Source organism: Spirosoma migulaei (assembly GCF_054776855.1).
On sequence record NZ_BAAHBG010000037.1, the window covers coordinates 1 to 115,343 of the forward strand.

The following is a 115,343-nucleotide window of genomic DNA, read 5'->3' on the forward strand; positions in this document are numbered from 1 at the left end:
TTTGATTAATTCACAAACCTAAAAAAATACAATGCCCTCCACAACTTTTGGAACTGATCCAAACAACTCTCAGTAATCTAATCACTTTTGTACACCAAAATGTACACCAACAAAAAAGCACTTACAAGTTTTGTCTCGTAAGTGCTTGATTTTCAGTGGTGGGAGTTGACGGGTTCGAACCGCCGACCCTCTGCTTGTAAGGCAGATGCTCTGAACCAGCTGAGCTAAACTCCCTTTGTTTCCCTTGCGTTGTTCCGTTTGGGAGTGCAAATATAAGAGGCTAAATGAGCTTTATGCAAGCCTTTGCTTCAAAAAAAATGAAAAAATTTGCAAGTGGCTGATAGCCAATGCGCAGTTTATTCAAAATTCAGATACAAGGTTACCGAATGGGTGGTCAGTTTTTTGATCCCAATGCCAGCTGCGTTGTTGCTGGGCTGCAACAGATTAACAAGCCCATGAGAGAAACGCAATTCAGGTGCAAATTTGAAAAACTCAAAAAATTGCTCCAACCCGACGCCATATTCAACGGCAAAGTCGATGGTGCCTGTACTCAGCTTGCTGGCCCCCTGGAGTTCCTTCCGACGCACATTACTCTCGATGCTGAATGTTCCACCAGCCAGCAAGTACATACGTGTGTTGTTCCGGCGTTCAGATTTGTATTTGAGTAATAAAGGAAAGTCGATCCATGTCGATTCGCGCGTTTCGGTTTTTGAGGTGCCGCCTGGATAATCATACTGTACTTCGCGACTAAACAACGATACGGATGGCGTCAGCCGCAAATCGAACCGGTCGTTCAGATAAGCGTTGACCGACAGACCAACCCGAAACGCGGGCTTATTAGGCGAATAAATCCGGTAAGCCGAATCGGCAGAAAGGAACGTAGGGCTGTAGCTAACACTGAACCGGGTGACCGGTGCTGCAAAGAAAAAGCCGTAATGTATGGTCTTGTCGTCGTAGCGTTCGAGGTGCTTTCGTACGTATTTATAGCTTGTCTGGGCCCGTGTCTCGGTATAAAAAAGACAACTAAGCAATACAATAAAACCAAGATGCGCCGATAATCGGGCAATAGCGTTTAGCATGGGTTGGCCTGGATAGGCTATGGCAGTTTGTGGCCTATGTAGATCGATGCAACGCCGAACGTGAGCGGTATCCATTTAGTGTTTGTAAAGCCGGCTGCTTCATAAATACGCAGAAAGTCGGGACCATCGGGAAACGCCTGCACCGATTCAGGCAGGTAGGTATAGGCCGAGGAGTCCTTGCTTACTACGCGCCCGATGAGCGGCAGAATGGTTCGGGAATAAAAACTGTAAAACTGTTTAAACGGAAACTGGCGCGGGTTCGAAAACTCCAGCACCACGCAAACACCACCAGGGCGAGTAACGCGGTACATATCGGTCAAGCCTTTTAACAGGGTTTCGAAGTTGCGCACACCAAATGCAACGATGACAGCGTCGAAATCATTGTCTGGCAGGGGCAATCCTTCTGAATCGCCCAGGCGCATTTCAATAATTTGATCGACGCCCCGCTTTTTCATCTTCTCGCGCCCAACGGATAACATGCCCTCCGAAATATCCATACCAACAATTTTCTCGGGCTTGAGGGCTAGTGCCTCCAACGCGAAGTCGCCGGTGCCGGTAGCGATGTCGAGAATGCGTTTAGGGGGCTTGGTGGCTGCCTTGCGGAGTTCACGAATGGCCCGTTTGCGCCAGAGAATATCAATGCCACCGCTTAGGACGTGATTTAACAAATCATATTTGGGTGAAATACTATCAAACATCTCCGCGACCTGTTCGCGTTTGGAGGTGTCTTTATCTTTATAAGGAACAACAGACATTTTTCAATGAGCGAATGAGTGAGCGAGTGAAAGAGCGGTTGGCGCACCAGCGATTTATTGGCTCAGTAGTTTTCACTCTTTAATATAATACAAAGGTAATGCCATAACGGTACGTTTCAGGTGAAAGTTTGTTAGTTCGGTGGGCAATGTGTAGTTTCGACTCAATGCTATTCTCTCATCTACAACTTGATTCGCTATGCCCTCTTTCTTTTTTTTAACCTTACTGGCGCTGAGTTCATTAGTGATTAGTAAGCCTGCTGAAGAAGACCCAATCACGAAAAAAGCTCAAAAAATTCACCAGCGCGTACTCACGCTCGATACCCATGCCGATGCGCCCATTATGATGCAGAAGCCGGGTTTTGATGTGGGTACCTCGCACGATACCAAACGGGATCAGTCGCAGATTGACTTTCCACGGATGAAGAAGGGTGGCATGGACGCTATGTTCTTTGCCGTCTATACCTCCCAAGGCCCCCGGACCGATTCGGGCCATGCCGAAGCCAAACGGAACGCCCTCAATCAATTCGATCTGATTCACCAGGCGCTGAAAAAATACCCCGATCAGGCCGAACTAGCGACCTCACCAGCCGATGCGTATCGGATTCAGAAGTTGGGTAAGCGGGCCGTTTTTATCGGTATGGAAAATGGCTATCCAGTTGGCAAAGATTTGTCGATGCTGAAAACATACTACGACCTTGGCTGCCGATACATCACCCTGACCCACTTTGCCAATAACCTCATCGGCGATTCATCGACCGACCCGGATGGCCCGATCTATGGTGGCCTGAGTGATTTTGGCAAACAGGTCGTAGCTGAAATGAACCGACTGGGTATCCTGATCGACGTGTCGCACGTGGCCGATAGTACGTTTTACGACGCGCTGGCCCTCTCAAAAGCCCCCGTTATTGCCTCGCATTCCAATTGCCGCGCCATCTGCGATTTTCCGCGGAACATGACTGATGATATGATTAAGGCCATTGCCGCTAAAGGTGGTGTGGTGCAGGTGAATTTTGTGAGCGATTATCTCAAAAAACCATCTGCTGAGCACCGGGCGGCCAAAACCAAAATCAGGATGGCGGGCGTAGGTAAAGTACTCTCGGCAGATATGAAAGCGCGGCTGGAGGCCCAGAGCGATTCGGTAGCCAAAGCGTACGCGTCGGAGCGGGCCAGTTTATCCGATATTGTGGATCACATTGATCATATTGTTAAACTGACGAGCATCGACCACGTAGGTATTGGTTCCGACTTCGATGGGGGCGGGGGCGTAAATGGTCTCGAAGACGTGAGCGAAATTGAGAACCTGACCGCCGAACTCGTTCGTCGGAAATACTCGGAAGCCGACATTGCCAAGATCTGGGGTGGTAATCTGCTACGGGTGCTGGGGCAGGCGAAGGTAGGGAATTAGTGGAATCGTGAAATAAGTGCAGTGGTTCATTTAGCGGAGCTGTTCCCTACTTCACTAATTTACTGACTCAACTAATTAACTACTCCACCAATAACCATGTCTCCCGAAGCTGTTTTTAGCCTGGCTAGTACGCTTGTTCTGCCACAGTGGTTGCTGATGATTTTTGCCCCGCGCTGGTTCGTGACGAAGTGGCTGATGAACTCATACCTGATTCCGGTAGGTCTGGCTATCATCTACATTATTTATTTGTTTAGTGGCGGGCCGGTCGATTTTGCTGCTTTTGGTACGTTGGCGGGTGTTAAAGGGTTGTTTTCGAATGGGGGCGATGGCGTTATGCTGGCCGGATGGGTACATTACCTCGCCTTCGATTTAGTCGCTGGAACCGTTGTTGTGCGCGATTCGCAGGAGAAATGTATCTCGCACTGGTTCATTGTGATTCCCTTGTGTTTCTGCTTTATGCTCGGGCCCATTGGCTTGCTCTTGTACTGGCTCATTCGGGTAATTCGTACACGGCAACTATCTGTATAGAATCCATCATTATGACAGCTATCTTCTCTACGCTTCAGGTACGAAATATCATTCTGTATCAGCTAGGCTGGTGTTGCATGGCGGGGATGCTCGTTTGCGCTGTGCTGGCTCTCATCACACAGACCCAGGTGCTGGGCATCAATGCGTATCTAAAACCTATGAAGTTTTTTGCTTCTACGGTTATTCTCTGCTGGACAATGGCCTGGTATCTTGCAGAACTCCCTCAAAAAGGAAGTGTGCGCGTCTACTCCTGGATGTTCGTTTTCGTTTTTGTTGTTGAATTGGGCATTATTATCTGGCAGGCCAGCCGAGGTAAGTTATCGCATTTTAATCTTTCCACTCCAATAGATGGTCTTTTGTTTAGCCTGATGGGTGTGGCCATTACGGTATTTACTGGCTGGACGGCATACATTGGCTTCCTCTTTTTTCGGCTCGATACGACAACTAGTAGCCCAGCCTATTTGTGGGGTATCCGACTGGGCATTCTCCTCTTTGTCGTTTTTGCGTTCGAAGGATTTATGATGGCGGGCCGTCTGGCACACACGGTTGGCGCGCCTGATGGTGGGCCGGGTTTACCTGTACTCAATTGGAGTACCCGCTTTGGCGACCTACGAGTTGCCCACTTTTTTGGAATGCATGCCTTGCAGTTAATTCCCCTATTTAGCTATTACATTGCCCGGCAACCGATCCATGTTATCATCTTATCTGTTTTCTATTTTCTTTTGGTAACGTTCTTACTGATGCAGGCCTTAGCCAGTAAACCCTTACTGTCTACCCTGGGCAACTGACGGTAAAAAATCGACCTGCTCATCTTTACAGGGTAAAGGCCAATTCAGCGGCCTGTCAACGTCATACTCGATAACCTTGTTTCTCCGATGAACCGTACCGATTTCTTGAAAACGTCTGCTCTGGCTGGGGCTACACTCATCACCGATCCAATTCAAGTTAGAGCATTCATTACTCGCCAACCGGCCAAGAAGTATCGCACGGCATTGGTAGGAACGGGCTGGTGGGGCGGTAATATCCTCCTAAATGCGGTGCAGGCTGGCGAGTCGAAAATCGTTGCGCTCTGCGATGTGGATACGCGGCAGCTTCAAAAAACCAGCGATACCCTAAGCAAACTAACGTCCGATAAACCCAAGCTTTACCGCGACTACCGCGAAATGCTGGCCACCGAAAAGCCAGAAATTGTCATTGTAGCCACCCCCGATCACTGGCACCCGCTTATTGCTATTGCGGCCATGCAGGCAGGAGCGCACGTATATGTAGAGAAACCAATCAGCCATACTATTAATGAAGGGAAGGCAATGGTGAAAACTGCCCGACAAACCGGGAAGATCTGCCAGGTAGGTATGCACCGGCGAGTGTCGCCCCACAATGTGTCGGGCCGGGAGTTTATACAATCCGGGAAGGTTGGGAAGATTGGTATGGCGCGGGCATTTGTGCATTATGCTGGTGGCGCCGGTCAGCCTACGCCCGATGGGGAAGCACCTAAAGAAATGGATTGGAACATGTGGTGTGGTCCTGCTCCACTGCGAGCCTACAATCCGGCTATGCACCCCCGGAGCTGGCGTAATTTTTTAGACTATGCCAATGGGACACTCGGTGACTGGGGTATTCACTGGATGGATCAGATTTTATGGGTAACGGAGCAAAATCACCCACGAAAAGTATACTCGACTGGTGGCCGGGCCATCAAGAAAGATAGTACCGATGCTCCCGACCATCAGGTAGCTACTTTTGAATTTGACGACTTTACCGCCGTTTGGGAGCACCGGACATTTGGTGGCAACATGGCTGAGAAAACACACCCACAGCAGGCCGTAGGCGTTTATTTCTACGGAACGGAAGGAACGTTCCACATGGGCTGGATGGACGGCTGGACGTTCTACCCATCAGATCCTAAAAAACCAGTCGTTCATCAGGACCCTCAACTGGATAAACCCGATGATCAGAATATCGCCTTACTCTGGGCCAATTTCCTAAGTAGCATCAAATCCAACAAACTGCCCGTTTGCGACATCGAAATTGGGCAGCGATCAACAAACATGGCGCTGCTTGGTATGCTATCGCTGAAGCTTGGTCGTAGTGTTGAGTGGGATGGTACGCAGATTCCAAATGATCCTGAAGCCAATAAGCTCCTGAGTCGGGCGTACCGGGGTGAATGGCAGTATCCGGTTTAATACGGGTTTAGCTATCTTTGTACGCATCATTTGACAGTACCCAAACACAATCTCGTCAGACTCGGCACATTGAATAAGATCTTGTCAGATGTTGCTGCTCATTTTGGTATAAGCCGCGAACAGGTAGTCGAACGTTTGTTTCGATGAAGGAGCAAACGGCACCTATACCAGGAAAGTGTGATCGGACATTCGATCTATTTACACTAACTCCAGCGTGTAGCCCTTCCAGGCTGTTTTTTGCTCTGACTGTATATGGAAATCAATTCCCTGGTGAACCTCAGTTTGCTCTTCGGGGAGTTTGTGATGTCGTTTCCAATACGCATTCATATACGCAATGGCGCTGGTAAACAGGCGTTGTGTATAAGCGGTCTTTTCATCGGCAGTCATAGCCCAGGCGTTATCAGAGCCGACTATATGGATTTTCTGACGTATCAGGGAGTCATGCGTTTTATAATAAAACAACACATCGGTCCCATTTTTATCAGAGTTAGTGGGTACTGCAGTCGTAAAGGTGAGTATAGGCATTAGACGCTACGGAATGCTGGGTATGCCGACAAGGTAGGTGTTTATTCGACAATTTCCGCCTGGTATCAGCGCCAGGCAAGCCCGTAAATACCCAAGCCCGGCCATTTCGTGGCTGGGCTTTTTTGTTTGCCACCTATAATCAGGATAATGGCAAATCAAGAATTGAGCGTAGCGCGCTCAGCCGTAGTAGATAAGTCGGCCGATCAGGCGTTAATACGCTAACTCAAATAAATCTTCATCCGAAGTTGCTTCCGTTTGTCCCTGCTCTAGATTATCCAGAACAATTCGGGCAAAAGCCACTTTATCTGATTTTCGGTACTTATTGGGAGTCAACCTGCCCGAAGGCGCTTTAAAGTCTTGACTCACCTGTTGGCACATTGCCCACAACTTCGGATTCATTCTGATTTTGTATTGCCGAATCGGTGTGTCCTCGGCAAACCAAAGATCGATGACGTTCTTTATCGATAACTTTACTATAGCACCCATACTGTATGTATTGGTAAAAAAGGACAAATGTTTAATTATTTAATGATTAAATTAAATAATTAATGAAAATATAATGCAAAACTCGCGCCAAGCCCTAATTTCCCCTCTCTATTAGTAAGCGGTACAACCTTGATTTTGTTGTGTTTATGACAATTTCTATCCCCTCTGACTTTGCATTTTATTATTGGTAACCAAAAAAAATACAGGTGTTAGTAAACGAGAACGCGATGCCAGTAGATACTGACATCGCGCTCTCGTTTACGTTTTATGGAATTACTTGTCAAGTTTACATTAGGCAATACTACAATCAGCACCCAGGCAGCTAATTATACGCATTGGTCCAAATGCCAGGCTTTTCGAAGATGACTAACTGTTTGTCCTAGTAAATCCAGCGTGGTGGGTTTAGTCAGGAATTCATTAGCGCCTAGTTCATACGCATACAACCGATCCGTTGCTTCACCGGAGGTTGTTAGAATTACGATTGGAGTGTGCGCATACCGCGAGCTATAGCGCAATACCTGCAAGGCTTCAAATCCGTTGAGCCGAGGCATGTTCAAGTCCAGGATAATTAAACACGGCTCCGATTTTAGTTGTGCCAAGTCCTCTAATAGGGCCAGCCCATCCACCGCAAAGACCAATTGACATTCAGGACTGTGCTGGGCAAAGGCGTATTGTAATAGTAGGCGGTCATCTTCATCATCATCAGCAATAAAGACAGCATGAGCCGGGTACGGATCCATTAGCTAGTTGTTACGGAGAATGCGAATATACAACAATCAACCGACTACTGCCAGCGCCAAGACAGGTCGATCAGTTTTATGGACTTAAACAATTGCTGGCTTATAGGTGTCTATACTTATTGCTTACAATCAGTTCAATAATGATAGATACACCTACACCCTGGATTGCGCTACTGGATGATGATGAAGACGATTTTATGTTTTGGCAATACGGATTTGACAATTGGGCCAAGACAATATCCCTAAAATGGTTTGTGTCTGCCGAATCATTTCTTGGGGAGGCCGCCAAGGCTGCCAATAGGCCAACCGCTATCGTTTTGGATGGGGTTGTCCCTACTGACGATCAGGAAGCCTGGTTAACAACTTTTCTGGGCCATGTGTGTTGCCAGAACATCCCTGTATTTATGTTATCAGGCCAGTTCAATCAAGAGCAACAGCAACGTTTTCTGGCGCTAGGGGCCAGTGGCTATCTAGTGAAGCCAACCTCGTTCCAGGAACTTCAGGATATAATTCTGAAGGTAGTTGATAAGCAGGGGCCGTCAGTAGCCAGTCTCTGAGTGAATCCCAGTTTGATCGTAAAGCGATAAACTATCCACTCTGTGAGGCCGGTAAGCTGATAGGCATTTGGTGCGACTAATAGTAGCTTTGCTGGCTATAAACAGCAATGCCGCTTCATGAAGCGGCATTGTGAATAAGAGAGGGCCAGTTATTGGTTAGCTTAGCAAATGAGGTTTCGATTTATAGGTTTCCCATAAAAATTCACCGAACAGGGTATTAGCCCAGGCAAACCATTTGCGGGTGAAGTTTGCTGCATCGTTTTTATGGAAGGATTCATGCATAAAACCGGTGCCTGCATGGCAATTTTTTAGCAACGTAATGCACTCCCTTATCTCCTTCTCACTGGTACTGGTTAAGCCTCGGATAATAATACCTAACGGCCATATCATATCAATGCCCGCGTGTGGACCACCTATGCCTTCGCCAGCCTTGCCTTTAAAAAAGAAGGGGTTGTTTAACGATAGCAACATCTTCCGCGTAGTTTGATAAACAGGATCATTTACTGGCATAGCATCCAGATACGGTAGGGCTAACAGACTGGGTACATTGGCGTCGTCCATCAAATTATAACTCCCATACCCGTTCACTTCATAGGCATATATCTTACCGTAGTCGCTGTGGTTAATAATGGCATGCCGCTTTAAAGCCGTTTCTACTTCAAGTGCAAGCGCATTGAGCTCGTTGATAGTAGCTTTATCACTGGCTATCTTGTCAATCATTTTTGCCGCTTGCCGAAGGCTTGTTACCGCAAAGAAATTGGATGGGACCAAAAACGAATAGACTGTGGCATCGTCACTTGGCCGGAAAGAGGAGCAGATCAATCCAACTGGTTTTACTGGGTATCCGTACCCATTCATGGGCACCCCATCTGTAGCCCAGGATGTTTTACGCTGAAAATGGTACGGGCCGTTATTGTGCTTACGCTGCTGCTCTTTAAACGTTTTAAGCGTAAGCCCTATCGCCTGTTTCCATTGAGCGTCAAAGGGAGTGGTATCGCCCGTCAACTGCCAGTACCGATGGGCCAGCCGAATGGGGTAACACAAGGAATCTATCTCCCATTTACGCTCATGCAACCCCGGTTTCATATCGGTTTCATCGGTTTTCCACTCACCCGTTTTGGTTGGGTCATCGTAAAAGGCATTGGCGTATGGATCCCGTAAAATGCAGGCTGTCTGCCGGTTTATTACGCCCGCAATGAGCTGCTGTAAGTCCTTATCCTTTTTGATGAAATTCAGATACGGCCACACCTGTGCGGTGCTATCCCGAAGCCACATGGCATCAATGTCGCCGGTAATAACGTAGGTATCAGGCTTGCTCCCTTTCGTATACGTGACGGTGGTATCCAGAGTATTGGGAAAGCAGTTGCCAAAAAGCCAGCCTAGTTCTTTATCCTTCACGGCCGACTGAAACTCAAGGATCGTATCCTCTATAACCTTACTGCTGAACTTCCGCTGGTCTGGCGCAACGCGTACAACTGGAAGGGCAGGATTGCCAAAGGTGGGTAGCTTGCTGAGCAGTAAGCCTGTACTTAGCACGGCTGATTTTTTTATAAAGGTACTTCTGTTCATAAACACGATTGCATTACTAAATGACACGGGTCTAACTCATTCAAAAGTATGTCAAAAAAGACCATTTCTAACCGAATTTTTGTAATCGAAGCCGCAAATTCCTACTTCATTTGCCACTAGCACGGAGTAGATTAGCCCGCAAACTGCCTACTAGGTCTGTATGGACTTGATACGCCTAAACCTTACTATGAAACTCAGCTCACAACTAGTAATCATTTTTCTGCTCGTCAGTTCATGGGTGGGCGCACAATCACAAAGCGATCGGTATAAATTGCCCGGAAAAGGCTTGAAACAGCACGATTTTTTATATGCTGGTGAGTGGGACATTCGCAAACCGACTGCACAATCTATGTTCCTTATACGGGGTGGGAAAGTGGTTTGGCAGTACTCTGTACCCATGCGTACGGCCACCGGAGCTGTTCAGGAATTCGACGATGCAACGCTGCTGTCCAATGGGAATATTGTTTATGCCTGCATGTCGGGAGCCGGGGTTATAACGCCTGAGAAAAACATTATCTGGCAATATGTATGCGCACCAGGTACTGAAACTCATTCTTGCCAGCCAATTGGCAAGGATAGTGTTCTGATGGTATTGAATGGTACGGTTGGTAAGGTGATGATTTTTAATACAGCTACCAATAAGTTGCTGAAAGAGTTGGTTATTCCAACGAAAGGTACCGGTTCACATTATCAATTTCGCCATGTGCGTATGACACCCGGCAAAAAGACTATCATGGTAGGTCTTCTGACCGAAAAGAAGGTGGTTGAGCTTGATTGGGATGGCAAAGAGGTCTGGTCGGTTAATGCTTCTTCAGCCTGGTCTGCTATTCGGCTTCATAACGGAAATACCCTGATTTCTGGCGATGGCGAGGGGTACACTCGCGAAGTGAATCCAAAGGGAGAAACTGTGTGGGAATTTACCAGGGCCGATGCCCCTTTTAAAGTGGGCAATACACAAACCGCTAATCGCCTGGCCAACGGAAATACGGTGATATGTAGCTGGATTGCAGGCAATAACAATACCGCAGAATGGGCCGGCACAGTTCAGGTTTTTGAAGTTACACCTGCTAAACAGATTGTCTGGGCGCTGTCGTCCTGGGAAAATCCGGATTTAGGTCCTGCTACGTCCATTCAATTACTGGACGAGCCCGGAAACCCGGACACAGGCGAGCAGCAACGATAATAACCGCGGCTTGGGATGACGCGCTTTAACGCCCTAAATTAGGGGCAATTTACTTATTCGTCGGCTACTCTTTTACCCTTCATGCACCGTATTCTTGTCGCAAGCCTTCACCGGGCTACCCATGTTATCAATCTATTAATGAACTACCTGCGTTCTGTTCGGGAAAAGCAATTTGAACGAAAACTAAAGCGTACGGTTGGATTTAGCTTTACATCGGATTGGGCTAGCCACAATTATGTCAATTGGGAAAAGTGGTTTACTGGTTATAGGCATCAGCCAAATCTTCGGGTACTGGAAATCGGTAGCTTTGAAGGTCGTTCAACAGTTTGGTTTCTGGAAAATGTGTTGACGCACCCCAGTGCACAACTTGTTTGTGTTGACCCTATGCCCTGGCCAGTTAACCCGCCCCGCCCCCGGTTCATGCATAATATTCAGTTAACGGGCAAAGCCCAACAGGTGACCCTTATTCAGGAGCGCTCTGAAATTGCCCTCACCAAATTACCGCCTGCCAGTTTCGACATTATTTACATTGACGGGGCTCACGATGCTATCAACGTACTTGCTGATGGTATGTACAGTTGGGAATTACTCAAGGTTGGGGGGCTTATGCTGTTTGATGACTATCTGTGGGAACCGGATAAGCCTGAATACCATCGTTGCCAGCGGGCAATCGATTTACTGCTCAAACAGTTTGGCACTCGAAAAACACTGTTGCACCTGGATTACCAGGCTTTACTTCGAAAAGACGCCGATTAATGAGGCCTCAAGCCAAGCTCATACCAATTCAATCCCGGCACTATTGAACTCGAACAGCGAATCGAGAATATTAACCGCTGGAACGCTAGGTGTATGGTGCTGAAGGGCTACGACAACGGCTCTGGCGTGGGCGTTCCCATTGCAACCTACGCATCGGCTTGCAACCTACGCATCGGCGGTCACCATGTATGAAGTCGGATCCAATCATTTTTTTTGACAGAAAACGCCGGAATACGGGGGATTTAGTTGCCATACAGCCTCATGCATCGCCGTATGCGCGGGCGTTTCTGGACGGCCGGGCCGCCGATCCGAAGAGAATCCACTGAATTTTCGCCGGGAGTTGCGGTCCGGAGGAGGCTTGCCGTCGTATTCGTATCCTCGTTGTAGGCCGTGGTTCTGGCAGATTCCCTGTACATCAATGGCACTCACCGGCATGAGTGTCATTTACCAGGCTCGGTTCAGTAAATGCCTGATAAACCCGAGGAGACAAGTCCCGAAATTCAGTGCCTAAAACAACGTCGGGCAACGTTAGGCGGAAGCCTTCCGGCGCGTGAAGAGAACTGTTCGGCAATCATAACGCCTGAGCGGCATTCTTTGAAGAGTTTAAGCTGGGAACAGATGGACGAGCCGTGTCTACTACGATGGTATTAGTGAAAATTACTACCAAACTCCTCAAAGAACCGCTGGTTGGCAAATACATTCGGTCAATAAGCGGGTGTTGTTCAACGAGGTTAAAACGTTTGCCAATGCAAAAATCCAGCAGCTCACTAACGGAAAGCCGTCCACAAACTAGGCAACTGCGCCCCCGCTACCAGATTTCGGGAAATTTGGCCCGATTCGTCGGCAGGAAATGACGGGTACTGCCATTCGACCAGTCGAAATATGGTGGTTTCAGCCCGTACCTTCCTCTTGTTACTGTAGTAAGCTTAGAAAGCCTTTAGACGCATAATAGGCTCATGCTGGGATTAAATCAGTGGGGGATCGGGTAAACAAACCAGCGATCAGTCATTGCGCCTGCCCGCTGTTTATTGCCCATATCCTGATCAAGTACACTGATGGCACAACCCGCAGTGTGTATGGAGGTAAAGGTTACAAGGCTACCAAAGAACAACCCGGCTGAATGAATGCGGGTTTTAATGACGGCCGCTGGCAAACACCTTTAGTTGTGAAAGGCAGAGGATTTATCCCTATTCCCTCAAAGTAGCTTGACTTGCTAGGTTATTTGACTTTTCTGGCGATTATTGTCTGGAAAAGCGTCAGGAGAACCTATTCTTTTACTCAATCATACCAACCAGTGTATATGCAAGCGGATAAGCGTATTAAACGGAGAGACTTTTTAACCTATACAACTGGCATATTGGCAGGATTGCCTGCCTTTAATATACTAGGCCAACCGAACAGTTCTGATGTACCTGCCGCTGGCTTTACCTTGCCGCTGGGCGTTTGTACCTCCTACGATAAAGCGGGTTTGTTGAAAAGGCTGGGGTATTCGTTTGTCGAGGAAAGCGTAGGCCGTTTTTTGATTCCTGATGAAGGAGGGGATGCCCAGTTTGAGAAGAACCGGTTGGCCCTTGCCGAAGAAACGTTTCCAGTGCGGTCATACATCTATTTTTTTCCGGGCAAGCTTAAGTCTGTAGGTCCAGACCTGCACCATGAGGCTATTTTGGCGCGGGCTGAGGTAGCGTTGAAACGGGCAAAAGAGTGCGGATCGAAAAATATCGTATTTGGCAGTGGGGGCTCTCGTGCTATTCCCGATGGGTTTGACCGGGCTACTGCCAAAGCGCAGCACATTGCCCTATGCCAGAAGATGGCCCCCCTTGCTGAAAAATATGGTGTCACCCTGGCAGTAGAGCCGCTTAACCGGAGCGAAACGAATTTTATCAATAGCCTGGCAGAGGGGGTAGAGATCATTCAGGCGGTTAATAACCCCTGGTTTAAACTTCAGTGCGACATTTACCATATGCTCAAAGACAACGAGAGCCCGGATGAGATTGTCAAGTATGGCCAGTACATAACCCACTGCCACATTGCCGAAAAACAAAAGCGGACAGCGCCCGGTGTAATGGGCGATGATTTCAGACCCTATTTCCGCGCATTAAAAAAAATAAAGTATACCGGAGGCTTGTCGTTGGAGTGCGTCTGGACCGATTTTGACAGTGAAATTACACGAGGCATAGACGTCGTTAAAAAACAACTTAACGACGTTTGAGATGTCTTTATATTCAGACCATTTTTTTCGGTGTAACCCTACGGAAAACGACTCAGCGGCCATTGACTAAAACTTCAGATTCTGGACCCGTACCGCATTTAGAATCGCCAGCATCGCTACACCCACATCGGCAAAAACGGCCTCCCACATCGTGGCCAGTCCGCCCGCTCCCAGTACCAGCACAATGCCTTTGACCACTAAGGATAAGGTAATGTTTTGCCAGACAATCCGGCGGGTAGCCCGGCCAATTGCTACGGACATGGCAATTTTGGCCGGTTCGTCATTCTGAATAATGACATCAGCCGTCTCAATGGTCGCGTCGGAACCGAGCCCTCCCATTGCTATTCCCACATCGGCCAGCGCTACTACGGGGGCATCGTTGACCCCATCGCCAACGAAGGCCAGTTTTGATTTCGGATTAACTGACAAATCCGCTTTGAGACGCTCGACCTGCGTCACTTTATCTTCGGGCAGTAAATCGCCGTGCCATTCGTCCACACCGACTTGTTTAGCCACGGCTTCGACCACCGCCGACTTATCACCCGAGAGCATAACGGTATAGATACCGTCTGCTTTTAGTCGTTTTACCGCTTCAGCCGCATCGGGCTTTACCTCATCGGCAATGGTGAAGTAACCCGAAAACTGGCCGTCCAGAGCCGTCATGACGATCGTGTAGGGTATCTGAGTCAACGCGTCATCAAGCGAAACACTGAATTTCTGGAGCAGTTTGGCATTCCCTGCCAGCATCTCTTTCCCATCAACCCGACCTTTCAGGCCATGACCGGGAATTTCCTCTACGCCTTCGACTGAAATCGATTCATACCCTTTTTCCCCATCATGGACACGGCCGTTGTTGGCACGGGCATACGCCAGGAGCGCGGTGGCCACCGGATGGGTCGATTTACTTTCCAGGGCGGCAGTCAGCTGTGCTAGTTTATTGGCATCGATACCAACGGGTTTCACTTCCTGAACCGCAAAGACCCCTTTCGTTAGCGTCCCGGTTTTATCCATCACAACGGTTTTGAGCTGGGTCACCAGATCCAAAAACACCGAGCCTTTAAACAAAATACCCTGCTTTGACCCCGCGCCTATGCCGCCAAAATACCCAAGCGGAATAGAGATGACCAGAGCACATGGGCAACCGATCACTAAGAAGACCAGCCCCCGATAAAGCCAGTCCCGAAATTGATAATCAGCCACGAAAAAATAGGGCACCAGGGTAATTAGCAAAGCCAATCCGCAGATGGCGGGCGTATAGATCTTCGCAAATCGGGCAATGAATTCCTGCGTCTGCGCCTTACGACCCGTTGCCTGTTGTACGAGTTTAAGAATGCGGGACAGCTTGGAATCCTGGTAAGGCGTTGTTACATCCATTTCGACCAGCGATTGCCGGTTGATCATCCCCGCCAGCACCGATTCGCCTTTTGCAATTGTCCGGGGCACACTTTCGCCCGTCAGGGCTGCGGTGTCGAACGTGCCGCTTTCCGAACGCATTGTACCATCCAGACCCACTTTTTCGCCCGGCTTCACCTGCACCACAGCACCAACAGCAACGGTAGCGGCCTTCACCGTCTGGGGCTTTCCGTTTTGCATGACTGTAACTTCATCAGGACGAACATCGAGCAAGGCTTTGATGGACCGACGCGCCCGAAGGACGGCCGCATCCTGAAACAATTCACCGATGGTATAAAATAGCATCACCGCTACGCCCTCGGGATACTCCCGAATGCCAAAGGCCCCCAGTGTAGCCACGCCCATCAAAAAGAATTCCGTGAACACATTGCCACTCACGATCCCTTTCCAGGCCCGTTTCAACACCGGCCAGCCGACTGGAAGGTAAGCGGCTATATACCCGATAAGGCGGACGGGGTCTTTGAACCAATCTGCGTATTTGTCCAGCACGATACCCACTAGTAGCCCCACCAGACTGATGATGACGGGGGCATAGGTGCGTAACGTTTGTACGGGACCTGTTTTTCCTGGAGCAACGTCTGCAGCTGGAGTCGTCCCTTCTTCTAGTAGATCGACGTCGTCTTCGTGGTCATGGTCATGCCCGTCGTGCCGGTGCCGCTCCGGCGTACCGGCCGGACCGTTATGTTCATCTGCCATGTGTCTAGAGTTCAATAAAAAAAGTGAGAATGCCGAGACCAATCAAAATGCTCCCGGTAATGCGTTTTTCATAATGGTCGAGCCAGTGCCAATTTACACGAGCTAAGCCCTGGTAGGAGAGGGCTGTCAACGCTACCATACAGGTAATTGTAACAAACGTGTACACGACAGCCAGCGTGGAGATGGCCCGCCAGCCAAGTGTACCGGCTGAGAAGAAGAATGTTTCAATTTCCAGGCAGGGCGAGAAGAGCATGGCCACCGATAAACTGGTGATAATGGTCGTTTTTGACCGTCCCTTTAGCCCCTTTGGCACATGCTCATGTGGTGCATTGGCGTCGTGCATGGCAAAGTAGATCAGCCCCATAAAGATCAATAACAGAGAGGCAATCAGGCGGGTCTGTTCTTCCAATCGTTCAGATACTTTAACCCCAATCGCTCCGATCAGCACACCTAAGACCACGGTGCTAAGCGTATGGAAAAAGCCACTCAGGGCCACCACCCCCAGCGTTTCCCGTTCAGACCAGCTTTCAGCGCGGCCAATCAGCACTACCGGCAGCCAGTGGTTAGGAATAGCCGCATGAACCGATCCGAGTAAAACGCTGCCGATTATTAAGTTCCAAAGCATCTGTTCGGGTTTATAGGCGCTCCTGCCTGCCTTATCAGACGGAAACAAATTGCCTCTAGTACTCGCCGAGAGGCTATCAAAGATACGATCCGATTCCGGGAGCTGTGCAACCATATGAATGTTAACCCAAATGCTACGCATAAGTTACGGACTACTCTTCTTCTGTAAACAGATTAAGGAAATAAGCCTTTGGTATGGTACTTTCTAAAACTGTCCACTAGTTGGGAAACGCCCTATCTTGCTTTTGAGCTTGTTTTACACCCGGTTAGCGTATAATTTTAGTCACCTTCATGTTAAAAATCACTTCACTAGACAAATGAAACTACTTATGGTGTTCTGGATTGCTATCCTGATCAATCTATCGGGATATGCCCAGGCAAAATTTCCTGCCGGTACCGAATCCGATTACGCAATCAAAAACTTCAAATTTGAAACCGGCGACGTTCTTCCCCAACTCACTATTCATTACACAACCCTGGGGCAGCCGGTAAAAGACGCAACTGGAACGGTGACCAATGCCGTCTTAATTATGCATGGCACAACCGGCAATGGCCGTGGGTTTCTGAACGGTTTGTTTGCCGGGAATTTATTTGGCCCCGGCCAACTGCTGGATGCTACCAAATACTATATCATACTGCCCGATGCGGTAGGGCATGGTAAGTCGAGCAAGCCAAGCAATGGATTACACATGAAGTTCCCTCAATACACCTATGATGATATGGTTGCTGCCAATTATCAATTGCTCACCGAGCATTTAGGCGTCAATCATCTTCGCCTGATTTTAGGTACCTCGATGGGAGCCATGCAGGCCTGGGTGTGGGGCTATACGTACCCTGATTTTATGGATGCTCTGATGCCGCTAGCGAGCCTTCCCGTAGAAATTGCGGGCCGAAATCGGATGATCCGAAAAATGGCCATCGATCTGATCAAACTGGACCCGGACTGGAAGCAGGGGGAGTATATGGCACAGCCGAAGGTAGGCTTAACGGGTGCCATATCGTCCCTGATTGTTATGACGAGCAGTCCGCTTCAAATGCAAAAAGGGTCACCTACCAAATCAAAGGCCGATTCTTCACTGGCGGTTCTGGAACAACGGTATTTTACTACCCTGGATGCGAATGATTTCATTTATCAGTTTGATGCCTCCCGAGATTATAACCCCGCTCCTTATCTGTCAAAAATAAAAGCGCCCGTATTTGCCATTAACTCCGCCGATGACCAGGTCAATCCGCCTGAACTCCAGCTCATGGAAAAGCACATCGGAAGCGTGAAACGGGGTCGCTACATTCTGCTTCCTATATCGGACAAAACAACCGGACATGGCACCCATTCCAACCCGACCATCTGGGGCGGTTATCTTCAGGAATTATTGGCGCTGACGGCTAACGAATAAGACATGCACACCCTTTTGCCTTTTCTGCTCGCCATGATAGCCGCCATCGTGCTGCTGAACATGTGGGCCAACAAACTAAAAATTGCGTATCCGATTCTGCTGGTTGTGGCTGGGTTGCTCGTTAGTTTTATTCCGGGACTGCCACAGGTACGAATCAATCCCGATCTTATCTTTTTTATTTTTCTGCCCCCACTCTTATTTGAGGCTTCCTGGACGATCTCCTTCAAGGAGATGAAAAAATGGTGGCGTATCATTGGTAGTTTTGCCTTTCTGGTCGTGTTTTTTACCGCCTTGTCGGTCGCGGTAGTGGCTACCCAGTTCATTCCAGGCTTTACCATTGCGCTAGGTTTTTTATTGGGAGGAATCATCTCCCCGCCCGATGCGGTAAGTACGGGAGCCATCACCAAATTTGTCAAAATTCCCAAAGCCACGTCGGCTATTCTGGAAGGAGAAAGCCTGCTCAACGATGCATCCTCGTTAATTATTTTCCGGTTCGCCCTGATCGCGGTGGGTACCGGTCAGTTCATCTGGCAGCAGGCGGCTCTGAGTTTTGTCTGGATGGTACTGGGCGGTGCGGGAGTAGGCTTGCTGCTGGCCTGGATTTTTGTTCAGGCGCATAAACGCCTGCCTCTTGAGGCTCAGTCTGCCATAGCCCTGACACTCATTGAGCCCTATTTTATGTATTGGGTAGCTGAGCAGCTTCATTGTTCGGGCGTGCTGGCGGTAGTGAGTGGTGGCTTGTTTATGTCGACCAGGCGGCTGGTTTTTCTAAACAGTGCCAGCCGTATTCAGAGCTTTAGTGTTTGGGAAAGTTTTGTGTTCATCCTGAATGGAATTGTCTTTCTGATCATCGGGCTGGAGCTTCCCGAAATTGTGGAAGGGCTGCGCGCTAAAGGTATTCCGCTGGGAACCGCCATTGGCTATGGGGTATTGGCAACAGGGGTGTTAATTGCTGCCCGAATCATCAGTTCGTATGCGGCCTTACTGGCTACGTTTATCTTTCGGCCTGGCGTAATTCCCCGTGCCCGATCCAATAGACGGCGTTGGCTGATGCCCCTGCTGCTGGGTTGGACGGGTATGCGGGGTGTGGTGTCGCTGGCTGCGGCTTTAGCGATACCGATTACCTTAGAGAATGGTGTAGATTTTCCACAAAGGAACCTCATTCTGTTTATTACGTTTGTTGTAATCCTACTTACTCTGCTGGTACAGGGACTTACGCTCCCTTATTTAATAGCAAGGTCGAAGTTGTTTGAGGGCATAATCGAAGAGGAGTCCGAAGAATTGACCAGGCAAAAAATGAAGCAGGGCTTGAAACAACACGTCTACCAGTTTCTGAAAAACAACTATGAAAGCGAGCTGACGGGCTACGCTGGCATGGAGAAATTCATCAAGCAATGGGAAGAGCGGGCCAAAGCCACCGACGATAGCTGGATGACCGAAAAGACAAAACTAATTTTTGTGGAAGTGCTGGAAAGTCAGCGCCAATACCTAACCGAGCTCAATAAAGATCCGAAGATTGACGAAGATATTATCCGTCAACAGTTATATCAAATCGATCTGGAAGAAGAACGGTTGAAGATTATTTAATTCTCACAAAAAAATGGTGAATTGTGCAATCACCATTTTTTTGTGAGAATTTGACATCACGACAGACATCCCGTATCGGAGCGAAAAGCCAATCAAACACGTTAGGACCGTAAACGTACGCTATCAGCTAAATAAAGGTGGTTAAAAGATAGTCTTCGTTCGTGTCCAACGCTTACTCGCTTTCCTCCTGACTAGCCCGTTCCACCGTTTCTACAAACTCCTCCGTAGAACGGTATGTATGTACGGATCGTCGACGTCTTCCTCCGAATCAGGTATATTCTCTGGATTAGCTAAACTCATGGAGCCGGAGTTAAAAGTCATAAGACAAGGGTGAAGGACTTGAACCGCTAGGCCTTACCAAATCAACTCGATTTACGGAAGTCCTATACGTTTCCAGTTATAGAACGAATATACGAGTCTGTAAATAGAAATGGTTTTTTGTTGTTAACTAACTGGTTGAGGAGCTATTTTTGACAATTGCCAGGGTTCGTTGATCCGGTATGCCGTTAAAATACTTACCTAAGACCGCTTGAAAAACAGGATCTGTCTGATCCAGGAGGCTAAAAAGGGTCATACTGGAGTGTAATTTCAAATCGTCTGGATTGCCCAGAATTTGATTGGCCGATTTTCCCTCAATCTGAAGCATTGCGTTGGCTATTTCAACCAAACGGTTTCCTAGTATTGGATGCTCTAAGTAGTCGCTGGCTTCCTGAATGTCGTTGATGGCATAGAATCGGGCGGTTTCACTAACGCCTAATCCGGCAATCTGGGGGAAAATATACCACATCCAGTGGGTCTGCTTTCGCCCGTTCCTGATTTCGGCTAAGGCTCTGGAATAGTTGGTATCCTGAGCGTCTAAAAAGCGCTTTAGGGAATGATCTGTTTTCATAGACGTTTGAGTCGGGAACCAAAGTAGCCTTCGTCCGAACATCCTCTTAACTGGCGAACGTGGCTAGTTGTTAGCTATCCCCTTTACTAATGAAGGGACATTCAGTGGTTTAAGGTAGTTAAGAACCTTTCCGGGTAGCGTGTCCCTGACACGACTCCGGCGGGCAGGATTGCTTCAATGGTTTGTAAGTCTTCCCCGGTGAGTTGCACGTTTTCGGATGCCATGTTTTCTTCTAAGTGATTGATGCGTTTGGAGCCGGGGATGGTAATTAGATCGTCGCCCTGGGCCAGCACCCACGCAATTGCTAACTGGGCTGGCGTACACCCTTTTTCGGCGGCCAGCGTTCTGACTTTTTCGACCAGCTCAAGATTTTTGTAAAAGTTCTCACCCTGGTAGCGTGGCATGTGTATACGGCTGTCTTTAAGATCGTCGGGCGTTCTGATTTCTCCGCTTAGAAAACCCCGGCTTAGCGGGGCATAGGCCACCAGACCGATACCCAATTCGCGAATGGTGAGAAGGACTTCCGCTTCGATATCGCGAGTCCAGAGTGAGTACTCTATCTGTAGTGCAGTGATAGGATGCACACCAGCCGCCTTGCGAATAGAAGCTGCGGATGCTTCAGAGAGACCAATGTAACGAATCACACCTTTTTCTACCAGATCAGCCAGGGCACCAACCGTGTCTTCAATTGGCACATTTGGATCTACCCGTGCAGGGGTATATAGATCAATGTGATCCGTTTTAAGGCGTTGGAGACTGTAAAAAACAGCGTTGCGAAGGTAATCAGGACGGCCAGTTACCGAACCTGGACCCATAGATTTGTTAGGCCCGGCAGTAACCAACTGACCGGTTTTTACCGAGAGGAAGGCTTGATCACGTTTGCCTTTGATAGCCTGAGCAATTAGCTCTTCATTGTGGCCTGTACGGTAGTAATCGGCAGTATCTAAAAAGTTGTGTCCGAGTTCAAGAGCTCGTTCAATAGTGGCGATGGATTCTGTATCGTCGGATTGTCCATAGGCACCCGACATGCCCATACATCCTAAACCAATTGCCGATACCCTGGGGCCGTTTGTTCCTAGCTTTCTGTTCATCATTTGTGTATTTAGTAGGAGAGCAAAGGTCTGGGGAACCGCAGGAAAGGAGCCGGACAAATCGTATTAGTTCCCGGACAAATCCTGAATGAAGGTGGCAATTGTTTGGCCAGTTACTTTTTTAAACAAACGTGAGAAGTAGTCAGGATCGTTGAAACCCAGGTCGTAGGCTAGCTCCTTGATAGAGCTTTCAGCATAGTAGAGACGACGTTTTGCTTCCAGTATGAGACGGTTGGTGATGAATTCTTTAGGAGAAAGGCCGGAGTAGTGTTTAACTATGGAGTATAAACTGTTGGTGTTGAGGGCGAGTTTTTTCGCAATTTCATGGACGGTGGTATGATCGGTGAGGTTGTTTTTTACAAACAGTTTGAAACGAATGTACTGGGAAAGTTTGTCGTCTGCTGGACTTTTGGCCGTGGAAAAATAAGCGGTGTTGATTTCGGTTAACAGGCTATTGAGGTGGGCCAGAATAAGCTCGGGATCGGTATCTGCCGCGCTTAATAAGTCGAGCAGTATGTCAAAGATAGAGTTGAGTCGGGCAGCAGTCGATGACGTGAATTGTATTTTTTGATTGTTGAATGGATTAATGAGGAAGGGATACTGTTTGGGCAATAGGGCAAGACAATTTTCATCAAAACCCAGCTTGAAATAATCGGTGCCTTTATTGGTTACCGGGAGTCGGTGGATTTGGTGAGGCAGGATGAATAAGAGCTCGTTGTTATTTATATCGAATTGCTGGAGATCAACGCCATGCTGAGTGCGGCCTTCCCGCATAAAAAGGAAAAAGTAGTATGATTTTCGTTGGGTAAGGCCGTATTGATCCGCGATTTCGGGAGGAAGATGGCCGAATGTAGGCGAGATAAGCCGGATAGAGAGCTTGTGGTTTTGTTTATAGAGATTAAAAAACGATTCGCTGGCTTGCATAGGGTAAAACTAGCGAAAATAGTAGCTGAGGATCGAGGAGCGATGAAGTGCCCGAATAACTTATGGCATCTGGTGGCCTTGCTACATTTGACTGGAGACAGTTTTTAGGCACATTTAGGGACAAACCAGAAGGTAGCCATGAAAAAAAGGCGTGTATTTGACGAAACGTTTAGGAAAATGGCCGTCGAGTTGTCCCATGCAAAAGGCTCAGTGCAGGAGGCTGCCCATGAGCTCGGCATCGACTCAAGTCGAATCACCAAATGGCGACAAAGCCACAAAAGCTCCGCTCAATTGACATCCTCGGCCGTTGGGCTGAGCGAAGAGCAGAAGCTGATCAAACGGCTACAGAAAGAGCTCAAAGACGCTCAGCTTGAGCGCGATATATTAAAAATGGCCGTCGGCATCTTCTCTAGGGGAGACGGGAAATCTTCCGATTTATAGCGGAACACGCCAATCAATTTCCTGCTGAGAAGATGTGCAAAGTGCTCAAGGTGAGCAGCAGTGGATACTATTATTGGTGCAAGCATCCAGTTGGTGCCAGGCAGCTAAAACAAGCTCAATTGCTAGGCGATATTCAACAGCTACACATCCAGAGTCAGTATCGATATGGCAGTCCCCGGATCGCTGATGAATTGCGGGAACGGGGCGTGAAGGCATCACGGAATCGAGTAGCTCGATTGATGCACAAAGCGGCCATTCGTAGTATAATGTACAAGAAGTTTCGTGTTCGGACTACCGACTCATCTCATAATTACCCAGTAGCCAAAAATCTGTTAAACAGAGAGTTTACAGCAGATAAGCCAGGACAGAAATGGGTGTCCGATATTACCTACATTCCGACTGGCGAAGGCTGGCTATACCTGACAACCGTGCTAGATTTAGCAGACCGAAGGGTGATCGGCTGGGCATTTGAGCGATAACCTGAAAGCCGTTGATACAGGCATAGCAGCGTGGCGTATGGCTCTTAACAACAGACGAATAGCGGGAGAACTTCTATTTCATTCCGATCGTGGTGTCCAGTACGCTTGCACTGAATTTCGAGAGCATTTAAAGGGACTGCCTGTCGTGCAGAGTATGAGCCGCAAAGGCAACTGCTGGGATAATGCCTTTAAGACATTCAAAAGTGAATTAGTGAACCATGATGATTTCCCGACACGGACCGTCGCCCGGTTGGCCACCTTCGAGTATATTGAGGGCTGGTACAATCGGCGACGGAAACATTCAAGCTTGAATTATCATACTCCCGCTCAACAAGAATCTTATTTTTACACTACCCCGATGGTTGCTTGAGAAAAATCTCCAGTATACTGTTGCAACTCCAGTAGCAACGTAACAACCTTTTCAAACCGATCAGTCCATGTTTAGGAAATATTAACAGCAGCCTTTTCCAGCCGTCGATTAGGTTTGTAGAAAGTCATAAGCATGAAGCCACTTTCTACCCACTCGTTGTACGAACTGCAAATCCTGCCTTCAGGGGTCGGGGACGCAAGCCTACTGACGCTGCTCAATCAGGCCCATACCTATCCGGGTAAAGAGCAAATCCAAGCCTTACTCACTTCGCCCTTAACCAGCTTAGCCCAAATTGAACAACGGCAAAAACTCATTCAATTTACAAGCCAGCATCTAGCCCAACTCGATGTCAAGGTGCCGCATGGCTATCTAACAGCCGCTCAAAATCATCTGGCGAGTAATCTCGCCTGGGATGCCTCCAAAACCGGAGTCAAACGGTATCAAACAGCCCTGTGGCTACGCTGGTTTAGACCCTACGATTTTTACCAACTCCAATCCGGGACTGCCGCCCTACAACGGGTTCTCAGCATTATTGATCAACGAACCGCTTGGTGGCGCAACTCCGATTTAGTCCCCGATGAGTGGCAACCGTCGGCTCAGGTGCTGCGCAGCTTCTTCGCGCGCGCTGGATCAACACTGACCAGAGAGTTGACGCTAACCTCCTTGCTTGAAATTGACTATTTTTTGCGGTATCAGTCTGCCGATCAAGTCAAGGCCGTATTCACCGTGTTTTACCGACTCGATGCCTTTTGTGGCATTGCTCGCTTTTTACAAACCGCCAATTGGAGCTATCCAGTATTTGTCCGGGATCAGGGGCCAATTTTTCAGCTAACGGCCCTCAGACACCCTCTTTTAGACGAGCAAGGCGCCATTGCCACAGATTTTTCCTGTCGGCCTCCTCAGCGATTGACCTTGCTGACCGGGGGCAACATGAGTGGCAAAACTACCTTTCTGAAAACCTGTGGGTTAGTCGTCTACCTGGCTCATCTAGGGCTACCCGTCCCCGCACAAGCCCTATCCCTCAGCTTCGTGGACTGCTTATTAACCAGTATCCATCTGAGTGATAACCTGGCCTTAGGCTATAGTCATTTTTATGCGGAGTTGATGCACATCAAAGAAGCGGCTCAGGCCCTTTCGGATGGTCAACGTGTATTTCTATTGGCGGATGAGCTATTTCAGGGCACGAATCCCCAGGATGCCGTTTTATGTGCCCGGCAAGTGATCGATTGCTTTATGGAGCAGTCGGGCAGTTTGTTTATCATCTCCTCCCATTTGCCCCAACTGGGCCTCCCTTATCAAGCTGCGCCCAAGGTCCAGTTTGCTTATTTCCGTACCCAGGTTGTTCTGGGCCAATTAGTCTTCACCTATCGACTTGAACCGGGCGTCATCGAAGAGCAAACCGGCTGGCTGCTGTTACAGCAAACGGGGGTGTTGGCCGGCTTACAAGAAAACCGCCAACCCGACGATGTCAGTTAACATAATTTAACTAACCGTCTGTCTATTAAACTATTAATTGTATCTTCCTTTCCCTAAGTTTCCCATGATCACTAGGAAAAGTTGGACCCAGTGGGCCTTCATTAGCCTACCAGTTGTTTTAGCCGCTTATGTCGGCATTTACCTATTCCTCTACAGCATCAAAGATCAGCAAACCAGACAGTACCGCTCCTCATCCCTGCCAAGTGACTTTAAATTCAGCTTTAACGAGCCGGTTGACGAATTGACCATCAAAGCCCCTCAAGGCGGCATGCTCAATGCACTACTCTTCAAAGCTCCACAAGCTAAAGGCGTCATTTGTTTTTGGAAAGGGGGCGGGGGAACCTTAGCTAACTGGGGGCTAATGGCCCCCCGATTTCTTCAGTATGGGTACGATGTACTGATTACCGATTATCGCCAGCATGGGAAGAGCAAAGGCCCAATTAGCTTAGCTAACTTTTACAGCGATGCCCAAACCGTCTATGATTCCTTAAAAGGCCGTTATCGAGAAGATCAGATTGTGATCTGTGGCTACTCGTTAGGCGGTCGGATAGCCGCTCATTTGGCGTCCAACAACCGACCCAAGTTTACCTTCCTAATTGACCCTTCCTCAGCCGGTGGCGATTTTAGTGACCGCTTTACGGATATACTCTTCTATCCTTTCCCCTCGGTAAATGGCTTTACTTTTCTGACTGATCAGGATGTACAAAAGGCTCCTAGCCCGGTCATTGTCGTTAGTACGGACAACGTCAACACAACGGCTTACCAACTTAATTCGGTTTTAGATCGCAACGATCAACTTTTAGTCATACCTAACTCGACACATGCCACGGTTCTGAATCACCCCCAAACAATGAACTTGCTCAAAATCTTACTGGCTCAAGCCTAAATAAAATGGGCGAGCGGGTAGCGCCTTTTGTTGACTCGGACTTTTCGGATGCTTAATCGGTATTGCCTAATCTCATCAAAGGTGATCCCAACCTATGGTGTCGTAAGAAAATGGGCAACTTAGTAGTGAGAAATTGTGCTCGTCGTAGCTTGATGACTTGTTCCAACCCCTCATTGGTCAGAAAATAGCCAATCCCCTTTTTGGCACAATAACGGCTTGACGGACTAACAGGTGATACATTCGTTGGATGGTGTTGGGATTCACCTTGAGCCTTTAATTGACGAATGGTGGGTAATTTTCCACCAGCTTCTATTTTTTTAAGCAAGATTGCTCATGGAGATAATTGGCAATTTGTAAATAGATTGTTTGGGGATTGGTAAAATGAATGGGCATGAGTGGTTAATAGAGCTGAGGGGTCATCCCAAATTTACGTAATGATTCGTCTAGTTGGGCTTTCTTCGGCGTTCTCACCAAAGGCTCCTACTTGAGACGAAGGACTTTTATATGTCTGCTCCTTTAATGAGGAATTTAGGTAGCCAGTCTATTTTAATAGTTGTCAACTACTAGCCCTGGTATCCGCGTTGATGAGTCCAGTGAACTGTTTACGGAGCGAATGACTATTCCCGATTCAGATTACCTAAAGCACTGCTTGCCTGAAAGGTGCTTTTCCCCCACCAAGATTGTCCGCCGGTGTACGGCCGCTCGTCCGTTTATGGACATCCGAGTTAGGGCTTATCACATCTATTGGTTCAGAAGGGCTTCTTTAGGTTTTGGCACAGTAGTTGGACTTATTTGGTTTATTGTACCAGTGCCTTAACCAGGCTGAACTAATCACCTCGGGCATGAAACACCTCCTTCTACTTGTAAGTTGTCTGTTGTCGCTTTGGGCGACAGCCCAACAAAACAAGTATAATTCGAACCAAGAATGGCGGGGGAGTGGGCGACTCGTGCGCGAAAAGCCATCGGTTAAGCCCTTCGACGCTCTGGAGATCCACCAGTTTCCGGCATCGGTAATGGTTGAAGTGGGCGGAGTCGAACCGTCGGTGGACATTACACTCGATGATAATATGCAACCGCTCCTGCGGGTCGAGAACCAGAACGGTACGCTGAAGCTGTCCTTTGAAGACCCACAGGGACGATCTTTCTGGATCAGTAAAGCCACTATTGAGGTCAAGATCACAACCCCAACTCTGAAGCAGCTCAACCACGGCTCCAACAGTGAGGTGACGGTAAAGGGCCTGCTGGGTGAGTCATTTAGGCTGGTTAATCAAGCCAATGGCAATGTAACCCTTACTGGCAAGGTCAATTCGCTGGACGTTGTCAGTACAGCCAATGGCACCGTAGATGCCTCCGCCCTAGCTGTTCAGTCGGCCAAGGTCGTTACGCAGGCTAACGCAACCGTTCGCGTCAATGCCAGGCAGGTAAATGTAGTCAAACAGGCCTTTGCCCAGGTCATCAACGTAGCCGACCGTATTCCGACTTCAGCAACCAAGCAAGCAGTCCGAACAACCGAGAGGACGAAACTGATCAACGTTCGGTTTCAGAACAATAGTGGCTTGCCCCGCATGATCACGTTGATTTCGTACGCGCCAGGCGAAGAGGCCAACGAAACCAACGGTTTTACCTTAGCGCCCTACACCAATCGGGAAAAACAGTATCCCGTCGGCACGGCGGTGTATGTAGCAACCAACGAGCAGGTTGAGCAGGTAATGCGGGGCGACCGGCTACGAGGCAAACCCTTCCTGAGGGTTAGTGCCGATGACGAAGGCCGGACGGTAAAGCTTGTCCCTTAATGACGAAATCGATTTCTTACTCATGGTCTGCTTGGAGCGTAAAGTTGTCCTGCTAAAGCTGCCCACAAAACGGGTCTTCTCTCTTTAAAGCCGGAATTGGTCTGGGCCTGGCGGTATTTAGGCTGATTCTGGAATAAGGCACCTTTGAACGTAACGTCAATCGGGCCATTCGACTGGGTCATTGGGCGGATTATAGGAGCACAAAAGACACCGTCTCTGGCATGGTTACTAAGTTATCTTGGATAAACGGGCATTTTTGGAGAGAGTGTTACTATGAAATTTTCAGCCTAAGCCGTGACGTATCCCCTTTTTTAATAGGTTTCGTACTCGTATTTTCTTATAAGTTGACCGTTCTCCCCGGTTGTTTTTATTAACAACCCTCTTTCATCGTACAGGTATGTTATATCCGTTGTAAGTGGATTATTTCGACAATAGTATAGTCTACGGGTGCCAATCCCTATGCCAAAATAGGGATTAGGTTTATTGTCATATTGAAAATAGTCAAGGCTTGATGAGGCCTTATATTGGTTGAGACGAGTTGGCATTTGTGTAGAGTTCATGGCCGTGATATTCCCATCTATATAGGTATATTCTTCGACATAGTAAAAGGTAGGATCAAACTGCCAGCCTGTATTTGTTTTTTTTGAAAGCTTTGTGGGAAGCTTGGATGAACCGCTATAGGCGTACTCGTAGATATAATCCAATGTAAAATTGGTCGGGAATACGGGCTCTTTTGAGGTTGAGCTATATTCTTTAACTTGAGTCACTCTGTCATTACGATCATAGACATAAGTCGTTATTCGACGGTGGGTTACATTGGAAGCATCAGGGGTCTGAGTCAAGACGGCATCTTTTTTTTCCAGTCTGCCTTGGGCATCATAAAACGAAGTTTCAATAGTTCTAGTCTCCCACAAAGTAGTGAGAGGTGGAGCAACCTTTAGCGAATAGTCGGTAAGCTGAGTGATAAGTTTTCCTGATTCATCATAGTTATAGGTATCAATAGACTCTTGCCTACTTGAATTACTTGATTTAGTCAGATCAAGGGTGCCATCGGTGAAAATTTCGGATTTCAAACGATACCGGGGCTGGGTAGCTACCCGGGTATCCTGGCAACTGACCAGCAGGGTCAATAGGGTCAGATACCAGCCATAGGTGAATAGATGGCGTTGCATGATTTAGTCTTGGCTGATCAAACAAATGATGGTTCTTCAACTACATAAACGAACCCTACAAAAGGTAAGTCCAAACTAGTCAAAATCAACAAATGAATGAAGACTTGTTACTACTAGTTTCATAGTCTCCCAAAACCCTCCCACTGGAGACGGAGAAGTATTTATGTAATGGCTCATTGACTCGCTCGTTCAAAGAGATTGTATTGCAAAGCGATATACGCTCCCAGTTATAGCCCATTGAAAGTGCGTAGTTCATTCGGACGCCACGGCCTCAATAAGAGACCCCAATGGCTACCACAGGCACGGGCCACAACCGCAGCTTTGCTGCTAGTAAAGCGGTTGACCCTGTTGGCAGTCGTATCGCTATCGAGCTTTTAAGACTATATTTGGGCTGACACCACGCTGAATGCCGCCCACCAGTAAGCCCTAACCCCTTAGCAGTCAGGCAAAAACTCGAGGTCATCATTCGTTAAATTTTACCCAATGAAATTACTGCTGTATTCCTCCCGATGGCTATCGGTTCTGCTTATGCTTGTCGCTTCACCGGCACAGTCCCAGCCTACCCAGCCCTACACCTATCCAGCCAGTGAGGTGGTAAGGATTCACTCCCAGCTTTTACAGGAAGAGCGCCAGGTGTATGTGCATTACCCTAAAGTAGACTCCGCGGATGGGAAAAAACGTTTTCCCGTTGTCTATGTCATGGACGGGGATAATCATTTTCCCCTACTTGCTCAGTATATCGATTATCTGAGCCGACCCGATGTGTTGGCCATGCCCAAGACAATCGTCATTGGTATCCCCAATACCAAACGAACCAGAGACCTTACCCCGACCAACAGCGTACTTAATTACGAGGGCAAACCCGACAGTAGTTCGTATCAAGGCAGTGGGGGGAATGATATTTTTTTACAATTCATCGAGACTGAATTGATGCCCCTGATCGACAAAATGTATAAGACAGCGCCTTATAAAATTTTTGCCGGGCATTCGTTTGGGGGCCTTTCAGCGTTGAATTGTCTATTGACCCATCCCGATCTGTTTGATGCGTATATTGCCTTAAGCCCCTCCCTTTGGTGGGACAAGGAGTATCTGTTGAAACGGATCGATGAAAAGTTAAAAACTGGTTCAACCTTAAACAAAATGCTTTTTATCAGTGATGGGAATGAAGGGGGGCGTAATTCGTTTTTTCATAAACATTTATTGAGATTGGAGGCAACACTGGCTACAAAAAAGCTAAAAGGATTCGCTTATCGCTATAAACATTACCCCACCGAAACTCACATGACCGAACCCGTTGTGGCTTATTTCGATGCTCTGCGCTTTATTTTTAAGAACTGGGAGACGCATCGCTAAGATTCTTAGAATACGCTCGTTATAAGCGTTACCAACTACTCAGCAACGAACAGAGCGATGAATTGCGTAACACAATAGACGATTCTCACAGCATCAATGGTATAAAGAATTCCTTAGGGAGTCCTAAAATTCCATTTAGAATTATCACTATTAAAATCAAATTCTGCCAAGGTCGGTGTGCTATCGCCGGACGATACCAGCGCTAACTTCTTTCCTGAATTCGGGACGATCTTAGGCATTATCCGGTAGGTGCCATCCGTCAATTGATCGATTCGCCACAGCTGTTCGGGTGCGCCAGTAAAGGCCGGTACGGTGAGTACTTCTGAATCGGCAGTTGCCGCTAAAGCCCGATCGGTTCCGGCCAATACAATTTTGTAATAGGGAGCACCTAAATACCCGGTCGTATCAGGCGCATCGGTGATCGCCCATTGTTGATGGGGACGGGCCATGTAATCGCTTATTCTCAACGTAATAGGACCGGTTGGCCAGTTTTTCACTACATCGGCTAATTGCTGAGCCGGAACGGGCTTAATTGGATCATTATTGGGCTGACCAAATCCACGTGGCCCAACGGCCATTCTGGTGAAATCAACGGCCAGCTCTAAGCCATATCCTCTTCGTACGGATTCAATTTCATACGTGCCTTCTTTAAACTTTTCTCCGGCAACAGGCCAGCCATCTTTCCAAACCACCGGAAGTATGCCTAATACGCTTCGGCCACTCTGCGCTAAATCGGCTTCATAATGGAGGGACATTTTTTCAACGCCGTTCTCCAAAATGATGTGTCCGAAATGCCCGGGGCCTATTAATCCTCCGCGGGTAGCCACCACCAGTTTACCGCCCCCTTCCAGCATGCTTCTGCCTACATTATCGAGGTAAGGGCCTGTGATTTTTTTGGAACGACCCACCACCACATTGTAGGTTGAGTTGGCACCATCACAGCAACTGCCATGCGTGGCCAGCAGGTAGTACCAACCGTCGCGATAAACTAACGTGCTGGCTTCACAGACGATAGCGACATCCACAGGTTTATTGCCTGCCTTGAGTTTGCCGGTTTGGGGGTCTAATTCGATCAGGCGAGTGAATCCAAAATAGGTGCCGTAGGTTAGCCAGAGACGTCCGGTGGTAGGGTCTAACATAACACCGGGATCAATGGCGTCATTCTCCTCATAGCCATCTGAGGTGGCCACAACAATCGGCTCAGAATACTTAAAATCAGGGGACTTTGGATCTAATGTCTTGTTCCACATGGTAAGAATCGCTCCTTTGTGGTTGGGTGAACCACCAGTCGCTCCATAGATGACCAGGTAACGATCTCCAAGTTTGATGACATCAGGAGCCGCTCCACCACCCGGTCTTACCCCACCACCATGCCAGGTCCAGCCATCATTGGAAATTAATCCACCACCGCCTGTGCCGAATGTGTAATACTTGCCGTCACATTCAGCGATGGTTGAGGGATCATGGATAAAGGGTCTTCCGATCTGGGCTAGTACGGTCTGTGTTATCCATAAAATCAATAAAGTTGTCAGGCCGATTACGTTCACTGGTTTCATGTACTAATTTGTTTTTATTAGCTTAAGCAGACTACTATCTATTATTCGTAACTACTACTGAAATTTTTTATGGGTGATCCTTTTTCATCTAAAAAACGAACACAAAAATTAGCCATACCTGGTCCGTTTATGACGGCCCCGCGGATGATGTTTTTTCCCTTTTTAAGCGTTAAACGGGCAGAGGTACCATTATCGGCAATCATATCCCGGTCACCAGAAAGCAGCATGGCTTCCTGACCATTCAACCACCACATGCTGCCGGAATTACATCCGGCAGCCATCCTGACGTTTTGGATTTCCTCAGGGCAATCGATGACCGTGACAAGCCAGACAAGTATTCCATATTTGGGCTTGTTAATGGCGTAGGTAAAATGGTATAAATTAACGTTGAACGACTTGCTGTCCAACGCATACCACTTCAGGTCCTGGTTTCCCACGTTTACCGTTTCACCATGTTGGGGGACTGTAGTGTAATCGCTGGAAAAATTATCGGCCGTAAACGTTGTTCTGAGGTAGTTGTCAGTGAAAATATTATTCCGGACAATATCTTTCTTTACCGGTTCGAGCACAAGCCAGCGTTGAATAAATCCCTTAGTATCCGGTGCTTTTTTGGCAGCAGAGGCCATTGTGAAGTGTTTGGATAGGGTATGTGTCGTATCGCCTTTTATAGGGATGGGTGGGAGGGGTAGTCTTTGTCCCGGCCCTTGTGCAAAAGCGATAATGCCACTTAGTTGTACTCCTGATAAAATGATAAGCGATATCAATGGCAATACATAATTGTATTTTCTGTTCATAGCCTATTCCTTTTGGAATGCGTATTGTTTCTAACTAAAGCGTAGTTTATGGAAACCTACTAAATGAAGCAGTGATAGCTTAACTAGGTTGACGAGTGAAAAATAGTGACTGATGACCGGGCCGATCAACGGGTCGTGTACCACCGATTAAAAAAACAATTGGAGCGCCGAAGCGATCGTGCGACGGGTGAGCCGCGGTGGCCGGTCCGCTGGTGCGGAACCACTGGACAGATATTAAACTAGTAGGCAGCCATTGAAAATGAAAATTCTCACCAAACCCTCCTATTTGAGACGAAGACGCTTTATGGGTTGGCTCAACAAAAAACCAGTAATTGGTCAGGCCAAAAAAGAGCCCTAGATTGGTTCATCGAACAACGGTTGGGGCGATCGATAAAGTGGCTGATCGTTTCATTTTTTAGCTGTATAAAGCCCTATAAACCAGCGTATAATATTGCTAGTGGAAAGCTGAGTGTCAAACACATTTGCCAGCATCAGACGATAGGTTTCGGGAACGTTTTCCTTCTGGAATGTTATAGATCGTGAAGGCTGGGTGTTTAAAACCCAGGTTCACTTAGTAAAGCCTTTCGATTGTACCAGCAGGCACAAACGACCGTTTTAACGCAACATTATAATGGCTAACGAATGGACTGACTCACCTGGCCTATTAGCGGAGTTTGATCAAAGAGTTGAAAATCATCATGCCTATTTTATTGGTAGCAAGCTGAACGGGTCACTTTATGCCGAATACCTATGATACCCGCTTTACCTTGCCTGGCAACGGTAGAGTACCGTTGAGATTTCTGCGCAACGGGTTACTGTCCAACTTGATTAGAATCGAGCTCTACCCAGTTCGCTGGTTCAGCTTATGGGTGAGTAGCTTTCTGTTACTGACCGGTTGTCAACCAACGGACCTAATCTCGGTCGCCAATGTTGATCCTTCAGCCTTACCCCAGGCTTCGCTGGTTAGTATACAGCCGGTAACATCAGCGGAGGCCGAGCTGGTGCTGAAGACTACCCAGGGGTTACCATCAAACGCCTGGAAACTCACTCTGCGGGATACTACTGGCCAACTCATAGCGCTAACCCAGGGAGATGATTTGAACCTGGGCAGCTTTTCGCTCACTCCGCTGCAAGCCAAAGGGCTAGTCAATAACCGTACGTACCAGGCTGAACTACGCTTTCGTCTGAACAATCAGGACTCGGTTACCGCACTTCGCACCTATACCCACCGCTCCCCGGCCCTGGACTGGAAACGTCTACCCCATGCTCCGCTCACCGGCGGGGATTTTACGGCCTACCCGGTCACCGATGAGTTCAATAACATCGTGCTGGCCCGCTATGCGGGCGCGGATCAACTGCAGGTTTGGCAGTACGTACCCGTCTACTCTGGATGGGTTCAGTCCCCTCAGGATCCACAAACGACCAAGCTTCTCAAAATTCAGCCGCGCCGGGGCGTCGTGCAGTTTAATCTATTCTATAAGGGTGATCGGCATTATTTCTATGGGCTAGGCTACGCGCTCAATGAGCAGGGGGCTAGTCGATTCTTTTACTACCGGGATCTGTGGAGTATCATCGGTGGGAAGGATGGACTGGTCGTGCCAGCCTACGAAGGTGAAGAAGGTGAAGTAGCGTTTTTTATCGCTAAAGATGAGCTATCGGATATGGATCAAGCCTATTTTCTAACCCAGAACAGCACGCCCGCCATGCGGTCGATCAATGCTAACTTCCCCCAGCTTGCCCGTGCTCCGCTGCCCGAAGCCCCCGGTACGCTAGCGACCTTCACGGTTAACAATATCGGTTATGTTATCAATCAAGCTCCTGGCCAACCGATCCACGTATGGGCGTATAACCCCCGAACCGATACCTGGCACCAACGGGCCAACTTTCCCGGTACACCGCGCAGTCGGGGCATTGGGTTTTCGCTGAAAGGCAAAGGGTATTACGGACTCGGTGCCGCCGTTACTGATCAAGCGGGCCTGCGTGACCTCTGGCAATACGACCCCACCCTCGATCAGTGGCAATACGCGACTCAATACCCAGGACAGGGAAACCGCTATCTGGCTGTTCTCAGCACGACCGAGCAGGTTTATCTGGGCTGGGGCTACGAAAGCCAGCGGACCACGACTGGCATTCGGCAAGTAGCCTGCACCGACTGGTGGACTTTTCAGCCTAGGTGAAGCCCAAAGAATCCCTTAAAGTCTACTCACCCAAAGACCCTCTATTACCTAATGCACCCTAAGCTGGCTACTTTTCTTTCCTTACTAGGCCTGATAGTGATCGTAAGTGCCTGCATCGATCCGGTAGCTTTACCCATTCGCCAAATCGAACGTCGTTTGGTGGTCGATGGACTGATAACCGACGAAGCCCCGCCCTATTTGATCAAGCTGACCTATTCGGGTAATCTATCCAGTTCCTTACTAATTCCAGAAGAATTGGCCGTCAATGGGGCTCAGGCGACGGTATCTGATAATACAGGTCACTCCGTCAGCCTCGAACAGGACGCCTTGAAACCGGCTTACTACTGGCTACGCGATCCCACCTTTCGAGGGCAGCCTGGTCGAATCTACACGCTTACGGTCAACCTGCCTGACGGATCTTCTTATCAGTCTCGACCAGAGCTTCTACAAGCGGTGGCTCCCCTGGAAACCTTGAGCGCCCAGTATTACCGGCAGCTAAGGGAACTGGGTCAACCGGATGTCTACCAGATCCGGGTCGATACGCAGGATCCGCCCACGCCGGGCAATTTTTACCGGTGGGAAGCTCAAAGTTATTTGCCTCGCTGGGCAACGAGCGATCCACTTCATCCGCCCCCTACCCCACCCGGTGAGCGCCCTCAAATTTGTAATACCTGTTCGTGTTGGGTTCCCTATTTTGGCTCCCTGACGGAGGTCTTATCGGATGAACGAATCAATGGCCGTCGCATTAGCGGGCGGCTTGTCTTAAATTCTCCCATTTATGCGACTGGCAATCAATACGTTCAGGTCCGCCAGTATTCCCTGAGCCGGGCGGCTTACCAATACTGGTTACTCTTCGAGCAGCAGCGTAGTCGAAGTGGTTCACTGTTTGATCCCCAACCAGCTTCCATTGAAGGCAACGTGCGCTCTGTGGGTGACACGACTAGGTTGGCCCTGGGTTATTTTGGGGCCTCCGCCGTCAGCCAGCAACGCTTAACGATACCCGGTGATACGATTAACATAAACTGGTTTCTGAGTCAGTTTGGCAATCGGTACATTCCCGAAAAGCAGGATTGTTTCCAGGCCTATCCCCAGGCTCAGCTCAGCCCGCCCCTGGGCTATCCACCGCGGTAATCAGTTGGAGGTATAACCCCTTTGGCCATTTGGGAGGCACCTATTCCCACGTGAGACAAAGTGTGATTGGCGTATTATAATTCGGGTGTTTTGGGAGACTATTCAATTCCAACGGATTTTTGAGTTTTTGGGTCCTAATGGAAATAATTTTGTGAGCATACCTACAACCTATACCAGTATGATGAGGAAATTAACCACCCTAGTCTTTCTGAGCCTTTGCATGCTGCAGGGTCTCAGTAGCCAACCCCTCCAGCCTTGTCCAGCCTTTAACCGACTCACAGCACAAGGGGACCTGGCTAAAGGAAAGCCTAAACTGTTTCTACCAGGCGGGATAGCACCCCTTAGGCGGGCCAGCGATTCCGTCATTGAAAAACAATTAGGTTTTATCTATCAAGACTTGGGTTGTGTTAGGCCAGTTGACGATCGTTGTCTGCGCGAGTATAGCCAGGTGGTCTTTGCTTACTTAGACAAACTGCATGGAAAAGAGTGGCGGGAGTACGTGCGCAAAGAGGTCTTATTTCTACCTCCTCCACCTAGGCTGGCAACTAATCGTTAGTCAAAAAAGTGGCAGTAGCGCAATCAGGTACGAACCCTCAACCTATCGATTTTCGGTTTGCTCGTCTCGTTAGGGTTCTTACCTTGGATTAATAAGCGTTCATATTTTCAGACTTGGCGGTTACAAAATAAGTCCGCCTGAAACAAAGCCCCTATGTTAACGATAATGCAGGCTACGGCGAACAAATGATCGAGGCATGCCTGCCGATCTGTTTCCACTGCCCATTTTTTTTCAGCCAGATATTGGTAAACCGACGTTTAGTCGGTTGGCCGGCCTTGACTTCCTGCCGGTCATGCTTGGCTACAAACAATTCGTAGCCCCTGGTAATGACCAGGTTCTCCTGGACTTGCATCTGTTCATGACGCGCTTAAAGGAGCTGTAATCAATCCCTGCTTCTGATTTTTAAACACGGCCGCTCGATTCTGGGCAATGGTATTGCGGGGCGTAGTAACCATAAATTCAGGGACCCAAATTTGGGTCAGTAAGCTGGTATCGGCGATTAAAATGCCTTTAACGCCAATCTGCTCTAAGTCCTGGATGGTTTTTTCAATGTCGGCTGTAGACTGAGCTTGACTGACTAAGCCCATCAACAGAAACCCATAAAGAAGTAAGTATTTAAGTATGGATGTCGTTTGATAAAAGCGTAAAGCGGTCAGCGGCTAATCCCTTACAAATGAATACGGTCTAACTGAACAACGGTTTAGGCATTCATTTACCTAAATATGGTAGGTGAAGTACCAGATAATAGAATTGCCTTAGTAAACGGTATAAGGAAAGTCAACTATGTTTTAAAAGGGCAGTTAGCTTGTTTAAAGTAGGGCACGTCAGGCTACCTACTACTTTTTGTTTATCTCCTAAAAACGCTCGATTTTAGCATTAACCTCGATTAGTTTTAGCGACTCCTGCGCGAGTTCTTAACGAGCGCTCGAATACCAAGGAGTATGGCGACGGGGATGGCCACATACCCTACTAGCTTATGGACCACAACTAACCAATACAAAACGTAGTTCATACCAACAGGAGACAGCTTGAGTAAGGTTGCTTGACGAAGATACCAGGAAAGCTACTCATTTTCTACCTGCTGAGCACAAGGTGATAGGTTTACACGGCAGAATGGCAATCCTTTTTCAGCGATATTAGAAATGATTTTGACTAGGTGATCCGTTCACCCAAGAAGCTGACCAGGCCAATTGATAGCCAACATAAAGCAGACCTAGTACATTCATTCGACGAAAATTTGTCATGAACCAGTCCTACCAAAAACCGAAACGATCAAACGCATTTGGCCTGCTCGCTCTGGCATTGGTGCTGATTGGCTGGGCCATACCCATCGAACTTGTTTTCAGACTGTTGATCGTAGCAGCTGCTTGTGCCATCATTGGATTGGCGAGCGACCGAACTAAACTGTTGAGTGGACTAGCGATCGGTATGGGTTTACTGCTCTACTTTATACGGTATCGCTATGACCTGGGAGCGGACGCGTTCGATAAGCAGCGGTATGAAGTACGTTATGAGGTGGATTGCCAGGATTGTAGTGTCCGATTCACGAATTCGTCGGGTGGAGTAGAGGAAGAAAAAGGGGTTCGTGGTGGCTGGAAGAAGGTCATTGAGGCCCCTGGAAATTTATTTATCGACTTGACGGCTCAGCCGAACGGCGCTGATCCAAGGGCATCTGTTCGTCTGTTTGTGAATGGTGCCTATGTGGCTGGAGCGCGTTCGTCGGGTCAGTATCTGGCCGCCTTTGCCAGTTGTCGCCCCCGCGATTATTACGATAAACGCTAACCTGTTAGAGACAACCTTGACTGCATTATTTTCGTCAGCTTGCTGGTTTAGCTGAGGGGACATCGTCTCACTAAATCACTGCTTTTATCGACTGCGTATGGAGATGATTTCTATTCGCCCCGATTTCCCTTGACAAGGGCCTGTATCGGCCTTGTACAGAATCCAAACGGGCGTATTGGGTTTATCGTAAGGGGCTGGAATGATGTTGGTGTAATAATAGTCAGCATCAACTTGGATTCGATAGCCTGCACAACAATTACAGTATACTGTTGGGCCAGGCAGGGTTAGATCAATAACCGTTGCCGGTTTCTCGGATTGTTGCACCTGATGGCAACTGATTAACAGGCCTATCAAGGAGCTGAGTAAAAGAAGCCACTTCATATCAATGATCTTTACCGGAAAGACCCAGCAAGGGGGCTATTGGTTGGTTTTGCTCCTCTATAACTGGGTCTATACTAGCGACTCTGCTAAAATTCCGGGTGTTCTAGTGTGCTTACATATTCTCAAAAATGGCTCTTCAGTGAGACGACGGGAATAGTAAGTGTCTGCTTCGAGAAATGAATTATTTCGTTAATCTTAAACCGAAATCGTGGCGCTTATCTACCACCCGCTTAATGAGCCCAATCTGCCCACAGTGGTACATGGTGTGCTTGATATTCCAATCAATAGCCTCTCGTTTTGTCGTGGCGATGGGGTGAGGAGTAGGGGTGGGCTCCAACGGATCATCTAGTTCTGAATCTGGCAGCGTTGCCAGGACAGCTAACGACTTTTGTTGCATGAATTGGAGATGATCTACTAAGGTAGCCGAATCAACTTTACCTACGGACTGGGAAGGGCCTGCTAGGGTGAACCACTCACTATACTCTCGGATGGGGAGCTGTTGAAAGATATCCATTTGATGCCCCCGAATAACCATAATTGAGTGGAAATAATGACTGATTATCAAATGGCCAAGCTGCCAGTCGATACTTGACTCTACCGTCTGAGGAATGATAACCCGCTTGTCAAACGGCACGTTCTCAATGAGCTTATTGGCCCACTGGTACGCATTGGCAGTTTGATTGATCAATATTTCTGATTCAGTCATCAGTAGTATACGAGTTCGACTTGGATGAAAAGCTGTTATTTTTAGCGGGCTAATATATTATAACTATCTCAAAAGATAGCGTGTATTCACCTAGGGTTAGGGATTTCGAGGTGTTCAGGTATTGAATTTATCCATTGCCAGACTGTATCACTAAATTGCTCCCAACTGAGACGAAAGGGGTTTTATTTGTCATTTTTGTCCACAAGCAAACGAGCGTTTACTTCTGGACATAGTAATGGGTCTACTACGGTCGTTCCTGGTTTGTTACCCCTAAATAATTCTAGCGATTTCGCTATCAAATAAGTCCATTGAATTTTATCGTATGCTCAACAAGGGATTTAGGAAATCTTCTAAACCGTACCAATTGATAGAAAATACCCTTTTATCATAATAAGTAAACAACTGGATGATACCGTTGATAAACAGATTAACTAATTATGATACGCCCAGATCAGAACTTACAGCTTGTCTTAAAATCACATCCCGTAAGCGGGCTTCATGTTCATCGCTCCATTGCCCTAAGGCAGCAATCACGGGGATCAACGTTTTACCAAATTCAGTAAGGCTGTATTCTACTTTTGGCGGTACAACGGGATAAATTTTTCTGGTAACCAATTCGTGTTCTTCCAATTCTTTCAACTGAATAGTCAAAACCCTGCGGGAAGCATCGGGTATTTTACGCTGCAACTCACTGGGTCTTTTATAGCCCTCATTAATAAACCAAAGCAAACGTATCTTCCATTTGCCGTAAAGGACTTCACCGATCAGGTCAAGTCCACAATTTAAGTTCGGTATTGTTTTCCGCTCATACATATGGTAAAATTAAACCTATGTACCAGTTTGGGCAATAGGGGATAAATTTATCCCTATATGAATCGTAATGCCGTACTTGTCCAAACTTCTTTTATGCTCCACTTTTGTCCTATAGTTAATTCTTAAAGTAGGGCAATAAAATGGAGTCGTTTAATTTCAACAATGAGTTATCTGGCAAGATTGCCTTGGTAACAGGAGGGACAAAAGGAGCCGGAAGAGCCATTGCAGAAAGGCTTTTACAAGCTGGGGCAACGGTTATTATTACCGCAAGAAACGCACCGGAAGAGGAAAACGAGGAGTTGCATTTCATTTCTTCTGATTTAAGTAAGGCAGAAGGATCACAAAAGGTGATAAACGAGGTACTAACAGCTTATGGTAAGCTGGATATTCTGGTAAACAACCTTGGATCTTCATCAACGCCTGCTGGTGGATTTTCTGTATTGACTGATGACGATTGGGAATCAACTCTACAAGCTAATTTGCTGGCTCCAGTTCGGCTGGACAGAGGATTTTTACCACAGATGGTTGATCGAAAAAGTGGTGTGATCATTCACATCGCTTCCATACAGGGTAAGCTCCCTTTATACGATTCAACGTTGCCTTACGCAGCGGCAAAAGCAGGATTGAGAAACTACAGTAAAAGTTTATCGAATGAAGTTACCCCCAAGGGTGTTCGGGTGCTGACTGTTTCGCCAGGCTGGATCAATACGACAGCCTCGATAGCTTGGCTGGGCGAACTGGCAAGAAACGCGAATAGTACTGTAGAAGAAGCGCAACAGGGTGTAATGGATACCTTGGGTGGAATACCCTTCGGAAGACCGGCAGAACCCGAAGAAGTTGCAGAATTTGTCGGCTTTTTGGTTTCACCAAGAGCAAGTTACCTCACAGGGACAGAATATGTCATTGACGGAGGAACTGTACCCACTATTTAACAACCTAGAAACAAAAAGAATGAACTTACCGAAAATAGTAGCCGATTTAGTCGAAACGCAAAACCGTTTTGATAGCGTTGCGTACGCCAATTGTTTCTCTGAAACAGCCATTGTCTTTGATGAAGGAAAAACGCACAATGGACGAAAAGAAATAGAACATTGGATTGCCGATTCGAACGAGCGATACAAGGCTACAATGAAGCCTGTTGGCTTTGAAGAAAAAGAAACGGAAAGCCTTTTGAGGGCAGAAACTTCAGGAAATTTTGAAGGAAGTCCTATTGTATTGAGTTATCATTTAGAAATAGCTGATGGATTGATACAGTCACTGAAAATTACGGGATAAGTGGGAATGGCTAATTTTAGCCGTTCCTTTTTTTGATCGTAACAAAAAGCAAAGTAGATCGGTGTTTCTCACAGAACCCTCACACTTGAGACGAAGGAAATCTCATGTATATGCCTCAAGAATTGGGCGTTTGAAAAGACTATAAACTTGTAGGAATTCAACAACGGAAACAAGGAAAGTAGCAAGCGAAGTCTTATCGTTTACACTATTTTAGGGCGAGATAAGCTACATTTGAGTCCATATCTATTGCTTAATCCGTAAGTCAATGGAAAGTAGTGCCACCTCAATGAGTAATTTCGCTAAGCCAATCGAGGAGATGGGCAGCCGGCTCAAAATCCTTCGCCAGCAGCGCAACCTCTCTCAGGAAGAACTCGCGGACTTATCAGGACTATCCTTACGCACCATTCAGCGACTGGAAAAAAGCGAATCGATGGGTAGCGCTTATACGCTTCGCACCTTGGCGAGGGCTTTGCAGCTAAGCCCGCAGGACTTGATGGCTTCCCAATCACCCCCCAACCCGGCCAGCTTAGCCAACCTGCTCCGACTTAATTGGAGCGCTTTGGCTGGTATCATCCTGCCCCTGGCCAATATTATCATACCGGCCGTCCTGCTCTGGCGCTACCGACATGATCAACTCGTCAGACAGCAAGGGCAACAGATTATTAACTTTCAACTTATTTGGACGATTAGTACCCTGTTGATGATGCTCGTCGTTCCCTTATTGTTGGCAGGCTTATCGTTTCTAGTAGGGATGCCCATTCCCTTATTTATCCCCGTCTATGTAATTTGTCTGGGGGTTAATCTATTCTTCATCTTTCGCATTGCTCTCCAACTGCCTAATCAACCATCCTTTCTCAATAAGCTGCCTACTGTTCTGTAAATCACCCCTGTCATAAAATTGACGGGAAAATGTCATACCGCTTTTTTAGGGAAGTCAACTCAGTGCATCGAGATTTGCCAGAGTAATCCAGTTCGGCAATTTATCATCGACCATGAAGCGTGTATTTTTTCTCCTGGTAATGAGTTTGGCTTTTAGCGCCAATGCTCAGCTCGTCAAGCAACAAATCGAAAATCTAGTGGACACCTATGCTGCGTTAGGCAAATTTAACGGTAGCATCTTGGTGGCCGCTAAGGGTAAAATCTTAGTCAATAAGGGCTACGGCTACAAGGATATCAAACAGAAAACGCGAAATGATCCACAAACGATTTACCAAATTGCCTCCCTTACCAAGTCCTTTACCGCTACCCTAATCTTAAAGTTAGTTGAATCAAACCGCCTATCATTAACCGATAAAGTAAGCCGGTTTTATCCTGACTTTCCCAAAGGCGATAGCATTCGTATTGACCAATTATTATCCCATACATCCGGCCTCTCGGATGACGATACCAACTCAAAGACTAAAACGTATTCCGGTTCCGAAGAAGCTAAATTTTTGGCAGCCCTGAACGACCGGGCGTTGGATTTTAGGCCAGGAACAGACTGGAAGTATAGTAATGCGGGCTACATTTTACTGGGTTACATTGGTGAGCATGTATCGGGTATGAGCTACTATGATGCGGTCAAGACCTACCTGTTTGGCCCGCTTGGGATGGACCACAGTGGGTTTGATTTTATTGGCCTGACCAGTCCAGATAAAGCAACGGGCTACTGGGAGTTCCCCGAAAGCGATACTGCTCAGGCAGCCACGCTAATTGATTATAGCGCTCCCCGTGCCGCCGGAGCCATTTATTCCACGACCGGTGATCTCTACCAATGGCATCAGGGCTTACAGACGGGTAAACTAGTGAGCTTATCGTTACTTAATCGAGCGTACACCTCTGTAAAGAACAACTATGGCTATGGTTGGATCATTGATTCGGTGGCCAGGGTAAAAGTGGTTTGGCACAGTGGTGATATCTGGGGTTTTAAGTCCGAGTTGGCCAGGGTTCCAACCGATGATATCTGTATCGTCCTGCTCAACAACATGGAAGACGTGGATTTGCATATCATCACCCGCAAAATTCTGGCGATCCTGTATCAGCAAGCTTATCAATGGCCTGCCCGCACCAGGATTCAGCTTAGCCCCAGGCTACTAAAGGAGTATGTGGGGGAGTACCAATTACGGCCAGGAGAATGGATAAAGGTAAGCCTTGAAGGCAATCGTCTCAAGTCCACCACCACTCGCAAACAGGAGTTATATGCCCAAAAGAAAGATTATTTTCTATTGGATGATGGCCGTGAGCAACTTGGCGTTTCCTTTAATCGGAATTCCTCCGGCGTGGTGAGGGATTTGTCGTTTACAGTTGGCGAGCGGAAAGTGGTCTGCCCCAAAAAGGAGTAGTTTTCTATTCTGAAAGTCACGGCTCCGCCTGAGGAATTTTCTGAATGAGTATTGGTGGTTATTAAGTACCCAGTCTCAAATAACCCTCTTAATTGAGACGAGGAAACGTTCATGAATAAGCACTCGCCTGAGACGACGAAGTATTCATACATCTGCTCATTAATTCGGGCGATTATTGATATCAACAAAGTAGGAGGCAACAACTGATTTATTCCCCTATCAAGAGAACTTGTAAATGCATCGATCAGCCCATTCCCTTGATTTCCAACGAATCTCTGGTCTACATTTACCAACGTAACCTTATGGAATCTGGAACGGCATGACATCAAAGAAGAATAGGCAGTCTCTTTGCTTAATCAACGTGTATGCTCCAAAATTACTGTAGAAGTGTCTGGCGTAATTTAGCTAAGCAGAAGGAGGGGTCAGACCAACGTCTAACTCCCCTGGCTACTTTTCGAAACCTCGTGCTTCTTTCCCTACTCTTGCCATCGGCCAGAATATTGGCCCAGACCAACATCTCACCAACTGAGGCCTGGCTGACCGAATACAATGAATGCCAAGACTATGGCGAGGTTTATGTGGTCAAAAAGATCACTAAGCCGTGCCGTGCCTACCAAACCTTCCTGATCGACAAAAACGGACGTAAACTAACCCCAGCCTACCGTGACATTGGGGACTTCGAAGAAGGGCTGGCCGAGTTTGTCCCGATGCAACTTAATCTGCAAGGGCATGGACTACATGGATTTATCGATAAACAAGGGAAGGTCATTGTCGAACCTAAATACATTTCCACCGATCAGTTCCGCCAAGGCAAAACTTGGGTCATTTACCCCGATGACACCCATTACGGACTTTCCTACATTGATCGGACCGGAAAAGAGGTGTATAAGATTCCTATTCAGCACTATTCAAACGACTATCTAATTAGCAATTCAACGATCAATTTTGAATGTAACCACGACACCCACGAAGATGTGCTTTGGTGGAGAGGAGCTGACTTCTTTATTCTTAACTTCAATTTTACCCCCTTTGTCACCGAGCAGATTCAGCGATCCAATCACGTTACGGCCTTTAAATTCCAAGGGAAATATGGCATCATCGACCCTGACTTGGTGCTGAAAGTTCCGGTGGCGCTCGATGCCGTCGATGTCGATTACACCTATTCAGGTCAAGGTATGCAACGAGTACAATATGGGACTAAGTACGGGTACGTGAGTTCCCTAACGGGTGAACTGATCGTTCCTTTCAATTATACCGATACGCGCAAGCCAACCAACGGCCTATTTTGGGTCAAGAAGAATGGCAAATGGGGTTGTATTGACAAAACGGGCCAGCTACGCATCCCCCATTTGTACGATGAAGCGACCGGCTTTACCGCTGAAGATAGGTCAGCCGTAGCCATTCATGGTAAGTTTGGCCATATCGACAAGTCGGGCAAGGTGCGCACGCCGTTGACCTATGATTTTGCTTCGTATTATCAACATGGCCTCTCAATGGTTCGTATGAAGAACAAATATGGCTTTATCGATACGACCAACCGGTTGATTATTCCACTCATCTACGACGAAGCATTCCCCTTTGACCGTGTCACGACAATTGTTGAGCGCAACTGGCTTCGGTATGAACTCTCCCTGGACGGTCAGGCGCAATTCGTGGGCTTCTCTTTTAAGCTGAAAGCGCTGTTTATTATTGCTGGTCTGCTTATTTTTATTTGGCTTAGCAGTCTAGTAAAAGAGTTAAGTAGCAAGTTTAGGGCGAAAGTGCCCAGGCATTAGCCATTCGACAGTAAGTAGGTTGAAAATATGGATGAGACAGCCCGCGCTGAAGTATTCACTTATTTCCTATTAACAAGGTCTCAATAATTGTTCTATACGAAACAGGGTAAACTTACTCGTCCGTAAATTGGGCATATTATGAAATGGACTGCTACTTATCCTTCATAACCCGTACTTTTCACGAGTCACAAGATAACAAACAACTAGTATCTCAACTATTTATGCGTCCATGCTGATTTTTGTCTTTATCCAGCTGTGGGCTTTTTTATCAACTTACCTTGTCAGTTAACCAAGCCAGTATATCGCCCATGACCAGTTCTTTGTTGAGGTCATTGAGCAAATCATGGCAATGGCCATCATAGAACTTGAGTGTTTTGTCGGCCGATGACGCATGGTCATAAAAATACTGGCTTCCACTGGGTCTAGTGGCTTTGTCAGCCGTACCATGAAGAATCAGCAAGGGGAGTTGGATAGCAGACATGTTTGTTTTGAGCCTCTCGTCGGCCAGCGATAACTGCTGTACGGTTTTGGTCGGCTGCACTTCGTTGGCAATCAGAGGGTCAGCGTTCATGAACTCAACGACAGCCTGATCGCGGGAAAAATCTTCATTGTTCAACCGCAGCACGTGGGCATGGGGAAACAGGTGGCTTAACCCTTTCAGGACCGCCACGGCAAAATCAGGAGCCGGTACCTGGAAAGCGAAACTTTCACAGATGAAACCCTTGAGTTTATCCTGGTGCTCCAGGACATAGATGGATGATAAAACACCCCCGGCGCTATGACCCAATAGGAAAGTTGGTAAGCCTGGATGGTTAGATTGGGCAATAGCAACCAGCTTATCCAGTTCTTGGACAAACTGTTGATAATCGGCTATGTAGTACCGTTTATCAGTCTTTTTATTGCCTCCGCTAAACGGCAAAAACACAACTCTTCATCTGAAAGAAGCGGCTGCCTGGCTGTAACCGTCAAATTACAACCCCACCGTTGAGCCTAGGGGAATGAAGGGCCGTTCCGACTGATTCTACAGTTCTTCGTCAAAAGTCACTTGATTTTCGTTATCCGTCAGCAAAGCAGCCAGTCAACTACCCTACTTTTGCCCTTCATTCTCACTTATATACCAACGCCCATGTTTCTTGGTCATTTTGGGGTCGCCATGGCCACCAAGCCCCTTCAACCACGCGTCTCATTAGGGACCCTGTTTCTGGCTACTCAACTCGCCGATCTTCTCTGGCCAACCTTGTTACTGTTGGGTGTAGAACAGGTCCAAATCCGCCCCGGCCTGATGGCGGCTTCACCCCTTGATTTTATCTATTACCCCTTTTCCCATAGCCTGCTAGCCCAACTACTCCTTGGCTTGCTAGTGGGTACTACGTATGGGCTCATCCAGCGGAATTGGCGCGGAGCACTGCTGGTGGGCTTAGTCGTGCCTAGTCACTGGTTGTTAGATCTGGTGGTTCACCGCCCCGATCTACCGCTTTATCTGGGGTCATCCCCCAAAGTGGGGCTAGGTTTGTGGAACAACTTACCCGCTACGGTAGCCCTGGAAGTAGGTTTACTCGCCCTGGGTCTGTGGCAGTATGTTCGCACCACCCGGCCCCGAAACCGTACCGGCCGCTTTGCGCTGTGGGGGCTGGTTGTGTTTCTATTAGTGATCTACTTAGGGGCCGCTTTTGGTCCAATGCCGACTGACGTATCCGCTTTAGCTTGGAGTTGTCAGGCCCTATGGCTGACCGTTCTGCTGGGCTATTGGGTCGATGCGAATCGAGCACCAGCGGGGAACATAAGTTAGATAAGCACGGACGCGACAGATTAAATCGGAAAGACAGTACTCTATTGGATGACAATCCAAAAACGAGCATTCTCAAAAAAAGCTCCCTTATGAGACGAACGAGGTTATTCATCTGCCTTTATGCTGCCGCTGGGTTGAGACGAATTGAGAAAGAGGACACTCATGCCCACAACAGTCACTAATTTGTTAAAACTTCTTAACGGCTTACAACCGCCCGAACTCTATCCGCGTCTGAACAGTAAAACCGCGCGTATGAACTACCTCCTTACCCTTTATCTTCTTCTGAATGCCGTTCGCTTTGGTGCATTCCTCCCGGCTAGTCTGCCTGGCCAGGCAGATCAAAACGACTACACAACCTATCATCAAACCATCGCCAGGGCTCAACAGCTTATTGCCCGCAAGCACTATCAGGAGGCATTCACGTTATACAAACAGGTGTTTGATCGCTATGAGTTCGTCTTTTCAAGGGACTACAAAGTGGCCACGCAGTTGGCGCTACAAGTGGGCCAAAAGCAACAGGCGTTTACCTATCTTAAACAAGCAATCGCTATGGGCTGGACGCTGAGCGACATCAAGAAAAATGCCTTGGTCACTACGCTCCAAGGCGATCCGCAGTGGCGCGTGGTTGAACAACAATACGACTCGCTCAGAGCGCTCTACCAAAAAGGGGGAAATCAGGACGTTCGGGCCCGAGTTGAGAAAATGTTTAAGAAGGATCAGCGAAAAGCCCTGTTGGCGCTGTTTCGCGTTGGGGCTACCCAAGAGCAGTACGCCGAAAAACGATTTGCGCCCCACAGTGAGCAGCAGATGGCTCAACTACTCCCCATTATTGATCAGTACGGCTACCCCGGTGAGCGACTGATTCACAATGGCTACTGGGCTGCAGTCATGCTGAGTCATCACAACTCGATCAGTAAAGCCTATGCCTTAAAAGATACGGTGTATCCCCATGTCAGACCCAAGCTCATGAAGGCCTTGCAATCCGGTCAACTGTCGCCCTACGAATTTGCGATGATCGATGACTGGTATATGGCCGTCAAGACTAACGGTCATGAGACGGACTTCGGCTACTTAAGTAGTTCCTTGACGGCTCAGGCGAAGACCAAAGTCGATCAACGCCGGGAAACCATCGGCCTGAGTAGCGTAGAAACAATCAGTTTGTTGGCGGATCTGCAAAAACAGACAGGCTTCAACTGTTACTTGCCCTCCAACCTGGCCAAGAAAATAGCGACCGCTGAATAAATTGGGCAATGTTATGGCGACAGCAAGAGTAGTAGACTTGAGGCCATTCTAGGTTTCATTCGCTCATCCTCTCCTGAATAAGCATTCTCAAAAAAAGTTCCCACCTGAGACGAAGGAGCCATCCTATAAGTGCTTTTTAAATGGGGCGTTTTATAGGACGTTCTATAAGGCTCTAGACGATTTTAGCTTCTCGCTTACTTAAGCGACCTGCGGCTAGGCAGCCCATTGTGCAGGGCGCGCGGTTAGCGCAGCTGTGCTGTCCATTTAATCCACCTAAACCCTGGGGGAATATAGTTATCAGTTTAGGCTGTAACCTTTCATTAAAGTGGGAGTTTCCAACCGAAATCTCTACACCCTTTAGGCCAGTAACTGACTGCTTTCAGTTAGCGAGCGAGCGTAAGGAGATTTATCGACGTGCAAACTAGTTGCTAATCAGCAACAGCCAAACCAACTACCGATGAGTCAATTTTTTGTCAAGCTTCTTGTCATCAGCCTACTCTTGAGACCACATCATCTAAACGCGCAAATGGCGTATAAAGTCCAGGATCACTATACTAAAACCGAGACGTACATTACCATGCGCGATGGGGTCAACCTGTTTACGGCTATCTATACCCCTAAACTAGCCACAGCGACCCGCCCCTATCCAATCCTGTTGCAACGAACCTGCTATGGCATTGCCCCTTACGGTAACGATAGTTATCCCGACCGCTTAGGCCCATCGATGACGATGATGCAGGAGGGCTATATCATGGTGTATCAGGACGTGCGGGGACGCTACAAAAGTGAAGGGCAGTTTACCAACATGACACCCGTAACGATTCACAAAAGTAAGACAGACGTGGATGAAAGCTCCGATACCTTTGACACCATCGACTGGCTGGTCAAGCACGTACCGAACAATAATGGCAATGTGGGTCAGTGGGGGATGTCTTACCCGGGGTTTTACGCAGCAGCCGGTCTGCTGAGTAACCATCCCGCCCTGAAAGCATCCAGCCCGCAGGCACCCGTTTCAGACTTCTTTTTTGATGACTTTCATCATAATGGGGCCTTTTTGCAGAGTTATTTTTTATTATTTCCCTGGTTTGGCGTTCCAAAGAAAGACACGACCACCTTTGCCTGGTACGATAGCCCGCCGGTTAATACGGCTAAAGTGGTCCGAGATGGCTACCAAATATACCTGGATCAAGGCCCGCTGACGTTTGCTGACACCTACTATAAAGATAACGTCTTTTGGCAGGAAACGGTGAATCATCCCAATTATGACGACTACTGGCGAAAAAGAGCTGTACTCCAGCACTATCAGCCCAATCTAACAACAGCCGTTATGACCGTTGGGGGCTGGTTTGATGCCGAAGACCTGTCGGGGCCACTGAATCTTTACAAGACCATTGAGAAGAAGAGCCCCGGCACCTACAATACGCTAGTCATGGGGCCGTTTGGTCACGGTGGATGGGCCTATGAGACAGGCCATACCTTGCACAGTAACCTCTATTTCGGCGATAGCCTGGCGAGCTTCTATATGAATGAGATTGAAGCCAAATTCTTTCGTCATTTTTTGAAGGGCGTAGGCAACAGCACGGGTTTACCTGAAGCGTATATGTTTGATACGGGCCTGAAAAAATGGAATCAGTTTGATCAATGGCCCGCTACTCGTATTCATAAGCAAAAGCTTTACCTAAATGCAGCGGGCACATTAGATCGGCAACCCCCTAAAAAGGTTGAGTTCGTATCTTACCTCAGCGATCCCATGAAGCCAGTTCCCCACACCGAGGATTTGCCATCGACGATGAACTTTACGCCTTACAATTACATGAGCGAAGACCAGCGCTTTGCAGGCCGTCGTTCCGACGTTCTGATGTTTCAAACCGGTGCTTTGTCTCAGGATGTGACCCTAGGAGGGGAAATTAAAGCGTACCTTAATGTAGCTAGTACCGGTACAGATGCTGATTTCTTTGTCAAACTGATTGACGTATATCCCCTGGACGAACCCAATCATGCCTACATGCCCAATAAAAACGTCACCTTGAGCAATTACTGGCAGATGGTTCGTTCGGAAATGATGCCCGCCCGGTTTCGCAATAGCTTTGAAAAGCCTCAGCCACTGCGCGCTGGTCAGAAAACAGCCGTCCATTTTCCGTTGCAGGACGTGCTCCATACCTTTAAAAAAGGGCATCGGATCATGATCCAGGTCCAAAGTACAGCCTTCCCCTTATTCGCACGTAACCCCCAGACATTCGTGCGTAACCCGTATAAAGCGAAGTCCTCCGATTATGCGAAGGCCACACAAACTGTTTTCAACGACAGTTTTATTGAGGTGGATTTGTTAGAAGGGGCTATTACTGAAGATGCCCAGCCATCTGTCTGGAATTTTGAGGACTACCGACCCAGCGTGATTGGCATGGCTCCCTTCGAAAACGGGGCTCAATCGGTTAGCCCGAGCCCATCGGTGGTTACCCTTCGCTTCTCCCAAAAGATGGATACCCGCTATTATAGTTTTGGCAAAGGCCCTTTGGGCATAGAAAGCATGGCGAGGGTGAAACGGTTACTCGGCTTTTCGGAGGATGCAAAATCGTTCTCCTTTGAACTTGAGGTGAAGCCGAATCAGCGTTGCCAGTTAGTGATCGGTTCAAGTTTTCGCAATGAGAATGGCGATCGACTCAAGCCTTACCTGATTGATTTTAAGACCAAAGAATAGAGCTATTAGGACTTCCGGCGGTGGTCAATTACACCGAAATAAATGGCTTGTGTTCGTCTCCCCACATTTTTTACCATATGATAAATGGATGCCCCCCAGTGTGTACTACCTTTAAGTGATGGAAGCACTTATAAATCTGATCCTCCAATTTGGTAACCTCAACAAACAGCAGATCGAGTTTTTGTTGAGCAAGGTTGAACTGCTCGAATTAAAAAAAGACGACTACCTCTCGGAAGCCGGAAAGGTGCCCCGCTATGTGGCCTTCGTCTTGGAAGGCGTGTTCCGCTTTTGCTATTATAACAACAGGGGCCAAGAAATCACCAATTATTTTGTGGACGAAGGCAATTTTGTCGTCGATAATCAAAAGTTTGAATCTCAGATGGTGGCCTCCGAATATGTACAGGCCGTGACCGACTGCAAGGTGCTGGTTTTCAGTAAAAAGAACTGGGACCAGCTATCCAACACCATTGTGGGCTGGGAAATGATGAAGGCCAACATGGTAAAAAAATGCCTTACCCTGGCCATGGAACGGCGCAGTCCGCTGGTTTCAGAAGACGCCACCACGCGTTATCTTTCGTTCATTGAAGCGTTCCCCAGCCTTCTCAACCGCATCCCGCTTTCGTACGTAGCCTCGTATCTGGGCATCACCCAACAATCGCTGAGCCGTATACGCCGTACTATCCGTTAACGGCGCTTTTTACCAAATGATAAAGGGTTTCTTAGTGCCGTTTTCAACCTTTGCTTATTGATTTAGACGTAAAAATAATGAGCAAAAAGATCGTATTGATAACCGGAACAAATAGTGGGTTTGGCTGGCTTACCGCCCACAGCGTGGCTGCCTTAGGGCATCGGGTTTATGCCACGATGCGCGATACCCAGGGCCGTAATGCCGATAAAGCCCAGGCCCTGGCGGCCGTAGCGAACGTGACTGTTTTGGACGTTACCCTGACCGACGAGCAGAGCGTGAAGCAGGCCGTTGACACCATTTTAGCCAAAGAAGGCGCTATTGATGTGCTGGTGAACAACGCCGGTTACAGTATGAGTGGCGTGGCCGAGAGCTTTACCACCGCCGATGTACAAACCACGTTTGATATTAACGTGTATGCCCCCTGGCGACTCATCAAGCAGGTGCTTCCCGCCATGCGCAAGCAGGCCGAAGGACTGATCATTAACGTGACCAGCGGCTTTGGGCGGGTATCGTTCCCGTTTGCTACCATGTACGCAGCCTCCAAATTTGCGCTGGAAGGAATCAGCGAGGGCCTGCATTATGAGGTAAAGCGTTTAGGCATTGACGTGGCCCTTGTGGAGCCGGGCGCTTTCCCGACCGAAATGCAGCAAAAGAACAACCCCGCATCGGATCAGGGCGTCTTTGAGGGGTACGGCGCTATTGCCGATCTACCCAACAAAATGGTAGCCGCCTTGGGCGGAGAAATGCAGACTAAAAAGCCTAACCCACAGGATGTTGCCGATGCGATTGTAAACCTGATCGGCACGCCGAAAGGCACCCGGCCCTTACGCACCGTGGTCGACCCCATCACCGGCCCATACATTGAAGCCGCCAACCAAGCCGTAGCCGAACAATTTGCCAAAGGCTTAACGGTGTTCGGGATGGGTGAGTTATTGTAAGTGGAACAGCTTTAACGGGAACGGCAGTGGCGTGGGCTACTGCCGTTTTTTGGTTGTAGCTGTTAGCGTATTTTCGCTAAGATTTACGGCTACAGCGTTTTATAAAATCCTCCTACTTGAGCGTATGCTACTGATTGAGTTAGACACATATTAACACATCAGACAAATAGCCAAAAGGTGAGTTCTCACATAAACCCTCCTATTCGGGAATAAACAGCATTTATGTATTTGATATGCATTCAACTGTTTTAAGTTACCCGTGATCTACTTTATCAAGTAAACTAGGCGGCAACGCTGCTTACCGAAAGGTGGCTCGAAAGTCCAGCGGGGTTTGGGTGGTTTTGGCTTTGAAGAGCTTACTAAACGAGGGCAGATGTTCAAAGCCTAACTCGTAGGCAATCTCGCTGATGCTTAATTCGGTAGTCGACAGCTTTTCTTTCGCCCGATCAATCAGCCACTCGTGAATGTGCTGCTGGGCCGTTTGGCCCGTGAGTGCTTTAAGCATACTACTCAAGTAGTTGGGAGATACATGTAAAGCCTCAGCCAAGTAGCTCACTGTAGGCAAGCCGTTGATCCGTAGATCCCGCTGGGTAAACGAATCGCTTAACACGCGTTCCATCCGTTCCAGAAGTTGATGGTTGGCCTTCTCCCGGGTGATAAACTGCCGATGGTAAAATCGATCGGCATAGTTCAGTAGCGTTTCTAGGTGCGAGAGGATAATACGCTTACTAAAGGTATCCAGGTTGGCATGACACTCCTGCTGAATCGTTTGCAGGATCGTAGCCAATACGGTCTCTTCCGTTTCGGAGAGAAATAGGGCTTCGTGTACCGAGTAGCCCCAGAAATCGTAGTGGCTAAGGGTGTTGGCCAAGGGGGTGTTCCACAGAAAATCAGGGTGAATCAGCAGCATCCAGCCCGATTGTTTGAGTTGCACCGCGTCCGGATCTAGGGAAAGACTCAACACCTGGTTAGGGGCCACGAAGGACAAAATACCCTCATCATAATCAAACGTTTGCTGACCGTATTTGACCTTGATTTGCTGGACATTAGTGACGTGTTTGAGGCCAATGGAATAGAAATCATAACACCAGGACGCTGGTTCAAGCAGCCTTGAGCGCTCAACTGACTCCAGCCTGAAAACGCTGATCAACGGGTGATCGGGTTTGGGCAGTTGGCGAAATTGAAGAAACTCGCTGATGGTCTTAAAGCGTTTCATACACTTAGTCTTCGTTTGTTATGTCTGGCACGAACTCACTCCGTACGTTTTTGATTGGCCTCTGCACTCATTCATAAGTTGGGTAAGCCCGTCCAGGGAGGAAGCCTGCGGTTCATCCCTTACTCAACTTTACACCACTGGCACCGTACCCCCATCAATCAAATAGTTGGCACCGGTCAAGTAGGACGCAGCTGGTGAAACCAGAAAATGAACCAGCGAAGCAACTTCCTCCGGTTCCGCCATTCGACCCATTGGGATGCCACCCGCTTGCGTCGCCATTCGTTGAAAGGCTTCTTCAGCACTTAGGCCCGAAGTGGCCGCGAAATTTTGGATGAGTTGCTGCATCAAGGGCGTGTTGGTCGCTCCTGGGGATACGGTCAGCACGCGTATGCCTTTGGGGGCCAGTTCATTCGATAGGGCTTTGCTATAAGCATTTAGCCCCGCTTTTGATACAGCATACGCCAAATTGTGATACCACACGGGTTTTAAACCAGCCACCGACGAAACATGAACAATCACCCCGCTTTTTTTATCAATCATGTTGGGTAACAGCGCTCGGTCTAGCCGAATGGCAGCCAATAAGTTAAATTGTAACTCGCTCTCCCAGTGTTGGTCCGTTAAGCTACTGAATCCCCCACCGGGTGCAGTCACTCCGCCAACATTGTTGACGAGGATATCAAGGCCTCCAAACGTTTCGTTGATGGCTTGGGCCAGCTTGTCTACCAGTTGAGGCTGGGTGATATCGGCTTCCAGGAAATGATGGGTCAACTTGGTCTTCCCGGGAGGCTGTCGGGCTGTAATGATAACCTGGGCTCCTGCCTGACTTAGCTTGTCGGCAATGGCTTTGCCAATGCCTTTGGTGCCGCCCGTTATCAAAGCCGTTTTACCAGCCAGGTCTTGGTGGTGATGTTGGTTACTTTCCATATGATTCATATGTTTGAATGACTTGTTTCAAATGTTGTGCTCAATCCTGTTGATGATTGAGTGTTTATTTGTGCAAAGGTGGGCCTGGTTGTCGAGATGGATTTAGCCAAATGACGGTTTAGTTTAGTCAAAACTCACCCAGGCCTTCTAAGGTGTCGATGGTAGGCAGAGGATCAGAAGTATCCAATCGGCTAGTTAGTCGTTACGACGGCATGGTAAGCTGTTGTGGGTACAAAGTTGTCCTGTCATCTCAATAAAAGCTGGTTTTCTTGTTCTGATCGAAGATAGTACCCTAGCGGCCAAAAGCCACTGGGGTACTATCTAGAACTCATTTGACTTAGTTTTAACTAAACATTCACACAGTATCAGCGATTTACATGTCAGTGGTTCATCTCAATTTACGCAACCTGACATGGCACATCCTTTCACAATCGCGGTTGATTCGGCAGTTCTGGCTGATTTACAAACCAGGCTGACCAATACCCGCTGGCCCGATCAAGTGGATAATCAGAAATGGCAGTTGGGCACTGATAATACCTATTTGCAGCAGTTCTGCTCGTATTGGCAGCACGAGTTCGACTGGAAAAAGCAACAAGACTACTTGAATACGTTCTCCCATTTTAAGACGACGATAGACGATTTTGGTATTCACTTCATTCACCAAAAAGGGGAAGGTCCGCATTCGGTCCCGTTACTACTGACCCATGGCTGGCCTGACTCGTTTGTTCGCTTTTTAAAACTGATTCCTCTGTTGACAAAAGCTGATGAGACTGGACTTTCCTTCGACGTGGTCGTCCCCTCCATTCCAGGCCATGGGTTCTCGGACATTCCCACCCAAAGCGGCATGAACGCTAAGCGTATTGCTGGCTTGTTTGCTGATCTGATGACCAAGGAGTTGGGTTATAAAAAATTCGTCGCTCATGGTGGAGATGTCGGTAGCGAGGTTACCGAACAACTGGCTTTACATCAGGCTAAGGCGCTGCTGGGCATTCACCTGACTGATATTCCCTATCATCACATCATTACGGCCGACGAGTACAAACTCAGCAAAGCGGAGAAAGACTACAAGCAGGAAGTAACGCAATGGCAGCAAACGGAAGGAGGCTATAATGCCATTCAGAGCACGAAGCCCCAGACGCTGGCCTATGGGCTCAACGACTCACCGGCGGGACTAGCAGCCTGGCAGTTGGAAAAGTTTTATGCCTGGAGCGATTGCGGTGGTGATCTGGAAAGCTGTTTTACCAAGGATGAGTTATTGACCAATCTGACGATTTACTGGGTCACACAAACCATCAATTCATCAGCTCGTCGGTACAACGAAGCCATGAAGGATATGATGCAGGAAATGTACAATCCGCTGGTAAAACTGAATCCCTTCGATAAAACCGGCACTAAGGCGGATGTACCGACGGGAGTTGCTCAATTCCAAACCGACCTGCTGCCCCCGAAGGCCTTTGCCGAAAAGTTCTTTGACATCCGCCAGTGGAATAAGCTGCCCAAAGGGGGTCATTTTGCCGCTATGGAGCAACCCGAGCTACTAGCCGAAGATATCCGGCAGTTTGTAGGTGGATTATCATCGGTAAAATGATATGGCAAGATGCCTTTTTTTACCAACGTGAAACACTAGCTTCGTTGGTTTACAGAAGAACACCGTACCAGCAATGTTACGGTGTTCTTAGTTTGTTACCCCTGTTTTGTAAATTCTCAGTTAACGCTCCCACTTGAAACAAAGAGAATATCACGTATCTGCTTCTAAGAATGGGCGTTTTAAGAGGCTTTATAGTAAGGTGATAGTAACAATATCATCAGGTTTGTCATTCTTTTGCAAATGGGATTTATTGGCTAGTTAGAGTCAGATTTACTTGACGACGTACACGCCACTAGCCTGGCCCTGTGCCGTCTAGGGTTTAATCCATTCTATTTAGTATAGCGTAATGTAATGACTATAGAAAAAGAGCGATAGATGTTCACAGCTATCGCTCTCATCTGGTATTGGTAGCCAATAAGTTAGTTGTCTATTTTTTTTGCTTCGCCACTAATGGCTCTTCCAGTGGCCTTAGTCGCTTTGGTAACGGCGCGTCCGGTCGCTTTCGCACCGGTGGCGACCGCTTTGCCAGTTGCTTTTCCGGCCTTGCCAACGGCTTTCCCAGTGGCTCGACCAGCGCTACCAACGGCGTGTGCTCCGTCAGCTACCCCGGTTTCAACTTTATCGCCCACGTGTTTAACGTCCGCTCTGGTTTTTTCTTTACGGGCAGCACGAGCCGCCTGGTCATCCTGAGCCAATGCGCCAGTGGTTAAGGTCGCACAAAAGGCAATCGATAAAAGCAATTTCTTTTTCATAGCGTTTTGTAAGATAGCCAGAGAGACGGACTCCCCAGGGGGTATGTATAGTCAGTTAAAAACTCGTTTTCTGTCGATTTGTTTAGCAGATAATCCTCCAATGAGTAGGCTAAAAAAATGCAACCAACTTGATGTGGTTGCGTTTTAACCAACCTTTGCCAGATGACAATTACTCAATAAAAACACAACTACTCGTTAGATGGCTTGAGCGTTAATCGACCCCGTCGGCTTTTTTCTTTTTGTCTTTAGCGACGGCCTTGAGTTCTTTGGCATCGCTTTTAATTTCTTTCTTTTCGGCATGGTTTAATTTACGGTCCGCTTTGGCATTGCGCGTTTTAGGATCCGAAATCCCGGCAATCTCCACCCCTTTACCAGTGGCTGCATTCGACTTCAGTTCCTGAGCTTTGGCTTCTTTCTTATCCGCTTTCTGCTCTTTTTTCTCCGCCTTGGCTTCCTGAACGGCCTGGCCAAAACTGGTTTGCGTTAGGGTTAACAGGGCTACCACAGATGCCCCTAGGATGATCTTGTTCATAACGATTTTTAGTTTAGTGAAAGGATTTCTTACTAATTGGCTTAAGTAATTATATTCAATATGGTGTGTTTTGTTTACCAAACCCGGCTAAAAGTGGCCGGTTTTGCGAATACCCACCGAAAAGCCAGTCGTATTGTCATACAGATCCCCAATGTCGGTCGCAATCGAAGCGCGTGCCGTTACGCCTTTTAGGATAGCCACGGGCGATGAGATGGAGAGCAGGGAGGAAAACTGGCGAATTGGTATGGGAAAAGGTTGTTCATAGGTGCCCAGATTTTCGCTATAAGACGCTTTGAGCTGGAACGAAAAAAAATCCAGGACCTGGCCCGATAGGCCAAAATGCATCACCCCTACCCGGTTATTATTTGTGAAGCCATACTGGGGCAAGTCGCTTCGACTGGCCGACGATGGACTGATAAATGGTGTGCCCAGGGTCTGCCCATAGCGGGACCAGCCATCCTGATACTGGGAATGATTGAAATAGTTATCCCGTCCCCGCTGCTTATCAATCGTACCCACGAAAATGGAACCACCCTGACTCTGGGTATAGAGATATTCGACCAGTAGGTCCTCAATCCGAACCCTGGATGGATTGAGGGGACGTCGGTTGCGGATACGTAGCCCGTTGAGTCCATCCTGAATGTTAGTTAAATAAAATAAGGAACCATCCTCGTAGATATTCTGCCGGTAAGCAAAGACCGAGAACGATTTGCCCGTGTACTCAAAAGCCAAATCGACTGTTCCTAAATGATTGCCAATCCGATTCTCCTGATCGAAATGGCTGATCCGATTGGTATCGATATTGGCTTGCGTATTCAGTGAACGGGCCAGTACCACATTGACATAATCACTGTACTGATTGGGAAGCTGATTATTCTTAATGGTCGCGTTATTCGATAAGCGATCAGTCCTTCCGCCCCACATCACCTGGTGATTGATGCCCGCAAAAAGCTTCACCCGCCAGTTGGGTTTGCCAAACCGGGCATAGAGCGCTTTTTGGTGCAGCATGGTGTTATCGACAAATCGTCCCGATTCAAACCAGCCATGGGCGTAGAGCCCTTTGAAACCAATAATCCCTTTGCGGGGAAGGTAGTCGGGAACTCCCACCTGTACTTTGGTTAAGGGTAATGCATTACCTGACCAGGCATACGATCCTGAACTCAGGGTTGAATCGACCAGGCCGATGATTTCCCGGCGTCTGCCCACCCAAACTTCCACACTACGCCCCAGTTTGAGTTTCAGATAGGCTTCAGGGATCAACAACTGATAGCGGTAACCGGCATTGATGACCGCTTGGGCGCCCCAGCCAAAATCAATCTTGCGCCGGATGGCTTTTAGGCTATCAGCACGCGACAAGATAGCCCGATACTCCTGGCTTATTGACTGGCGCAGGGTCATGAACGGACTTTCACTAGGTACAATTCCGTATTGATTTGTGCGTAACCAGAAGGGTGTAATTGACGAAGAAGCAGCATAATAACCGACCTCGGTTTGATACTGTACGCTTCGGGGGGATTGCCCCCAACCTGGCCGAACAAGCAGAAGAACCAGTAAATAAACTAGTGCATAGCTAGAGAAAGTGGGCATAGGCGATAAGGGCAGAAAGTTGGCGCTGAAGTCATCTTCAGCGCCAACGGAATCAGTGAATGGTGAAAATGGAATCAAAAAAGGCTAACCCAGCAAAGAGCTAGTTAAGTCGGTGCGGACGAGTGCGTAGGGCCAAGCCGGAGCTTATCCCAGCTTGGGACGTTTAGCCGGTTGGAACGCCTTACCAAACCAGCCCGACGATTGGTGACTCGCCCTGGTGGCATCGGAGGGTGAATAAGTAGGCGGTTGTAAGTTGTTCAGTTTGTACTGAATGAACCGAAAGGCTACATAGCAATAAGCGATAATGACCCCCGCTTCCACGAGTATATCCAGAGGTTGCTGCTCATAGTGGCCTAGTTTGATGTCCAGGTACAAGTCCAACAGGATCCAGCAGAAGCCTATAAACCCCAGCAGGCCCGCCAGGAAGATACTCATCAATAACAAGGATTGTCTCATAACGATTGAATTTAACTGTACACTTATTTTTAGCCCAAGCGGGTGCGGTGGCCCTTTAATTTGGTCAGCACCGAATCAATACGACGGCGGGCCACTTTGACAATCTGCTCATTGGGCATACTCACCTCCAGGGTAATGGAGTTATACGTCTGGACAAAGCTGGGGTTGATCAGCTCCGACTTATGCACCCGGACAAAGCCCGGAATCATTTCTTCAAACCATTTCAGGTTTTTGGTGGTCAAGATGGGTTTGGCCTGGGCATGAAGATGCAGCCAAGTGTAATTGCTCTCCCCCTGCAAGCGAATAATGGTGTTTAACAAGAGAGGCTTTTCAACACCGGGTACTTTAATCGAGCCAGCAATAGGACTAACAACAGTAGGAACCATAGCGAGTGGGATAATGATAAGAACTAGACAGTAATGCACAGATAATAGCCACCGAATCCAACCAGTGGGCATAGGTGATTGAGACAGACGAAATCCTCTGTCGGGCCGGTTTAAGACCGGTTAAGTGGATACCAACGGGCTCGTAATACGAATCCCATTAGCTGACCGAAAACAGCGAGTCATCAACCGGCAAAATTGGTCGGGACAGCCGAAAATAAGAAAACAAGAGGGCTAGGAGCAGCTCATAGTTGCCAGACGGCATGAAGCACTTGCCGTCGCCTACGTTTAAGACGACGATGGAGGAAAAAAGCAAAAATTGGTAAGGTGAGGACCAAGAGCGGGTCAACTGCCCAGACGAGCGGATGTTTGTAAGGCGTACTAGCTAGGGCTGCGGGTAAGATTAGCCGGTAGTCAATCACGGTCGGGGTAGGGGATTGAACTGGGGTGGTGTGTACGTATGTGTCATACACATCACCAAACTCATCACCCATGTCGCCCAGGTCAATTTCCAGGACAGCACACGAGAAAAATAGACCTATCCAGAACACCGTCACTAGACGAATCCAGCTCACTGAGCCAAGCCCCCGCTTCATAGCGCTATACGGAACGATATGATCATTCAGTGATCTCGAAGCCCATAACCGAGATAGCTTGTGAATCCATTGGCTAGCCAAAAAAAATTCCGATAATGGGTTGAAGGCCATCACCGGAAGCGTCGTCTTTGGAGTCAATTTAGTAGCTAAGCATCCCTGTCGCATATAAGCAGGCAACCAATTAATGTAAGGTAATCAATGAACTGTTAAGGGGAAAGGCTAGCTGGATAGGCAGTCTATTGGCAAAAGGGCTGCCAGACATTTTAATCTGCGTCACTACGTAGGCAGGTTCTGTATCCTGATACATGAAAAAATCAGCGTATTGACCATATTTGGACTGACTGTGCCTGTTTTTTTTCGAAACATGACTTAACTCATTTTAAAATCTTCATGGTAAAGCTTCTCTGTTTTGAGGAATAAACTCTACAGAATTGAGTAAGTATGTAATCGAAGCAAAAGAGTAGGCAATTTTTAATAAGTCTATATAACGATTAATAATATACGTTATTGACCATGTAACCATATATAGACCTAAAAATGGCGCTTCGCACCCGATTCGATTATCCACTAGCTGGGTAAGATGAAGCCAGATCGCTTAAACCGACCCTTGCTTCTGGGGTACTAGTCATCTTCAGACCGGTAAGCTGATTTTGCAGGCAGGCGGACGATCTCCTAGCTCTAACTAAACTTAATGAACAAATAATTTTATTGGCCGGTTTAAACACTCATCTCATCAAAAGTAGTTTAGCACCACCTAGTTTGCCAATCATGGCCAGCGCACACGCATCCGAGAAGGAGAGAAAATCCGGTTCCGTTTATGGGTTACTCGAACTAGTAGGGATTCTTTCGGTAGGTGGGATGCAGGGGGCTGGCATCTGATGGCTGATCCATCTGGCCAATGGCTGGCGGTTTCTCCTGAATGGTTCTCCTGGTTGATCACCAATTTTTTCCTGCCTGGTCTTTTCGTTTTTGTGTTCTTTGGATTTACCCCCCTATTTTTGGTCTATGCCATTCTGACGCGGCTGAAGTGGCCCTTAGCTGAGTCGTTCGTTAGGGACTGTGGCTATCACTGGGCCTGGGTGGCTGCTGTGGGTTTGGCAGCGCTGCTCTTGCTTTGAACGATGGTGTTAGTCGTCGTCATTGGTTTCCATACCCTTTATCAGGTTCTTGACACTATAATGAGCCTGATCATTCTGAGTTTTCTATTTCTACCTTCGGTTCGTAGCGCTCTCCAGTAAGCGTTTGTTTCCCGCATAGCTCGTTGACAGTGGCGTTTGAAGCGGTCTTCAATGAGGAAAAGACTCTATTCAGCGAGATACCGTTAAACCTTACCGACATAGGGTAGTCTATAGCATTGATAGCCAACAACTATTTCCTACTGAGAAATTAGGTGTGTATCCTTTTAGAGGGACTGTAGAGTGTAGCCCTCGGAGCTTGTACGACTTAAACTAGAACCATGCACCAGCTGAACACGGCGTGCAGCATCCCAGTTAATGAATCAACTAGAGCCTACTTCAGGTAGCCAAAAACTTACGTATCACCTGGAATTACCTGCGCAATTCACCAGTTGGAATGGCTTTTATGATGAGCTGATCCGATTGGGACTCATTCATCCTGCCACCTCCCTTATTCGCATTAAAGTCTTTCGGGCAGCGGATAGCGTTCAGGATGGGGAAAGTGTTTCGGTCTATTTATTGTATGAGCGGCAGCACATTGAGCGGATGTGTCTAGGGGAATTTCGCCAGGAACGATCCACCCAGTCAAGTTACTTGTTGACCGCTCAGGAGTTAGAGCGACTGATTCAGATCGTGAGCAACCAGGCCTCCCAATTAAACGATTGGGATTTACTGATCAAACTCAAAGGGCTATACCACTATAAGCAGCATCAGGATAAAAAATAAGTAACAAGCACGCAGCACGATCTACTCGTGTAGCGTATTGATTTAATCTCAAGAATCCCTCCACAATGAGACGATGAAATCCCTTGATGACTTTCGTATCATTGGCCGCCAATTCCTGCCCTGTCAGCCCCGTACCTTCCCAGATCGGAACTTGATCGCGTTCGCTTTATTTAGTAGCCCACCGGTTTCTCATCTGGGACTTCACGAGCAGGAAGCTCTCGTGAAAAGCGATCGGGTCAAGTCCCCATTTTACCAGCCGCTTTCAGTATACATACTCTGATTTTTAAACAGACTGCTAGCCTGCTAAAAGGCATTCATAAGGCCGTAACGGAGCCGATTTTAAGCTGTACCTAATGTTGCGCTGGCTCCAATGAAGTAAGCAAGCTGGGGCAAATGAGCTGAGGAGTTGGATTTAATTTTATCGTATTGTGGGTTACCATTTACACCTCCCCAGGCAGGAATGAGGGTGTAAAAAATTTATTTGCACGAGTATCTTAAGGCTTGGCGAACACGGAAGACCAAGACAAGGTACTAGTTAATGTGTTGATTTTAAGTCGGTTGATTTTTGAAAATTCATAAAGTGTTGATAAATATCAACGCTTTTTTTTATCAATTATCATCGTTCTAGCGGCTGCTACAGTGCCAATTTTGCTTTGTCAAAGGACAAGTAACTTACTTAAAAATCAGACAACTTATGCATACCAACGCATTTAATCCTGCCAATGCAGCCATGCTGCTTATCGACCATCAGATCGGAACGATGGCTTGGACTCACTCCCACGATATTAACCTGGTGAAACAAAATGCCATCAAGTTAGCTAAAATCGCTAAGGCACTCAACTTGCCCGTGGTTTTGACATCCAGCATGGAAGATCAAGTACAGGGTCCCCTAATTCCTGAATTGGCTGACATCCTGCCGGAAGCCTTTGCCGCCCGCATTAAACGGCCAGGCATTGTCAATGCGATGCACCATGAAGGGTTTAATCAGGCCGTAAAAGCACTGGGCCGTAAAAAGCTGTTGGTAGCTGGCGTAACGACCGAGATTTGTGTCACTTTCCCGGTTCTGCAAATGCTGGACGAGGGCTACCAGGTGCAGGTATCAGCCGACGCATCGGCTTCGTATACCAAATTTGGCGATCAACTGGCCCTGGAACGGATGCGCCAGGCGGGTGCCATCATCACCACCGTTGACCAGATCATCTCCGAGCTAGCCATCGATTGGACCAGTCCAAATGGTCAACAGTTAGTGGGTATTCTTAACTATAATTAATGGCTATTGCCGTTCCGCCAGATGAACGAGTAAACACCGCTACGTTTTCCCGTTCATCTGGCCTAGAACCCCAATCGTTCACCGACTTTAATCAACTAAACCATGAAACTGATCAAAGCCGCTACCAAGCGTGGTTTTGGCAACGCTATTTTCCAGGTATATGTCCTGTACCCGGGTACAGTAATGGGTACATATGATACGGGCTTATTAACCATTGGTCGTATCGACCACGCTTCCTTCCGGCCTCCGGGTATTGTACCCATGCACCCCCATCAGGATGATGAAATTTTATCCTATATGCGCGCCGGGCAACAGATTCATAAGGATAGCACGGGACAAATCGAACATTTGACCGATTCCTATTTGATGTTGATGAATGCAGGAAGCGGGATTTCCCATGAGGAGATTGCCGAAAAAGATGTGGAGATGCTACAGATATTTATGCGGCCTGCTGAAAACGGGTTACCACCCCAGGTCCAATTTCATCAGTTTGCTGACGTGTACAGTGTTAATCAATGGCGGCTACTGGCAGGCAATGATGCAAAGGCCCCGCTCCAGCTGCGCGTTGATACAGCCATCTTTGATGCCCGATTAAATAAGGATCACCTTTTAACTATACCCCCTACGGACGAAAACGTGGTTCACCTGTTGTATTGTTTTAACGGCAGCATTGAGGTTGGTGATCATAGGCTGGAAAAAGGAGATAGCCTGATCTTTGAATCGGGAACATATAGCCATCAAAGCGCTGAGGGAAAGCGATCTGGTCTTATTTCAGATCAACGAAAGCGCTCGCTATAGCGATACGGGTATGTTTAGTGGCAATCAGAATCGAGTAATCAGACGCTAAAAACAAGGTCAACCCATCCCTATCCAACCATGCGATCGGCCTCAGGATAAGGCTTGCTTTCGGGCCCGGCTTAAGGTCTCCTTGGTTATACCGAGATAGGACGCAATGATATGCTGGGGAAAGCGCTGAACAATCTGTGGGTACAACCGCTGGAAGTTCTCATAGCGCTTGAGGGCGGAAAGACTGATGGTATCATCGACCTGCTGCTGGGAGGCAATGTGATTGTTTTCGCTCATTTGCCAGAACATGGCTTTAATGGCCGGGATTTGCAGGATCACCTCGAGTTGAGGCCGTGGTAAAACAAGCAGTTCCGTATCCTCCCAGGCTTCGATGAAATAGCGGGAGGGTGTTTGATTCATGTAACTGTCGCGATCAACGACCCACCAGTTTTCAATGGCCAGTTGAAGAATGTGCTCAACGCCAGCCTCGTCCACACTAAACTGGCGCAGGGCCCCTGTCAAAATAAACCCAGTGTGGGCACACACCTTACCTGCTTCAAGAAAATACTGCTTTTTTCGGAGTCGTTTAGGGTGAAAAGCGGACTGAATGATTTGCTTTTCCTGATCCGAAAGGGCCTCTTTACCGTATAGTTGGATATAATCAAAAAGGGGTTGATACATGCTGATTGGTGTTTGTCTGGGTTGCCGTGGCTAACCCATCAACGAATGATTCTTACTGCAAAATGCTATTTTTTGTCTTAGTAGGCAAGGGTAAAGTGGCAGTCAGTTATCTTTAGTATTTGAGTCAACGAAGGACGAACACTATTGGGAACTAATTATTGGTGTAGGCAGCGTTCACTGAACGATTAATCGTTAGCTGCAAGCAGATTGATGTGGATGACCCATCAGACCGCTGTTCACATTAAACGCTCGCCTTCCTGAGTACTATAATTCATTTTCCATCTTCTAGTGCCCGATAAAAATCAGCTATATTTATAGCTACATGGATACCTAAAGATCCAAGCTATGGCGCTGGTAGACAGTCAAATTGGGCAGACTTGGGGGGGGCTGGCCGATTTTAGCCCGGTGCATGAGCTGAACGACACCTCGGCCTGAGCCGATACGGTACCCGTCGCGAGCAACGAGCCCAAGTGGGCAACTTAGCCGGTAAGAGAGCCGGGCTCTCGCCGATGGCTAAGGATAACGCAGGCATGCGCTGGCACCATCTTCGCTGCCAGCGCATGCCGACGTAAACCCATTCAATAAACCCGATGGTGATGAATGGGTGCTGGAGAAAGTGGAAACAGCTGCCGATGGCTAGGCTGGGATCCAGCAAGTGAACTTCTGTAGGTAGTCACTTGCCCGAACTGAATGAATGGTGGCATGGGATATTGCCCCATTACAAGCATTAAGTACCCGCAAAATAAGTCGTTTTTAGGTATTCTCGCAGCGAAGTTGGCTTACGGCCCAGCAAACGTTCGACCGTATCGTGCGTCCCGGCCAGCATGCCGTGTTGGGTGGCAGCACCCCACTGGGCTAAGAAGTTGGCGACGAAGTCGGGGAATCCGGCGGCTACTTTCTGCGCGATGTAGGGAGCCAGTTCGCTACTTTGGTAAGCGATGGGCCGACCCGCTAACGCGGAGAGTTCCCGGGCAATATCGTGAAACGAATAGGTTTCACTCCCGGATAGGGTATAGTCCTGGTTGTCATGCCCTTCACTGGTCAGCAGGGCGGCCGTGGCAGCGGCCAGTTCGGCCCGCTTAACGAACGCTATCTTACCTTCACTTGCCGGGAAACGTATCTCGGTATCCGGCACCTCGCTCCCAATCAGGAACCCAAGGCCTTCAAAGTAGTAGCCGTTTTTGAGAATGGTGTATGTCAGCCCGGACGCTTTGAGGTAGGCTTCTGTGGCCAGGTCGCTTTCCGTAACCTGCGGCATGACAAAGTTTGTGCTGCGTTGAATGCTGGTGTAAAACAGGTGCTTCACCCCGGCTTGCTTAGCCGCGTCGATGACATTGCGGTGTTGACGCACCCGGTCGGTGAAGGCCACGGCGGAAACAAGTAGCACCTTATCGATGCCCCGAAAGGCTTGCACCAGCGCGGGATAGTCAAAGTAGTCTGCTTGCCGGACGTCAACGCCCCGCTTCACCAGGTCGGTAGCTTTATTGACGTGACGCACCAGGGCGGCTATTTCTGTGGCCGGGGTGGTCGTGAGCAAGACGTCGATGATTTGGTGGCCTAACCCACCAGTGGCTCCAGTTATTAGAATCATGGTCAAATGAACTTAAAATCCATGTACATTTACTTGCTAATTGCAAGTTCAAAGGTAAGGTAAAACTACTTGCAAATTGCAAGTAAAAAGATAAATTGTTTTTTATGAAAGAGCTAAAACAGCGGTCTACTTGCCCCGTCAGTACAGCGCTCGACGTACTGGGGGATAAATGGAGCCTGCTCATTCTGCGGGATATGGTGTTCGCGGGCAAGTCTACGTACGGGGAATTTTTGCAGTCAGCGGAAAAAATAGCGACCAACGTGTTGGCCGACCGCCTGGCAGTCCTGGAGTCGCAAGGCATCTTGAGCAAGTCCGTGGCCTCGGATAAGAAATCGAAGTTCACCTACCGCCTGACAGAAAAAGGGGTGGATACCGTACCAATTATCATAGCGCTCGTTCAGTGGGGAAGCAAGCATGGTCCCACCGTCGTCGACCCTGGCTTGATGGAAGAACTGGAGGCTGGGAAAGACGCGGCTGTTGAGAAGTATCAACGGCTCGCCCGCGAAAAGGCCCTGACTTAAATAAGCTTATTGCGTCTTCACACCAGGAAAGCAGTGGGATTTCAAACCCGCTTTTCTACGCTTTCGGGTATTGCCAGCTAAGCGTGCACTGAGACCCCAATCTATACGATTGCCGCCAGCAGGCATGATAGTCTTCCCATCCACGGGCTGAATCGTATGCGACGGATTGCGTTTGACAGATAGTGAAAATCCATGTCTCTTGAAACACTCCTTCATAAGACAAAGGAGTGTTCAGATTGCTAACATGCAAACTTGGGGGCGATAATAGTGAATGTATAAGGAAGCGGATGAGCGCAGGAAATTGTATACTGATCCTTGTTAGTTCAGGAAAAAACGATTTCTTTGTTCCTAAGAGCCAGACTTGGCCAAAGTGAGTTTGCCCCTCCTACAGTACCTGTTTCTTAACCCTACCGTAGAACCATGAAAAGCCAGAAAATCCAAAACATGAGCCGGGAGGCCTTGCTCAAACAAAAAAAGTCGATTAAATTTTTAACTGGCTTGCTGTCGGGAGCCTTGCTGATGCTGTTTGCCATCACCCTTTATCAAACGCTCACCCGGGGCTTTACTACTTTTTTAGTTGTTCCTTTTGGCTTGTTGCCAATCCTGGTGCTGACAGCGAATAATCTAAAGCAGATTAACCAAGAACTAGTCAATCGGAACGAGTAATCCACAAACAGACTAACCCCGTTAGGTCTGCGCTCACAAACGACAGGCCACACGTCCCGAAGTCGGGTGATCAGCCCACCCAGGCCGGGCCGATTTCTATGGATCAAACAAGGGTTGGCGTATAATTTTTGTTATATTTTTTGCCCCGTTTGACCACTGCATAGACTCGATGGATGAGTTTATCTCTTAGTGGATTGATAACCAACATCTTATTCTTGCCTTCTTTGACTTTTCGCTGATAATACTCCTGTAATTCACCGGGCACTTGAAGAGCCGACATGGCCGCCATATGAAGTAAGGTTTTTAGTGATTTTCGAGCGTTATGATTCACTCGGCTCTTGCCCCGTAAGAGCTACTGCCCGAGGAGTGCTCGAAGGGAGCTACACCCGCATGGCAATCGGACGGCCGAAGCCGCCAGCTTTTTGGGGTCATCAATAACTTTGAATTCATCACTGGCTAGGATTAATTCAGTGGCCACGACTTGACCAACACCGGGAATAGAAGTAACCAACTCAAAGAGTGCTTTCAGAGTAGGATCGTCAGTAATAAGCTGTTTGATTGCCTTTTCGACCCCTTTTAAATCACTCAGTAGCGCCTTCAGTGAGCTACTGCAATGCTGACCTAGTTGAGTAGTCAGGGCTTTGTCGCCAAATCGTTTTTGTTCGGCTAAAGGCACCGATTCGGCGGCCCGGCTTCAACTGGCTGACCATACCTTGCAGACGCTGACGAAGTAGAGTAAATTCGGCCAGCTTTTTCATGACTGGTCGAGCTGGCTTCCAGAGCCGAGTCCGGTCTTGAAAGCGATAAGCGTACTCAGCAATGCGTTGAACATCAACACTATCTGACTTGCCTTGTTGCAGCCCGCCAGCTTGTTTAATATGTAGGGAAGCTTCTAGCCAGATCGGTAACTGAGCCTGAAAAATCACTTCCAAGGCGTGTGCGTTGTAAAGACCCGTGTGCTCCATACAAACCATGCAGTTTGAGCGATCAAAATCAGGGAGTGCGTGGAGTTGTTTGATCACCGCTCGGATAGCAGTTGGTGAGTTTTCAGATTGGGTCTGCCAGACGATACCTTTATTGGTATAAACAGCCCAATCCAGCGTGTTCTTCGAAACCGCACGGGCGGCCCCGATCAATCCCAATGAAGTGGCGAATGTCCATTAGAGTACTTAATTTTATGGTTAGACAATCAGACTGCTTACTCATCACTCGCTACCTTGCTAATGGGACTACTATCCCTAATTTCTATTCGAGTCGGACCGCCGAAGCGGTTAAGTAAGAAAGACCGAGCGGGACCTGAATCGGCCCATAGGTTGCGAGCCTGGCCGGAGACGCTAGGGAAGCCCGCTCGGTTGTCTGTCTGGCAAGCTACCTAAATCTTGGAATCTTACCACCTCACAAACCTAAAGGCTGGAGCGGTTAAAGAAAGGCGAAATTGCGGCCCATTGAGAGTCGCCGGGCCGCCGGAGCGGTCAGTTTTGAAAACTGTTTGGTCATTACTTTGCATTTTGGTCGATACAAAGATGACACGACTCTCAATCTTTCTCAATTCCCCAACACGTTCTAAATCCATTACAAAACGCCTAAATAGTAAGTTTAAAGGAGGTTAGGTGTCCATATTCATATATTTATCCGATTGACTGAGGTAGTAAAAGCGGGTAGTTTTGATTCAAGTTTAAACTCGCGCTCAACCTTTAGCTCTTGTGAAGTATTTACCGCTCCTTCTTGGTATGTTATGCATTATAGGAGCTGGTTACCAGCTTTATCAGAAAAGTTGGTTATTCCTTAATGGACAATCGGTTGAGGGCACGGTTATTCGTAATGAAAGGAGCTTGGGTAAATCGACTGTCTATTACCCCATCGTGGAGTTTCAAACACTGAGCGGCCAGGTCTATATTTGCAAAGGGTACTCAGGAACATCCCCTGCTGAATACGAAGTAAAGGATACCGTAACAGTTCATTTTGACCCTACTAAGCCGACTAACGCTTTTATTGGTAATTTCTGTGGCTTGATTCTAGGATTTCTTTTTTCAATCTCGCTGGGTGTTCTCTTCAGCTGGTTTGGCCTCAAGGTGCTAGGGTGGGCTAAGCCATAGGCCACTAACACCGTTTTACCAGCTTCATAGTTCCTTCGTCTCATTTAATACTCCCACGTGAGACAAAGGGGTATTCATATGCCTGCTTCATAAATGGGTTGGGTAACAGCCACGGATGTATTTAGGAGACATCAAGCAAACAAGAATTTAATGGGGTAAGTTGTTTGATAAAGTCCTGACTTACACAGACCATGAGAAGCCCAGCAGGTACGGAGGAGTCGATTAGAAACCAAAAAAAAGGCTTCAAAACCGACCGGATTAAAACACTCGCCGATGGTATTTTTGGCATTGCAATGACCCTGCTGGTCTTGGATGTAAAGGAATCGGCTGGTCAAGGCCAGGACGTTTGGCAGCAGTTTCACCCCATACTTCTCAAGCTTTTTCCGTATGCGGTGAGTTTTCTCATCCTGGGCATTTATTGGACGGGTCATCAGTCCCAATTTTATTTTATCAAGTATACAACCCGGATGCATCTATGGATCAATGTCATTTTACTGATGTTCGTCGCCCTCATTCCCTTTTCGGCCGCCTTGCTGAGTGAAAAAAAACTGAGTCAATTTTCGGTGTTGATCTATGGTAGTAATGTCATTGCTGTCTTGCTGGCTTTTTACGCCCAATGGTGGTATGCCACCTATAAACACCGGCTAATCGATCCAGAATTGGATCCGCGCATCGTCACGCTAGTCAAACGAAGAATGTTGATTCAGGTGGGCTTCTTTTTGGTGGCCCTAGGAACATCTTACCTCCATACAGGGGTGAGTATCTTGCTTTTTCTTGTGGTCCAGCTGTCGTACGTCTTCCTGACGACTCAAACGCCCACCGGCGCTCCTGCTGATGTAGAAAAAACAGTTTCTCAAAAACAGACGGAGAACGAAAAAGCCGATTAAAAAATAGGACAGATGGCTAGCCCCAAAATAGGCTCATTTTCAACCAAAACAATAATAAATGGCTACCAACCAAAATTTCGTGGACTTCGTTTTAGAACAAATTAAAAATGCAGGGGAAATAACCGCTAAGAAGATGTTTGGCGAATATGGTATCTATGCTGACGACAAACTTTTCGGACTAATATGCGACAACAAATTATTCATAAAGCCAACAAATTCTGGACGAGAATTTATCGGAAATGTTGTGGAGGAACCACCCTACGAAGGAGCGAAACCAAGTTTCTTGATAGACGATAAAATTGAAGACAGCGAGTGGCTAAGTGAATTGGTCAGACTATCAGTAAAGGAATTACCAGCACCTAAACCGAAGAAGAAAAAATAAAACCCGAAATCAAATGGGATACAGCTCACATCAATTTGGCAAAAGTGTGGCAGATAGTTGTAAACTCAACTTTTGTCATTCTATTGGGTATTTGTGCAAAAGTTAAGCTATCGTTTTTCAAATGCCTTACCAGTGCCAATACGTAGCCGTTGGGAGTGCAGAGATTTTAATGCTCCGTGTGGGTGGCTTTCGGGCGACAGGCAGCAGGCTGCGAGGTCAGTCCAAGTAGGCTGCTACTAACAGAGTTGGACACTTAGTAAAAAATTAGCTTGGTATCTTAACGAGTATATTCTTAGAAAAGACTCTCTCCTGAGACGAAGGCGGTTCAAAGACGGGCATTCATGTGAACGGTTTTGGCCGCAGCTGCCGAAGAGGTTACTATATTTCTAAACAACAGCTGACGTCCGTATGGATCAGCCTTTATCCATTGGTTGAGATACTGAAACGATTGTGATGTACTAGTTCCAACTTTTGTTGATTTTGTAAACATCGATCAAGCTATAGCAACGACAAACACGAAATCAAGAGCAAAACGTTTTGACCAGACTGCTGTTTAAGCTCACGCACGGCCTCCACAAGATCACCGGTCAGCAAACGGGCATTCCACTCAGTTTGTTGCAAGCTGCGAGACGCCACATACTTGGGTAAGCCGTTGATCCGCTCAGCAAACCCATCCGTATCCCGCACGGTGGGCCAAGCCGCAGCCATGCCCTGATACGTCACGCGACCCAGTAACAAGCCATCGCTGGCAAAGAGTTGATCACGTTGAAACGCGCCCACTTCTTCATTAAAATAGGGGGCCGTCCAGGCTGGATTTTCCATAATCCCATCCAAGGATACATACTCAACGGCAATTAACGATCTCATACCAAATGAATTAGTAAGTTAGTTTTTCAAAACAAGCCGCAACGATTTATCGCTCAGATATAGCGAAGCCACTTCTGCTCTTTATGCCGCTCCTTATAGGCTCCATACCATTTGCAAAGCGGGTACATCGACAGGACGATGAAGACCCAAATGGCATAAATAGCCCATAAGCCCACGCCACTGCCCGTTTTTGGTCGGCCGAAGTTTGAACCGAATAGCAGATCAGACCGGTGGAATCCTTGCAGGAAAACCATGACAAAAACGAGCGGGTGGATCAAATACCAATGCACTAGGAAATAGAACAGCGGGGTTTTTCCATACACACGCACCCGATCCGTCCAGTTGTTTTTCAAACCTTGTAGCCCCGAAAGAATGAGAAACATGATTCCCAGAAAAAGAAGACAGAACTGCAGCGAGGGGGGATATTTTGTCACATTAACGAACGAGAGAACCGTGTAGAGTCCATTCGTTTGGGCAGACCAGTTCAGTGGCTCTCCATATAGGTTAGCGATTCGTAAAACAGTAAATATCCCTAGCGATAGTAAGCCTATCTTTAAAAAGACTTTTCGTTGGACCTTTTCGGGTGAGGCAAAATAAGGGCCCACCCCGTAACCAAGAAGCATAATGCCCAGCCAGGGAACCGGTGGGTAGGCGACAAAAAACAGTTTCCCGGTGCCATATGGAAAAGCCATGGGGGAGAAAAGGGCCATCAGCACTTTTGCCAGTACGTTGTCTGGAACCGGCAGGAACGAAACCAACCCATGAAGCGCGATGATTATCCCGCCCATAAACCCAATCGTCCGGGAAGGTAATGCCAATAACTGACTGAGGACAAGGAACCCAACCCCAATGGCGGCAATCACCTCAGCGATCAGGAAATCAAAATGGGGGTCGAACCACATACCGAAATTGACCACGCTGAACTCTACTACAATCAGCCACATACCCCTTGTCAGCAGGAAGCGCCGGGTAGGGGCCAGATCATTTCTACTGTTCATGGACAGAAAAGCCGAGGTGCCGGACAGAAAGACGAATGTCGGCGCACATAAATACGTGACCCATCGGGTCAAAAATAAGGCCGGTGTGGTGGTGGTCAAGTCCGTCGGGGACTGCGTTAACGAGGTGGTATGCAACAGGTCCCGAACGTGGTCCAGGGCCATAATGATCATCACCAGACCTCGCATCACATCAATACTGTTATTTCGTTTCATATTTCCTGGTAGTTGAGTAATACTCTGTTGAGCGTTATCGCCAACGCTCGATGTCTTCGACCCATTTCTGTTGCTTCATGGTGAGGCTGATCAGCAAGGCCACCCCGCTGTAGGCTAGCGCGTCGAACGCACTGGCCAGCATATTGCCCCGGTTGGCGACCGGGTTCGACCAGGCACCGGGGACGTGAACCAGCCAGAACCACAGAAAGATCATCAGCGAGAGTAATAGAGCGATAATCCGGATTCGTAGCCCTAGGATAATGGCGATGCCGGAAGCTGTTAAGGCGACTCCCGTCAGATTGACCCAAAACAGGGGGTTGGCCATCCAGTCGGGAACGGTACCTACCAGAAACTCTGCATAAATAAGGTGGGAGATCCCATAGCTGGTCATGGTATAGAGAAAAAACAAATTGCCATAGGGCATGATATGCTCTAACACCGCCAGGGTACCGGTTCGGGGCGTCTCAAACGAGTAGGCGACCACAAAGGCACCCCCAGCTAGGGCTAGCTCCTTCAAAGGAGTCGTCCACAAGCCTAAGTGATAGAGTTTATTGGGTTCGGAGATGAGCTCATAGGTCAGATGGGTGCCCAGGAAGAGCGATAGCCAGACAGCCCCCAGCAGGAGAGACGCTTTTTTGCCGGCACCCGGTACAAACAGTAAAGCACCGGTGATAATCAGATAAAGTCCGAAGAGCCAAGCGAAACCCGTCAGGAACGGAAGGTGGTGCTGATAAGCCGAAAAAAATACATCCCGGAAACTGCCAAAATAAACCTGTTGACAGCCATACACAACAAGGGCGGCTGAATAGAAGGCCCGGCCGATTCGTATTAGTAGTTTCATGATGATGGGGGTGCTACCTGATGTACGCTCAAAAGTAGCCACCAGTCACGACGCCCAGGATTATTGTCTGTACACAACCCAATTTATCGGTATACGCCGTTTACCGATAAATTAGGTCGTTGATCGAAAAACGGGTATCTCAGCAACTCCCAGACCGGCAAAACGCTTACCTTAGTCCAGAATGGCCGGATCATGAAAATCACCAGAGAAGTCCTGTTTAATGCCGTTTTTTGGAGCCTATATTTTCTCTATCAGTGGCTGGGTCTGGCCTCGCTGTATGGGGATTACCAAGGCTACCTGATCAACGCCTGTATGGCCCTGCCGGTCGCCTTTCTGTTTTCCTGGCTAACGGTTCATGTCTTAATCAAGAAGCGCTTGGCGGAAAGCGGTTGGGCCATCGATTGGGCGTATTTGATTCTTCTCTCACTATTTTTGCTCCTCCTCAGGCGCTACATCAATTATTACCTTATTTATCCGACGTACTTTCCGCTGGCCCAGCATATGGCGTTGCTCTCGTTCGGCAAAATGCTGGTCGATTTGGTGAATCTCTACACGATAACCGGTTTATATGCTTTGTATTATTTGATCCGATCCTGGTATGAGGAACGATTTCGGGTCCACCAATTGGAGCAGCAGAAAACAACGGCCGAGCTGGACCAGTTGAAAGCGCAGGTTCAGCCTCATTTTGTGTTCAATACGTTAAATAATATCTATTCGACAGCCTTGACCAGCAGTCCCCAGACGGCCTCGCTGATTGCGCATCTGTCGGGTTTTCTGGCCTACAATTTGTACGAATCCACTCAGGCGATGGTGCCCCTGGAAACGGAGCTTGCTTATATCGACCATTATATCGAACTGCAAAAAAACCGGTACGGGCCCAAACTGGACGTAGCCATTAATCGGTATCATTCTATCGATGATCTCAAGATCGCTCCGTTGCTCTTGTTGCCCCTGGTGGAGAATAGCTTTACACATGGCGTGGCCAGCTCGATCGGATTCAGCTGGATTCGGATCGATATCTCTAGAGGGCCCGGCCAGTTTTCGGTGAAGATCGCCAACAGTAAGGATGAACAAAGCCCAATCCCGGCAGGAGCTTCCAGGGGGATTGGCCTATCGAACGTAAAGAAAAGATTGGCATTACTCTATCCGGATGCGCATGAGCTAAGCATTATTGATGAGCCTCATTCTTTCCTGATTCGTCTGACCATTAAATCATTGAACCATGCCTTCCTGCCTACTCGTGGATGATGAAGCCCCGGCCAGGGATTTACTCATCCAGCATCTGTCAACCCTGAACGGGTTTACCGTCATAGCCTCCCTGGACAATGCGGTCGATGCGTTCACGTTCTTACAGACCAACCCGGTTGACCTGGTTTTCCTGGATATTCAAATGCCCAGGATGTCAGGCCTTGAGTTGATCCAATGCATAAAGATCCGCCCCAAGATCATTCTCACAACGGCCTACCGGGAGTACGCGGCCACGGCCTTTGACCTGGATGTGCTGGATTACTTAGTGAAACCCATCACCCAGGAGCGATTCATGCGAGCCGTTTCCAAGTACCTACAGTCACAAGACAGTTCGGCATTACCCACCCCAGTTACCAGCCGCTATGAGGAGAGTTATATGTTTTTTAAGGTTGGAAGGGATCAAACCAAAATTTTCCTCAAAGACATTCTTTTTATTGAGGGGTTGGCGGACTATATCAAAGTGAACACCAGAGAAAAATCCTACGTAGTGTCCGAAAAGCTAGGGTATATGGAGGCCAAACTGCCTGACGATAAGTTTATTCGGGTGCACAAATCATTTATTATTGCCTGGGATAAACTCGTCAGCTACAACACTGATCAGGTTACGCTGGCTACTGCAACACTTCCGCTAGGCCGCTTGTATAAAGGTGCCTTTTTGCGAAAGATCCAGACCGGAAACCTAATCTTGCCAGCCTTTAAGCCCCACGTTTAGTAGCGTTTGTCCGCTAAACAGGGAGACTCGGTGTAGTGCCGGAACGCCCTTTAGAGTTGAGAGTTGGTAAGAAACCAAAGATATGTGGGGCTGACGGTTTGTGCCGTGCAATTCACCTGATACTTGATTTCTTTCAAAAACAGATTGCGACCACGGGCTTTGTATCAATCTCAAAATACGCTGCAATTATTGGCCGTCCAATCTTTAGTATCTTTTCCGCTTGATCCGTTTCTTCCGAATCTCGATGGATAAGTCTACCAAATAGATGACAACAGCCCCTATACCTTTCTAAAACCAGTCTGTTTTTCACTCCAACTTGGGGAATTTATCCTATCATTGACCCGTCCCAGCCAGGGCACTGTTTGACTACAAAAAAGACTGAATACCCATTAGTTAGGCGACAGAAACGCATCCCGCTGGTGAGCTGACTAAAATAAGCAGTTTATATACCCTTCATTAAAATAGATACCGGCTTAGCATCCACTCAGGCGGTATCTATTTCGATGAAGACGGTATTCATCTAATGAATACCGTAGTGATGGGTGTTGATCGAGTAACTCACGCTCAAAGCGGTTCAGCCCTAGCTAGGAATCCCTTATTTGGGGCTGGCTGGTGGAAGCATGTACCTCGATGGGCTTCCTAACCCGTTTTGTCAATTCAAGTTGAAAAATATCAGCCCGTTGCCTGTTCGCCCACAATTACACGCTTTCATCATGGCCCACCATCAACCAAAGTGGGGTAAGCAGATACGCACCTGCTCACCAGAACCGTTTGGTGTGCAGGACCAGTGGGTCGACACGGTCTCAGTTCATTGAAATAGATTACTGATTTTCTGGCTTCAGCCTGGAGGTTCCCGTACTTCGTTCTTTCTGTTAGCTGTTCCTTCTTAGCTATTCAAACCTGCATGGCTATGTATCTCATAGCCTCATCCTCAACTATCACTATATCTCTAGTACTTGACAGTTAAAGAGGCTTACTTAAGGGTAACTTCAGATTGTAATGTTTTGATACAAATTCATCCCAAATCTTGCTGATCCGTTTTTGGAACATTTTCGCCAAAATACAATACTCCATTAGTTTTTGATACCGCCTGTATCACAGGCGGGACTTCTGGCTGGGAGGGCTACAATTGGGAAGTCATATTTAGGCGGAGTGAGAAGAAGCAGAGCTGAAATAGAGTCCGATCAACTCAGGAGGTGAAGTCTCTGAATACCTCATTTTATGGCTTTAGGAATATTGGGCTGGCTTTTTATGACCCAGCGCAAAAAATTCGTTTTCAGACTTACGAGCCAACGCGCTAGTTTGGCTGAAAAAATGGCTGATTTGGATGTGTAGTGGCTTTTCATTCTCTTTTGTAAATAGGGTCTAAATGAAAAATTTAGGATACTTAATCGGAATTAGGTATCGAGTTAAGTGAGCTGCCGATTGTGGGTTGTTGAACCTGAGTTGTGGTCAAGCGTGCAGGAATAGGTTTTTTTTGGTCATTCCATGCTTGCAGGGAAGCATCCAGCTTAATTTTCAAGCGAGTTAGTCATCCTTGATGATTTTTGGACTCAGAGCTATCCAGCTGGCTTTGGCAGCGAAGTGCAATATTGTCAAATGGGCTACTAGGCAGCGATCTGAATCACTTGACTCGAATTATGAAATCTTAATTATAATCTATTTAAACTGCGATTTTGTGTTGCTATAACCAGTCATTTTACCTGTATTAGCTAAAATTGGCCCTTGGTGGTAGACAAACCAAATTTATTGAGATCGGCTTCGATTTGCTCATAATTACTTGCTATCTGACTCATTAAACTTATCCTCAAGGAAGCCCGTCAATTTTTCTCATTCGAAGCCACTCATTGAACATTACCCGCTACACCCTTCCTCCTGAGTCTCAGCCGTTAGGTTTGCCCAATTCCACTCTCTGAGGGGCGTTTCCGAATTGTACCACCCGGCGACCTGGCTAAACCCTCAAGATGGAAATGGGCATGTGTTGGGGAATTTCTAAAAGCCGTGTCAACTCTGTATCGGCTGCACTATCGCCGAGATCAGTCAAGTTCAATATATCTACTTGATATTTTTCCTGGTCGGCTAATAACCCAATCCGATGGATTTAGAAGCAGGGTTGAACTCTCTAAAATGTATTGCAAGTTGTATTGGAACTACAATAAAAAAACCACCTAACATGGTTGTTAAGTGGTTGATTATCAACGTGGGCCAGGTAGGGCTCGAACCTACGACTTACTGATTATGAGTCAGGCACTCTAACCAACTGAGTTACAAGCCCGTTGCTGATTGATTTCTCAGATTCAGCGATGCAAATTTACGGATTTTTTTGACAGAATGGCAGAATTGACCGGATTTTTGGTCTATTATCTCATCAATTCGTACCCATAATCCGGCTGTAATCCTATCTGAACTATCTTTGCTTGATGGCAACGCCGAACAAGAAGAAGATCCTGAATGACCCTGTTTATGGGTTTATTACCATACCAACTGAGTTGCTCTTCGATTTAGTCGAGCATCCCTACTTTCAGCGACTCCGTCGGATTAAGCAACTGGGTTTGTCGGAATACGTCTATCCAGGGGCGTTGCATACACGCTTTCACCATGCGCTGGGTGCTATGCACCTGATGGGGCAGGCAATGAGTACCCTCCAAAGCAAGGGTCATGCAATTACCAGCGAGGAATGCGAAGCGGCACAGATTGCTATTCTGTTGCATGACGTTGGGCATGGGCCATTTTCGCATGTACTGGAATGCTGTTTACTGGATAACGTGCCACACGAACAGATATCGTTGATGCTCATGCACGACCTTAATCGGCAATTTGGAGGAGCATTGTCGCTGGCTATCCAAATGTTTGAGGGAACGTACAAAAGGCCGTTTTTCCATCAGCTCATTTCGAGCCAGTTAGATATGGATCGGATGGATTACCTCAACCGCGACGGGTACTATACGGGGGTAGCGGAAGGGGCCATTGGAGCCGAACGTATTATTAAAATGCTGGATCTGGTCGACGATCAGTTAGTTGTGGAGGCTAAAGGCATTTTGAGTGTTGAGAATTTCCTGAACGCCAGACGACTGATGTACTGGCAGGTTTATTTGCACAAGACTTCAATTTGCTGCGAGTCGATGCTGATTCAGATTTTGCGACGGGCACGCTTTCTAAGCCGTCAGGCGAGTGGCGAGCCAGTCTTTGCTTCCGATGCGTTCCGGATGTTTCTATGCGAGAGTATATCACTAACTGATTTTCAGACAAACCATATTTATCTTGATGCCTTCACCAAATTAGATGATTTCGACATTTGGACCTGTATTAAGGAGGGTGCTTCGCACTCGGACCCGGTGCTGTCCATGCTTTGCCAGATGTTACTTGATCGGAAGTTATTTAAAATCATGCTGTCGACGGAGCCGTTCGCGGGTGAGTTGTTAACCCAGCTCGAAAGTCAATTGCGACAGACAGGAATGCCCGATGACTGGCTTTCGTATTTTCTGGTGGAAGGCCAGGCAACAAATGCGGCTTACCTCCCCTCAGGCGATCGTATTGCTATTAAATTAAAATCAGGGAAAGTGATTGACATTGCCGATGCATCGGATCTGTCAAATATCCAGGTACTCACCAATATTGTTCGTCGATATTACGTTTGCTGGGCAAGGAATTTGGTTTTTAGTAAAGGAGTAAAGTAGGTGGAGTGAGTGAAGTAAGTGAAATGGGTGGAGTATATTAAGGGAGTAGCGTACATATTCTGGGGTTGACTCACTCAACCAGCTCCACTCACTCCACTTATTTCACCAACTCCATTCGCTCTACCTACTTCACTTGCAGAACAAATTGCGGAAAAGTGCAATTTGTTAGCTACCTTAGCGGCCTTATTTCCCGCTAATAATGGGTGTTTTGCGACGGCAGTCATAAAATATATGAAGTTTACAGTTAAGCAGATCGCTACACTGCTTGGGGGCGAAGTTGCCGGAAACGATGCGCTGACAATCACCGGATTAGCTAAAATTGAAGAGGGAAAGCCAGGCGATATATCGTTTCTGTCTAACCTCAAATATGAATCACATCTGTACACCACTCAGGTATCAGCTGTGATTGTTGATCGGTCGTTTGAGCCTAAAAAGCCGGTTTCGCCTGCGTTGATATTTGTAGAAAACTCCTACTCCGCTTTTACGCAACTGCTGGAAGAATACCACAAGCAACTAATTTTTGCCCGAGTTGGTATTGAACAACCATCGTATATCGGCGACGGTAGTCAGGTGGGGGAGCAGATCTATCGGGGTGCGTTTTCCTATATTGGGCGTAACTGCCAGATTGGAGAGAGTGTAAAAATATACCCTCACGCTTACATTGGCAACAATGTTCGTATTGGTGATAATACCATTATTCATCCGGGCGTGCGGATTCTGGATAACTGTATTATCGGCCAATACTGTGTTATCCACCCTAATGCGGTGATCGGTAGCGAAGGGTTTGGGTTTGCTCCACAGCCAGACGGTACCTACAAAACAATTCCGCAGTTGGGTAATGTTATTCTGGAAGATTATGTAAACATTGGCTCTGGAACTACAGTGGATTGTGCCACTATGGGTTCAACGATTATCCGGCGAGGAGCTAAATTGGATAATCTGATCCAGATTGGTCATAATGTTGAGATTGGTAAAAACACCGTTATTGCTGCTCAAACGGGCATATCAGGCTCTACCAAACTGGGTGATAATTGTGTTATTGCCGGTCAGGTTGGATTTGCCGGTCACCTCAGCATTGCCAATGGTACAAAAGTTGGCGCGCAGTCGGGAGTAGGGAAAAGTATTGACGAGGAGGGTACAGCCATTAATAGTTCGCCCGCTTTTGGTTTGAAAGAAAGTATGCGGTCATTGGCTGTGTTTCGGCGTTTACCAGAGCTGGATCAACGGATAACAAAGTTGGAGAAGAAAAATGAGAAGAGTCAATAAGTTAATAAGTCGGTAACGGGGCCGCCCGTGCGGTCAGTAGGTGCTTACGCAAAACCAACTCTCTTACGTAAGCACTTACCAACTTATTGACTTACTAACTTACTGACTTACTGAACTATGAATACCAAACAACAGACCATTCAGAAAGCCATTTCGGTATCGGGGGTAGGTCTCCATACGGGCGTTCAGGCAACGATGACGTTTTTGCCAGCGCCAACGAATCACGGATATAAATTCCAGCGAGTCGACCTGCCGGGGCAACCCATTGTGGATGCCGATGTAGACAACGTTGTGGATCTCTCCCGGGGAACAACTATTGAGCAAAGTGGTGCCCGGATTCATACGGTTGAACACACACTGGCCGCACTGGTTGGTTTGCAGTTAGACAACGTCCTGATTCAGTTAGATGGCCCTGAGCCTCCAATTATGGATGGTTCATCCATTCAGTTTATCGATGCCCTGCGCGATGCCGGTATTGAGGAGCAGAATGCCACCCGGAATTACTTCGAGGTGAGTGAATACGTTCACTATCGCCTTCCTGAAAAAGATATCGAACTGGCTGCGTTGCCCTTGAACGATTACCGGATAACGGTGATGGTTGACTACAACTCGCGGGTTATTAGTAGTCAACACGCATATCTGAACGACATTAGTCAGTTTCCTGAACAGATCGCTAACTGTCGGACGTTCGTATTTCTGCATGAGCTGGAAGCGCTGTATAAGCAGAACCTCATTAAAGGGGGAGACCTTACCAATGCTATCGTTATTGTAGATCGCGATGTGCAGGATGGAGAGCTGGATTATCTGGCCGATTTGCTTCACAAGCCCAAGGTGAGTGTGAACAAACAAGAGGGTATTCTGAACAATATCAAGCTGCATTACCCAAATGAGATGGCCCGCCATAAACTGCTCGACGTAGTAGGTGATCTGGCGTTGATTGGTCGGCCTATCAAGGCGCAAATCCTGGCTGCCCGGCCTGGGCATGCGGCTAACGTAGCCTTTGCCAAAAAGATTAAGAAACTCATTCAAAAAAATGCGGCCAATCAGGTGCCGCAGTACGACCCGATGCAACCACCGGTACTGGATATAAATCGGATCTCGCAGTTACTGCCTCACCGCTATCCGTTTCAAATGATTGATAAAATCATTGCCCTGGACGAAAATAGCGTGGTGGGTATCAAGAATGTGACCATGAATGAGCCGTTTTTTCCGGGGCATTTCCCTGGCAATCCGGTTATGCCAGGTGTCATGCAGCTTGAAGCTATGGCACAAACGGGTGGAATTCTGGTACTTAGTACCGTGCCCGACCCTGAAAACTATTGGCCATTTTTGGTAGGCATTGAGAATTGCCGATTCCGGCGCAACGTTTTGCCTGGCGATACCGTAATATTTAGATGTGAGTTTACCTCTCCTATGAAGCGCGGTATTGTTAAAATGCAGGGCCGCGGCTACGTTGCGAACCAACTGGTATGCGAAGCTGATATGATTGCCAGTCTGGTTAAAAAGAAATAGTCACTAATGGGCATTTCTGTCATTCAGTTGCCATTCATCGTAGCAATAAATGACTATTAATGACTACTAATGACCATCAATGACGAAATTATAATGATTCAACCATTAGCCTATATTCACCCTGAAGCGAAAATTGCGCAGAATGTGGTGATCGAACCGTTTGCCATTATTCACAAAGACGTTGAGATTGCCGAAGGGTCATGGATTGGTTCGCATGCGGTTATTAATGAGGGTGCCCGCATTGGCCGAAACTGTAAGATTTATCCGGGTGCCGTTATTTCATCGACTCCGCAGGATTTAAAATTCAATAACGAATATACCCGGACGTATATCGGCGATAATACGACGATTCGTGAATATGCGACCATCAGCCGAGGTACGGAAGAACATTGGAAAACCGAAATCGGGTCGAACTGCCTGATTATGGCCTACGCCCACGTGGCCCACGATTGCCGAATCGGTAATCATTGCATCATTACCAACAATGTGCAAATGGCTGGTCACGTTCACATGGGTAACTGGGCTATTATTGGTGGATCAAGTTCGGTGCTTCAGTTCACGCGTATCGGTGCTCATGTCATGATTTCCGGTGGTTCATTAGTGCGTAAAGATGTGCCCCCCTTTACAAAAGCCGCCCGCGAACCTCTTTCCTATACGGGTATTAACTCGATTGGATTACGTCGGCGGGGATACGATAACGATAAGATCAATCAGATTCAGGAGATCTACCGCTATATCTACATGCGCGGTTTGAACAATGCCGATGCCCTAACACAAATTGAACTGGAATTACCACCGTCCGATGAACGGGACGAAATTGTCAATTTCATTCGCTCGTCGGAGCGTGGTATTATGAAAGGTCCGACTTCTCACGGAGAGCGGGAATAAAGGTGATGAAGGTTAATGGATAATGCATAATGGCTAATGAACAATGCCTACCTCGTGTAACATTATTCATTGGCCATTGTGCATTATCCATTAATAGTTATCCATTTATGAACATAGTTGCTGAGCAGTTAGGCAAGAAATATCGGAAGGAGTGGATTTTTCGGCGCGTTGAGCTGACCCTCACTGCCGGAACGAGTTATACGTTCGTAGGGCCGAATGGGAGCGGCAAGTCTACGCTCCTGCAACTACTGGCTGGGAGTTTACCTATTACAGAAGGCAAATTAACCTATCAACAACAGGGCGTTACTGTTGACCCCGATAACTGGTTCCGTCAGATCAGTATAGCCGCTCCGTACCTGGAACTGGTTGAGGAGTTAACGTTAGACGAATTGCTCACGTTTCACCAAACTTTTAAGCCATTTAAAGCGGGGTTAACGGCTAGCCTGATTGCCGATCAGCTTCTATTGGCCCACGCCCGGCACAAAGAAATCAAGTACTTTTCGTCGGGAATGAAGCAACGGGTTAAACTCGGTCTGGCGTTTTTCTCTGATTCTCCCATTGTCATCCTCGATGAACCTACATCCAATCTCGACCGACAAGGAACGGACTGGTATCAGGAGCAAATACAACAACTGATCAGTCCCTCTAATCAATCTCCCCAACTGCTGCTCATCGGCTCCAACCAACCCGAAGAATACGATTTCTGTTCCAACGTGATTGACATCACGCAATGGAAATGAACCAGCAATTATCCTTCTGCCCGCAATACGTCTAATGGCGGTCTTGTCAGCACTTCACGACTGTTGAATACGCCAATTAGAACGGTCAATGCGGTAACCACAAGTAGAACAACGAGCAAGGGGATGGCGTCTGGTCGATAGGGAACTTCGAACACAAATTGGGCTAATGTCCAAGTGCCAACAATTGACAGTAAAATACCCGACAAGGCTGATAATAGACCCAGCAAGCCATATTCGACAACGGTAATGCTCAAAATCTGCTCCCGGCTGGCCCCCAATGTTCGGAGTAGAACGCTTTCGCGCAGGCGCTGGTATTTACTGATAACAACCGAACTGGCCAGTACTAACAGGCCCGTCAGGATACTGAATAGGGCCATAAACTGGATCACAAACGAAATTTGCGCCAGGATTTCATCAACCGTTTTCAGGATCAAGCCAAGGTCGATTGCCGATACGTTTGGAAACCGACTGACCAGACCCCGCTGAAGTACAGCCGAAGTTTTGTTATCCGGTACCCGCGTCATCAGCACATGGAACTGCGGAGCCTGTTCTAACACCCCCGATGGAAAAACGACCAGAAAATTGGTCTGAACCCGGTTCCATTCCACCTCGCGCGTGCCGCCCACAATGGTTTGAATAGGGGCACCCTGGACATTAAAGTTGAGCGTGTCTCCGAGTTTGAGGTGCATCCGATCAAAGAAGTCTTTTTCCATGGATACGTAAACGTTGCCATCGGCCTGATATGGCGCTTTTCCGGATGTCAGCTTCTCCGAGGAAATTAGTGAATCACGGTAGGTAACCCGGTATTCACGGGTAAATGCCCACTTCGGCGTTTTTTGAGCGGTATCTTTCCGAATAACCTCGCCGGTTTTTCCATTGATGTCTGACAGGCGCATTGTTACAATGGGTGCTTCCTGTAAAATAGGCAGTTTTTGCCCGGTCACTAACGCACGTACGCCCTTAATTTGCTCATTCTGAATATCGAATAAGACCATATTAGGCTGCTTGCCACTCCCCGACAACTCAACCCGACCCAATAGTAAGCCCTGAGTGAGATAGAGGGTTGCAATCAGAAATGCCCCCAGACCTATAGAGGTTACCAAGATCAACGTTTGGTTATTAGGCCGATAGAGGTTCGCTAAACTCTGCCGCCATACGTAACTCCACGACGTTGGGAAGAACCGGCGCACCAGCCAGATAAGTCCCAAACCAAGGGCCGTCAGAATACCAAAGGCCACAGTCAGCCCGGCTGTAAAGCCAATGGCCAGCATTAGATTTCGCGTTTGTAAATAGGCAAACCCAACAATGAAACCGAGAACAAGTAAATAAACCAGCCATCGCAATGGGTCCCGACCACTTAGATCATCTTCGTAAGAGCTACGCAGTGTTCGTAACGGCGAAACATTCCGAATGGCTAACAAGGGCAACAACGAGAACAGGACAGAAATCAGCAGACCTGTGCCAATACCTCCCAGAATGGCCGGCCCCGATAAGGCTGTTTCGACCGTGATCGGGAGGAAATTGCCAAACACGCGAGGCAATACTAATTGGACCACAGACCCGACCAGAGCGCCAATCGTAGCACCAATCAAACCCATGAGGGCGGTTTGAAGTAAATAGATCAGGAATGCCTGCCGCCCACTGGCGCCGAGCGTGCGCAGGATGGCTACCGACGTTACTTTTTCTTTCACATACAACTGCACGGCGCTGGCTACACCTACACACCCGAGCAACAAGGCAACAAAGGCGACCAGACTCAGATATTTTGTGAGGTCGGCAAAAGAACGTCCGGTTTGTTTTTTGCGTCCGTCGACGGTATCGTAATTAACGCCTTCCTTATCCAGACGGGCCGAAATCGTTTTTATGAATTTCTCAACATCCGTTCCCGGCGTAAACTGGTAGTAGTATTTGTACGCCACCCGGCTGCCTCGCTGCAGCAGACCTGTATTAACCAGAAATTGGTTCGGAACAAAGACGGTGGGTGCTACCGTAGCAGCAATGGCGGCCTGCCCCGGTGTTTTGGTAACGCGTCCCGCAATCAGGAACGACAGGTTGCCTACTTTTATAGAGTCGCCGGGTTGAGCGCCTAGCTGTACCAAAAGTCCATCGTCAACTAAGGCAACGCGGCTGGCGGCTTGTCGGAAGGTTTGAATAGCGGACGTGGGTTGTACCTCCCAGGTTCCGTAATACGGAAAATTACCCTGCAATCCTTTCACCTGCGCCAGGCGGACACCCCCGGTTTTAGGGATGGATACCAGTGAGGCAAACGAAACCTCATAGGCTCGGTCGCGGCCGGTTGTTTTGAGTAACTGCTGTGTTTTAGGCGAAGGAGCACGCGACCACGAGAGAGTGAGGTCGGCTCCCAGAAGCTCGCGAGCCTGATCGTCTATGCTCCGAGCGAGGTTATCACCAAACGAATTTATAGCAACCAACGCTGCAATGCCGAGCACAATGGCCGACATAAACAGAAGTAGGCGTTGACGACTCCGGCGACTATCGCGCCAAGCCATTCGGAAGAGCCAGGACATGCTTAAAGAGTGAAAGAGTGAATGTGCGAAAGAGTGAAAAGCGAAATGGAGAGTAATCACTCTTTCACTCTTTCGCCCTTTCGCTCTTTGGTGTCTGAGATAACCGTACCACCCTTAATGCGAATAATGCGCTGGGTGCGGGCAGCTAATTCCATATCGTGGGTTACGAGAACGAGGGTAGTGCCCGCTTCTCGGTTGAGTTCAAAAAGCAGGTCCACAACCGTTGCGCTGGTATCAGCATCGAGGTTACCGGTTGGTTCATCGGCGAAGAGCAGTTTAGGGCGGTTAGCAAAAGCCCTCGCCAGCGAAACACGTTGCTGTTCACCCCCCGAAAGCTGGGTAGGGTAGTGGTGTCCGCGCTGACCTAATCCCACGCGCTCAAGCAGGGCCTGTGCAGCTTTAGCGGCTCCTTTTTCGCCCCGAAGCTCCAGTGGTACCATCACGTTTTCGAGTGCAGTAAGGGTAGGAAGCAACTGGAAGTTCTGGAAGATAAACCCAACATGCTGGTTTCGAATGGCCGCACGCTGATCTTCATTGAGTGTATCCAGCCGGATATCGTTCAGATAGACACTGCCCGACGAAGCCCGGTCTAAACCTGCACACAAGCCCAGCAGGGTAGTCTTGCCACTGCCCGATGGTCCCACAATGGAGAAGGTATCGCCCGGTTCCAGGGTGAAGTTCACGCTATGCAGCACGGTTAGGTCGCGGCCCCCGCTTGAATAGGTTTTGGTAAGATTTTCGACGCGCAGAATACTCATGGAAAAATCGTTTTAACGCAAAGACGCAAGAGAAGGCAAGGTTCACAAATTATTCTTAGCGTACTTTGCGTTTGCCTTTGCGCTCTTTGCGTTTAAGTTATCTAACCGATGCAAAACCAATGAAGTTCTGCCAGAATCGCCAAACGTTCTATTCTGTGATAAGCGGCCTATTGATGCTCCTAACGGTCTGGGGGTGTGGCTCATCCGATACGAAAACAAATTCATCCACTACCAATGCCCCGGCAACCCAACCGGATTCTAAATCAGCCACCGCATCTAAAAAACAAATCGTGCTGTTTTACGGCAATAGCCTGACGGCAGGCTACGGTGTGGAACCATCGCAGGCTTTTCCAGCCCTAGTAGGGCAGAAAATCGACTCCGCTGGACTGAACTATACCATTGTCAATGCGGGCCTGAGTGGCGAAACAACCGCTGGTGGAAAAAGCCGGATTAGCTGGGTCATGCGTCAGCCCATTGCGGTATTTGTGCTGGAATTGGGTGGCAATGATGGCCTTCGGGGACTTCCGCTGGCTGCTACCCGGCAAAATCTGCAAGCCATTATAGATACCGTTCGATTGAAAAGCCCGCAGGCTACTATCGTGCTGGCCGGTATGCAGATTCCACCCAATATGGGGACGTCCTACACCAAAGAGTTTCGGGGATTATTCAAGGAGTTAGCAGACAAAAACAGAGCTGTTCTGATTCCGTTCCTGCTCGAAAACGTGGGTGGTATCCCTAAACTAAACCAGCCTGACGGCATCCACCCAACCCCCGCCGGGCATAAAATCGTAGCCAATACCGTGTGGGAAGTGCTGAGGCCTATTCTGAAATGAGTTTAAACACAGAGACACGGGGAACACAGAGAAAAGCAAAAAGCTCTGTGTTCCCCGTGTCTCTGTGTTTAAACTCAAAATGGATAGCCTACCCCAATATTGAATACCAGATTCTCTTTTCGCCATTGCTTGCTGCCAAAGGCCATTTTATCCACAATCCACTCACTGCCGTCGGTCTTGTAAGGTTTACGTAAGGGGGTTGCCAGATCGAGCCGGATCAGGAAATAGGATAGGTCGATACGGATACCGACGCCGGTACCAATGGCAATCTGTTTCAGGAAGTCGCTCGAAAATTTGGCTTCCGGCCCAAACGTATCGACGTCTGAATACGACCAGACGTTACCCGCATCAACGAAGATAGCGCCCTCAATAAATTTATTGAATTTCGCTCGAATTTCGGTGTTGGCTTCAAGCTTAACGTCGCCACCACCATCCTGAAACAAAGGCACATTCCGAATCGTATCGCGGGTGAACAAACCGGGGCCAATGGCGCGCGGACGGAATGCCCGAATACTATTGCTACCCCCAACAAAATACTGCTTGGTAAATGGTAATGACCTGCCTTGCGAATTGCCATAGGTGAAGCCAACCCCAGCAAACAAGCGGTTAGCCCAAGTTATGCTGGGTGCCAGTCGCCGATAATACCGCATATCGGCATCAATCCGAAAATACTGCGCATACGGCACGCCAAAAATGCCATTCCGGTCATCTGTCTCCAAGGGTTTGCGGAAAATTAAGCTGGCTAGATTACCTGCGATTTCAGCATTACCCGTAAAGCGGAAGGTGTTAGGTGAATTCGACCGGGCTGGTGAATTGTAACTAAATGTGTACAGGCTACTCAGAATAAGCTGATCGGATTTAAAAACTGTATTGGTGTATTGTCTCTTAACAATATCAGCTACATCAGGATCTGTTAAAATTTCATAGACACGGTCAGTAACCTGGTTCAGTGGAACATACACGTAGTTGATATTGAATGGCTGAAAGACGTGTTCAACCTGCTGATTCTGTCGCCAGGCATACCCAAATGTTGTTTGCGCTGAATTGATTCGGTACAACCCGCCCCGCAGGATGGTTTGATAGCCGATCGTCGCGTTGGTTTTGGGCAATGCCTGCCGCTGGTCATATCGGAAGCGGAAGGGAGCTACCAGCCGTGGGAAACTTAAGGTCGCATCGGTCCCAAAGCGGTAATTCGTTACGCCTTCGCCGACATCGCCTACCTGAAATTCAATCCCGGCATTCGCATTAATGGTCAATAATTCCGCCCGTTTAAGGGCGTTGCGGTTGCGCCAGCTTACCACTACCTGCGTACCATTGAAGTTGTTGGAGCGAGAGGTGCCATCCAGCTCTACACGCATCGACTTTTCGGGATAAGGCGTCAGGTAGTAGCGTACATCCAGCACGGCGGAGTCGCCCTGTTGATCGGGTTCGAAGCGGTTACGAACAAACTTGAACGCGCCCACATTGATGAATCTGGAGAGCGTAAGATCCTGCATTCGGCTACTGTAGCGTTTACCCGGCAGTACCGTTACAATGTCGCGGAATAGTTTCGGATTGAACCGGCGTGTAGAATCGACAACCTGAAACTGATCTTCTGTTTCGTAGGCCTTTCGTTGATTCGTATCGTTTCGGGCCGTAGAGAGCGTGTAATTCGGGAAAATAAACACATTTCGAATCGAATACGGTATGCTGGCCGCATCGGGTATTTCGGGTTTAATGGCGAAAATGAGCTTCGTGCGGTGTGCCACCGAATCATTATCGGCCAGTACGGCTATGTAATCGGGCAGGAAGTAATAAAAGCCGCGCTGCTTGATGGATTGGCTAATGCGTTCCCGTTCTAATTTGATGTTATCGAACAGGTAAGGATCTCCTTTCTTGATAACTGTTCGTCGTAATGAAGCACGAAGTGCCTTACGGACGGGAGTTGAGTCGACCAGAAATGCTACGGAGTCAATATAAAAGCGGGGTTTTACGTCAACATCATAAACGCCCCTCGCTTTGTAGCCCTGTTCCTTTAGCTTCCCCGTTGCATCCGATCCGAAATAGCCAGAATTCTGTAACGTAGCCTTGAAAATAGGGATATTAGACGTGAGGGCTTTCGCACTGGCGAATACGGGTTCTTCGCCAAATTTCTTTCGAAACCAGGCCCGAAACCCATTCTTTTTGGGTTCGCCAAATAGATAGTATAAGCCAACTTTGTAGGGGTAACCAAAGAGCTGTTTAACTGGGCGAGGCCGACCTAATTCTGTTAGTTGCGTTTGTATTGATTTCTGATCGCTGGCCGAAATAGTTGAATCCGCATGGATAACTACGTCTGTACCCATGTACAAGCGTTCGTTAGCAGGCAGGTGTTTGGCAATGTTACAGGCGTTGAGTAAGCAGACGATCAGGCAGAGGGCAAGAGGCAGGGGGCGCGGAGCAAAGAGTAGAGTCGTTTTTCTGCCCTTTTGTAGCGAGGCAGAAGGCGAGGTAAGCAAAGAAAAATGGCTTTTTAACAAATTCTTCATAACGGATCAATTCGCTGAGGGAGTACCGGGCGACCGGCGTAAAATGTCTGCCAGTGTGTTATAATCCACGGTAATAATAAACCCAACTCCTGTTTCAATAATGTATCCATCCAGTACAGCCTGATAGTCATTGCGCCGGTATGCTCTAAGCACATATCGACCGTCGCGCGTAACGTTGTAGTTAGCAGATACGTTGTCGAATACCTGGTTCTGACTGGGTGTGGCTGCGCTGGCCGAATTGTCCAGAATGAAGTTTTTGCCTACCGAAACCGTGACCCTGCCAGATAGAAAACTCCGGGATAGGCCCACGTTCAAGTCGGTACGGCTGCCGTTAGTGGTACCGCCCGTATTGGCGCTACCTGCCTGCGACAAGAGATTAAAGTCTACATCAAACCCTTTTAGCACATTCGATGCCAGCCGCCCTAACTGATCAGACAGGAGTTTACTAACACTACCAAGGGCTATATTTTTCGCCTGGGTATCCAGCCCGCCATTGTCCGAACCCGAGAAGAAATCCGATGTGTTTTCGGGTAGGAAGCGGTTGAGAATCAAGAGTGCAAATACCTGCTTATTAATCTGCGACTGATCCTGCCGTAAGGTTTTTAACTTCGCTTCAATGTTGTTACCCAGTTCACTATTGGATGCATCTGAATTATTTTCGACTTCTGGCAAACGAATATCAAAGTCTAGTTTCGGAGCGGCTAAGTTGTTGCTTATACCTAAAGCTACTTCGAATGGCAGTTTGCGTTTAAGGCCTGCTGCGTCCGTGGTTGTCATCTCGCTACCGACTAAATCGCCGGGGGGGACCGAAACTTTGTAGATGGCGGTCATATTGATATCGGCTTTGAGGGGATCGCCCGTGAAGTTGATATAACCGCCCTTCTGGATCTCAAACTGTCGTTTCAATACCTGATAGGTCAGTGAATAAGAACCCTCAGTCACTTCGTAGCGGCCCAACACGGTCACCTGGCCAGAGGCATTGACGCCCACATTGAGCTGTGCATTTCCCCGCACTCGCAGGTTATCGCCATTAAGCTCATCAACGACGATGGTTAACTCCGATTTCTCATCCGCTTCGAGGTCGAGGGAAATCGTCGAATTGGTGAGTTGATCGAAGGCGAGCCTGGGTGTTTTTAAACTATCTGGTTTCGGTTTGTATAGATACTTGGTCAGTACCAATGAGTCCTTGTGATTGATAAACGTGACGATCTTGTTAGACTCATCCGCATTTAATGACTGGTCGGGCAGGACCATCGATATTTTGCTATCCTCATCAAGTCGGATCGTACCATTGACCGAAGGACTGCTTCCTGTTCCTTTGATCCGTAGATCCGAGGTAATCGAGGCTTGTCCGTAGGCATAGTCATTGTCTTTCCGAGCAGCATTCAACACCTGAAAATGATCCGCCCGAACGCGTAGATTATAGGCTACATCTGGTAAGTTTTTAAGAACAACGGTTCCATCAGTTGTGAGGATACGGCCCTTTTCATCTCGTAACTTAAATGAATTCAGCGTAATCGTCTGGCCCGAGAATGCGAGTTTCTCCTGATCAATATGGTAGGTTGCATTCAGTTGCTTGATGTTAAACGCCACCGAGTCGAAGGCTACGCTACCGTCCATGACGGGATTGTCAATCGCGCCCGCTACCGTGAAATCACCAACAAGCTGACCCTTTGCCTGGCGCAGTTCACCAAAGCTGAAGGCTTCAATGGTGCGGGCATCTAATCGGTTCAACTTAATAGCCAGATCAAGCGCTTGTTTGGCGTTCTCTGGGTTATAAAAACCTGTTACGGTTGCGTCATTATAAGGTCCTGACAGGGCTGTGTTGACGTTGATTCGGCCATCCGAGCTATTATTAAAGCGGGCGGTTAGGTTACCGATAGGCTTATTCATCACCTTCAGGCTATCCACATAGATAGACCCGATGAAGGCGAGACTACTTGTCGTACTCATGTAATCGCGCACAACAATGGTACCGTTCAGCTGTCCGCTGGCCAGGGTTGTATCCTGATTGGCCAATCGTGCCAGATTAGCCAGCTCAATGGATCGGGCCGTTACCCGAATGGGGGCGTTGCCATACTGTTCTGTATTGTTTATTTCAAGTGATTGCTGACCTGTTGCAATGCGTATATTATTGATCAGTACGCCATCTTTACCATATTGGGCGAAGCCAGCAGTATCAGTTTGCCAGCGTTCGTAATTGGTAAGCAATCCATTGGGGGCAAATTTGAAGCGGTAGCTAGAGTCAACAACACTCAATGTGCCCGCAAGACCATGAAGATCCTGATTGATGGAGTCTTTATTGACAATGGCAAATCGGAACTGGTTATTGGCGGCTACCCCATTTAGATCCGTTTGCCGGATGTTCATGCCGTTATATAACACACCATCAATTTGCCCATCAACTTTCAATTGATTGTTAGCTCCTCTCAGCGCAAATGTGCTCCCTTTTAACGTCGTAGTGTCGTACACAACAACACCTGTGCGCAAGGTAGCCGATAGGGTTGTATCGCGACTATTGTCCAGATAAGCGTCAAACCGGACGGTATCCAGACGGGTTAAATCAGGGACAAAGGCCTGAAATAATGGATTCTGATACGCTTTTAGCGATAGTGTAAAGGCGTGTGGTGGCGGAATTCTCTTGTAGGCTAACGAAGGCAAAGCGATATACTGACTGATTTCACCCGCAATGATGTCGTAGAGTTGTGCGTAATTAAACTGCCCGTTTAGTTTGAGCTGAGCACCCGGCAATCGGGCAACTACGTTTTTTGTGTTCCCATCCGCGGCTAATCGGGCGTAGAGCGAATCAATGGGATAGCTCTTCCCATTCAGACTCAACACGGCGTCACTCGCCGAAACGGTGCCGACGGGTTTGGCCGGATCGGTAGAAGCCATGTCGAGGATAATCTTTCCTTTGAGTGAGAGCGGGTCTTTATACAGTTTTAGTTTTTGCAAGTTTAATTCCTGAATAACCGTTTCGCCAACCACACTCGGAAATTCGCCTTTCAATCCGACTTTCGTATCAATCGTTAGGTTCGCATTGGGATCGTTAAGAGCACCGGTTAGGTTTAGTAACCCATTGGCTAATCGACCTTTTGCATCCAGATTCTGGTACGTATAGCCGTTCAGATCGGCTGATTGTATGGCTAGATCAAAATTAGTTGTCAGCGTTTTTACGTCGATACCGCGCCCATCAACGGTGGCCCGGCCGGTTATTTTACCAATGGTACCCGTTTGCTTGAGCCACTTGCCCGCATCGAACTCATTGAGCTTAAGCGTTCCTTTATAGGTTTGATTTTTACCCGAAACAAAGCCCGCCAATCGTCCATCGAAATCTGCTGTACCCCATTCGGTATTTACTTTCGTATCTAAAATAAGGTCATTCAACTGACCATTAATTTTTCCGGTCAGTTTTATAGAAGGTGGTAACGCAATGGATGAGGGAATGGACCCTTTGGGAGCCAGCTTGTTAATATCGGCCAGGCTGGTGGTTGCTTCCTGCACCGTCATGGCTACACCTAAATGGTCAGGATCGGTTACGTTTGTCAGCTTACCACTGGCCCGGACTCTCGTGCCGGAGAGCATGGTCAGTTCAACACGCGGCAGATTCAGCGCAGCCAATGTACCCACGGCCTGAGCGTTGGCTTTGAACACGCCCCCTTTGTTCCCTGCAAAGGGGGGCGTATCGGCTAACGAAGGTGCCAGTTGAAGCACGTCATCTACCGATAGGCGACTGTCGCGAAGATTTACCCGAACGTTCACTCGCTTGGCAAAACGTGGGTTGCTCAACTGACCGAGCGAATCGTAACGGAGTACCAGCTGATCCCGAAGGAGGGTGGTTGGTGTTTGAATATAGAGCTTAGTCAGCGTAGTAGTCGTATCTGTGTAGAGCAGATTTCCGTCAAGTTGCTGAAGTACAAAGCCACTGGTTGCCCGGAAACGACCATTGCGGAGCTGTCCGCTAATGCGTTGGCCACGCTTGCCTAAATCCTGATAAACCAGAAAGCGCCCGTCGATACCCAGATTTCGTAAATCGAGGTGCCCATAATCCAAGCCTTGTTTCTGACGAGGTGCTGTTTCGTCATCGTACCGAATGCGGTTGTTAGCAAACCGAACATTGGTGACTTTTGCTTGCCATCCTGGGGAAGAGGAAGTTGTGGCTGTTGGAGCCGTAACGGTTGGCTTTTTAGTAGGTTTGGTTAAAATGGCAGCAACATCCGCATTGGTAAGGTTGAGGGATTTGATACCAATTTTTTCGCCCTCCAGGTATAAATAATCCGACTCCATGGCCAATTGCTCGGCGCTGCCCTGCGTTTTGAAATCGGCGGTTTCAACCCGAATGTCCCACTTGGCATGATTGATCTGCCATTTTCCAAGAGCAAGATCAAGTGTATCGCCGGGTTTACTGGGTGTACCTGGTGGCGTAGGCAAGCCTTCGTACAGGCGCGTATACACGTTCAGTCCGTTGGCTGTTACGTTCGATAAATGGTATTGGGATTTGTTTACGTCAGTCTTGTCGAACGTGGCCCGAAGGCTATCCAGGTAGGCGTTTACATCAGCTCCTGTTACATCATCTTTATACTTAATCCGAACATCCCGAAGCGCAATTCCCGTCAACTTAATGGCCATTGGCGTCGATACAGTGTCGGAGGGTTCGGGGGCGGTACCTGTATCAAACGCGTCGAGGATATACTGAAAGTTAAACGCAGTGTCGGGTAACGTTCGGGTGACGTTCAGGCGAATATGCTCCAGCTCAATCTGATTCAGGGCAACTCGGTTGTTCAGCAAGCCCCACATATCGAGGTCCACTCGCATGCGGCCACCATTTAAAAGTGTATCGCCCTTGGGTGTTTTAAAGAAAACATCTTCTAACTCAATCCAGTCGGGAATCGAGTATGTAACGCGACCAATATGAAAGGGCGATTGAAGTTTTTTTGCGAGGTAGGAGTTCACCTGCTTCGTTACGAACTGCTGCCCCCAGGGTGTAGTTGCCACAAGCACCACGAATCCCCCCAGCAGCAGAACGAGCGCAAGGATACCAAGAAGGACACGAACGATCAGTTTCGCCACAATAAATTAAGTTTTCCGGTTGGCTGGAAACCGGTTTAGCGTTGTACAGAGATAACAAGGTTTCCTTTCATAACTCGTCTGGAAGGAAATATGTTAAGCAGATAATGTCAAAGCTACTAAATGTCCAGAAACATCTACAATTTTTCAAATTGAGCAGCCTGGCTAACCAGTTTAAAAGCTCTTTAGTCTATACGCGCTTTGCCGTACTATTGTTGCTATACGCTAGTCATTGGCATCAACCAATCGTCTAATCAGCTAACCTTTTGTAAGGTGCAAGGACTCTTTCTTGAACAAGTTGTTGCAGACACGGGGTGAAGGGGGTAATTTTGGGCTTCACTTCGGTTCAACCATGAGCAACCTCTTTACTGCTGAATCCATTATCAGTTTATTAACCCTGACCTTTTTGGAAATTGTCCTGGGTATCGATAATATCATTTTTATTTCCATAGCGGCCAATAAGCTTGCCAGGAAAGACCAGCCTAAGGCCCGGAATATTGGTCTGGCTTTGGCCATGGCCTTTCGACTCGTACTCTTGCTGGGAATTTCGGTAGTTATATCACTCAGCAAACCGTTTACGCACATTGACGCTGGCTGGTTTAAAGCAGCCTTTACAGGGCAGAGCCTGATTTTGTTTGGTGGGGGATTATTCCTGCTCTACAAAGCCACCTCCGAAATTCACCACAAACTGGAAGGGGGCGACCATGAGGAAACGGGTAATGTGAAAAGCAAAACGACCGTTTCGAGCGTGGTTACGCAAATTGCTATTACCAATATCGTTTTCTCGATCGACTCTATCCTGACGGCAATTGGTCTGACCCAGAACGTAGCCATTATGATGATTGCGGTAATCTTATCTATCCTAATCATGATGTTCTTTGCCGGACCCGTCGGTAAATTCGTAAATGACCACCCCACGATTCAAATGCTTGGGCTGACGTTCCTGATTATGATTGGTTTTATGCTGGTAGCTGAGGGAGCCCACCTGTCGGAAGTTGTCATCTTCGACCAGGAAGTGGGTAGCGTACCCAAAGGTTATCTCTATTTTGCGATCGCGTTCTCACTCCTGGTCGAATTCCTGAACATTCGCCTGCGTAAAAAACAGAAACCTGTTAAGCTGCATTCCTACGAAGGCCAGCCCGATCAGGATGGAATGATCTAATTTTGGCGATTCGTTGAGTGGGTGAAGTAAGTGCAGTCGGTTTTAGTGACCATACTTACTTTACCCACTTCCCCTAATCCACTACTTCACTCACTTCACGAATCCCTGATTTGTCCTTAACCGATCAATTACACGACATTATCAATAGCCTCGGCGGTTTTGGACCGGAGGTGTGGTTGTCGGCGTCTTTTTGTGTGCTGCTGGTAGCCGAACTGGTATTCGTTCGGGTTATGCCGATGCCCAGGGTTCGTAAATGGTTGGCTGGATTAAGTGTTGGGATCGTCTTGGTTGCTGGCGTTTGGGTTGTGCTAGCGCCTACGCGAGGGTACCTATTCATGCATCTGCTGTTTGTTGATAATCAGGCTATTTTTAGCCAGGTTGTTATTGCGTTGAGTGCAGCAGTTGTCCTGCTGTACGAAGCGTTCACACCATCGGAGCAACTGGGTAGCCGACCGAAATTGCCCCTGGAATGGTACTCATTACTCGTGGCTATGACGCTTGGTTTGTTTGTGATGACTCTATCAGTCAACATGCTAAGCATTTACCTGAGCATTGAGCTGGTTTCCATCTGTTCCTATCTACTAACAGCGCTCACCGCCGATCGTAAGGCATCTGAAGGCGGGATTAAGTATCTCCTGTTTGGGGCGATCAGTTCAGCGATCATGCTGTACGGTATGTCGTTACTCTATGGTATGACCGGCACGCTTGATCTTACCGCTGATGTGTTTGGGGCAGAACTCGCCCGGCAAGATACAGCTGTGGCTACAGTAGCTATTCTGCTAACGGGAGCCGGATTGTTTTTTAAGCTGGCTGGTGTTCCCTTCCACGTCTGGACCCCCGATGCGTACGAAGCCGCTCCAGTACCCGTGGCGGCCTTCTTTTCGATTGGGCCCAAAGCAGCTGCTGTACTAGTTCTGATGCGGATTGTAACGGCCCTGCCGCAGGAATCGTCTTTTGGTGGTGCTACGGCGAGTTCATTACAAACGCCATTGGTTATACTGGCGCTGGCTGGTATTTTGATTGGTAATCTGTCCGCCCTGCGTCAAACCGATGCGAAACGACTATTAGCTTACTCAACAATTGCCCATGCTGGCTTTTTGCTGGTGGGCGTTGTGGCCATGAATCAGGCTGGCTTTGAAGCCGTGTTGTTCTATGTTGGCACCTACCTGTTTATTTCGCTGGCTGCTTTCTTCCTGGTCGATTTGCTGGCTCGCAGTAATGGCAGCGATTTAACGATTAGCAGCTTTGCGGGATTGGGCACCAAACAGCCTTTATTGTCGGTAGCCCTGACGGTGGTTATGCTTGCCCTAACGGGTTTACCGCCAACGGTTGGTTTCACCGCTAAACTCCTGTCATTCTCTGCGCTTTACGATGCTTATCAACATACAGGGAATGCCTGGTTACTGGCCTTGTTTGTGCTTGGCCTGCTGAATGCGTTGATTTCATTGGTGTATTATCTTAAAATTCCGTTTCTCCTCTTTTTTCGGCCGATGGCTTCCCGATCTGAGCCTCAGTTAGCTCTTCCAGTACCCAAAGTTGCTGCCTGGCTGGCTGTTGGATTAGTCATGCCCATAATCGCTTTATTTCTGAAACCAGAGCTTCTTTTACATTGGTTGGTGAACTGGTAACTAACCTCCATTAGATCAAATGAACCTGTCGACGTTCAGAAAAGGGTACTTTTTTCGTTTCTTTGCTCCTCAATACGTTTTCTGTGCCTATGAATCCGGTCCTGGATATGACCCTCGATGAACTGTTTGATCAGTTCGATAAACTCCGCGTTCTGATTATTGGGGATGTTATGCTCGACTCCTATGTATGGGGGCGCGTTGAGCGAATTTCGCCCGAAGCACCCGTTCCAGTCGTAACGGTTGATCGGCGGGAGTTGCGCCTGGGTGGTGCGGGTAACGTATTGCTGAATGTACAGGCACTCGGTGCCGAAGCAATTATTTGCTCAATTATCGGTACCGATGGGCCGGGTGATCAACTTCAACAGGAACTCTGCGACCGAGAATTGAACTGCGATGGCCTTATCCGAAGTGCTGACCGAATTACGACGATCAAAGAGCGGATTATTGCTGGTTCGCAGCAGGTGGTGCGTGTGGATACTGAAACCGATAAATATATCACATCTACCGAACGGGCGCAGTTAATTGCGAAAGCAAAAGAGCTGATTCCGACCTGCCACGTCGTTATTTTTGAAGACTATGATAAAGGTGTTCTGAGCAAAGAAGCCATTGCCGAAATCACCGACTTTGCCAATGAACAGGGCGTTCCAACCGTGGTTGATCCGAAGAAACGCAACTTCCTGTCTTATTCGAATACCACGCTTTTCAAGCCAAATTTGAAGGAGTTGCGTGAAGGCCTAAAAGTTGAATTCGACGTAGACAACGCTGAGGAGTTTCAGGCAGTTGTTACCCAACTGAAGGAGACGCTAAATCTGAAAGGCGCGCTTATTACTCTCTCGGAACGTGGCGCTTTTATTGACTACAACGATGAGCAACTGAAACTCCCCGCCCACGTTCGTAAGATTGCCGACGTATCGGGTGCGGGCGATACTGTGATAAGCATTGCTGCTTGTTGTGTTGCCCTAAAACAATCGCCGAGTATTATTGCGGGCTTATCGAATCTTGGTGGGGGGCTAGTTTGTGAATCGGTTGGCGTAGTGCCAATTGATAAGGCACTGCTAAAAGAAGAAGCGAAAGAGAATTTGTAATGTAACGTGGTTGGGCTGCCAACCCTGTGGAAAGCTACTTAGAGGCTCACTCTGCGTGGTGCCGGGTTCTAAAACCCGGCACGAGTAGGTTTTGAGAAACCTACTCGTGCCAGTTACTTGTCAGCAATATGTTAGGTTTCTCAAAACCTAACATGGCAGGTTCTAAAACCTGCTATCACGGACTCGGAAGAGGTTTGCCTTTACAGCACCGAAAACTCCTTCACCGCATCCACAAAGCACCTTGCTTTGTCGGGGTCAGTATCGGGATAAATGCCGTGGCCAAGATTGGCAATATAATGCTGGTGGCCAAATGAACTGAGCATCTGCTTTACTTCTGCCCGAATCTGGGAAAAATCAGCGTAGAGAACGCAAGGGTCCAGGTTGCCCTGCAAGACCCGGTCTGGGATCAACTGTCGTGATTCGTGCGGGTCCATGTTCCAGTCAAGACCGACAACATCGCAGCTCAACTGCCCAATTTCGTGCCGGGCGAAGAAAGCACCTTTGGCAAAAACCGTTACGGGTACGTCCGTAATAAGATCGCAAATCTGTTTAATATAGGGTAGTGAAAACGTGCGGTATTGTTCGGGAGAAAGAATGCCCGCCCACGAATCGAACAACTGGATGAGATCGGCTCCGGCGCGTATCTGCGCCTGCAAATAGGCAATGGTACTATCCGTAATTTGCTGAAGCAGTGCATGGGCAAAATCAGGATCGGTATAAAGTAGTTTCTTGGCTACCGAGAAGGTTTTTGAGCCTTTACCTTCAGTCATGTAGCAGAAAATGGTGAACGGCGCTCCCGCAAAACCAATAAGCGGTACCCGGTTGTTCAGCTCTTTTTTAGTGAGTTTAATGGCATCCAGTACATAACCCAGATCACTTTCGGCATCGGCTACACGCAGTCGGCTCAGGTCAGCCATGTTGCGAACCGTGGTTGGGAAAACCGGTCCACGACTTTCGATCATTTCATAGGGAAGCCCCATTGCTTCGGGTACTACCAGAATATCGGAGAAAATAATAGCGGCATCCACATCGAACGCATCGACGGGCTGAATGGTCACTTCAGCTGCTAATTCGGGCGTTTTTGCCAGGGTTATAAAACTGCCAGCTTGCTCCCGAACTGCCCGGTATTGGGGTAACACGCGTCCGGCCTGGCGCATCATCCAAACCGGTACGCGCTCGGTCAATTCGCCCCGTGCTGTGCGGAGCAGCAAATCATTTTGTAAAGTCATGGTGCAAAGATAGGTTTGAAAAGAAGATCTTAATTGCTCAGTTGTATTGATGATTGCTCTTTAAGGTTAAATAGCTTAGATTTCACAATATTTCAAAATTTGGGAAATATTGTGAAATAATATGGGAAAGATAGAGGTTCCACCTGCTAATAAACCATATGAGGTCTATTTTCAGAACTTTATAGAAAAAGGGTTATTGGGCCTACATGCTGACTTATATAAAAAAGGGATTATTCGAAAAATAAATGACGATTATCTGTATTGGAGTGAAGTAAAATATAGAGTACCTACAGAATATAAGGATGTGCTCACACCTATTGACTTATGGTCAGTTGTAAAAGAGGATCGTTCGCGTGGCAGACGCTACATTGAGCTGGCCAACCATGGGTTTTATTTTACAAAGACAGATTCACTAGAGCAACAGCTCCATGAGTTCGATTTACACTTGGCAGGGGCTCTTGGTGAACAGGAAACGGCTACTAGTGAAGCGGATAAGCACCACTATCTTATTGGTTCTATTATGGAAGAGTCTATCGCGTCGAGCCAGATTGAAGGTGCTGTTACATCGAGGTTAGTCGCTAAAGAAATGCTTCGGAAGAATCGTGCACCACGAAATACTTCGGAACGAATGATCGTCAATAATTACTCAACTATACAACACATTGTTAAAACAAAAAAGGAGCCTCTGACTGAAGCAGGGCTATTAAGATTACATCAGTTAATTACTGAAGATACTTTAGAGAAACCCAACGAATCAGGCCAATTGAGGCAAAACGACGACATTTATGTAGTTGATGCCATTAATGGGGATGTCGTTCATGCGCCACCTACTCATAAGTCTCTGCCAGCATTTGTTGGCGAGTTATGCCACTTTTTTAATGATGAGACACCCGATTTTTTTATCCATCCGGTTGTAAAAGCAAGCATTATCCATTTTCTGATTGGCTATTTTCATCCATTTTCCGATGGAAACGGACGAACGGCACGAGCCTTATTTTATTGGTATCTCCTGCGTAAGGGCTATTGGTTGACGGAGTATTTATCTATTTCCCGAATTATTATGCAGTCAAGAGCACAGTATTATAGGGCCTTCCAATATGCTGAAGCCGATGAAAATGATCTTACTTATTTTGTTCTCTATCAGGTAAAAACGCTTAGCCGGGCGTACGATGAACTAAAGAAATATATTGACCAGCAAAACCAGGAAAAACGCCAATTACTAACCTTACAGCGTACTGAAAAATTGCCGCCCCGTCAGGCGCAGATAGTGGAGTGGGTACGACAGAATCCAAGCGGTACGGTGTCTATTAAGGAAATTGAGACACGGCTCGGCATATCCAATCAAACTGCTCGAAATGATATCCGCGCTTTGGTAAAAGTGGGGTTTCTTGAGGAACTGCCAATCAATGGAAAAGAGAGACATTATATACAGGGCGAACGTTTGACCGGCAAATCGTAGTTTTGTGCTTTACACATAGCTATGCCTTCTCTCTTTATCGATGCCGAACGTTTACGTGATCTCAACAGTGGGTTAGGTCAGGTGTGTTTACATTTGGGGCACGAACTTGTTCGCCAATGCCCAACTAGTTGGAACCTTACGTTTCTGGTACCAAGAGGAAAATCAGGCGTTTTTGGCGATTCGGTATCCTATATTGAAGCATCCTGGCGACGTAAGATTTGGATTTCCGGCCAATATGATGTTTGGCACTGTTTACATCAGGACTCTGTTTATTTACCACGTCGGTCTCAGTCGGCAAAACTAATGCTGACGATTTATGACCTGAATTTCCTGGAACGGGCTGATTATTCAGAAGCTAAAAAAGCCCGACGAATTGCTCAGCTTCAGCGGAAAATCAATCGTGCATCGTTGCTCACTGCTGGTTCAGCTTTTACGGCGTCGGTGGTTAAGGAACATCTGCATGTTCCTAAAACATTGCCTTTGAAGGTCGTTTATACGGGCGTAGCTGTCAACCCAAACAACACACCCGTCGATTTGCCTGCAGGCTCCCCGATTGTCCAATTCACTCAATCATCTTTCTTTCTCTTCGTCGGCGTTATTCATCCAAAGAAGAACGTGCATACGCTTCTTCCACTACTTGAAGCCTTTCCTGATTATCGGCTCGTTCTGGCCGGTCCCGACCGCCATTCGTATGCGCAACACATCCGCGAACAGGCCGAGAAACTCGGTGTGGCCGATCGGTTGTTGATGACTGGCGCAGTCGATGAAGCCACTAAATTGTGGCTCTACGCCCATTGTGAAGCATTTTTATTCCCATCATTGACGGAGGGGTTTGGACTACCCGTTGCCGAAGCTATGACATTCGGTAAGCCCGTATTTACCTCGAAGCTAACGAGCCTGCCCGAAGTAGGTGGCAAAGAAGCCTATTATTTTGAAAATTTCGAGCCAGAGAGCATGGCTAAAATTGTGCACGATGGGCTACACGACTTTGGCCAAAACCCATTGCGTGAAGATCGCCTACGCCGACGAGCCGCCGGTTTCAGTTGGCCAAGTGTGGCGAAAGAGTACTGGAAATTGTATGAGGAGTTAATCGGATTATCCCCTATTTAGCGATATGACAACAGAATTTCAATGCCTACAGGTTTCAGAAACTGAACCGAAGCAATTTAACCTGGCGATTACCACAAAGCATATCGACGAATTACCTGCAGGCGATGTCCTGATTCGGATTTGGTATTCATCGCTCAATTATAAAGACGCGTTATCGGCTTCGGGGAATAGGGGTGTTACCCGGAATTATCCGCATACGCCGGGTATTGATGCCGCTGGCATTGTCGAAGAGTCGACAGATGAGCGCTGGAAAGCCGGTGATCAGGTGATTGTGACGGGTTTTGACCTGGGCATGAATACCAGCGGAGGTTTTGCGCAATATATACGAGTTCCGGGCAACTGGATCGTGAAACTTCCGGATGGAATGACTCTCCGGGAGAGCATGATGTATGGAACGGCGGGTTTCACGGCTGGATTATCGGTACAGGCGCTGATCAAAAATGGGATTACGCCAGATAAAGGCCCTATTGTGGTAACCGGCGCAACGGGGGGCGTTGGTTCTGTAGCCGTGGCGATTTTAGCGCAGTTAGGCTATGCTGTTAGCGCCGTGAGTTCAAAGGAATCCGCAAACGATTTTCTAACCGCGTTAGGCGCAACCGAACTGATTCCGCGCTCCGACATGGAGGATCAAACAGGTAAAATACTGCTAAAACAACGCTTTGCCGGAGCAGTCGACACGGTGGGTGGTTTGGTGCTGGCAACGGTACTCAAAAGTCTGAACTATGGTGGCGTGGCCACCTGTTGCGGTATGGTCAACGGGGGCGAATTACCTACTACCGTATTTCCGTTTATTCTACGTGGCGTTCAGCTTGCAGGTATTGATTCAGTGGAGCATCCCATCAATCAGCGACCTTCACTATGGCAGTTGCTGGCCACCGACTGGAAGCCTGCTGGCTTGGAAAGCCTGGTTCACGAATTAAGTTTAGCTGAGGTTCCTGACGCCATTCAAACCATACTCCAGGGTAAAATGCAGGGTAGGGCATTGGTGCGAATTGATTAACACGCTTTTTCGGATTCAACGACTTGGTACGTATTCATACAGTAACTCCTGCATAAAGTGAGAAGTAAGCATAAATAAACATAGGCTTGCGAAATAAAGCGATACTAAAATTGCTTGAATTGGGACTGGAAGAAGGGGTAATAGCCAGAAATAGCCCATAATCCCAGTGCTGTAGATTATCAGCATAAGTATACTCCTACGTTTCATCAGATACAACGTCTCTGCTGGGACGTTATGAAAACCATGTTGAAAAGTAGCTTTCATATAAGGCCACAGCATGCCTAGTATAGAAATCAAAACTCCTGAGAATAGCCCTGTAAGCATGCCCTCAGAAAAGGTAACCCATTTGGGCTCGGCTATCGGATCTGGCAATAAAACAACAAATGAGAAAAGAAGGAGTAGGGCATAAGAAGGTATTGTTTGTCGCCAAAGCAATGGCTTCTGAAACTGGCTAATCAATGCCTGACGCCATTGTTCGTCATAATGTTTAAACGTTACGCGATTGTACTGACGCTCCATTTTTTGTAACCCCTTACGACCACCGAAAGCCTGTTGAGTATCAGTCAAAGCAGTTTCGAACGCCATGCCCTGCGCTATGCGTTCGGCAATGGCTGTAGTGTAATGGTCGGTCAGTTCAAGAATTAGCTCTTCGTCCGTGAGTAGGTTTACCTCGCGAAGATGGTAGTCAATAGTAGTGAGTTGGGCGGGAGTGAGCATGGTATCTACTTGAATTATGAATGGCAAATTAGGGTGGGTTAAGCGTTAGCAAAACCTTGAGCAGACTGTTTATGATAAAGCTCAGCGTAAGTAAGCATGTACATGATGGCAACAAACGCGAGGGCGGCAGATAAACCGGTATGCCACTCGAACAAATAAGGGTGATTCATTACTGAGTTTGCACCATCAAAAAAGAATGACCCCACGAGTATAGGTAGCTGAATGACAACCAAATAGATGTAGTTGCCGTATCGGGCTTGCCGGTAAACGACTTCGCGACGAAGGGAAGTCAATAGGGTTTGTTTTCGTATTCGTATATGCCAAAACAGACGTAGTTCGCTGGGGATAAATAACAGATAGGGTGCAAATACACATACGAAAAACACCGCAGACAGCATACCCGGCGATAATGCTTTGGCAGTTGAATAGGCCAACAGACCTACTAATAACGTCGTTATAAGTGTGGGCCAGCGAAAATAACGGCGTACGATGCCCCAGTGCTGAATCTGTAACTGATGAAGCAATAGTTTTTTATACCGTTCCTGAATGTGTAGAATGCCCGGCCCGCTTCCTAACTCAAGCCAGGCTTTCCGACTGGCTTCGGCAAAAGAATAATTTTCACCCATCCATTTTTCTGTCAGGCTTGCATAATGATCGAGTAATTCATCCATAATCTCACGGTAGCTAATGTTGGCTAAATTGAGCAGATCGTGACGAAGTAGGCGAAGTTGGATGGGAGTGAGCATCATTAAATACTAGGTTTCAAGTTCAATACCAGATTCAGATTCTCCAGAAATGACGCTAGTTCAGCGATGCGCCCGGCGGCTTCGGTATGGCCGGTTTTGGTGAGTGAGTAGTACTTACGGGCGCGGCCATCTACAATTTGCGTTTCGGTGGTAAGTAGACCTTCGGCTTCGAGTTTGTGCAGGGCGGGGTAAAGGGCACCTTCGGTAATAGCCATTTCGCCTGCTGTTAGGTCTTTCACTTTCTGCGTAATCTCGTAGCCGTACATCTTCTCGCGGTCTTCGAGCAACCGCAAAATCATGACCGACAAGCTACCTTTCAGTAAAGAGGAGTTATTGGGAGCGTTCATGCCTCAAACGTACAAAAGAAATCTATATACATACAAGTCTTAGGTATAATTTCTGAACCGGGATTTAACTGATTTTTGGATTTACTGGATTTTGTGTCCCGCATGGGTGATTAACGAAATCCTGTAAATCCAAAAATCAGTTAAATCCCGGTTAACTTTGCAGAATAATGAAAACGTACCTTCGATTACTCTCGTTTGCCAAACCACTGGGGCGATTCCTGACGCCGTTCGTACTGACGTCGTTACTGTCCAGCGTATTTGGCGTGTTGAATTTCACCTTGCTCATTCCGCTGCTCAGTATCCTGTTCGATAAGGTCGATGCCAAACAAATGCAGGAATTTCTAAGCCAGCCAGCTCCTTCATTGACTACCGGTCCTACCGAATTTTTTAGATACTATTTCGCACAAGTATTTCAGGAGTACGGTAAAGTTGGCGCGCTACAGTTCGTTTGCTTCGTCATTATTCTGTCGGTACTGCTCAATAATTTATTTAAATACCTTTCCGTTAGGCAGTTAGAGTCCTTCAAGGCGCGGATGGTGGCGAAGCTGCGTGAAGCCGTATTTGCGAAGACGCTCCAATTACACCTCGGTTTTTTCTCGAATGAGCGGAAAGGAAACCTCATTTCCCGTACCACGACCGATGTACAGGAAGTTGAAAACTCCATTGCCAATACGCTCTCGGCAGCCTCCAAGGAAGTGTTTTTGTTGATTGGTTATATCATTGCGCTGCTCAGTATTTCGGCCAAACTGACCTTGTTCGCTATCCTGGTGATTCCGGTTTCGGGTGTGTTTATTGCCACCCTTGTTCGGCGAATGAAACGCGACGCGCAGGAGGGGCAACAACGATTAAGCGGCCTGGTGAGCCTGCTGGATGAAACCTTCGGTGGTATGCGTGTGGTGAAAGGATTCGTAGCCGAAGGCTTTATTTTGGATAAATTCCGTCGTGAGAATGAAGGGTATCGGGATGCCATTCGCTCGCTGGCCAACCGGCGGGAACTGGCATCTCCGTTCTCGGAAGTGGTAGGTGTAGCGGTTGTGGCTAGTATTTTATTCTACGGTGGATCGCTGGTATTAAGTGGACAGTCGGAGCTGACAGCGTCTGAATTCATTGCTTACATCGCTATTTTCTCGCAGGTAACGCGTCCGGCTAAAGACATTTCCAATGCATTTAGCGGATCACAAAGGGGACTGGCTTCGGGAGAACGCGTACTGGAGTTAATTGATACGCCACCCGCCATTCAGGACAAGCCGAATGCGGTGACACTCGCCAACTTTAGTGACCGGATTTCGGTGAAGAACGTATCCTTTGCCTACAATGCCGATACGCCCGTTTTGCGTGGCATCAGCTTTGATCTGCCCAAGGGAAAAACCATTGCGCTGGTAGGCTCGTCGGGTGGCGGTAAGTCGACCATTGCCGATCTGGTGCCTCGGTTTTATGATCCAACTTCTGGCCAACTTCTGATTGATGGTGTGGATTTGCGTGATTGCACCATGACTTCACTACGTTCGCAGATGGGTATTGTCACGCAGGAAAGTATTCTGTTCAACGACACGATTTTTAACAATATCGCCTTTGGCAGCGTAGCGACTGAAGCGCAGGTTATGGAAGCCGCCCGCATTGCCAATGCCCATGACTTCATTATAGCACAGTCGGATGGTTATCAGACCATCATTGGCGATCGGGGGGGGAAACTGTCGGGGGGGCAAAGGCAGCGGATCAGCATTGCCCGAGCTATCCTGAAAAATCCCCCGATTCTGATTCTGGATGAAGCCACATCGGCTCTTGATACGGAATCCGAAAAACTGGTTCAGGAAGCACTAACCCGCCTGATGGCTAATCGTACAACTCTCGTAATCGCCCACCGACTCAGCACGATTCAACATGCCGATGAGATTCTGGTCGTGAATCAGGGTCGTATTGTGGAGCGCGGTCGGCACGATGAATTACTGACGCTGGATGAAGGGTTCTACCGGAAACTGAGTACGATGCAGAGTGTTTAATTTACTTACTCACAACTATTGTCCATTCTGGCCCACTAAATACTTTATAGGTCTCCGAAAAACTGCCCTGATTAACCGCAATAGAAAAGTTCATCAGGCTATTAATATACGCCATATCCTCGCCGATGGCAACCTCGCCAAACGTATTTACCCAACGAACGGATTTGTCGTAGAGGAGCTTATCGTTTTGGTAAATCTGAACATGAAGGGGGGCTCCCGGTTTCACACCGAGTTGCTCAATCATAGCCTTAGGGATATTGCTCCAGACGTTCCCGTACTGAATATCGAGTATAGGGATATTTCCCTTTACGATTCCGGCTTTGTATTCCGCTTTCTGGTACGGTAATCGAACCACTTCATTTGGCAACTTCGCGCCAACCTGTTCAAAGGTAATGGTGCGCGAAGCCAGTCGGGCAGCGGTGTAAGCATATACATCCCGTCCGTGGAAGGTATAGGATTCATTTGAGTTTTTTCGCCGATTAATCGCTTCGTTAATTTGCCGGACCTGACTGATACCTAGTTGCTCGGCTACTAACGTGAGGGTACCATTGTCGGGCGTAACGATGTAATGCCCGGATTTTGTGAGCAGTACAACCGAGTGACGATCTGTACCCACGCCCGGATCGCAAACTGATACAAAAACGGTTCCTTTTGGATAGTAAGGCGCTGTTTGGTAGAGCCTATAGGCCGCTTCCCAAATGTTGTAGGCCGGAATCTCGTGTGTGAGGTCAAACAATTTGAGCGTTGGTGATACGCCCAGGGCTACGCCTTTCATCGCCGACACAGCCCCATCTTTCAGACCAAAATCAGACTGGAAAACCACAACACCATTCTGAGCCTGAACCAGTGGTTTGAAAAGTATAAGAAGCAGAAATGTGAACCCGTAAATGACTCGCATAGTGATGAGTGAGCAGTAAAGTTGTTTCTATAGAGTCAACAGCATCAGTAAAATCTATAGAATCAAGAGCTAGTAGTCCAACGATTCGTATTCGCTAAATAAATAATCATTCCTATACCAATCAAACTCACTACGTCGGCAAGCGTAAACGCAAGGTGAATCCAGTTAAAATCAATAGGGGCGAGGGTCAGGAAATAGCCAATGAAATAAATTGCCCAGGCTCCCCCGATTAGCTGGGCCGATAGCCGGAAAGCTGGATGCGCCTGTCCACCGAATTCTTTCCAGAGACGATTTAGCGTGAAGAGGATCGAGACATAGTCGATCAGCGCAATAAGTCCCCAGACTAATTTGGGGACAAGCTGAATTTCGTTGTCGAATGACAACTGCTCGTGACCGATATAGCTGGCCAGTACCATAAATAGCGTGGCCATCAGTAGACCCGCTATTTGTCGTTTATGAGCGCTAACCCGAATGCGAAGTAAGTTAAGTAATTGAAACAGAAGTAAGGGTGTTGTAATAAACCAGGCCATGTAACGATACTGTCCAATGGCATTGTACGACTCCCGAATAAGCGTCTGTCGATCATTCGGATCGCTCACAGTAGCTATTTCTGACAGTGTATTGTAGTAATAGGTCTGAATCAGGTAATAGGTAAGGCCTGCTACAGCGACACTAATAATAGTCAAACTAGAAATCGTGCTATAGACCGGGCTTTCCTGAGCTGGGCCAGTCATTCTTGGCGAAACCAGTGCGAAGATGAACATGCCTAAAAAGGCAAACATAGCTACGATCAGGAAAAAATACGTAACCATGGGTAAAAGACCAACAGTGCCTGCCGTTGGAATAAATGAATCGGCAACTTCCATAAAAACAGAAATGGTAGGCATGAATATACCTACCATTTCTAAACGCACCGCATAACCACTCGTTTATTTAGGCATTGCCTTAATTTGAGTCATTTCCACCTTCGATTTGTCAATCAACTGCTGAGCATAGGTCCGCAGTGTAGCGTTTTTACCGTATTGCAGGTAGGTCGTAGCCAGATCAATTGCATCCTGACGATGATCGAGCAATAAGGTTGAAAAGTTCTTATCCAGATTACTCGTCAATTTATCGCTGGAACCTGTTTGCTGCAATTTCAGGCTCATGGCTTCGATATTGCGGCTTTGTTGCTGGGAAAAAGCCTGGACGGGGCGCGTTGGCTTGAGCTGACGGAGCGTTCCATCCAGCATAGTCACATCCGAATCGGTAGTTGTCAGCAGCGTTTTGGCCATTTTGGTTAGTGCTGTATCTTTCCCGCTCTGGATTTCCTGTTTCAGTAGATTCTGAGCACCTTGTGCATGAAGTTTAGCTTGAAAAGCATAATCAAAGTCCGGGTCGCCCGTTGGTACCAGCTTCTTTATTTGGGTAACCGTCTGCTGTAAAGGGACAAGAAGCGTTGTTTTAGCAGGATCGTTGGTAGTAGCAGCGGCTGCGGTTGTGCCGGTTGTTGCCTGGGCACAGGCCACTAACGAACCGCTGGCTAAAAGGGCCGCAAAAGCCCAGATTGATAGATTGGATTGGAGCGTTTTCATTGTGTGTACTGAGTTCATGGAATACGTTTTGCCGGTAAAGTAACTGGCTTATACCTTAAAGACAAGAATTAGGCCAGAAGGTTTAGTGGATGTGGCTTTGTAGCAGAGAGATAAGCTGATTCTGAAACACAAGAAGGGACCGAATTTCGGTCCCTTCCAGCAAAATAAAATCTATGACCTGATAGATTACAACCGAATAATCTCCGCGCCGATGGCATTCAACCGCGTATCGATGTGTTGGTAACCCCGGTCAATTTGCTCGATACTGTCGATAATGCTGGTTCCCTTGGCCGACATGGCTGCAATGAGCAACGCAACCCCTGCCCGAATATCCGGCGACGACATGCGGATTCCTTTTAGAGGAACCTGCCGGTTTAAGCCAACTACGGTAGCGCGGTGTGGATCGCAGAGAATGATCTGAGCGCCCATGTCGATCAGTTTATCCACAAAGAATAGCCTACTTTCAAACATTTTCTGGTGGATAAGTAAGGTTCCCTGCGCCTGAATGGCGGTTACGAGAACAATGCTCAATAAATCGGGGGTGAAGCCGGGCCAGGGGGCATCCGCCACGGTCATCATGCCGCCATCCAGAAAACTCTCGATCTGGTAGTGCTCCTGAGCCGGAACATAAATATCATCACCCCGAAACTCCATCTGAATACCCAGCCGTTTGAACTGGTCAGGAATGAGACCCAATTCAGGAATCCGGCAGTTTTTAATCGTAATCTCCGACTGAGTCATGGCCGCTAAGCCAATGAACGAGCCAATTTCGATCATGTCGGGCAACATCGTATGCTCAGTCCCCTTCAATTCCGTAACGCCTTCGATCGTGAGCAGGTTAGAGCCTACTCCGGTGATTTTCGCACCCATCGAATTCAGCATTTTACTCAGCTGCTGAAGATAGGGTTCACAGGCAGCGTTGTAAATTGTTGTGATCCCTTCAGCCATCACAGCGGCCATCAGGATATTAGCCGTGCCGGTTACTGATGCTTCGTCGAGGAGCATATAGGTACCACGCAAGTTGCTGGCGTCAACCTGGTAATAGCCCCCGTCATTAGCGTCATAATTGAACTGAGCCCCAAGCTTCTCGAAGCCTAAAAAGTGCGTATCTAACCGCCGACGACCAATTTTATCACCACCGGGGCGAGGAATACGCCCTTTTTTGAATCGGGCCAGCATAGGGCCGAGTAACATAACCGATCCGCGAAGAGCGGCTGCCTTACGTTTATACGTGTCGGATTCCAGGTAGTCCAGATTAACATCGCTGGCCTGAAAACGATACGAACTTTCACCAATTTTGGTTACCCAAACGCCCAGGTCTCCCAGCAAATCAATAAGCTGGTTGACATCTCGGATGCCGGGAATATTATGAATGATAACAGGTTCTTTCGTGAGTAATACGGCGCAGAGGATTTGCAGCGCTTCGTTTTTTGCTCCCTGCGGAATGAGTTCGCCTTTGAGCTTACGCCCACCTGTAATTTGAAAAGATGCCATTCGTAGAATTGTGAATGATGAATTATGACCGGGTCGCCGATGCGATGATGAATGATGCTGATTACATCTGTGCTCATCATTTACAATCGCACCGGCGACCCGATCACCATTAAAAATTTATCGTCTCCGACGTGGGCCGTCTGATCCGCCGTCGCGATCGTTCCGGTTCCGGTCGTTGTTCCGATTTGGCCCGCCTGGCCCACCATTTCGGTTACCGAAATTACGTTGACCTCCATCACGCGATCCTCCATCGCGGTTGGGTCGTCCGCCTTGGTTCGATCCCGATCCTCCATCGCGTGGTCCACCATCCCGGTTATTCCGATTACCGAAATTACTACGCTGCTGGCCACCATCCCGGTTTGGTCGTCCCTGGTTCGATCCTGATCCACCATCCCGGTTTCGATCGTTGCGGTAAGCATTACCTCCGATTCGCTGGGGTTGGTCGCCTGTACGTTCGCGGGGAGTAGCTTCAACCAAACCTTCTTCCCGAATAAGCTTGATATCATCGTAGAGCTTACCGTTCGAGAGTTCGATCAGGCTCTGGTAAATAGTTTCGTCTTCAACGGATTCTTTATTCCAGGCCTGATAAAACGTACGCATCAGGCGTGTCAGGTAAGAAACAAAGGCACGCCTTTCCTCAGGCTCTTCCAGCGAGACAGCCTTAGCGATCAATAAATCTACATTGCGGCCAAAATGTTTAAATTTCAGATGGTGCGTGTTGTAGGGAACCCGCTGGGGCTTTTTGCCTAGTGCTTCTTCGGATGGGGGCGGATATGGGCTATCAACATCCAGTGTGAAACCAGACATAATGTACAGGTCATCCCACAATTTATTGTAGTAATCCTGACCGTCTTTCATGTTGGGGTGAATTTGCCGCATCAATTCGATCAGGATATGCGCATAACGAGTGCGTTTTTCCCGATCTTCGATGTTGACCATGTTGTCAACCAACTTTTGGATACTACTGCCGTATTCTTTCAAGTCCTTATCGGATTCGTGTTATATAAAACAAAAGTACAAAGAAAGGAGCAAGGGGCAAGGAGCACGGAGTAGGCTACAGGGAGTTGTTAGGTAGATTATGTTATTTTTGCACCCTGCCCGTGCACCCTGCTCCATGCTAACGAACTTCCGCACCGAACTTTCCGATACCATTCGATTGAGCGTACCCATTATTATTGCTCAGTTAGGGGTGGTGCTGATGGGCGTTACCGATAACCTGTTTGTTGGGCGATTACTGGGGGCTGTGCCTCTGGGCGCTGCTGGTCTGGCCAACTCACTTTCCTTCCTGATGTCTAGTATTGGTGTCGGTGGCCTGACGGTAGTAGCTGCATTGGTTTCAAAAGCGTACCATCAGCATGATTCAGCTGGCGTCAATCGATTGTTTCGGGCGGGTCTTCAGGTAGCTATACTACTTAGTATTGTACTGGGCGGATTATCGGTATTACTAGCGTTTAACTTTGGCTTATTTGGCCAAACAGCGGAAGTAACTCGACTGACACGCAATTTTATGTTTATCCTGAGCGCTTCTCTGCTACCACTCATGGTGTTCGTAGCAGCACGACAGCTCTGCGACGGGTTGCGTTATCCACGTGTGGCCATGGCCATTACGCTCTCGGCACTGCTAATCAATGCTCTGTTTAATTATATACTTATTAAAGGAATAGGACCATTCCCAGAACTGGGCCTTATGGGGTCGGCGTCGGCTACGTTGTTATCCAGGATATTTATGGCGGGGGCTATGCTGCTGTACATCTACCGGGCGCCCCGGTTCAGTATCTACTTAACGGCTGCTTTTCGTTCATTACCGACGACCGATGAAGTCTGGCAAATTCTGCGATTGGGTATTCCTGGTGGCCTTACGTTTTTCTTCGAGGTCGCCACGTTTGCGCTGGCAGTCGTCATTGTTGGTTGGCTTGGCGAAGACCGCCTGGCGGCTCACCAGATTGCTATCAATATGGCGTCGGTTACATATATGATGGCAACGGGCATTTCATCGGCGGCTGCCATTCGGGTAAGTGCTGCGGTAGGGCGTGGGAGCCGCGAGGGTGCATGGCGGGCAGGTGTAGCGGCCTTTATGCTATCAATTAGTTTTATGGGCGTAATGGCGTTAGTATTTCTAACCGCGAACGATTGGTTGGTAACGCTCTACATTCGGGACAACCCAGCTGTCATGAAGTTTGCAGCCTCGTTAGTTATTGTAGCGGGTGTCTTTCAACTGTCCGATGGAGTACAGGTTGTT

Annotated in this window: 106 protein-coding genes and 2 tRNA genes (1 of these 108 running past the window's edge); 57 read left to right on the forward strand and 51 right to left on the reverse strand. The window is 47.9% G+C overall.

Annotated elements, in window-relative coordinates; translation table 11 throughout:
• Positions 1–156 precede the first annotated feature (156 nt).
• The 3 genes from ACYVGO_RS32805 to ubiE form a co-directional block, all read right to left on the reverse strand.
• Positions 157–234: transfer RNA gene (locus ACYVGO_RS32805), tRNA-Val, on the reverse strand.
• Between the two features lie 122 nt (positions 235–356).
• Positions 357–1,079, reverse strand: a complete 723-nt coding sequence (gene porT, locus ACYVGO_RS32810) for a type IX secretion/gliding motility protein PorT/SprT (RefSeq protein WP_142770810.1) — start codon at positions 1,077–1,079, stop codon at positions 357–359.
• 17 nt (positions 1,080–1,096) lie between these two features.
• Positions 1,097–1,834, reverse strand: coding sequence for a bifunctional demethylmenaquinone methyltransferase/2-methoxy-6-polyprenyl-1,4-benzoquinol methylase UbiE (ubiE, locus tag ACYVGO_RS32815; RefSeq protein ID WP_142770811.1), 738 nt, complete (start codon positions 1,832–1,834; stop codon positions 1,097–1,099).
• Between the two features lie 196 nt (positions 1,835–2,030).
• Here ubiE and ACYVGO_RS32820 point away from each other — a divergent pair, with 196 nt between their 5' ends.
• The 4 genes from ACYVGO_RS32820 to ACYVGO_RS32835 all read left to right on the forward strand — a co-directional run bounded on the left by ACYVGO_RS32820 (position 2,031) and on the right by ACYVGO_RS32835 (position 5,950).
• Complete coding sequence (locus ACYVGO_RS32820) at positions 2,031–3,239, forward strand: dipeptidase (RefSeq protein ID WP_460972964.1); 1,209 nt, start codon at positions 2,031–2,033, stop codon at positions 3,237–3,239.
• Between the two features lie 96 nt (positions 3,240–3,335).
• Entirely contained in the window at positions 3,336–3,767 is a 432-nt protein-coding gene (locus ACYVGO_RS32825) for an ABA4-like family protein (protein ID WP_460972965.1), read from the forward strand.
• A gap of 11 nt (positions 3,768–3,778) precedes the next feature.
• On the forward strand, positions 3,779–4,555 hold the full coding sequence (locus tag ACYVGO_RS32830) for a hypothetical protein (RefSeq protein ID WP_460972966.1): 777 nt from the start codon (positions 3,779–3,781) through the stop codon (positions 4,553–4,555).
• 87 nt (positions 4,556–4,642) lie between these two features.
• Entirely contained in the window at positions 4,643–5,950 is a 1,308-nt protein-coding gene (locus ACYVGO_RS32835) for a Gfo/Idh/MocA family protein (protein ID WP_460972967.1), read from the forward strand.
• 198 nt (positions 5,951–6,148) lie between these two features.
• Here ACYVGO_RS32835 and ACYVGO_RS32840 read toward each other — a convergent pair whose 3' ends face one another.
• The 3 genes from ACYVGO_RS32840 to ACYVGO_RS32850 form a co-directional block, all read right to left on the reverse strand.
• The gene (locus ACYVGO_RS32840; RefSeq protein WP_460972968.1) at positions 6,149–6,475 is read right to left on the reverse strand and encodes a hypothetical protein; all 327 of its coding nucleotides are present in this window, start codon (positions 6,473–6,475) and stop codon (positions 6,149–6,151) included.
• Between the two features lie 210 nt (positions 6,476–6,685).
• Positions 6,686–6,961 (reverse strand): hypothetical protein, encoded by a 276-nt coding sequence (locus ACYVGO_RS32845; RefSeq protein WP_142770817.1) that lies wholly within the window; start codon positions 6,959–6,961, stop codon positions 6,686–6,688.
• Positions 6,962–7,287: 326 nt separating this feature from the next.
• Entirely contained in the window at positions 7,288–7,701 is a 414-nt protein-coding gene (locus tag ACYVGO_RS32850) for a response regulator (protein ID WP_460972969.1), read from the reverse strand.
• Positions 7,702–7,841: 140 nt separating this feature from the next.
• On the opposite strand from ACYVGO_RS32850, the gene ACYVGO_RS32855 reads away from it, so the two are divergent.
• Complete coding sequence (locus ACYVGO_RS32855) at positions 7,842–8,258, forward strand: response regulator (RefSeq protein WP_460972970.1); 417 nt, start codon at positions 7,842–7,844, stop codon at positions 8,256–8,258.
• 156 nt (positions 8,259–8,414) lie between these two features.
• Here the strand turns inward: ACYVGO_RS32855 and ACYVGO_RS32860 are convergent, their stop codons facing one another.
• Complete coding sequence (locus tag ACYVGO_RS32860) at positions 8,415–9,827, reverse strand: glycoside hydrolase family 125 protein (RefSeq protein WP_460972971.1); 1,413 nt, start codon at positions 9,825–9,827, stop codon at positions 8,415–8,417.
• A gap of 187 nt (positions 9,828–10,014) precedes the next feature.
• Here ACYVGO_RS32860 and ACYVGO_RS32865 point away from each other — a divergent pair, with 187 nt between their 5' ends.
• Positions 10,015–11,010: a beta-propeller domain-containing protein gene (locus ACYVGO_RS32865; protein WP_142770821.1), complete on the forward strand. Its 996-nt coding sequence runs from the start codon at positions 10,015–10,017 to the stop codon at positions 11,008–11,010.
• 81 nt (positions 11,011–11,091) lie between these two features.
• Positions 11,092–11,766 (forward strand): class I SAM-dependent methyltransferase, encoded by a 675-nt coding sequence (locus ACYVGO_RS32870; protein ID WP_460972972.1) that lies wholly within the window; start codon positions 11,092–11,094, stop codon positions 11,764–11,766.
• Between the two features lie 204 nt (positions 11,767–11,970).
• On the opposite strand, the gene ACYVGO_RS32875 is transcribed toward ACYVGO_RS32870, so the two are convergent.
• Positions 11,971–12,210 (reverse strand): hypothetical protein, encoded by a 240-nt coding sequence (locus ACYVGO_RS32875; protein WP_460972973.1) that lies wholly within the window; start codon positions 12,208–12,210, stop codon positions 11,971–11,973.
• An 856-nt stretch (positions 12,211–13,066) separates the two neighbouring features.
• Between ACYVGO_RS32875 and ACYVGO_RS32880 the strand changes: the two genes are divergently transcribed.
• Positions 13,067–13,975 carry a sugar phosphate isomerase/epimerase family protein gene (locus tag ACYVGO_RS32880; protein ID WP_460972974.1) on the forward strand — a complete coding sequence of 303 codons (909 nt, stop codon included), beginning with the start codon at positions 13,067–13,069 and terminating at the stop codon, positions 13,973–13,975.
• A gap of 66 nt (positions 13,976–14,041) precedes the next feature.
• On the opposite strand, the gene ACYVGO_RS32885 is transcribed toward ACYVGO_RS32880, so the two are convergent.
• Together ACYVGO_RS32885 and ACYVGO_RS32890 are read right to left on the reverse strand one after the other, a co-directional pair.
• Positions 14,042–16,084: a heavy metal translocating P-type ATPase gene (locus ACYVGO_RS32885; RefSeq protein ID WP_460972975.1), complete on the reverse strand. Its 2,043-nt coding sequence runs from the start codon at positions 16,082–16,084 to the stop codon at positions 14,042–14,044.
• Between the two features lie 4 nt (positions 16,085–16,088).
• Complete coding sequence (locus ACYVGO_RS32890; protein WP_142776603.1) at positions 16,089–16,709, reverse strand: hypothetical protein; 621 nt, start codon at positions 16,707–16,709, stop codon at positions 16,089–16,091.
• Positions 16,710–17,025: 316 nt separating this feature from the next.
• Here ACYVGO_RS32890 and ACYVGO_RS32895 point away from each other — a divergent pair, with 316 nt between their 5' ends.
• Both ACYVGO_RS32895 and ACYVGO_RS32900 read left to right on the forward strand, forming a co-directional pair.
• Positions 17,026–18,102, forward strand: coding sequence for an alpha/beta fold hydrolase (locus ACYVGO_RS32895; protein WP_460972976.1), 1,077 nt, complete (start codon positions 17,026–17,028; stop codon positions 18,100–18,102).
• A gap of 3 nt (positions 18,103–18,105) precedes the next feature.
• A complete protein-coding gene (locus tag ACYVGO_RS32900; protein ID WP_460972978.1) occupies positions 18,106–19,689 on the forward strand; it encodes a Na+/H+ antiporter in 1,584 nt (527 codons plus the stop codon).
• A 448-nt stretch (positions 19,690–20,137) separates the two neighbouring features.
• On the opposite strand, the gene ACYVGO_RS32905 is transcribed toward ACYVGO_RS32900, so the two are convergent.
• From ACYVGO_RS32905 to ACYVGO_RS32915, 3 genes are all read right to left on the reverse strand, one after another.
• Positions 20,138–20,578: a DUF1810 domain-containing protein gene (locus ACYVGO_RS32905; RefSeq protein ID WP_460972979.1), complete on the reverse strand. Its 441-nt coding sequence runs from the start codon at positions 20,576–20,578 to the stop codon at positions 20,138–20,140.
• 101 nt (positions 20,579–20,679) lie between these two features.
• Positions 20,680–21,672, reverse strand: coding sequence for an aldo/keto reductase (locus ACYVGO_RS32910; protein ID WP_460972980.1), 993 nt, complete (start codon positions 21,670–21,672; stop codon positions 20,680–20,682).
• Between the two features lie 63 nt (positions 21,673–21,735).
• Positions 21,736–22,593, reverse strand: a complete 858-nt coding sequence (locus ACYVGO_RS32915; protein ID WP_460972981.1) for a helix-turn-helix domain-containing protein — start codon at positions 22,591–22,593, stop codon at positions 21,736–21,738.
• Positions 22,594–22,731: 138 nt separating this feature from the next.
• On the opposite strand from ACYVGO_RS32915, the gene ACYVGO_RS32920 reads away from it, so the two are divergent.
• The 6 genes from ACYVGO_RS32920 (at position 22,732) to ACYVGO_RS32945 (ending at position 28,038) form a co-directional block, all read left to right on the forward strand.
• Positions 22,732–23,034 (forward strand): transposase, encoded by a 303-nt coding sequence (locus ACYVGO_RS32920; RefSeq protein WP_460972982.1) that lies wholly within the window; start codon positions 22,732–22,734, stop codon positions 23,032–23,034.
• Between the two features lie 32 nt (positions 23,035–23,066).
• Positions 23,067–23,513, forward strand: a complete 447-nt coding sequence (locus ACYVGO_RS32925) for an IS3 family transposase (protein ID WP_460972983.1) — start codon at positions 23,067–23,069, stop codon at positions 23,511–23,513.
• Between the two features lie 154 nt (positions 23,514–23,667).
• Positions 23,668–23,883, forward strand: coding sequence for an IS3 family transposase (locus ACYVGO_RS32930; RefSeq protein WP_460972984.1), 216 nt, complete (start codon positions 23,668–23,670; stop codon positions 23,881–23,883).
• 132 nt (positions 23,884–24,015) lie between these two features.
• Complete coding sequence (locus ACYVGO_RS32935; RefSeq protein ID WP_460972985.1) at positions 24,016–25,359, forward strand: MutS-related protein; 1,344 nt, start codon at positions 24,016–24,018, stop codon at positions 25,357–25,359.
• Between the two features lie 64 nt (positions 25,360–25,423).
• A complete protein-coding gene (locus ACYVGO_RS32940; protein ID WP_460972986.1) occupies positions 25,424–26,245 on the forward strand; it encodes an alpha/beta hydrolase in 822 nt (273 codons plus the stop codon).
• 842 nt (positions 26,246–27,087) lie between these two features.
• Positions 27,088–28,038 (forward strand): GIN domain-containing protein, encoded by a 951-nt coding sequence (locus ACYVGO_RS32945; protein WP_460972987.1) that lies wholly within the window; start codon positions 27,088–27,090, stop codon positions 28,036–28,038.
• Between the two features lie 311 nt (positions 28,039–28,349).
• Here the strand turns inward: ACYVGO_RS32945 and ACYVGO_RS32950 are convergent, their stop codons facing one another.
• A complete protein-coding gene (locus ACYVGO_RS32950) occupies positions 28,350–29,210 on the reverse strand; it encodes a hypothetical protein (protein ID WP_460972988.1) in 861 nt (286 codons plus the stop codon).
• Between the two features lie 483 nt (positions 29,211–29,693).
• Between ACYVGO_RS32950 and ACYVGO_RS32955 the strand changes: the two genes are divergently transcribed.
• Positions 29,694–30,563, forward strand: a complete 870-nt coding sequence (locus ACYVGO_RS32955; RefSeq protein ID WP_460972989.1) for an alpha/beta hydrolase — start codon at positions 29,694–29,696, stop codon at positions 30,561–30,563.
• 113 nt (positions 30,564–30,676) lie between these two features.
• Here ACYVGO_RS32955 and ACYVGO_RS32960 read toward each other — a convergent pair whose 3' ends face one another.
• A complete protein-coding gene (locus ACYVGO_RS32960; protein ID WP_460972990.1) occupies positions 30,677–32,119 on the reverse strand; it encodes a family 43 glycosylhydrolase in 1,443 nt (480 codons plus the stop codon).
• A 41-nt stretch (positions 32,120–32,160) separates the two neighbouring features.
• On the reverse strand, positions 32,161–32,913 hold the full coding sequence (locus ACYVGO_RS32965) for an acetylxylan esterase (RefSeq protein ID WP_460972991.1): 753 nt from the start codon (positions 32,911–32,913) through the stop codon (positions 32,161–32,163).
• A gap of 824 nt (positions 32,914–33,737) precedes the next feature.
• Between ACYVGO_RS32965 and ACYVGO_RS32970 the strand changes: the two genes are divergently transcribed.
• The 3 genes from ACYVGO_RS32970 to ACYVGO_RS32980 all read left to right on the forward strand — a co-directional run bounded on the left by ACYVGO_RS32970 (position 33,738) and on the right by ACYVGO_RS32980 (position 36,777).
• Positions 33,738–35,090: a Kelch repeat-containing protein gene (locus tag ACYVGO_RS32970; protein WP_460972992.1), complete on the forward strand. Its 1,353-nt coding sequence runs from the start codon at positions 33,738–33,740 to the stop codon at positions 35,088–35,090.
• Between the two features lie 51 nt (positions 35,091–35,141).
• The gene (locus ACYVGO_RS32975) at positions 35,142–36,221 is read left to right on the forward strand and encodes a DUF4249 domain-containing protein (RefSeq protein WP_460972993.1); all 1,080 of its coding nucleotides are present in this window, start codon (positions 35,142–35,144) and stop codon (positions 36,219–36,221) included.
• A 178-nt stretch (positions 36,222–36,399) separates the two neighbouring features.
• Positions 36,400–36,777 carry an FEKKY domain-containing protein gene (locus ACYVGO_RS32980; RefSeq protein WP_460972994.1) on the forward strand — a complete coding sequence of 126 codons (378 nt, stop codon included), beginning with the start codon at positions 36,400–36,402 and terminating at the stop codon, positions 36,775–36,777.
• 172 nt (positions 36,778–36,949) lie between these two features.
• Here the strand turns inward: ACYVGO_RS32980 and ACYVGO_RS32985 are convergent, their stop codons facing one another.
• Together ACYVGO_RS32985 and ACYVGO_RS32990 are read right to left on the reverse strand one after the other, a co-directional pair.
• Positions 36,950–37,129 (reverse strand): nuclear transport factor 2 family protein, encoded by a 180-nt coding sequence (locus ACYVGO_RS32985; RefSeq protein ID WP_460972995.1) that lies wholly within the window; start codon positions 37,127–37,129, stop codon positions 36,950–36,952.
• A 4-nt stretch (positions 37,130–37,133) separates the two neighbouring features.
• Entirely contained in the window at positions 37,134–37,364 is a 231-nt protein-coding gene (locus ACYVGO_RS32990) for a hypothetical protein (protein WP_460972996.1), read from the reverse strand.
• Between the two features lie 655 nt (positions 37,365–38,019).
• Between ACYVGO_RS32990 and ACYVGO_RS32995 the strand changes: the two genes are divergently transcribed.
• Positions 38,020–38,559, forward strand: a complete 540-nt coding sequence (locus ACYVGO_RS32995) for a hypothetical protein (protein ID WP_460972997.1) — start codon at positions 38,020–38,022, stop codon at positions 38,557–38,559.
• An 84-nt stretch (positions 38,560–38,643) separates the two neighbouring features.
• Here the strand turns inward: ACYVGO_RS32995 and ACYVGO_RS33000 are convergent, their stop codons facing one another.
• From ACYVGO_RS33000 to ACYVGO_RS33010, 3 genes are all read right to left on the reverse strand, one after another.
• Positions 38,644–38,940: a hypothetical protein gene (locus ACYVGO_RS33000; RefSeq protein ID WP_460972998.1), complete on the reverse strand. Its 297-nt coding sequence runs from the start codon at positions 38,938–38,940 to the stop codon at positions 38,644–38,646.
• A 181-nt stretch (positions 38,941–39,121) separates the two neighbouring features.
• Positions 39,122–39,646 (reverse strand): DinB family protein, encoded by a 525-nt coding sequence (locus ACYVGO_RS33005; protein ID WP_460973000.1) that lies wholly within the window; start codon positions 39,644–39,646, stop codon positions 39,122–39,124.
• 435 nt (positions 39,647–40,081) lie between these two features.
• On the reverse strand, positions 40,082–40,459 hold the full coding sequence (locus ACYVGO_RS33010; protein WP_460973001.1) for a winged helix-turn-helix transcriptional regulator: 378 nt from the start codon (positions 40,457–40,459) through the stop codon (positions 40,082–40,084).
• A 140-nt stretch (positions 40,460–40,599) separates the two neighbouring features.
• Between ACYVGO_RS33010 and ACYVGO_RS33015 the strand changes: the two genes are divergently transcribed.
• From ACYVGO_RS33015 to ACYVGO_RS33035, 5 genes are all read left to right on the forward strand, one after another.
• Complete coding sequence (locus tag ACYVGO_RS33015; RefSeq protein ID WP_460973002.1) at positions 40,600–41,391, forward strand: SDR family oxidoreductase; 792 nt, start codon at positions 40,600–40,602, stop codon at positions 41,389–41,391.
• 19 nt (positions 41,392–41,410) lie between these two features.
• Entirely contained in the window at positions 41,411–41,734 is a 324-nt protein-coding gene (locus ACYVGO_RS33020) for a nuclear transport factor 2 family protein (protein ID WP_460973004.1), read from the forward strand.
• 265 nt (positions 41,735–41,999) lie between these two features.
• Positions 42,000–42,614, forward strand: coding sequence for a helix-turn-helix domain-containing protein (locus tag ACYVGO_RS33025; RefSeq protein ID WP_460973005.1), 615 nt, complete (start codon positions 42,000–42,002; stop codon positions 42,612–42,614).
• Between the two features lie 112 nt (positions 42,615–42,726).
• Positions 42,727–44,055 (forward strand): serine hydrolase domain-containing protein, encoded by a 1,329-nt coding sequence (locus ACYVGO_RS33030; protein WP_460973006.1) that lies wholly within the window; start codon positions 42,727–42,729, stop codon positions 44,053–44,055.
• Between the two features lie 464 nt (positions 44,056–44,519).
• Positions 44,520–45,830, forward strand: a complete 1,311-nt coding sequence (locus ACYVGO_RS33035) for a WG repeat-containing protein (RefSeq protein ID WP_460973007.1) — start codon at positions 44,520–44,522, stop codon at positions 45,828–45,830.
• Positions 45,831–46,098: 268 nt separating this feature from the next.
• On the opposite strand, the gene ACYVGO_RS33040 is transcribed toward ACYVGO_RS33035, so the two are convergent.
• A complete protein-coding gene (locus ACYVGO_RS33040; protein WP_460973008.1) occupies positions 46,099–46,755 on the reverse strand; it encodes a serine aminopeptidase domain-containing protein in 657 nt (218 codons plus the stop codon).
• 168 nt (positions 46,756–46,923) lie between these two features.
• On the opposite strand from ACYVGO_RS33040, the gene ACYVGO_RS33045 reads away from it, so the two are divergent.
• The 5 genes from ACYVGO_RS33045 (at position 46,924) to ACYVGO_RS33065 (ending at position 53,185) form a co-directional block, all read left to right on the forward strand.
• Entirely contained in the window at positions 46,924–47,619 is a 696-nt protein-coding gene (locus ACYVGO_RS33045; RefSeq protein ID WP_460973009.1) for a hypothetical protein, read from the forward strand.
• 252 nt (positions 47,620–47,871) lie between these two features.
• Positions 47,872–48,861, forward strand: coding sequence for a hypothetical protein (locus tag ACYVGO_RS33050; protein WP_460973010.1), 990 nt, complete (start codon positions 47,872–47,874; stop codon positions 48,859–48,861).
• Positions 48,862–49,387: 526 nt separating this feature from the next.
• Positions 49,388–51,559, forward strand: a complete 2,172-nt coding sequence (locus ACYVGO_RS33055; RefSeq protein WP_460973011.1) for a CocE/NonD family hydrolase — start codon at positions 49,388–49,390, stop codon at positions 51,557–51,559.
• 118 nt (positions 51,560–51,677) lie between these two features.
• On the forward strand, positions 51,678–52,247 hold the full coding sequence (locus tag ACYVGO_RS33060) for a Crp/Fnr family transcriptional regulator (protein ID WP_460973012.1): 570 nt from the start codon (positions 51,678–51,680) through the stop codon (positions 52,245–52,247).
• A gap of 77 nt (positions 52,248–52,324) precedes the next feature.
• The gene (locus tag ACYVGO_RS33065; RefSeq protein ID WP_460973013.1) at positions 52,325–53,185 is read left to right on the forward strand and encodes an SDR family oxidoreductase; all 861 of its coding nucleotides are present in this window, start codon (positions 52,325–52,327) and stop codon (positions 53,183–53,185) included.
• A 298-nt stretch (positions 53,186–53,483) separates the two neighbouring features.
• Here the strand turns inward: ACYVGO_RS33065 and ACYVGO_RS33070 are convergent, their stop codons facing one another.
• Positions 53,484–54,401 carry a helix-turn-helix domain-containing protein gene (locus ACYVGO_RS33070; protein ID WP_460973014.1) on the reverse strand — a complete coding sequence of 306 codons (918 nt, stop codon included), beginning with the start codon at positions 54,399–54,401 and terminating at the stop codon, positions 53,484–53,486.
• Between the two features lie 129 nt (positions 54,402–54,530).
• Complete coding sequence (locus tag ACYVGO_RS33075; RefSeq protein WP_460973015.1) at positions 54,531–55,325, reverse strand: SDR family oxidoreductase; 795 nt, start codon at positions 55,323–55,325, stop codon at positions 54,531–54,533.
• Positions 55,326–55,737: 412 nt separating this feature from the next.
• Between ACYVGO_RS33075 and ACYVGO_RS33080 the strand changes: the two genes are divergently transcribed.
• Complete coding sequence (locus tag ACYVGO_RS33080; protein ID WP_460973016.1) at positions 55,738–56,913, forward strand: epoxide hydrolase family protein; 1,176 nt, start codon at positions 55,738–55,740, stop codon at positions 56,911–56,913.
• Positions 56,914–57,332: 419 nt separating this feature from the next.
• Here the strand turns inward: ACYVGO_RS33080 and ACYVGO_RS33085 are convergent, their stop codons facing one another.
• The 6 genes from ACYVGO_RS33085 to ACYVGO_RS33110 form a co-directional block, all read right to left on the reverse strand.
• Positions 57,333–57,665, reverse strand: coding sequence for a hypothetical protein (locus tag ACYVGO_RS33085; protein WP_460973017.1), 333 nt, complete (start codon positions 57,663–57,665; stop codon positions 57,333–57,335).
• 211 nt (positions 57,666–57,876) lie between these two features.
• Positions 57,877–58,197, reverse strand: coding sequence for a hypothetical protein (locus ACYVGO_RS33090; RefSeq protein WP_460973018.1), 321 nt, complete (start codon positions 58,195–58,197; stop codon positions 57,877–57,879).
• A gap of 87 nt (positions 58,198–58,284) precedes the next feature.
• Complete coding sequence (locus tag ACYVGO_RS33095) at positions 58,285–59,784, reverse strand: capsule assembly Wzi family protein (protein WP_460973019.1); 1,500 nt, start codon at positions 59,782–59,784, stop codon at positions 58,285–58,287.
• 144 nt (positions 59,785–59,928) lie between these two features.
• The gene (locus tag ACYVGO_RS33100) at positions 59,929–60,240 is read right to left on the reverse strand and encodes a hypothetical protein (protein ID WP_460973020.1); all 312 of its coding nucleotides are present in this window, start codon (positions 60,238–60,240) and stop codon (positions 59,929–59,931) included.
• 29 nt (positions 60,241–60,269) lie between these two features.
• Positions 60,270–60,626, reverse strand: a complete 357-nt coding sequence (locus ACYVGO_RS33105; RefSeq protein ID WP_460973021.1) for a LytTR family transcriptional regulator DNA-binding domain-containing protein — start codon at positions 60,624–60,626, stop codon at positions 60,270–60,272.
• Positions 60,627–60,868: 242 nt separating this feature from the next.
• Positions 60,869–61,357, reverse strand: a complete 489-nt coding sequence (locus ACYVGO_RS33110; RefSeq protein WP_460973022.1) for a hypothetical protein — start codon at positions 61,355–61,357, stop codon at positions 60,869–60,871.
• 740 nt (positions 61,358–62,097) lie between these two features.
• On the opposite strand from ACYVGO_RS33110, the gene ACYVGO_RS33115 reads away from it, so the two are divergent.
• From ACYVGO_RS33115 to ACYVGO_RS33130, 4 genes are all read left to right on the forward strand, one after another.
• Entirely contained in the window at positions 62,098–62,337 is a 240-nt protein-coding gene (locus tag ACYVGO_RS33115) for a hypothetical protein (RefSeq protein WP_460973023.1), read from the forward strand.
• A 375-nt stretch (positions 62,338–62,712) separates the two neighbouring features.
• Positions 62,713–63,120 carry a hypothetical protein gene (locus ACYVGO_RS33120; RefSeq protein ID WP_460973024.1) on the forward strand — a complete coding sequence of 136 codons (408 nt, stop codon included), beginning with the start codon at positions 62,713–62,715 and terminating at the stop codon, positions 63,118–63,120.
• Positions 63,121–63,814: 694 nt separating this feature from the next.
• Positions 63,815–64,390 carry an isochorismatase family protein gene (locus ACYVGO_RS33125; protein WP_460973025.1) on the forward strand — a complete coding sequence of 192 codons (576 nt, stop codon included), beginning with the start codon at positions 63,815–63,817 and terminating at the stop codon, positions 64,388–64,390.
• A gap of 102 nt (positions 64,391–64,492) precedes the next feature.
• On the forward strand, positions 64,493–65,188 hold the full coding sequence (locus ACYVGO_RS33130; protein ID WP_460973026.1) for a pirin family protein: 696 nt from the start codon (positions 64,493–64,495) through the stop codon (positions 65,186–65,188).
• Between the two features lie 90 nt (positions 65,189–65,278).
• Here the strand turns inward: ACYVGO_RS33130 and ACYVGO_RS33135 are convergent, their stop codons facing one another.
• The gene (locus ACYVGO_RS33135; RefSeq protein ID WP_460973027.1) at positions 65,279–65,857 is read right to left on the reverse strand and encodes a Crp/Fnr family transcriptional regulator; all 579 of its coding nucleotides are present in this window, start codon (positions 65,855–65,857) and stop codon (positions 65,279–65,281) included.
• 727 nt (positions 65,858–66,584) lie between these two features.
• The gene (locus ACYVGO_RS33140) at positions 66,585–67,448 is read right to left on the reverse strand and encodes an SDR family oxidoreductase (protein WP_460973028.1); all 864 of its coding nucleotides are present in this window, start codon (positions 67,446–67,448) and stop codon (positions 66,585–66,587) included.
• Between the two features lie 104 nt (positions 67,449–67,552).
• On the opposite strand from ACYVGO_RS33140, the gene ACYVGO_RS33145 reads away from it, so the two are divergent.
• Together ACYVGO_RS33145 and ACYVGO_RS33150 are read left to right on the forward strand one after the other, a co-directional pair.
• On the forward strand, positions 67,553–67,969 hold the full coding sequence (locus tag ACYVGO_RS33145; RefSeq protein ID WP_460973029.1) for a winged helix-turn-helix transcriptional regulator: 417 nt from the start codon (positions 67,553–67,555) through the stop codon (positions 67,967–67,969).
• Between the two features lie 420 nt (positions 67,970–68,389).
• A complete protein-coding gene (locus tag ACYVGO_RS33150) occupies positions 68,390–68,635 on the forward strand; it encodes a redox-active disulfide protein 2 (protein WP_460973030.1) in 246 nt (81 codons plus the stop codon).
• 103 nt (positions 68,636–68,738) lie between these two features.
• Here the strand turns inward: ACYVGO_RS33150 and ACYVGO_RS33155 are convergent, their stop codons facing one another.
• Both ACYVGO_RS33155 and ACYVGO_RS33160 read right to left on the reverse strand, forming a co-directional pair.
• Entirely contained in the window at positions 68,739–68,966 is a 228-nt protein-coding gene (locus ACYVGO_RS33155; protein ID WP_460973031.1) for a hypothetical protein, read from the reverse strand.
• A 274-nt stretch (positions 68,967–69,240) separates the two neighbouring features.
• Entirely contained in the window at positions 69,241–69,777 is a 537-nt protein-coding gene (locus ACYVGO_RS33160) for an IS110 family transposase (RefSeq protein ID WP_460973032.1), read from the reverse strand.
• Between the two features lie 561 nt (positions 69,778–70,338).
• On the opposite strand from ACYVGO_RS33160, the gene ACYVGO_RS33165 reads away from it, so the two are divergent.
• The 3 genes from ACYVGO_RS33165 to ACYVGO_RS33175 all read left to right on the forward strand — a co-directional run bounded on the left by ACYVGO_RS33165 (position 70,339) and on the right by ACYVGO_RS33175 (position 72,000).
• Positions 70,339–70,731 carry a DUF3592 domain-containing protein gene (locus ACYVGO_RS33165; protein WP_460973033.1) on the forward strand — a complete coding sequence of 131 codons (393 nt, stop codon included), beginning with the start codon at positions 70,339–70,341 and terminating at the stop codon, positions 70,729–70,731.
• Between the two features lie 191 nt (positions 70,732–70,922).
• Positions 70,923–71,618, forward strand: coding sequence for a TMEM175 family protein (locus tag ACYVGO_RS33170; RefSeq protein WP_460973034.1), 696 nt, complete (start codon positions 70,923–70,925; stop codon positions 71,616–71,618).
• Between the two features lie 58 nt (positions 71,619–71,676).
• On the forward strand, positions 71,677–72,000 hold the full coding sequence (locus ACYVGO_RS33175) for a TfoX/Sxy family protein (RefSeq protein WP_460973035.1): 324 nt from the start codon (positions 71,677–71,679) through the stop codon (positions 71,998–72,000).
• Between the two features lie 498 nt (positions 72,001–72,498).
• Here the strand turns inward: ACYVGO_RS33175 and ACYVGO_RS33180 are convergent, their stop codons facing one another.
• Genes ACYVGO_RS33180 through ACYVGO_RS33190 form a run of 3 tightly spaced genes read right to left on the reverse strand, consistent with a single transcriptional unit; the run spans position 72,499 to position 74,919 of the window.
• A complete protein-coding gene (locus ACYVGO_RS33180) occupies positions 72,499–72,867 on the reverse strand; it encodes a dihydrofolate reductase family protein (RefSeq protein ID WP_460973036.1) in 369 nt (122 codons plus the stop codon).
• A 53-nt stretch (positions 72,868–72,920) separates the two neighbouring features.
• On the reverse strand, positions 72,921–74,078 hold the full coding sequence (locus tag ACYVGO_RS33185) for a DUF1624 domain-containing protein (RefSeq protein ID WP_460973037.1): 1,158 nt from the start codon (positions 74,076–74,078) through the stop codon (positions 72,921–72,923).
• Between the two features lie 34 nt (positions 74,079–74,112).
• Positions 74,113–74,919: a hypothetical protein gene (locus tag ACYVGO_RS33190; RefSeq protein WP_460973038.1), complete on the reverse strand. Its 807-nt coding sequence runs from the start codon at positions 74,917–74,919 to the stop codon at positions 74,113–74,115.
• A gap of 192 nt (positions 74,920–75,111) precedes the next feature.
• On the opposite strand from ACYVGO_RS33190, the gene ACYVGO_RS33195 reads away from it, so the two are divergent.
• Positions 75,112–76,167, forward strand: a complete 1,056-nt coding sequence (locus ACYVGO_RS33195) for a sensor histidine kinase (protein ID WP_460973039.1) — start codon at positions 75,112–75,114, stop codon at positions 76,165–76,167.
• Positions 76,142–76,879 (forward strand): LytR/AlgR family response regulator transcription factor, encoded by a 738-nt coding sequence (locus ACYVGO_RS33200; RefSeq protein WP_460973040.1) that lies wholly within the window; start codon positions 76,142–76,144, stop codon positions 76,877–76,879. Before ACYVGO_RS33195 ends, ACYVGO_RS33200 begins: the two co-directional genes overlap by 26 nt.
• Positions 76,880–79,080: 2,201 nt before the next feature.
• On the opposite strand, the gene ACYVGO_RS33205 is transcribed toward ACYVGO_RS33200, so the two are convergent.
• Positions 79,081–79,154: transfer RNA gene (locus ACYVGO_RS33205), tRNA-Ile, on the reverse strand.
• Positions 79,155–79,299: 145 nt separating this feature from the next.
• Between ACYVGO_RS33205 and ACYVGO_RS33210 the strand changes: the two genes are divergently transcribed.
• The 5 genes from ACYVGO_RS33210 (at position 79,300) to ACYVGO_RS33230 (ending at position 84,962) form a co-directional block, all read left to right on the forward strand.
• Positions 79,300–80,556, forward strand: coding sequence for an HD domain-containing protein (locus ACYVGO_RS33210; RefSeq protein WP_142770831.1), 1,257 nt, complete (start codon positions 79,300–79,302; stop codon positions 80,554–80,556).
• A 231-nt stretch (positions 80,557–80,787) separates the two neighbouring features.
• A complete protein-coding gene (gene lpxD, locus ACYVGO_RS33215) occupies positions 80,788–81,822 on the forward strand; it encodes a UDP-3-O-(3-hydroxymyristoyl)glucosamine N-acyltransferase (protein WP_460973041.1) in 1,035 nt (344 codons plus the stop codon).
• Positions 81,823–81,939: 117 nt separating this feature from the next.
• Positions 81,940–83,334 carry a bifunctional UDP-3-O-[3-hydroxymyristoyl] N-acetylglucosamine deacetylase/3-hydroxyacyl-ACP dehydratase gene (locus ACYVGO_RS33220; protein ID WP_142770833.1) on the forward strand — a complete coding sequence of 465 codons (1,395 nt, stop codon included), beginning with the start codon at positions 81,940–81,942 and terminating at the stop codon, positions 83,332–83,334.
• A 93-nt stretch (positions 83,335–83,427) separates the two neighbouring features.
• Complete coding sequence (gene lpxA / locus ACYVGO_RS33225; protein WP_142770834.1) at positions 83,428–84,222, forward strand: acyl-ACP--UDP-N-acetylglucosamine O-acyltransferase; 795 nt, start codon at positions 83,428–83,430, stop codon at positions 84,220–84,222.
• A 107-nt stretch (positions 84,223–84,329) separates the two neighbouring features.
• On the forward strand, positions 84,330–84,962 hold the full coding sequence (locus ACYVGO_RS33230; protein ID WP_460973042.1) for an ABC transporter ATP-binding protein: 633 nt from the start codon (positions 84,330–84,332) through the stop codon (positions 84,960–84,962).
• Positions 84,963–84,970: 8 nt separating this feature from the next.
• Here ACYVGO_RS33230 and ACYVGO_RS33235 read toward each other — a convergent pair whose 3' ends face one another.
• A complete protein-coding gene (locus ACYVGO_RS33235) occupies positions 84,971–87,472 on the reverse strand; it encodes an ABC transporter permease (RefSeq protein ID WP_460973112.1) in 2,502 nt (833 codons plus the stop codon).
• Between the two features lie 74 nt (positions 87,473–87,546).
• Positions 87,547–88,248 (reverse strand): ABC transporter ATP-binding protein, encoded by a 702-nt coding sequence (locus ACYVGO_RS33240; RefSeq protein ID WP_142770836.1) that lies wholly within the window; start codon positions 88,246–88,248, stop codon positions 87,547–87,549.
• 119 nt (positions 88,249–88,367) lie between these two features.
• Between ACYVGO_RS33240 and ACYVGO_RS33245 the strand changes: the two genes are divergently transcribed.
• Positions 88,368–89,081, forward strand: a complete 714-nt coding sequence (locus ACYVGO_RS33245; RefSeq protein WP_460973043.1) for an arylesterase — start codon at positions 88,368–88,370, stop codon at positions 89,079–89,081.
• A 74-nt stretch (positions 89,082–89,155) separates the two neighbouring features.
• Here ACYVGO_RS33245 and tamL read toward each other — a convergent pair whose 3' ends face one another.
• The gene (gene tamL / locus ACYVGO_RS33250) at positions 89,156–91,588 is read right to left on the reverse strand and encodes a translocation and assembly module lipoprotein TamL (RefSeq protein ID WP_460973044.1); all 2,433 of its coding nucleotides are present in this window, start codon (positions 91,586–91,588) and stop codon (positions 89,156–89,158) included.
• A 6-nt stretch (positions 91,589–91,594) separates the two neighbouring features.
• Positions 91,595–96,658, reverse strand: a complete 5,064-nt coding sequence (locus ACYVGO_RS33255; protein WP_460973045.1) for a translocation/assembly module TamB domain-containing protein — start codon at positions 96,656–96,658, stop codon at positions 91,595–91,597.
• Between the two features lie 349 nt (positions 96,659–97,007).
• On the opposite strand from ACYVGO_RS33255, the gene ACYVGO_RS33260 reads away from it, so the two are divergent.
• The 3 genes from ACYVGO_RS33260 to ACYVGO_RS33270 all read left to right on the forward strand — a co-directional run bounded on the left by ACYVGO_RS33260 (position 97,008) and on the right by ACYVGO_RS33270 (position 100,530).
• Complete coding sequence (locus ACYVGO_RS33260; RefSeq protein WP_460973046.1) at positions 97,008–97,817, forward strand: TerC family protein; 810 nt, start codon at positions 97,008–97,010, stop codon at positions 97,815–97,817.
• Positions 97,818–97,927: 110 nt separating this feature from the next.
• Positions 97,928–99,445 carry an NADH-quinone oxidoreductase subunit N gene (locus ACYVGO_RS33265; protein ID WP_460973047.1) on the forward strand — a complete coding sequence of 506 codons (1,518 nt, stop codon included), beginning with the start codon at positions 97,928–97,930 and terminating at the stop codon, positions 99,443–99,445.
• An 89-nt stretch (positions 99,446–99,534) separates the two neighbouring features.
• Positions 99,535–100,530 carry a bifunctional heptose 7-phosphate kinase/heptose 1-phosphate adenyltransferase gene (locus ACYVGO_RS33270; RefSeq protein WP_460973049.1) on the forward strand — a complete coding sequence of 332 codons (996 nt, stop codon included), beginning with the start codon at positions 99,535–99,537 and terminating at the stop codon, positions 100,528–100,530.
• A 200-nt stretch (positions 100,531–100,730) separates the two neighbouring features.
• Here the strand turns inward: ACYVGO_RS33270 and hemE are convergent, their stop codons facing one another.
• Entirely contained in the window at positions 100,731–101,759 is a 1,029-nt protein-coding gene (hemE, locus tag ACYVGO_RS33275) for a uroporphyrinogen decarboxylase (protein WP_460973050.1), read from the reverse strand.
• Between the two features lie 121 nt (positions 101,760–101,880).
• On the opposite strand from hemE, the gene ACYVGO_RS33280 reads away from it, so the two are divergent.
• The 3 genes from ACYVGO_RS33280 to ACYVGO_RS33290 are packed head-to-tail and all read left to right on the forward strand — an operon-like array spanning position 101,881 to position 105,328.
• On the forward strand, positions 101,881–103,218 hold the full coding sequence (locus ACYVGO_RS33280) for a Fic family protein (RefSeq protein WP_460973051.1): 1,338 nt from the start codon (positions 101,881–101,883) through the stop codon (positions 103,216–103,218).
• Positions 103,219–103,239: 21 nt separating this feature from the next.
• Positions 103,240–104,328, forward strand: a complete 1,089-nt coding sequence (locus ACYVGO_RS33285) for a glycosyltransferase family 4 protein (RefSeq protein WP_460973052.1) — start codon at positions 103,240–103,242, stop codon at positions 104,326–104,328.
• Between the two features lie 4 nt (positions 104,329–104,332).
• The gene (locus ACYVGO_RS33290) at positions 104,333–105,328 is read left to right on the forward strand and encodes a YhdH/YhfP family quinone oxidoreductase (RefSeq protein ID WP_460973053.1); all 996 of its coding nucleotides are present in this window, start codon (positions 104,333–104,335) and stop codon (positions 105,326–105,328) included.
• A 15-nt stretch (positions 105,329–105,343) separates the two neighbouring features.
• Here the strand turns inward: ACYVGO_RS33290 and ACYVGO_RS33295 are convergent, their stop codons facing one another.
• Genes ACYVGO_RS33295 through ACYVGO_RS33305 form a run of 3 tightly spaced genes read right to left on the reverse strand, consistent with a single transcriptional unit; the run spans position 105,344 to position 107,138 of the window.
• Entirely contained in the window at positions 105,344–106,045 is a 702-nt protein-coding gene (locus tag ACYVGO_RS33295; protein WP_460973054.1) for a hypothetical protein, read from the reverse strand.
• A 38-nt stretch (positions 106,046–106,083) separates the two neighbouring features.
• On the reverse strand, positions 106,084–106,794 hold the full coding sequence (locus ACYVGO_RS33300) for a hypothetical protein (protein WP_460973055.1): 711 nt from the start codon (positions 106,792–106,794) through the stop codon (positions 106,084–106,086).
• Positions 106,794–107,138 carry a PadR family transcriptional regulator gene (locus ACYVGO_RS33305; RefSeq protein ID WP_460973056.1) on the reverse strand — a complete coding sequence of 115 codons (345 nt, stop codon included), beginning with the start codon at positions 107,136–107,138 and terminating at the stop codon, positions 106,794–106,796. Before ACYVGO_RS33305 ends, ACYVGO_RS33300 begins: the two co-directional genes overlap by 1 nt.
• Before the next feature lie 167 nt (positions 107,139–107,305).
• Here ACYVGO_RS33305 and ACYVGO_RS33310 point away from each other — a divergent pair, with 167 nt between their 5' ends.
• Positions 107,306–109,138 carry an ABC transporter ATP-binding protein gene (locus ACYVGO_RS33310; protein WP_460973057.1) on the forward strand — a complete coding sequence of 611 codons (1,833 nt, stop codon included), beginning with the start codon at positions 107,306–107,308 and terminating at the stop codon, positions 109,136–109,138.
• A 1-nt stretch (position 109,139) separates the two neighbouring features.
• Here the strand turns inward: ACYVGO_RS33310 and ACYVGO_RS33315 are convergent, their stop codons facing one another.
• The 5 genes from ACYVGO_RS33315 to ACYVGO_RS33335 all read right to left on the reverse strand — a co-directional run bounded on the left by ACYVGO_RS33315 (position 109,140) and on the right by ACYVGO_RS33335 (position 114,043).
• A complete protein-coding gene (locus ACYVGO_RS33315; protein ID WP_460973058.1) occupies positions 109,140–110,036 on the reverse strand; it encodes an SAM hydrolase/SAM-dependent halogenase family protein in 897 nt (298 codons plus the stop codon).
• A gap of 62 nt (positions 110,037–110,098) precedes the next feature.
• A complete protein-coding gene (locus ACYVGO_RS33320) occupies positions 110,099–110,923 on the reverse strand; it encodes a bacteriorhodopsin (protein ID WP_460973059.1) in 825 nt (274 codons plus the stop codon).
• 42 nt (positions 110,924–110,965) lie between these two features.
• Positions 110,966–111,610, reverse strand: a complete 645-nt coding sequence (locus ACYVGO_RS33325) for a DUF305 domain-containing protein (RefSeq protein WP_460973060.1) — start codon at positions 111,608–111,610, stop codon at positions 110,966–110,968.
• 186 nt (positions 111,611–111,796) lie between these two features.
• Positions 111,797–113,104 carry a UDP-N-acetylglucosamine 1-carboxyvinyltransferase gene (murA, locus tag ACYVGO_RS33330; RefSeq protein WP_142770856.1) on the reverse strand — a complete coding sequence of 436 codons (1,308 nt, stop codon included), beginning with the start codon at positions 113,102–113,104 and terminating at the stop codon, positions 111,797–111,799.
• Positions 113,105–113,221: 117 nt separating this feature from the next.
• Positions 113,222–114,043, reverse strand: a complete 822-nt coding sequence (locus tag ACYVGO_RS33335) for a DUF4290 domain-containing protein (RefSeq protein WP_246859423.1) — start codon at positions 114,041–114,043, stop codon at positions 113,222–113,224.
• 175 nt (positions 114,044–114,218) lie between these two features.
• Between ACYVGO_RS33335 and ACYVGO_RS33340 the strand changes: the two genes are divergently transcribed.
• Positions 114,219–115,343, forward strand: the 5' portion of a protein-coding gene (locus ACYVGO_RS33340; protein ID WP_460973061.1) for an MATE family efflux transporter. The gene runs 252 nt beyond the window's last position; only the first 1,125 of its 1,377 coding nucleotides appear in the window; it begins with the start codon at positions 114,219–114,221; its stop codon lies off the right edge, out of view.

Excerpts from the sequence above, each read along its gene's own strand:
- ACYVGO_RS33190 (WP_460973038.1), bottom strand. The coding sequence starts at position 74,919 with ATGAAACTACTAATACGAATCGGCCGGGCCTTCTATTCAGCCGCCCTT.
- ACYVGO_RS32845 (WP_142770817.1), bottom strand. The coding sequence starts at position 6,961 with ATGGGTGCTATAGTAAAGTTATCGATAAAGAACGTCATCGATCTTTGG.
- ubiE (WP_142770811.1), bottom strand. The coding sequence starts at position 1,834 with ATGTCTGTTGTTCCTTATAAAGATAAAGACACCTCCAAACGCGAACAG.
- ACYVGO_RS33010 (WP_460973001.1), bottom strand. The coding sequence starts at position 40,459 with ATGTATGAGCGGAAAACAATACCGAACTTAAATTGTGGACTTGACCTG.
- ACYVGO_RS32955 (WP_460972989.1), top strand. The coding sequence starts at position 29,694 with ATGAAATTACTGCTGTATTCCTCCCGATGGCTATCGGTTCTGCTTATG.
- ACYVGO_RS33235 (WP_460973112.1), bottom strand. The coding sequence starts at position 87,472 with ATGGCTTGGCGCGATAGTCGCCGGAGTCGTCAACGCCTACTTCTGTTT.
- ACYVGO_RS33065 (WP_460973013.1), top strand. The coding sequence starts at position 52,325 with ATGAGCAAAAAGATCGTATTGATAACCGGAACAAATAGTGGGTTTGGC.
- ACYVGO_RS32960 (WP_460972990.1), bottom strand. The coding sequence starts at position 32,119 with ATGAAACCAGTGAACGTAATCGGCCTGACAACTTTATTGATTTTATGG.
- ACYVGO_RS33060 (WP_460973012.1), top strand. The coding sequence starts at position 51,678 with ATGGAAGCACTTATAAATCTGATCCTCCAATTTGGTAACCTCAACAAA.
- ACYVGO_RS33175 (WP_460973035.1), top strand. The coding sequence starts at position 71,677 with ATGGCTACCAACCAAAATTTCGTGGACTTCGTTTTAGAACAAATTAAA.
- ACYVGO_RS33005 (WP_460973000.1), bottom strand. The coding sequence starts at position 39,646 with ATGACTGAATCAGAAATATTGATCAATCAAACTGCCAATGCGTACCAG.
- ACYVGO_RS33200 (WP_460973040.1), top strand. The coding sequence starts at position 76,142 with ATGCCTTCCTGCCTACTCGTGGATGATGAAGCCCCGGCCAGGGATTTA.
- ACYVGO_RS33295 (WP_460973054.1), bottom strand. The coding sequence starts at position 106,045 with ATGCTCACTCCCGCCCAACTCACTACTATTGACTACCATCTTCGCGAG.
- murA (WP_142770856.1), bottom strand. The coding sequence starts at position 113,104 with ATGGCATCTTTTCAAATTACAGGTGGGCGTAAGCTCAAAGGCGAACTC.
- ACYVGO_RS32995 (WP_460972997.1), top strand. The coding sequence starts at position 38,020 with ATGAACCAGTCCTACCAAAAACCGAAACGATCAAACGCATTTGGCCTG.
- ACYVGO_RS32940 (WP_460972986.1), top strand. The coding sequence starts at position 25,424 with ATGATCACTAGGAAAAGTTGGACCCAGTGGGCCTTCATTAGCCTACCA.
- ACYVGO_RS33285 (WP_460973052.1), top strand. The coding sequence starts at position 103,240 with ATGCCTTCTCTCTTTATCGATGCCGAACGTTTACGTGATCTCAACAGT.
- ACYVGO_RS32910 (WP_460972980.1), bottom strand. The coding sequence starts at position 21,672 with ATGATGAACAGAAAGCTAGGAACAAACGGCCCCAGGGTATCGGCAATT.
- ACYVGO_RS33135 (WP_460973027.1), bottom strand. The coding sequence starts at position 65,857 with ATGTATCAACCCCTTTTTGATTATATCCAACTATACGGTAAAGAGGCC.
- ACYVGO_RS32935 (WP_460972985.1), top strand. The coding sequence starts at position 24,016 with ATGAAGCCACTTTCTACCCACTCGTTGTACGAACTGCAAATCCTGCCT.
- ACYVGO_RS32990 (WP_460972996.1), bottom strand. The coding sequence starts at position 37,364 with ATGGGCTTAGTCAGTCAAGCTCAGTCTACAGCCGACATTGAAAAAACC.
- ACYVGO_RS33025 (WP_460973005.1), top strand. The coding sequence starts at position 42,000 with ATGGAAAGTAGTGCCACCTCAATGAGTAATTTCGCTAAGCCAATCGAG.
- ACYVGO_RS33290 (WP_460973053.1), top strand. The coding sequence starts at position 104,333 with ATGACAACAGAATTTCAATGCCTACAGGTTTCAGAAACTGAACCGAAG.
- ACYVGO_RS33185 (WP_460973037.1), bottom strand. The coding sequence starts at position 74,078 with ATGAAACGAAATAACAGTATTGATGTGATGCGAGGTCTGGTGATGATC.
- ACYVGO_RS32890 (WP_142776603.1), bottom strand. The coding sequence starts at position 16,709 with ATGCTTTGGAACTTAATAATCGGCAGCGTTTTACTCGGATCGGTTCAT.
- ACYVGO_RS33075 (WP_460973015.1), bottom strand. The coding sequence starts at position 55,325 with ATGGAAAGTAACCAACATCACCACCAAGACCTGGCTGGTAAAACGGCT.
- ACYVGO_RS32900 (WP_460972978.1), top strand. The coding sequence starts at position 18,106 with ATGCACACCCTTTTGCCTTTTCTGCTCGCCATGATAGCCGCCATCGTG.
- ACYVGO_RS33325 (WP_460973060.1), bottom strand. The coding sequence starts at position 111,610 with ATGAAAACGCTCCAATCCAATCTATCAATCTGGGCTTTTGCGGCCCTT.
- ACYVGO_RS32885 (WP_460972975.1), bottom strand. The coding sequence starts at position 16,084 with ATGGCAGATGAACATAACGGTCCGGCCGGTACGCCGGAGCGGCACCGG.
- lpxD (WP_460973041.1), top strand. The coding sequence starts at position 80,788 with ATGAAGTTTACAGTTAAGCAGATCGCTACACTGCTTGGGGGCGAAGTT.
- porT (WP_142770810.1), bottom strand. The coding sequence starts at position 1,079 with ATGCTAAACGCTATTGCCCGATTATCGGCGCATCTTGGTTTTATTGTA.
- ACYVGO_RS33315 (WP_460973058.1), bottom strand. The coding sequence starts at position 110,036 with ATGCGAGTCATTTACGGGTTCACATTTCTGCTTCTTATACTTTTCAAA.
- ACYVGO_RS33100 (WP_460973020.1), bottom strand. The coding sequence starts at position 60,240 with ATGAGACAATCCTTGTTATTGATGAGTATCTTCCTGGCGGGCCTGCTG.
- ACYVGO_RS32980 (WP_460972994.1), top strand. The coding sequence starts at position 36,400 with ATGATGAGGAAATTAACCACCCTAGTCTTTCTGAGCCTTTGCATGCTG.
- ACYVGO_RS32840 (WP_460972968.1), bottom strand. The coding sequence starts at position 6,475 with ATGCCTATACTCACCTTTACGACTGCAGTACCCACTAACTCTGATAAA.
- ACYVGO_RS33080 (WP_460973016.1), top strand. The coding sequence starts at position 55,738 with ATGGCACATCCTTTCACAATCGCGGTTGATTCGGCAGTTCTGGCTGAT.
- tamL (WP_460973044.1), bottom strand. The coding sequence starts at position 91,588 with ATGAAGAATTTGTTAAAAAGCCATTTTTCTTTGCTTACCTCGCCTTCT.
- ACYVGO_RS33195 (WP_460973039.1), top strand. The coding sequence starts at position 75,112 with ATGAAAATCACCAGAGAAGTCCTGTTTAATGCCGTTTTTTGGAGCCTA.
- ACYVGO_RS33120 (WP_460973024.1), top strand. The coding sequence starts at position 62,713 with ATGAATCAACTAGAGCCTACTTCAGGTAGCCAAAAACTTACGTATCAC.
- ACYVGO_RS33305 (WP_460973056.1), bottom strand. The coding sequence starts at position 107,138 with ATGAACGCTCCCAATAACTCCTCTTTACTGAAAGGTAGCTTGTCGGTC.
- hemE (WP_460973050.1), bottom strand. The coding sequence starts at position 101,759 with ATGACTTTACAAAATGATTTGCTGCTCCGCACAGCACGGGGCGAATTG.
- ACYVGO_RS32870 (WP_460972972.1), top strand. The coding sequence starts at position 11,092 with ATGCACCGTATTCTTGTCGCAAGCCTTCACCGGGCTACCCATGTTATC.
- ACYVGO_RS33230 (WP_460973042.1), top strand. The coding sequence starts at position 84,330 with ATGAACATAGTTGCTGAGCAGTTAGGCAAGAAATATCGGAAGGAGTGG.
- ACYVGO_RS32985 (WP_460972995.1), bottom strand. The coding sequence starts at position 37,129 with ATGCAAGTCCAGGAGAACCTGGTCATTACCAGGGGCTACGAATTGTTT.
- ACYVGO_RS32915 (WP_460972981.1), bottom strand. The coding sequence starts at position 22,593 with ATGCAAGCCAGCGAATCGTTTTTTAATCTCTATAAACAAAACCACAAG.
- ACYVGO_RS32925 (WP_460972983.1), top strand. The coding sequence starts at position 23,067 with ATGTGCAAAGTGCTCAAGGTGAGCAGCAGTGGATACTATTATTGGTGC.
- ACYVGO_RS32905 (WP_460972979.1), bottom strand. The coding sequence starts at position 20,578 with ATGAAAACAGATCATTCCCTAAAGCGCTTTTTAGACGCTCAGGATACC.
- ACYVGO_RS32975 (WP_460972993.1), top strand. The coding sequence starts at position 35,142 with ATGCACCCTAAGCTGGCTACTTTTCTTTCCTTACTAGGCCTGATAGTG.
- ACYVGO_RS32930 (WP_460972984.1), top strand. The coding sequence starts at position 23,668 with ATGAGCCGCAAAGGCAACTGCTGGGATAATGCCTTTAAGACATTCAAA.
- ACYVGO_RS33245 (WP_460973043.1), top strand. The coding sequence starts at position 88,368 with ATGAAGTTCTGCCAGAATCGCCAAACGTTCTATTCTGTGATAAGCGGC.
- ACYVGO_RS33240 (WP_142770836.1), bottom strand. The coding sequence starts at position 88,248 with ATGAGTATTCTGCGCGTCGAAAATCTTACCAAAACCTATTCAAGCGGG.
- ACYVGO_RS32820 (WP_460972964.1), top strand. The coding sequence starts at position 2,031 with ATGCCCTCTTTCTTTTTTTTAACCTTACTGGCGCTGAGTTCATTAGTG.
- ACYVGO_RS32875 (WP_460972973.1), bottom strand. The coding sequence starts at position 12,210 with ATGACACTCATGCCGGTGAGTGCCATTGATGTACAGGGAATCTGCCAG.
- ACYVGO_RS33260 (WP_460973046.1), top strand. The coding sequence starts at position 97,008 with ATGAGCAACCTCTTTACTGCTGAATCCATTATCAGTTTATTAACCCTG.
- ACYVGO_RS32945 (WP_460972987.1), top strand. The coding sequence starts at position 27,088 with ATGAAACACCTCCTTCTACTTGTAAGTTGTCTGTTGTCGCTTTGGGCG.
- ACYVGO_RS33105 (WP_460973021.1), bottom strand. The coding sequence starts at position 60,626 with ATGGTTCCTACTGTTGTTAGTCCTATTGCTGGCTCGATTAAAGTACCC.
- ACYVGO_RS33310 (WP_460973057.1), top strand. The coding sequence starts at position 107,306 with ATGAAAACGTACCTTCGATTACTCTCGTTTGCCAAACCACTGGGGCGA.
- ACYVGO_RS33015 (WP_460973002.1), top strand. The coding sequence starts at position 40,600 with ATGGAGTCGTTTAATTTCAACAATGAGTTATCTGGCAAGATTGCCTTG.
- ACYVGO_RS32830 (WP_460972966.1), top strand. The coding sequence starts at position 3,779 with ATGACAGCTATCTTCTCTACGCTTCAGGTACGAAATATCATTCTGTAT.
- ACYVGO_RS33145 (WP_460973029.1), top strand. The coding sequence starts at position 67,553 with ATGAAAGAGCTAAAACAGCGGTCTACTTGCCCCGTCAGTACAGCGCTC.
- ACYVGO_RS33335 (WP_246859423.1), bottom strand. The coding sequence starts at position 114,043 with ATGGTCAACATCGAAGATCGGGAAAAACGCACTCGTTATGCGCATATC.
- ACYVGO_RS32860 (WP_460972971.1), bottom strand. The coding sequence starts at position 9,827 with ATGAACAGAAGTACCTTTATAAAAAAATCAGCCGTGCTAAGTACAGGC.
- ACYVGO_RS32950 (WP_460972988.1), bottom strand. The coding sequence starts at position 29,210 with ATGCAACGCCATCTATTCACCTATGGCTGGTATCTGACCCTATTGACC.
- ACYVGO_RS33055 (WP_460973011.1), top strand. The coding sequence starts at position 49,388 with ATGGCGTATAAAGTCCAGGATCACTATACTAAAACCGAGACGTACATT.
- ACYVGO_RS33115 (WP_460973023.1), top strand. The coding sequence starts at position 62,098 with ATGGCTGATCCATCTGGCCAATGGCTGGCGGTTTCTCCTGAATGGTTC.
- ACYVGO_RS33095 (WP_460973019.1), bottom strand. The coding sequence starts at position 59,784 with ATGCCCACTTTCTCTAGCTATGCACTAGTTTATTTACTGGTTCTTCTG.
- ACYVGO_RS33270 (WP_460973049.1), top strand. The coding sequence starts at position 99,535 with ATGAATCCGGTCCTGGATATGACCCTCGATGAACTGTTTGATCAGTTC.
- ACYVGO_RS33125 (WP_460973025.1), top strand. The coding sequence starts at position 63,815 with ATGCATACCAACGCATTTAATCCTGCCAATGCAGCCATGCTGCTTATC.
- ACYVGO_RS33210 (WP_142770831.1), top strand. The coding sequence starts at position 79,300 with ATGGCAACGCCGAACAAGAAGAAGATCCTGAATGACCCTGTTTATGGG.
- ACYVGO_RS32835 (WP_460972967.1), top strand. The coding sequence starts at position 4,643 with ATGAACCGTACCGATTTCTTGAAAACGTCTGCTCTGGCTGGGGCTACA.
- ACYVGO_RS33170 (WP_460973034.1), top strand. The coding sequence starts at position 70,923 with ATGAGAAGCCCAGCAGGTACGGAGGAGTCGATTAGAAACCAAAAAAAA.
- ACYVGO_RS33070 (WP_460973014.1), bottom strand. The coding sequence starts at position 54,401 with ATGAAACGCTTTAAGACCATCAGCGAGTTTCTTCAATTTCGCCAACTG.
- ACYVGO_RS33085 (WP_460973017.1), bottom strand. The coding sequence starts at position 57,665 with ATGAAAAAGAAATTGCTTTTATCGATTGCCTTTTGTGCGACCTTAACC.
- ACYVGO_RS32880 (WP_460972974.1), top strand. The coding sequence starts at position 13,067 with ATGCAAGCGGATAAGCGTATTAAACGGAGAGACTTTTTAACCTATACA.
- ACYVGO_RS32920 (WP_460972982.1), top strand. The coding sequence starts at position 22,732 with ATGAAAAAAAGGCGTGTATTTGACGAAACGTTTAGGAAAATGGCCGTC.
- ACYVGO_RS32850 (WP_460972969.1), bottom strand. The coding sequence starts at position 7,701 with ATGGATCCGTACCCGGCTCATGCTGTCTTTATTGCTGATGATGATGAA.
- ACYVGO_RS33140 (WP_460973028.1), bottom strand. The coding sequence starts at position 67,448 with ATGATTCTAATAACTGGAGCCACTGGTGGGTTAGGCCACCAAATCATC.
- ACYVGO_RS33300 (WP_460973055.1), bottom strand. The coding sequence starts at position 106,794 with ATGATGCTCACTCCCATCCAACTTCGCCTACTTCGTCACGATCTGCTC.
- ACYVGO_RS32965 (WP_460972991.1), bottom strand. The coding sequence starts at position 32,913 with ATGAACAGAAAATACAATTATGTATTGCCATTGATATCGCTTATCATT.
- ACYVGO_RS33320 (WP_460973059.1), bottom strand. The coding sequence starts at position 110,923 with ATGCCTACCATTTCTGTTTTTATGGAAGTTGCCGATTCATTTATTCCA.
- ACYVGO_RS33020 (WP_460973004.1), top strand. The coding sequence starts at position 41,411 with ATGAACTTACCGAAAATAGTAGCCGATTTAGTCGAAACGCAAAACCGT.
- ACYVGO_RS33150 (WP_460973030.1), top strand. The coding sequence starts at position 68,390 with ATGAAAAGCCAGAAAATCCAAAACATGAGCCGGGAGGCCTTGCTCAAA.
- ACYVGO_RS32855 (WP_460972970.1), top strand. The coding sequence starts at position 7,842 with ATGATAGATACACCTACACCCTGGATTGCGCTACTGGATGATGATGAA.
- ACYVGO_RS32895 (WP_460972976.1), top strand. The coding sequence starts at position 17,026 with ATGAAACTACTTATGGTGTTCTGGATTGCTATCCTGATCAATCTATCG.
- ACYVGO_RS33030 (WP_460973006.1), top strand. The coding sequence starts at position 42,727 with ATGAAGCGTGTATTTTTTCTCCTGGTAATGAGTTTGGCTTTTAGCGCC.
- ACYVGO_RS33000 (WP_460972998.1), bottom strand. The coding sequence starts at position 38,940 with ATGAAGTGGCTTCTTTTACTCAGCTCCTTGATAGGCCTGTTAATCAGT.
- lpxA (WP_142770834.1), top strand. The coding sequence starts at position 83,428 with ATGATTCAACCATTAGCCTATATTCACCCTGAAGCGAAAATTGCGCAG.
- ACYVGO_RS33180 (WP_460973036.1), bottom strand. The coding sequence starts at position 72,867 with ATGAGATCGTTAATTGCCGTTGAGTATGTATCCTTGGATGGGATTATG.
- ACYVGO_RS32825 (WP_460972965.1), top strand. The coding sequence starts at position 3,336 with ATGTCTCCCGAAGCTGTTTTTAGCCTGGCTAGTACGCTTGTTCTGCCA.
- ACYVGO_RS33130 (WP_460973026.1), top strand. The coding sequence starts at position 64,493 with ATGAAACTGATCAAAGCCGCTACCAAGCGTGGTTTTGGCAACGCTATT.
- ACYVGO_RS32865 (WP_142770821.1), top strand. The coding sequence starts at position 10,015 with ATGAAACTCAGCTCACAACTAGTAATCATTTTTCTGCTCGTCAGTTCA.
- ACYVGO_RS33280 (WP_460973051.1), top strand. The coding sequence starts at position 101,881 with ATGGGAAAGATAGAGGTTCCACCTGCTAATAAACCATATGAGGTCTAT.
- ACYVGO_RS33220 (WP_142770833.1), top strand. The coding sequence starts at position 81,940 with ATGAATACCAAACAACAGACCATTCAGAAAGCCATTTCGGTATCGGGG.
- ACYVGO_RS33050 (WP_460973010.1), top strand. The coding sequence starts at position 47,872 with ATGAACTACCTCCTTACCCTTTATCTTCTTCTGAATGCCGTTCGCTTT.
- ACYVGO_RS33090 (WP_460973018.1), bottom strand. The coding sequence starts at position 58,197 with ATGAACAAGATCATCCTAGGGGCATCTGTGGTAGCCCTGTTAACCCTA.